Below are 115343 nucleotides of genomic sequence, written 5' to 3'. Positions count from 1 at the left end.
GATCCGCTCGCCGCCACGACGACACGCCGCGCGTCGCGGGGCCTTCCTCCCCGTGCGCGTGAGCCGAGCACCAGAAGGAGAAACGACCGTGCGCACCCAGGTCGCCATCATCGGAGCGGGCCCGGCGGGGCTGCTCCTGTCCCACCTGCTCGGACTCCAGGGAATCGACTCGGTCCTCGTCGAGCGCCAGACCGCCGACCACGTCCGCTCGCGGATCCGGGCCGGGGTACTGGAGTCGGGGAGCGTGGACGTGCTCACCCGGGCGGGGGTCGGGCACCGGCTCGCCACCGAGGCCGACGAGCACCGCGGCGTGTACCTGCAGTGGCCGGGCGAGCGCCACCACGTCGACTTCACCGCGCTGGTAGGCAGGTCGGTGTGGATCTACGGGCAGACCGAGCTGACCAAGGACCTCATGGCCGCCCGCGAGGAGGCCGGCCGCCCCGCGTTCTACCAGGCCTCCGACGTCGCACCATACGACGTCGACACCGACCACCCCCACGTCGCCTTCACCGACGCCGACGGACACCGGCGGCGGGTGGACGCCGACGCGGTCGTGGGCTGCGACGGCTTCCACGGCCCCAGCCGCCGGGCCGTCCCCGCGGCGCGGCAGCGGGTGTGGGAGCGCACCTACCCGTTCGCCTGGCTGGGCGTGCTCGCCGACGTCGCCCCCTCCACCGACGAGCTGGTCTACGCCTGGCACCCCGACGGGTTCGCCATGCACAGCATGCGCTCGGCCACCGTCAGCCGCCTCTACCTCCAGGTCCGGCCCGACGAGGCCGTCGAGGAGTGGAGCGACGACCGGATCTGGGAGGCGCTGACCACCCGCCTGGGCGCGGGCATGGAGGACTGGCACCTGCGCACCGGCGCCATCACCGAGAAGAGCGTGCTCCCGATGCGCAGCTTCGTCACCACACCCATGCGCCACGGCCGCCTCTTCCTGGCCGGGGACGCCGCGCACATCGTCCCGCCCACCGGCGCCAAGGGCCTCAACCTGGCGATCGCCGACGTCACCCTGCTCGCCGAGGCCCTCACCGCCTGGCTGCGCGACGGCAGGGAGGACCTCGCCGACGCCTACTCCGACACCGCCCTGCGCCGGGTCTGGCGGTGCACCCACTTCTCCTGGTGGATGACGAACACGCTCCACCGACACGGGGACGACTTCGACGCCCGCCTGCAGCTCTCCCAGCTCCAGCGCGTCATCGACTCCGAGGCCGCCGCCACCGAGTTCGCCCACAACTACGCCGGGCTGCCCATCAGCTTCGGGTGAGCCGGCCGGCCTCGGCGGCGTTCCGTGCGCGCTGAGCGGTTCCCGGCGCCACGCGGTCCGTCGGACCCCGCGCACGTCCACCGCGCGGATAGCATGTTCAGTCGTGACCGAGATCCACCCGCGCTCGAAGGGAGCCAGGGTTGAGGGCGAACAAGATCCCCACCGAGGAGATCAAGAGGGCACCGGCGGCCTTCACCGACCGGGTCACCGCGGACGGACGCTTCGGCCGCCCGGCCGAACCCGGCCGCTTCCGCCTGGTGGTCAGCCGCGCCTGCCCCTGGGCGCACAGGGTCGTCATCACACGCAGGCTCATGGGGCTGGAGAGGGTCGTCTCCCTGGCCGTCACCGACCCCCGCCAGGAGATCATCGAGGGCGACCCGCACTGGGTCTTCACCGAGGAGACCGGGAGCCCCGGCGGCAGGGACCCCGTCCTGGGCATCCACGCCCTGCGCGAGGCCTACCTGGCGCGTGACCCCCACTACACCGGCGGGGTCAGCGTTCCGGGCCTCGTCGACGTGGACGACGGGCACCTGGTCTCCAACGACTTCGACCAGCTGGTCAAGGACATGGCCACCGAGTGGGGCGCCCTGGTCAGGGACGGGGCCCCGGACCTGTACCCGCAGGCGCTGCGCGGGGAGATCGACGCCCTGGCCGGGGAGATCTACACCGACCTCAACAACGGCGTCTACCGGGCCGGGTTCGCCCCGGACCAGGAGCACTACGACGCCGCGGTCGCCGCCGTGTTCGCCAGGCTCGACGCGCTGGAGGAGCACCTGTCCACCCGGCGCTACCTGGTCGGGGACTCCATCACCGTGGCCGACATCGGGCTCTTCCCGACCCTGGTGCGCTTCGACGCCGCCTACCACGGCCACTTCAAGTGCAACATCCGCAAGCTGAGCGAATACCCGGCGCTGTGGGCCTACGCCCGCGACCTGTTCCAGACGCCCGGGTTCGGCGACACCACGAACCTGGACCACGTCCGCGCGCACTACTACTGGGTCCACACGGCGATCAATCCGACGCGGATCATCGCCGCCGGCCCCGACCCGCGCCGCTGGCTCACCGCCCACCACCGCGAGGAGCTGGGCGGCAGCCCCTTCGGGGCGGGTACCGCACCGGGGCCGGTCCCGGCGGGCGAGCGCGTCCCCGACCTGTCCTGACCCGGCGGGGGACCGCCCCACGGCGGGGCGTGTCCGCGCGGTGGGGCGCGCCGCCGTCCCGGGGCCCGGGACGGCGGGAGCCCGCCCCTACCGGGCGGCCCCTCGGGGGCGGCGGCGGGCGAAACCCGGCGCGTGCTGGGGCCGGATCCCCTTCCCGATGAGGTAGGCGGGCACGAACGACAACCAGGGCGCCCGGTCCAGGGCCGCCAGCACGGGCTTGGGCGGGCCCAGGCGCTCCCCCCTGACCATCGGCTCGGCCAGCCCGCGGTGCATGAGGCGCTGCAGCGCCTGGACGGCCACGGTCGGCAGGATCCGCCTCCTGCGGACCGCGGCCAGGTCGCGGGAGGTGAGCGAGCGCTCGCGCAGCGGCCGGGCCAGCAGCGTCGCGGAGGCCACGGCGTCCTGCACGGCGAGGTTGATGCCCACACCGCCGATGGGGGACATCGCGTGGGCCGCGTCGCCGATGCACAGCAGGCCCTCGGTGTGCCAGCGGCGCAGCCGGTTGAGGCGCACGTCCAGGTGCTTGACCTCGTCCATGGACTCCAGGGATCCGACCCGGTCGGCCAGCTCGGGCATGAGCTCGGCGACGTCCCGGCGGAAGGCCTCGATCCCGCGTGCGCGCAGCCGGTCGTCGGTGCCCTTGCGCCCGATGTAGGCGAGCTGCAGGTAGCCCTCGCGCGGAATCACCACGGCGAACCGGCCCAGACCCGCACGCGGGGTCAGCGCCGTGCGGTCCTTCGCGTCGCGGGGGAGTCGGAACCACCACGCGTCGATCCCCACCGGGAACTCCCGGGGCACCAGGTTCGTCTCGCGGCGGGCGAGCGACCACCGGCCGTCACAGGCCACGGTCAGGTCGGCGCGGATCTGCCCCTCGCCCTCCGGGCCCCGGTAGCGGACCCCCGCCACCCGGCCCGACTCGCGGACGAACCCGGTCACCTCGGTGCTCATCCGCAGGGTGAAGGCCGCCTCCTCGCGTCCGGCCCCGGCGATGAGGTTGAGGAAGTCCCACTGCGGGACGAGCGCGATGTAGGGGTGGGAGAGGGAGCGCCGCAGCCGCCGGAAGTCGGCGATGGTCACGGCGCGGTCCGGGCCGACGGGGAAGGCGACCTCGTCCAGCCTGCTCTGGGGCAGTTCGGCGAACCGCTCGTACAGGCCCAGCTCCTCCAGCAGTTCCAGGGTGGAGGGGTGCACGGTGTCCCCGCGGAAATCCCTCAGGAAGTCGGCGTGCTTCTCCAGCACGGTGACCTCGACACCGGCGCGGGCCAGCAGCAGGCCCAGCACCATTCCGGCGGGGCCGCCGCCGGCGATCACACAGGTCGTACTCTCACTCATTGCGGCTCCAGGGTCGTGTTCGGATCGTCCGGGCGAAGCGGCCCCTCCGGGACCGCGACGGCGCGCAGGAACGCGTCGGCGAAGACCGAGCAGACCTCCTCCGCGTCGGGGAACTCCACCCCCGGCACCCTTCCCAGTGCCGGGCGCAGCATGAAGTGCACGGCGAGCGGGCCGAGCAGCTGTTGCATGAGGAGGGGGACCGGGAGGTCGCGGATCCGGCCCGCCGAGACCTCCTCGGCCAGCCATCCGCCCAGCCCGGTGAGCATGCGGGGGAAGAAGGACCGGGCGAGCAGGTCGACGGTGGGCCCCTCGGGACGGGTGAGCACGTCGGCGAGCATGGCGGGCAGCACCCGGGGCTCGCGGCCGAAGCCGCGACCCACCAGGCGGTGGATCCTGTGGACCCGCGCGGCCAGGTCCTCCTCCGGTCCGGCGAGGGCCTCCTCCAAGCCGAGGATGGGGCTGTAGCGCTCGAAGATCGCACGGAGCAGCCCGTCGCGGCCGCCGAAGGTCGCGTACAGGCTGTGCACCGAGCACCCGGCGGAGGCGGCGACCGCCTCCAGTGTGGTCGCGCCCAGGCCCTGCCCGCTGATCAGCCGGGCCCCGGCCTCGATCGCGCGCTCCCGCACCGGAAGCCGGCCGCCGGGGTCCACGCCCGAGGCCCGCACCGCCTCGTCCAGCGCCCGGCGCGAGCCGCCCACGCGGCGCAGCAGGGTGCTGCGGGAGACGCCCGCCTCCTCCGCGATGGCGATCAGGGGCACGTCGGCCACGTCCTTTCCCAGGTTCTCCGCGGCGCGAAGGGCCGCGTTCACGAGGTCGGCTGGAACGGGTGGGGTGTTTGGTTCTGACATCTATTTAAAGGTAGCACGTAATCGAGTTCCAAGAAAGAGGAGGCTGTTCGGTGCTTTGTCGCTATCTCGTACGCTTTGCATCGAACCGTCCCCGAGGAGAGCGCAGTGCCACCCGTCATCGGAATCTCCACCTACGCCGAGCAGGCCCGCTGGGGCCGGGTCTGGGACATGGCCGCGGCCCTGCTGCCGCGCGCCTACGTGGACTCCGTCGCAGCCTCCGGGGCCGTCCCGGTGCTGCTGCCCCCGGTCACCGGAGCGGCCGGAGCGGCCGGAGCGGTGGACCGCCTGGACGGTCTGCTGCTGGCGGGCGGCGGCGACATCGCCCCGGACCGCTACGGCCAGGACACCGGGGAGCACACCGCCGGGGTCCAGAGCGCCCGGGACTCGGCCGAGAGCGACCTGCTCGCGGGCGCCCTGGCCCGGGGCATGCCGGTGCTGGGCGTGTGCCGGGGGATGCAGCTGCTCAACGTGGCCAGGGGCGGAAGCCTCCACCAGCACCTGCCCGACGTGGTGGGCCACGACGGACACCGCCGAAGGCCCGGGGTGTTCGACGCCCACCCGGTCACCGTCGACGCCGGCTCGCGCCTCGCGCGGATCCTCGGCCGGACCCGGCTGGAGGTGCCCGCCTACCACCACCAGGCCGTGGCGGACCTGGGCGAGGGCGTGGTGGCCACGGCCCGGGCCGACGACGGCACCGTGGAGGCCGTCGAGTACGCCGACGCCGACGGGGTCGTCGGCGTGCAGTGGCACCCGGAGATGGGGGAGGACCCGGCCCTGTTCGACTGGCTCACCGAGCGCGCCGCCGCCTTCCGCGAGAAAGGGTGACACCGCCCGGCGGCGGTGCCCGTACCGGGGAAGGTGAGCAACCACGCGCCGGGACAAGCGAGGACCGGCGGGTTCCCACGGCCGGACGTGCCCTAGTGTTGGCCGCTGGGGGAGGCTCTGTGGACAACGAGTGGTTCGAACGCCGTACCTACCGGTCCTCGGAATGGACGGTCGAGCAGCTGGTCGAACTCAAACGGCGGCGGGGGAGCACGGTCAGCCTGGTGATCCCGGCGCGCGACGAGGCGGCGACCGTCGGCGGCATCGTCGCCCGGGTCCGCACGGCGCTCCAGGAGGAGGCGCCCCTGCTGGACGAGATCGTCGTCATGGACTCCGACTCCACCGACGACACCGGAGCCCGCGCCCGCGCCGCCGGAGCCGCCGTCCACCGCGTCGGCGACGTGCGTCCCGAACTGGGCCACCACCGGGGCAAGGGCGAGGCCATGTGGAAGTCGCTCTTCGTCACCTCCGGCGACATCATCGCCTTCATGGACGCCGACCTGGTCGAGTGGGACACCCACTTCGTGTCCGGGCTGCTCGGCCCGCTGCTCACCGAGCCCGGGGTGAGCCTGGTCAAGGGCTTCTACGACCGGGTACTGGACCGGTCGGGCACGGCCGGGGAGCCCCGGGGCGCCGGGCGCGGGCCGGGAACCGGAGGCCCCGACGGCCCCGGGGACACCGACGGCTCCGGGGAGGCGGCCTCCCACGGGGGCGGCCGGGTCACCGAGCTCGTGGCCCGCCCCACCATCGCCCTGCGCTGGCCCCAGCTGTCGGGCGTGGTCCAGCCCCTGTCCGGGGAGTGGGCCATACGCCGCGGCCTGTTCGAGCGGCTCTCGGTGCCCACCGGCTACGGCGTCGAACTCGCCGTACTGGTCGACACCGCCCTGCGGTACGGCGTGGACGCCGTCGCGCAGGTGGACCTGGGCCGCCGCGCCCACCGCCACCAGTCGCTGCGCGGACTGGGCGCGATGGCCACCGAGCTGCTCGCGGTCGCCGACCGCCGGGCCGGGATCGACCACGGCGCCGACAGCGTCCGGATACGCCAGTTCGGTGCGGGAGAGCGGCGCGGACGGCCGCTGGACAGTACGGTCAGCATCGTGGAGCGCCCGCCGGCGGCCGAGGTCGGCGCCGGGGACGCGGAGGTTCTGGAAGGAGTGGTCGGCCGGTGCTGAGACTGCGCGGTCGGGAGTACGACGCGGACACCACGCTGGTCATGGCGATCGTCAACCGCACCCCCGACTCCTTCTACGACAGGGGCGCCACCTGGGACGAGGGGGCCGCCTTCGAGCGCGTGCGCAGGGTCGTGGCCGAGGGCGCCGACATCGTGGACATCGGCGGCATCAAGGCGGCGCCCGGCGAGGAGATCAGCGCCGAGGAGGAAAAGCACAGGATCGTGGACTTCGTGGCCGCCGTCCGCGCCGAGTTCCCCCACCTGGTCATCAGCGTGGACACCTGGCGCGCCTCCGTGGGCCGGGCGGTGTGCGAGGCCGGTGCCGACCTGCTCAACGACGCCTGGGGCGGCTACGACCCGGGGCTGGCCGAGGTCGCCGCCGAGTTCGGCGCGGCCCTGGTGTGCACCCACACCGGCGGGATCACCCCGCGCACCCGCCCGCACAGGCTGCACTACGAGGACGTGGTGCGCGACGCCGTCGACGACACGGTCGCCCAGGCCGAGCGCGCGGTGTCCCTGGGGGTGGACCCGGCGTCGGCGATCATCGACCCGGCGCACGACTTCGGCAAGAACACCTGGCACTCCCTGGAGCTGACCCGGCGCCTGGACGAGATGACCGCCACCGGTTGGCCGGTGCTGGTGTCGCTGTCCAACAAGGACTTCGTCGGCGAGACCCTGGACCTGCCCGTGGGGGAGCGCCTGACCGGTACGCTCGCGGCGACCGCGGTGTGCGCCTGGCACGGCGCGCAGGTCTACCGGGTCCACGAGGTGGCCGAGACCCGGCAGGTGCTCGACATGGTCGCCACCATCAGGGGAGTCCGGCCCCCCGCACGCACCGTTCGGGGACTGGCGTGAGGAGGTACGCGTGATCGTCGCAACCGCCGTCTGCCCGCACCCGCCGCTGCTGATACGCGAGCTCAGCGGGGGCCAGGACGTGGCGGCCGAACTGCGCAAGGAGTGCGAGTCGGCCCTGGAGGCGCTGGCCGGACACTCCCCGGACGTGCTGGTCGTCGTCGGCGGGCATGACTCCTCCGGAGAGCACACCGAACGGCTCGTCCCGGTCCGCGAGTTCGGCGGCACGGGGGAGCGGGTCCCCCGGGAGCGGACGCTGCCGCTGAGCCTGGGCGTGGCCCGGCGGCTGCTCGACTCGGTCGGCCACCGCGGGCGTGTGGAGATGGCCACCGTGGCCTGGGACGCCTCCGAGGCCGAGGTGGAGGCGCTGGGACGCCGCGTCGCCGACCGCGCCGAGCGGGTCGCCCTGCTCGTCATGGGCGACGGCAGCGCCCGGCGCGGCACGAGGGCGCCCGGCCACCTGGACGAGCGCGCCTTCGGCTTCGACGAGGAGGTCCGCCGCTGTCTGTCCGAGGGGGACCGGGCGGGCCTGCTGCGGCTGGACCCCGTCCTCGCCGCCGACCTGATGGCGTCGGGCCGTGCCGCGCTCCAGGTCATGGCGCACGCACTCGCCGAAGCCGGCGATCCGGTGGGGCCCGAGGTGCTCTACGCCGACGACCCGTTCGGGGTCATGTACTTCGTGGCGGTGTGGCCGTGCGTCTCCTTCTGAACGACGCCGTTCCCGGGGCGGCCTCCCCGGGGGACGTGCTCGACGCCTCCGCCCTGGAACGGCTCTACGCCTACCCCGACCGGCCGTGGCTGCGCGCGAACATGGTCGCCACCCTGGACGGTGCCGCCGCGGGCAACGACGGGCGGACGGGAAGCATCAACACCCCCGCCGACCAGGTGGTGTACACGCTCCTGCGCGACCTGGCCGACGTGGTGCTGGTCGGCGCCGGCACCGCCCGCGTCGAGGGCTACCGGCACACGCGTCCGCGCACCCGGGGCCTCCTGGCCCGTGCCCTCGCCGAGGGACGCGCCGCCCACCCCGAGCTGGCCGTGGTCAGCGGTACCGGCCAGGTGCCGCCGCTGCTGACCGAGCGGCCCGGGGACGGCGGCGGGGTGCTGCTGGTGACCTGCGAGGCGGCCGGCGCCGAGGCCCTGGACCGCGCACGCGGCACGCTGGGAGAGGACCGCGTGCTGGTGTGCGGTGAACGGAGCGTGGACCTGCCCGCCGCCGTCGCCGCCCTGGCCGGACGCGGCATGCCCCGGATCCTGTGCGAGGGCGGGCCCCGCCTACTGGCCGACGTGGCCGCCGCCGGCCTGCTCGACGAACTGTGCCTGACGGTCGTACCGCTGCTGGCCGGAGGGCTCGAACAACGCATCGCGGTGGGCACGGCGGCCGACCGCGCCCTCGTACCCGGCGTGGTGGTCGAGTCCGAGGGCACCCTGCTGCAGCGCTGGCTGCGTTCCGACGCCTGAGCGGGGGACCGGGCGCGCTCAGCCCGCGGGGCCCCCGGTGTTCGCGGAACCGCCGGCCAGGAGGGAGGCCAGCGCGAAGTCGGCCAGCGGGAGCGCGTGCTCGTCCGCGTGTTCGCGCGCGTGCTCGCGCCGGCCGGGGCCCATGGCCATGGCGTGCACCAGGACCGCCCCGTACAGCGCCTCGCCGAAGGGGCCCGTGTCGGTCCCTGGGACCAGCTCACCGCGTTCGACGGCCCGCCGCGCCATGTCCGCGACCCCCTCGCGGTGGGCGCGCACGAGCCGTTCCCGGAAGGACGCCAGGGACTCCGGGCCCGTGGCGGCGTCCACGGCCACGCGCAGGGTGAGCCACCCGGACGGGGCCAGGAAGTGGTCGAGCAGCGCCGCCGCCAGCGCGCGGGCGTCGCCGCGCAGACTGCCGGTGTCGGCCGGGGCCGGCAGTCGGACGTGCTCCTCGATGGCGTCGGCGAGCAGGCACTCCTTGGTGGACCAGCGCCGGTAGAGGGCCGCCTTGCCGATCCCCGCCCTGCGCGCCACCCCGTCCAGGGTGAACGAGGCCCAGCCCGCCCTGCCGTACTCGGCCCGCGCCGCGGCCAGCGCCCGCGGTGTGAGACTGGGATCGCGTGTGCGCCCCCGCCCCGTCCTCGGCGGTGTCGTCCTCTTGCCCCTTCGTGCTCGCTCGCCCATGCGGCACGTTATGCCCACACTGCCGCCGATGAAAATCCGCGGCCCGCCCGTTCCGGTACCGACGGCCGGACGGAAGGCGCCCGCGGAGACCGGTCAGGGCGTGTACCGTGCCGCCCGGTCCTCGGCGATCGCCAGCACCTGCTCCTGGCGCCGCTCCACGTCGGGCCGCTCCGGGCGCGCCACGTGGTGCAGCTCCCTGCGGCGGCCGTGCCGGCTGGCCAGGGCCACCGACGCCGACCGCCGCATGCCCAGGGCCTCGCCCTCGGAGGCCAGGGCCCGGCGCACCCGGCGCCGGTAGGCGTACCGGACCGTGAAGTACACCGCCATCGTGGTCAGGAAGACCACGGCGACCTTGAGGACCACGCCCGGGACGCCGCCCAGCAGCGGCGAGTCCACCAGCCAGTGCAGCGCCATCGCCAGCGCCACCAGGGCGGCGGCGCCGACCGCGCGGCGCGTGCCGGGGCGCCACGCCGCGGCGGCCAGCAGCCCCACCGCGGTGCCCGCGACCGCCGACATCGCCCAGTGCGAGCCCAGGCCGGCCAGCCCCACACGCAGGATGAAGGTCTGCACCACCGGCACCACGCCGCCGGTGCCGCCCGCCTGGACCACCGCGTTCATCGAGTAGATGAAGTTCTCCGACACCTCGAAGCCCAGGCCGACCAGCGAACCGAACACGAACCCGTCCACCGGGCCCCGCACCGCGTACGGGAAGGCCACCGCGACCAGCACGATCCCGGCCAGCTTGAGGACCTCCTCGTTGAGCGGGGCGGTCAGCGCGGGACCCCAGACCCCGGAGAAGGCCAGCCCCAGGCCCTTGGCCCAGATCGACGACAGGCCGCCGTTGGCCAGGACCCCGGCGGCGGGTGCGGCGGTCAGGCCCCAGGCCACCGCGGTCAGGGAGGCGTTCAGGTCGGGGGCGCGCACCGGGCGGATCCGGCGCAGCACCCAGAACCCGAAGGCCAGCGTCACCGCGCCGAGGAACACGGCCAGCGCCGCCTCGGCGGAGAAGACGCGCGCCAGCCCCGCGAACTGCAGTGCGAGGAAGACCAGCCCCGCCGCGCACAGCACGGTGACCAGCACGAGCGCGACCAGCGACGGCAGCCGCTGCCCGTGCTCGCGCCGCCTGTCCACGGCCCGCTCGGTGGTGTGCCGGCGGCCGTGCTCGTCCCGGTGGGCCCTGCGCGGGAACGGGACCGAGCCCCGGTCGGTCGCGCCCGGCGTGCGCGGTTCCTCGGATCCGTGGTTCACGAGTTCTCCCTGGTGAAGGAGACCGAGCGGACGACGTCGGCGACCGCGGCGATGTCGGCCGTGGTCGCGTCGCGCCCGGCGAGGGTCATCTCCACGGCCATGCGGCCGTCGGGGGAGGGGTAGACCACCGCGGCGCCGCGCCGGGAGCCGCTCTCCAGGGTCCCGGTCAGCCCCTCGTCGCCGTCGTGGGTGGAGATGGCCTCCGGCTCGCCCAGCCTCGCCGAGGCCTCGCCCGCGCGGACCAGGCGGCTCATGCCCTCCCACAGCTCCTCGACGCTGGGCGGCGGCGTGGTCGCGGGCGTGACCGAGTTGAGCGTCAGCCTCACGGGGCCGCGGTGGAAGCGGTAGGTGTGTCCGGCCTGGCTGGCGCCGGTGTTCAGCGCCCACCCCTCCTGGGGGAAGGTCAAGGACGCCCGGTAGCCGCCCCCGGACCCCACGGGGACGGGGTCGCCGGAGGGGACGGACTCGGAGCCGGGCAGCAGCGCGTTGACCAGCGGCCAGGCCACCACCAGCAGGGCGACGGCCCCGGCGGCCAGGCCCAACGGGACCCAGTTGCTCCGCGGCCCGCGCCGCCGCGTGCGCGGGTCCTCCTCGGTCGCCTCCGCCATGACGTCCCCTCCGTCGCGTGGTGATGGCTCGTCCAGCAAGCGAAACACCCGGGGAGGGGCACGTCGGTGGCGCAGCGTCGACTTGGCGCACGTTTACGGTGATTTCACCAATTCCAGGGAGTGGCTTCGCCGACCGGCGCGGACCCGCGTGTGCGGGGCCGGGCGGGTCCACCGCGTCGGCCGGGTCCGCGCCATCGCGGTACACGGCGCGTAGCCATGCTGCCCGCGGCGCTTGTCCTGGTAGTTTCGCCGCATGCGTGAACGGCCACCCGACCTGGAAGAACGGCTGTACGACGCGCTGGCCGTGTGGGGCATCCACGCGGTCGCGCTCAACCACGTCCCGCTCGGCTCCGGCGACCACCACTGGAGCGCCACCGACACCTCGGGGCGCCGGTGGTTCGCCACCGCGGCCGACCTCGGGCACAAGCCGTTCCTCGGACCGGAACCCGGCTCCGTGCGGCGCCGCCTGACGAGGGCCATGGACACCGCCGCCCGACTGCACGACGACGAGGGGCTGGGGTTCGTGGTCGCTCCCCTGCGCACACCGGGCGGCGACACCGTCGTACCGGTCGGCGACCGGTACGCGCTCAGCGTCTTCCCGTTCGTGGACGGTGCCCCCGGCGACTTCGGCCGGGAACTCACCGCCGACCAGCGCGCACGCCTCCTGGACACCCTCGCCCGGCTCCACCGGTGCGCTCCCGGCGACGCGCCCGCCGTCCCCGCCGGGCTCCCCGGGCGGGACCGGCTGGCCAGACTCCTGGAGAACCCAGCCGGGGTCGGCGACGGGGGACCCCACGCCGTCCCCACCGCCGAACTGCTGGCCGGGCACGCCGGGACCCTGCGCGAGCGGATGGAGGAGTTCGACCACGGTGCCGAAGCCCTGGAGGGGGCGGCCTCGGTCCTCACCCACGGCGAGCCCCACCCCGGCAACCTGCTGTGGCGCGGCGGGCGGCCGCTCCTGGTCGACTGGGACACCGTCGGCCTGGCCGTGCCCGAGCGCGACCTGTGGCTGGTCACCGACGACCCCGGCGAACTCTCCCGCTACACCCGCGCCGGCGGACACGAGCCCGACCCCGCCCTGATGGACCTGTACCGGCTGCGCTGGGACCTGCAGGACGTCGTGGAGTTCGTCGACTGGTTCTCCGCTCCGCACAGGGGCGGACCCGACACCGAGCAGGCGTGGCGGGACCTGGTCTCCGTCGTCGAACGCCTCCGGGACGGGGCGCGGTCGAGCGCGCTTTGACCGCCTCCGGCCCGTTCCGGATGCCCCGGCGGGTCGTGTCCGGACTTCTGTTCCCACGGTCGGTATGGTTCCTCTAACCAGGAGCGACCGAAAAGGGACGGTGTCGGAGCCCGCACGCCCGACGTCCCCGACCGACCGGACACACCACGGACCCGACCAAGCCATGGAGCGATCATGAAACTGCCTCTCAGCACGCGCGACCTGCCCCTGCGCATCGTCACGGGAGCGTTCGTGCTCAACTCCGGACTGGAAAAGCGCGGGGCCGACGAGGAGGCGGCCCAGGGACTCCACGGCATGGCGGCGGGAACCTACCCCTTCCTCAAGGACATGGAACCCGCCACCTTCGCGCGGCTGCTGTCGACCGCGGAGATCACCCTGGGCACCGTCCTGCTGCTCCCCGTCGTCCCCAGCCGGATCGCCGGCGCGGGCCTCACCGCGTTCGGGGCGGGCCTGTTCGGCCTGTACCTGCGCACCCCGGGGATGCGCCGGCCCAACAGCCTGCGCCCGACCGAGCAGGGCCTTCCCCTCTCCAAGGACGCCTGGCTCCTGGGAGCCGGGCTCAGCCTCCTGCTGGGCAGCGACACCGACCGGGGAGCCACCCGGCGCCGCGGCCGCGGACTCCGCTGCCCGTCGATCACCGGCCGGGGCTGAGCGCGGGCACGAACACCCGCAGGACCGCGCGCCGCTTGGTGAAGACGACCGTCCTCGAACCCTCCATCACCTCTCCGTCCACGGCCAGCAGCCTCGGCTCGCCCCTGATGGCCAGCGACAGCCCCGTGGTCAACCGCTCCGAGTAGCCCTCACTGCGCGAGAACCGTCCCAGCAGCACGTCCGCGAGGGCGCGCATCCGGGGGAAGGGCTCCCGGGCGGTGAGCACCCGTACGTCCAGCCATCCGTCGTCCAGCCGCTCGCGCAGTGCGGGCACCCGGGCGTGCGTGCGGTACTGGCAGTTGCCCACGAACGCCCACCACACCTTGGTCGGCTCGCCGTCCACCAGCGCCGCGGTCGGGCTCACCTCCAGCAGGTCCCGCCACAGGGCCAGTGCGAACGCGGGCCACTTGCCGATCCGGTCCGCCCACCGGTCGCGCCGGTGCACCATGCGCGGGTAGGAACCGAACGACGCGGTGTTGAGGAAGGTCCGTCCGTCCACCTCGCCCACGTCCACCCGGGCCAGCCTCCGGTCCGCGAACGCCCGCAGCGCGACCTCCACCGAGGTCAGTCCCAGGGTGCGGGCGAAGTTGTTGAGGGTGCCGTCGGGCAGGACCAGCAGCGGCCGGTCGTGTTCGAGGGCCGCGTGCGCTCCGGCGTTGACGGTGCCGTCGCCGCCCGCCACCGCAAGGACGTCGGAGGTGCGCGCCGCCCGGTCCATGACCTCGGCCACGTCGTCCTCCGCCGACAGCGGGAGGATCCGCGCCTTGGGCAGCGCCCGGGCCACCCTGCTCGTGACGTCGGCGGCGGGCAGGGAGGGCACCGCGCCCGCGGCGGAGCGCGGGTTGACCACCACCGTCACCCCGGAACCCTCGGGGTCCACGTCCGCCTCCCCGTCGGACACCGCCCCCGCGCCGAAGACCAGTTCGGGGCGGCGCGGCACCACCATCCGGGCGAGCACGGCCGCACCGGAGCCGATGGCCATGCCCGCGAGCACGTCGCCGGGATAGTGGACGCCGCTGTGCACACGTGAGAAGGCCACCGCGCCCGCCATGGTGACGGCCAGCGCGGCCAGCGGCCTGGGCGCGTCCGCGATGATCCCGCCCGCGTAGGCCGCCGCGGCGGCGGTGTGCCCGGAGGGGAAGGAGGTGCTGGGATAGGAGCGGTAGGGGGACCGCGCCCGAGGTACGGCCGAGTTGTCCGGACGGGACCGGTTGGACAGCTGTTTGACCACCGCGGAGACGGTGTTGGCGGTCCCCGCGGCCAGGATGGCGCGCAGGGCGGTGCGCCGCAGCCGGGGCCCGCCCGTGGCGGCGAGGGTGGCCGACATCAGGAACCAGGGCGCCATGTTGTCGGTCGCCTGCACGAACTTGGGCGTGTAGGGGTCCAGAGCGGGCGGGCCCAGCCCGGTCACCCGGTCGTAGACCTTCTTGTCGAGCTTCTGGAGGCGGTTCTTCAGGCTCATCGACCCAGAGTGTGACGAGTGGGGGCGGATGTCCACAAAGACGCGCCTTCGGGCGGGCCTTCGTGGTACTGGCCACACCGGACGCCGCGCCGCCCCAGGTGGAGGGCGCCGCGCCGGAGCCCTCCGGCCGCGGCGGCGCCCGCCACGGGTACGCGTGCTCCGCCGCACGTGGACCGGCCTCCCCGGGCCGCCGGTCCCCGGAGAGGCCGGTCCTACACCGCGGGGATCTGGCCGCCGTCCACCCGCACCACCGAGCCGGTGATGTAGGCGGCCTGCCTGCCGGCCAGGAACGCGGCCACCGCCCCGTACTCCTCGGGCCTGCCGTAGCGCCGGGCGGGGATGGCGGAGCGGGCGTCGCTCTCGACCTCCTCCAGCGGACGGCCCTCGCGCTCGGCGCGGGCGCGGTCCAGCGAGTCCGTGCGCGGGGTGGAGATCCGGCCGGGCACGATCACGTTCGAGGTCACCCCGTCCGCCGCGACCTCGTTGGACACCGTCTTGGACCAGGAGTGCAGCGAGGCCCGCAGGCTGTTGGAGATCCCCAGGTTCGGGATCGGCGCGATCGGACCGGACGAGGTGCTCGTGATGATCCGTCCCCAGCCGCGCTCGCGCATCCCGCCGACCACGGCGTCGGTGAGCCGGACGACCGGCAGCACCATGGCCCCGTACATCTCCTCCCAGAGCCCGGCGTCCTGCCCGAGGGCGGGGGTGGGCGGCGGCCCGCCGGTGTTGTTGACCAGGATGTCCACCGGGCCCAGCTCCTCGGCCACGCGTCCGGCGATCTCGGGCGCCCGCCCGTGGTCGGCCAGGTCCCACGTGAGGGCCAGCGCGGACACGCCATGCTCGGCGCACGCCGCCGCGGCGGCCTCCAGGCGCTCCTCGTCGCGGCCGGTGACGGCCACGTGCACGCCCTCGGCGGCCAGGGCGACGGCGATGGCCCGCCCCAGGCCGGAACTGGCGGCGGTGACCAGCGCGACCCTTCCCGCGATTCCCAGGTCCATGTCTCTCCTCACGGTTCCTAACGGTGCACACGGCATCCTGGCAGTCCACCGGCCCCGCGGGGAACCCGGGGGCCGCCGGGCGTCAGTGCGGGGGCGGAGCCGTCCCGGGCCCCGTGCGGGACGGGTCAGCCCCCGCCGGGCACCACCACGGCGCGGCCGAAGACCTCCCCCTCCTCCAGCCTCCGGTAGGCCTCCAGCGCCTCGTCCATGGAGAACCGCTCGACCTCCGGGCGGATCTGCCCGGCCCGGTACATGTCCACCACCTCCCACAGTTCCCCCACCGTGCCCCAGTAGGTGTTGGTGACGTAGGACTCGTACGGGTTGGTGAAGAACGAGAACTGGTGCGTGCCGCCCGCGATCCCCACCACGGTCAGCCGTCCGCCCTGGGCCATCACCGCGGCCGCCGTGGTGATGGTCGGGGTGGCGCCGACGAAGTCGAAGGCCGCGTCCACGCCCCGGCCGCCGGTGACCTCGCGGATCTCCTCGACCTGCCGCTCGCCCGCGCCCACGGTGATCGCGCCGTGGGACTCGGCCTCGGCCCGGGCCTCCTCCTTGAGGTCGGTGGCGATCACCGTCGCGCCGGTCAGCGCCCTCAGGATCTGCACGCCGATCTGCCCCAGGCCGCCCAGCCCGATCACCAGGGCGTGGCGACCGCCGCCCTCCAGGTGCGGCAGCGCCTCCTTGACCGCGTGGTACGGGGTCAGGCCCGCGTCCGACAGCGGAGCGGCGTCCACCGGGTCGGCGTCGCCCAGGGGGACCAGGTGGTGGGCGGGCGCGGTCATGTACTCGGCCATACCGCCGTCGCGCCCCAGGCCGACCGCCATGTAGGGCATCGTGGCGGCGTTCTCGCAGTAGGTGTCCTGCCCCCGCGCGCACTTGCGGCATTGGCCGCAGCCGGTCGGCCCGTACACCAGGTAGGCTCCGCCGACCTCGACGCGCTCGCTCACACCCTCGCCGAGCGCCTCCACCCACCCGGAGTTCTCGTGCCCCAGGACGAACGGGGGTTTTTGCGCCCCCGGTTGGCCCTCCCTGAAGTGGCGGTAGACGCTGACGTCGGAGTGGCACGCGCCGGAGCCCGCCACCCGCAGCAGTACCTCCCCGGGGCCGGGCTCGGGTTTGGGGACGTCCCTCAGGGACGGGAACTGCTCGTAGTTCTCGAAGACCACGGCTCGCATGGGTGTCTCCCTCTCCTCTTCCGCGGGCCGGGCGGCACGGCGCGCGCCGCCCGGCACTCCCGGTGCACGCATGGCCGCTCGACGCTATCAATCCAGGTCAGCACTGTCTGTCAACGCAGGCTCCGAAAACCGTCCGGTCTTTTTTGCCCGGCCCGATGAGTCCCCGCCGCCGACCATGTCCGTACGTGTGAACGAACCGCCCCGGGCGGAACCGACGGACGAGGAAGGCCGCGATGAACGGCGAGAAACCGACCCCCGCACGCGCGGGAGGGCGCGAGTGGCTCGGGCTGGGCGTGCTGGCGCTGCCCACCCTGCTGCTGTCCCTGGACATGAGCGTGCTCTATCTGGCACTGCCCCACCTGGCCGCCGACCTGCGGCCCTCCGGCAGCCAGCTGCTCTGGATCATGGACGTGTACGGCTTCATGATCGCGGGGTTCCTCATCACCATGGGCACCCTGGGCGACCGCGTCGGCCGCAGGCGCCTGCTGATGGTCGGCGCCGCCGTCTTCGGAGCGGCCTCCGTGGCCGCGGCGTTCGCGCCCAGTGCCGGGGCGCTCATCCTCACCCGCGCCCTCATGGGCGTGGCCGGAGCCACCCTCATGCCCTCCGCCCTGGCCCTGATCAGCAACATGTTCACCGACCCCCGCCAGCGCGCCGTGGCCATCTCCGTGTGGATGAGCTGCTTCATGGGCGGTACCGCCGTCGGCCCGGTGGTGGGCGGGCTGTTCCTGCAGTGGTTCTGGTGGGGTTCGGTGTTCCTGCTCGGCGTCCCCGTCATGGTGCTGCTGCTGGTGTGCGCGCCCCTGCTCCTGCCCGAGTACCGCTCTCCCGGATCCGGGCGCCTGGACCTGACCAGCGTCGCCCTGTCCCTGGCCGCCATCCTGCCGATCGTCTACGGGCTCAAGTCCCTCGCCGAGCACGGACCCGGCCCCGCCCCGTTCGCGGCGGTGGCCCTCGGGCTGGCCGTGGGCGCGGTGTTCGTGCGCCGACAGCTGCGCCTGTCCGACCCGCTGCTGGACCTCGGACTGTTCCGCGAGCGCTCGTTCGGCGTCGCCCTGGCCGTGATGGCGGTGGGGGCGGTCGCGATGGGCGGCACGTTCCTGCTGCTCAGCCAGTACCTGCAGATGGTCGCCGGACACTCCCCGCTGGCCGCGGGGATGTGGCAGGTGCCCGGGGCGCTGGTGATGATCGCCGCCACCATGGCCGCGGCGCCGCTGGCCGCGCGGATCGGACGGGCCAACGTCATCGGCGGCGGCATGTTCGTGACCGCGGCCGGGTTCGCCCTGCTGTTCCTGGCCCCCGCCGAGGGCGGCACCCTGATCGTCGTCGCCGGACTGGTGCTGGCCTCCGCGGGCCTGGGCCCCGGGGGCGCGCTGGGCACCGACATCGTCGTGGGGTCGGCGCCCAGGGAGAGGGCCGGAGCCGCCGCGTCGATGTCCGAGACCGGCGGGGAGTTCGGCGTCGCCATGGGCGTGGCCGTACTGGGCAGCCTGGCCTCCGCCGTCTATCGCGCCAACGTGGTCCTTCCCGAGGGCGTGCCCGAGGAGGCGGGGCAGACCCTGCCCGCGGCCGTCTCCGTCGCCGAGGAACTGCCCGCGGACCTGGCCGGGAGGCTGCTCGGACCGGCGCGCGAGGCCTTCACGGACGGCCTCAATCTGGCCGGGGCGGCCGGCTTCGCGGCCATGGTCGTGTTCGGGACGCTCGCCCTCGTCCTGCTGCGCTCGGCGCCGACGGCGGCGGACCGGCCGGCGGAGGAGGCGGCGGGGGAACCGGTGGACGCACCGGCGGGGAGCCCGGCGCAGAAGGCCGGGGAAAAGGGCCCGGAGGCCGATGAGTCCGACCCCGGCGGGGAGTCGGTACGGGTGAGCGGCACCGGAGACGGGACCCGGACCGGACCGGGCCTGAACCGGACTCGGACCGCACCTGGCCCGCATCGGGCCACACGATCCACACGACATCGACGGAGGACACCATGAACCGCCCCAGCCTCGACAGCCTCCTGCTCGCCACCACCGACCCCGACCGGCTGCGCGACTGGTACGCCGCCGTCCTGGCGCCCCAGGGCGTCAACGACATGGACGGCTACCGTGTCCTGCGCTTCGGCGCCTTCCACCTGCTCATCGACCGCCGCGACGACGTCGGGCCCAAGGCGGGCGAGCCCGTCCGCATGATCCTCAACTTCGACGTGGACGACGCCCGCGCCATCGCCGCCCGCATGGACGAGCGGGGCACCGATTGGCTGGCGCCCCTGGAGGACCGCGACGGCAGCCTGTTCGGCACCGCCGTGGACCCCGACGGCAACTACGTCCAGATCATCCAGCTCAGCGACGAGCACCGCGCCGCCATGGAGAGCGGCGAGTAGGGGAGGACACCGTGTTCGACGGCAACAGGGCCTTCGGCTCCTTCGCCGTTCCCGACACCGACGGGGCCGGCGAGTTCTACGGAGGCACCCTCGGGCTCACGATCGGCCCCGTCGAGGGCATGGAGGAGCACGGCCTGCTCCGCATCGACCTGGGGGAGGGGCGCGGCATCCTCGTGTACCCCAAGCCCGACCACGAGCCCGCCGACTTCACCGTGCTCAACCTGCCCGTGGACGACATCGACTCCGCCGTGGACGAACTCGTCCGCCGCGGGGTCCGGATGCTGCGCTACGAGGGCCTCGGCCAGGACGAGAGGGGGGTCTCGCGGAGCGACCCGGTCGTCGCCTGGTTCGCCGACCCGTTCGGGAACGTGTGTTCTGTCGTACAGGAGGCGTAACGTGACGGCCGTGGTGGAACACGCGTCTGACCAGGACTTCGTGAAGCTCGCCGCCCCGTACCGGAGAGAGCTGTTCGCGCACTGCTACCGCATGCTCGGGTCGGTGCACGACGCCGAGGACCTGGTGCAGGAGACCTACCTGCGCGCCTGGAGGGCCTACGACCGGTTCGAGGGCCGCTCCAGCCTGCGCACCTGGCTCCACCGGATCGCCACCACGGCCTGTCTCACCGCCCTGGACAAGCGCCGGAGGCGCCCCCTGCCCACCGGGCTCGGCGGACCCACCGACGAGCCCGAGGGCGAGTTGGCCGACCGGCCCGAGGTGCCCTGGCTGGAACCGGTGCCCGACGCCCTGGTCGGCGCCGACGACCCGGGCACGGTGGTGGAGGCGCGCGAGAGCGTGCGCCTGGCCCTGGTCGCGGCCCTGCAGTACCTGCCGCCCAAGCAGAGGGCGGTGCTGATCCTGCGCGACGTCCTGCGCTTCAGCGCCGCCGAGGTCGCCCACACCCTGGACACCTCCGTGCCCGCGGTGAACAGCCTGCTCCAGCGGGCCCGCGCCCAACTGGCCCGGGCGACCCCCAGCGAGGAGGAGGTGTCCGAGCCCCGGCCCGCCCAGCGCGAGACCCTCGCGCGCTACGTCGCCGCGTTCGAGTCCTACGACATCGCGGCCATCACCTCGCTGTTCACCGCCGACGCGGTGTTCGAGATGCCTCCCTTCGCCACCTGGGTGCGCGGCAGAGAGCGCATCGGCCGCCTCATCACCGCCCAGTGCCCGGCCAGCGGGCCGGGTGACATGGCGCTGGTGCCGACCGCCGCCAACGGGCAGCCCGCCTTCGCGGTGTACATGCGCGGCGGCGACGGCCTCCACCGGGCGTTCGGCATCCAGGTCCTGGGCCTGTCCCCCACGGGAGGGGAGGTCGTCCACACGGTGATGTTCTTCGACACCACCCTCTTCGGACACTTCGGGCTCCCCGCCACCCTGCCCCGGCGCGGATGAGGATGCGCGCCCGCACCCCCGGACCGGGTTCCCCAGCGCCCCCTACGCCCGTTCCGGAGACAGGTCGAACTCGGCCCAGACGACGCCGCCCTCCCCGCCGGGAGACGCGGTGCGCCGGGTCCCCCAGCGCGCGGCGAGGTGGTCGATCAGGAGCAGCCCCCGGCCCCGGACGCCCTCGTGCCAGTGTCCGGACCGGTCGCCGCGCCTCCCGCTGTCCGGGGGCGGACACGGGCCGCGCGCGGAGGCGTCCGCGACCCCCTGGCCGGCCATCGACAGCCGCAGGACGCGCCCGCCCTCCGGAAGGTGGTGCAGGGACAGCACGCACACCACCTCCTCCGGGCCCTCGCCGGGCGGCCCGTGGTCCACGGTGTCGGCGAACATCTCGCTGGCGCACAGCACCACGGCCGCGGTCGGCTCTCCCCTGGTCCCGGCCACCTGGGCCAGGTCGGCGCGCAGGTCGGCCCTGAGCCGGACGACGGCGGACGGACTCGCGGGATAGGTGCGGGGCGTCCAGCGCCTGCCGGGGTCGATCGGGCGTCGGGGCTGGGGCAGGACGGTCATCTCGGTTCCTCGGATCGGGGGTGCGGTCGGGGCGACAGAAGGCTGGTTCCTCCGGGCGGACGGCGGCCCTCGGACACGGGCGTTCCCTCCGGCCCGGCCCTATCCCGACGAGGCGAGGACCGAGTCCTCGTCGTCGAGCCACACCAGCTGGTGCTCGGCGGAGACGGTCAGCCCGAACCGCGTGTACGCGGGCCGCCCGGCCTCCACCCACCGCAGGCGGGCGGCCTCCAGTTCGGTGAACAGGCTCCGCGGGCCGTGCTGGCGCACCTCGTGGCCGGACTCCCCGTGGCGGGGGGCGGCGTGCCAGGAGGCCCAGGACCCCGTGGCCGGATCCACCAGGTAGACCCGGGGGTCCCCGGCCTCCCCCGTGTGCCGCACGCGCCGGTACACGCCGGGCATCTGCAGACCCACGGCGAAGGAGGCGTCGCGGTCGTCGAGCAGGTCCTCGGGGCCCAGCCGGATACGCGTGGCGGCGTGGTCGGGTTTCGCTCGGACGTAGGTCTCCAGCAGTCGGCGCGGGGCCCGGTCCGCGCGCGCCCACACGCAGTCGGCGTGTCCGACGAACCTCCCCTGGGCCGTCCCGCGCGGCCCGACCACCAGGTCGGCCAGGGCCCCGTGGTGGAAGGCGTTGCCCCACGGCGTCAGGATCCGCCCGCCGGGCCGGGACTGCGCCACCCAGGCGTAGGGGACCCGGCGCACCGCCACGGCGCTGACCACGCGGTCGTAGGGGGCGCGGCCCGCCCAGCCCTGCATGCCGTCCCCGCCGACCACCAGCGGCGTGAACCCCGCGCTCATCAGCCTGATCCGGGCGCGCTCGGCGAGCTCGAAGTCGATCTCCACCGACACGACGGCGTCGTCGCCCAGCAGGTGCGAGAGCAGGGCGGCGCCGTACCCGCTGCCGGTACCCACCTCCAGCACCCGCATCCCCGGAACGGCCCGCAGAAGCCGCATGGCCTCGGCCGCCGCGGACGGAGCCGGGGACGAGGACGTCGGCTCACCGGGCCCGTGGCGGGCCCCGTCGTCGACCTGGGTGACGACGGCGGCGTCGGCGTAGGCGGCCTCCATCCACCCCCGCTCGTCCACCTCCCGGTCCACGCGCCCGCCCGTGTCGGCGTCGGCGATCACGTCCGGCAGGAACAGGTGCCGGGGGACGGCGGCGAAGGCGGAGCGCCAGTCGGGGGACAGGACGCCCCGCCCGGCGAGGTCCTCGACCATCCTTCGGTGCGGGGGGATCATCGCGGACGCCTTCCGCGCCGGTCATCGCGCCGCCCGCCTCCGCGGCCGGAGGGGACGGCGGTCCGGAGCCCGCGGGCCCCGGACCCGACGCCGTGTCCGCCATGTGCGGTGGAGGTCACCGTTCTTCCTCCTCGGGTGATCACGTAACGGATCGGAGCAAGGTCCTTTTTCCATTACGGGAACGGGTGTTTTCGGGTAAGGATTACTAAGCGAGACACAACACCCTATGTCAGCCAAGACGGAATCCCGTGCCGATATACACCGGCGGTATGTATGGCAGAATCCCTGGTCGCCCCCTTCCCCTCCCCGCCACCCTCCTTCTGGTCCCGCGCCGACGTCCGCCGATCGCTCACCGAACGGGACGCCGGCGCCCTGTTCGGGCTCCTGCGCCAGTACACGGGCGCGAGCCAGCAGGCGATCGGATCCGCCGTCGACATGGCCCAGCCGCACGTGAGCGCGATCATGTCGGGAAAACGCGCGGTCACCGCGCTGGAGACGTGGCAGCGCATCGCCGACGGTTTGGCGATGCCCTCCCGAGCTCGCCGAACACTGGGCCTCGCAGACGCGGACGAAGAGTATTCGGCAGGTGTTTCCTGGGCGGATGCCTCGGTGGAGGAAGGCGATTCGCGGTCCGCGGCCAGAACGGCGCAGGACATCGTCGAGATCACGCTGAAGGACCTGATGAAACGCAGAGACGCATTCGCGGTCGGGGGAGCGCTCCTCGTGGGCGCCGCGCTGACGGAGACGCTCGAACACTGGTCGATGCCCCGGGCCGCCGATCCCGGCCGGGGCCGCGGCACCATCGGGGAGTCGGAACTGTGCCGCATCGAGGCCGCCACCGTGGCGCTGCGGCACTGGGACGACCGGTGGCGCCTGGGTATCCGGCGCAAGGCCGTCATCGGCCAGCTCTCGGAGGTCTCCGAGCTCGTCGAGCACCCCCAGTCCGCGTCCGTCCAGGCACGGCTGTTCGCGGTGATGGCCGAGCTGTCCAAGATCGTGGCCTCGATGTCCTTCGACGCCGGGGACCACCCGACGGCGCAGAGGTACTACACCCTGTCCCTGCGCGCGCTCCACCAGGCGGGACCCGGGTACCGCGCCTACGGCGTCGGGGTCCTGGCCGCCATGGCCCGGCAGATGCTGGACCTGCACCGGCCCGACGACGCCCTCGACATCTGCCGCCTCGCGCTCGACGGAGCGGACGCGGCCGGGGCGCCCGTGCGGGTGCGGGCCATGCTGCGCACGCGCGAGGGCTGGTCCTACGCGCGGATGGGGCGGCCGGAGGCCTACCGCCGCACGGTCGTCCAGGCCGAGGACCTCCTCGCGTCCGGGGAAACGGAGGAGGAGGGCTCGCAGGAGGCGCTCGGCTGGACGGGAGGCTTCGACCACGCCGAGCTGTCGGGGGTGGTCGGCGCCCGCTACCGCGACCTGGCCGCGAGCCGCGAGGACCGCGGCGCCCGGTACAGGCACGCCGAGTCCTCCGCCGCCTACATCACCCGGGCGCTGCGGTCCAGGGACCCGGCCAGGAAACGCGGCAGGGCGTTCGACCTCGTGGGGCTCGGGCGTACCTACCTGCTGCTCGACGAGCCCGCCGAGTCCGCCCGCGTGGTGCGCCAGGCCGCGGCCCTGGAGTCCTCCCTCGACTCCGGCAGGGTGCGCAGGCGCCTGGGCGACTGGTACACCGAGTCCGCCGCGCACCACCGTAACCCGCAGGTGGCCGAAGTCCGCGACGAGTTGTCACGTACGCTGCTGCACCATCAGCGAAATGTGAAGGGGATGACGTGACACGGATCGGAATCACTGGTCACTCGAATCTTTCCGCCGACAGCGTGGCACTGGTGCGCAAGGCCCTGGACGAGGCCCTCGCCCCCTACTCCGGCGACGGCCTGGTCGGAGTCTCCTGCCTGGCACGCGGCGCCGACCAGCTCTTCGCCGAGGCCGTGCTCGACGCCGGCGGCAGGGTGGAGGTCGTGCTGCCCTCGGCCGACTACCGCGAGGCCAAGGTCAAGCCCGCCGACCTGGACCGGTTCGACGGCCTGCTCGTGCGCTCGTCGCTGGTGCGCTACATGCCGCACCGCAGGGCGGACCGCTCCGCCTACGAGGACGCCAACAACGCCGTCCTGGACGGCGTGGACCGGATGTTCGCGGTGTGGGACGGCCGGCCCTCGGGCGGCCGGGGCGGGACCGGCGACGCCGTCGAGGCGGCACGGGACAGGGGCGTGCCGGTGGACGTGGTCTGGCCCGAGGGCGCCCGGAGGGACTGAAGTCCCGGACGGAAAGGCCGCGTTCTCGGCCCGGACCGCACGGATGTCCTCGGGCGGGCCGCGGGGGTGCCGCTCAGCCTCCGTCCAGCACGCGGAGCAGGGTGTCGGCGAAGGCGTCGGGACGGGAACCGAAGCCGAGGTGGTCGCCGGGGAAGGCGACCGGGTCCGTGTCGAGCCGCAGCGCGAGGGCCAGGCCCATGTCGTGGATGGCCTTGCCGGCGTCCGCCTCGCCCAGGCCCACCGTCACCGGGACCCCGCTCGTGCGCAGGGCCTCCACGTCGGGCTCGTACAGGGACAGGGGCATCAGCCCGTGGGAGAAGAAGTGGTCGAAGTTCCCGCTGACGCGCTCGAAGGTCTCGGCGTCCTGGTGCCACGGGTTGTCCGCCGGTGTGCTCCCGTCGCCCGGCTTCGGTTCGCTGTCCAGGCCGTTCAGTTCCAGGAACCCGCCCATCGCCGCCTCCACGCCCCCGCGTTGGTAGGCGTCGTAGACGTCCTTGCCGCCGGCCATCATCTCGGAGGGGTCGTCGAGCAGCGTCAGGCACGGCGGCTCGTGCGCGACCAGTTCCCGTACCAGTGTGGGATGGCGCGCCACCAGGTCGAGCCCGACGTGGGCGCCCGCGCTGTTGCCGAACACGTGGGCGGGGATGCCCACCTCGGAGATCAGGAGCGCGGCGTCGTCGCCGTGCACGTCCACCCGCTGCTCCTCCGGCTCGCCGTCCAGGGTGCTCCGCGAGTTGCCGCGCGGGTCGTAGGCCACGGTCGTGTAGTGGTCGGCCAGGTGCTCGGCGATCCCGTCGTAGACCCCCGCGTCCTGCGGGCCGCCCGGGATCAGCAGCAGGACCGGTCCCGACCCCCGGACCTCGTAGTGGAGCCTGGCCCCCGGCACCTTCAGCGTGTGCGTCTCGGGTGAGTGGTGCGACATGGTCTCTTCAGTCCCTCCCGGCGCGGTACCGCGCGCGGTTCGCTGTGGAAACTGGCCCGTCCAGTACTCCACGTGCCCCAAAACCGGCACGAACAGTGCCAATGGAACAGAAAGGGAGGAATCTGGGTCAGCGGTCGCACGAGGGACCGTCCGGGCCGAGACGGTCGCGCGCCCCGGCCGATGCCGTCCGGCGTGCCGACCGGGTCGACGTCCAGGGGATCGCTACCCCGAGCACATGCAGCGGTGGATCGACCGCTGACCCGCACGCGGCGCCGGAGCGTGTGGGAATCCCGCGACGTGCCCCGGGCCGTGGCGCACAGGACACGGGTACCGAGGGCGCGGGAAAGGGTCACGGGTCCGGTGGCCGCGACCCTGTTGACGGCGTTCGGCGGCCGACGGCTCTGGAGGCGGGCAGGGCGGGGGCGGTTCTGCCACAGGCGGTGGGCACACTGGCCGCGTGACACATGAGGACGACGCGGTGTTCGAGGCCGTACGCGCACGAGTGCTTTCCGGTGAGTACCTGGACCACCGGCTCGGTCCGCCGGTCGACGCCGACGGCGATGTGATCCGTCATCGTGCCGACCGAGGATCGTGGCGGATGGTCTACTTCAAGGGCACCCCGGAGTACGACACCGCGCTCGCCTCGGGGCTGCCCGACCCGCTGCCGCCGCTGACACCCGCCCCCGAGGAGGCGGTACGCGAGTGCGAGGAGCTCCTCGGCCGCCCTCTGCCACCGCTGCTGCGGCGCTGCTATCTCGAACTCGGCGACGGGGGCTTCGGCCCCGGCTACGGCCTGTTGCCTCTGCGGGACCCGGAGAACGGCCACTCCATCATCAGTGCCTTCGAACGGCGGGCGGAGTGGTCCGGGACTTGGCGGCCTGTGGCGGGGTCGCTCCTGTCTCTGTGCGACTGGGGGTGTGGCATCGAGTCGCTGGTCGACTGCCGCAACCCGTCCGGTGGGATGTGGGCCATCGACCCCAACCCGGCGCCCGAGGACGATCCGGACGCGATGCTGTTCCCCCAGGAGTTCACCTTCACCGAGTGGATGCGCCGGTGGGCCGACGGCACGCTCCAGCAGCCGTGTCTGGTCCAGGACGGGGAGACGGGGCTCTGGCGGGGTGCCACCAGCACCGAACTCGGGACTCCGTGGCGTTCGGTGTGAACCGTGTGCTCCGGGGCCGGCCTCCGCCGAACGGTTTCGACGAACCCCTCCGGGACGGTCGGCCAGCGCGTCACCCGCTCGCCGAAGCCGACTCCGCCCTTCTCACCGTCCAACGCGACGGCGCCCACTCCGCGGGTGTGGACTATCTCGTGCCCTCCGACGCCGTGCAGCGCGTCCGCGACCTGGGTGATGCCTGCGTCTTCCGTCGACAAGTGGGCTCCCATGATCTCGACCACGCGGGCCAGCACCGCCGTCCTCTTCGTCGACGCCTGTCGCGAAGGCTTCGAGGAGGCCACCGCCAGGAGCGCGGTGAGCAAGCGCCGCAGGTGGAGCAGGGGCACGATCGCCCTGGCCTCACGGCGGAAGTGGGCCTACGTCTTCAGTCGCGGCGTCGGGGAGTACTCCCGTTTCATCACCGACTCCACCGGAGGGTCCATGAGCGCTTCCTCGGCGGCCCTCTGCACGACGCTGCACGAGGACGGCTGTCCCGGCGACGCCGTGGCGTGACCAGGCGTCTCCAAGACCACCTGGACGGCCTCCTCGCCGAGTACGACCTTCCCGGTCAGGCGGTGGCGGTGCGCAGTGAGCAGGACGCCTCGGCGGTCACGCTCATCCCCGGTCTGCGACACGCCCCTCCTCCGGACGACCACGCCGAAGGAGACTCGTCCTGGTTCCGCGGAGTGCGCCGTTCGGCCTGCACGGCATGGGTTTTCACCTTGGGAATCATCCTGGACCAGGACCAGGGGAACTACTGAATCCAGAAGGGCGACCCCCGTGAACGAAGAGCACGAAGGCGCGATCCACCACGTCCACCCCGGAATCATCAGCATCCCGGTGAGGGATGTCGGGGGAGAGGCACCGAAAGTATGCCCGATGGGAGAGCCGAGCCGACAGATGTCCGTCTCCAACGTGTATCTGCAAAGCGGTGGGCTCATGAGTAGGGCCTACAGTCCTCTGGGGGTGGAGAAGGACCTCGCCCTCCTCTTCGCCCGGACGCATTACGACGGCACGCGAGAGGAGTTCGTGTACCATCCCGGTGCTTTGGCCCTGGTCGGGGAAGGGGCCGCGCTGGTCGCTACGGTGTCCGGAATCATCTACAAGATCTACATGCAGAGAAACAACAGCGGAGACCAGGACACCAGAGAGAACCAGGACAACGGAAGTAGAATGCACCGGTGGCCGGAAACGCGATGATCGCCGCTGGTGGTGTGAGTGCCCTCTGGGGGCTGGGCCGGACGGTGGCGAAGTTCAGGGACGTCGAACAGTTCTCCTGGGCGGGGTACTACGGTGTCTTCGGCGGCGACCTCCAGCTGAGCGGGGCCTACTACCGTCCTCGGCCCTGGCCTCGGTCCTCCACGTGGGGCCGTCGGTCCTCCGGCGGCCCATGCCGGTCCTGACACCGCGCGCTTTTCCGCGTCCGGGCGCGGCAGGAATCTGGCCGGTGTCGAGGTGACCCGAGGAGGGTCTGCGGTACAGGATGTCTTTGCCCGCGGTTCGGATACGCTTCTCACGCGTGCGGGGATGGTCCCACCCGTGCGCATCCCAACCGGCGGAGCCGACGGTGCTCCCCACGCACACGGGGACGGCTCCGGCCTACACGTCGCTCGTGGCGCGGCTCTGGGAGTTCTTCCCCCACGAGTCGGATCCGACTCTGTCCAGGGCCGCGTCGATGAGCACCTCGGCGGCCTCGCGCGCCCGGTCGGCGGCCTGTGCCTGACCCGTGATCGCCGCGGTGGTCTGCGCGCCCTCCGCCAGGAGCGCGAGCTGCTCGGCCAGGGAGGAGTCCACGCCGATCCGCTCCACCAGCTCGCCCAGGTAGCGCTGGAAGGACACCTTGTGCTCGCGGGCGATGTCGGCGACGTCGGAGTTGACCGCGCCCAGCTCCGCGAAGGCGTTGACGAACCCGCACCCCCGGAAGCCCTCCTCGCAGAACCACTCGGACAGGAACCCGTAGACCGCCAGCAGCTTCTCCCTGGGGGTACCGACCGCATTCACGTGCTCGTCCAGCCTCTCGGCCCACATCCGCCGCCGACCCCGCAGGACGGCCATGACCACGTCGTTCTTGGAGGGGAACAGCCGGTAGAGGCGGCGCAGCGAGACCCCGGCGGCGTCCCGCAGCTGGTCCATGCCCACGGACGAGAAGCCCCGCGTGTAGTAGAGCCGGTCGGCCGCGGCGATGATCCGTTGGCGGTACTCCTCGTTGTCCATGTCCATGACCACCAGTGTACTTGCGCTGAGAACGATCGTTCTCTAGACTCCGAAGCAAGCGAGAACGGTCGTTCTCGCGCATTGGCTCAAATGAGAACGATCGTTCTCAGCGAGGGAAGGGGTCCATCATGGGGCGCATCACCGTCGGAACCGAGAACAGCACTCCGATCGAGCTGTACTACGAGGACCGGGGCACCGGACAGCCGGTCGTGCTGATCCACGGCTACCCGCTCGACGGCCACTCCTGGGAGAAGCAGGCCGCCGCCCTGCTCGACGCCGGGTACCGGGTCATCACCTACGACCGCCGCGGCTTCGGCCAGTCCTCCCAGCCCTCCACGGGCTACGACTACGACACCTTCGCCGCCGACCTCAACACGGTCCTGGAGACGCTCGACCTCACCGACGCCGTCCTGGTCGGCTTCTCCATGGGCACCGGCGAGGTCGGCCGCTACCTGGGCACCTACGGCTCCGCCCGCGTCGCCAAGGCCGCATTCCTGGCCTCCCTGGAGCCGTTCCTGCTCCAGACCGAGGACAACCCCGGCGGCGCCGCGCCCCTGGAGTTCTTCGAGGGCGTCGTCGCCGACGTCAAGGCCGACCGGTACGCCTACTTCACCGAGTTCTACAAGAACTTCTACAACCTGGACGAGAACCTGGGCACCCGTATCAGCGAGGAGGCCGTCCGCAACAGCTGGAACGTCGCGGCGGGCTCGGGCGCGGTCGCCGCGGCGGCGGCTCCGCTGACCTGGTTCACCGACTTCCGCGCCGACATCCCCAGGATCGACGTCCCCGCGCTGATCCTGCACGGTACCGCGGACAACATCCTGCCGATCGACGCCACCGGCCGCGCGTTCTCGGCCCTGCTGCCGTCGGCGGACTACGTCGAGATCGAGGGCGCCCCGCACGGCCTGCTGTGGACCCACGCCGAGGAGGTCACCGAGGCCCTGCTGAACTTCCTCGCCAAGTAGGGCGGAGGCGGGCGGCACGGAGCGGCCGGCGGTCCCGGGGGCGCGTTCGACGGGGGCGCTCCCGGGACCTTCCGCGTGGCCGGAACCGTCAACGGCCGGGTTCGGCCCTCGCCGGGACGGGAAGGGCGAACTCGGCCCAGGTCACCGTGTCCAGCCCCGCACAGAAGGGGAAGTCCAGCACGGGACGGGCGCCCCAGTCGGCGGCCGTGTGCTCGACGAGCAGCAGGCCCCGGCCTCGCTCGGCCTCCCACCACTCCCCGGCCGTGCGCTGACGGGGCACCAGGGGCCTGGTGCCCCTGGCACCGTCGTCGATGACCGACAGGCGCAGCACGCTTCCGGCGCCCGGTGCGGTGTGGACGGCCAGGGTGCGGATGACCCGGCCGTCGGCCTCTCCCGAGCGCGGGTGCTCGACGGCGTTGGCGAACATCTCGCTGGCGCACAGCACCACGGTCTCGACCAGGTCGCCGCCGAGCCCGGTGAGCCGGGCCAGGTCGGTGCGCAGGTCCGAGCGCACGCGGCCGGTGGTGGCCAGGGTTCCCGGGTACAGGCGCGGCTCCCAGCGCCGTTCCGGGTGGGCGGTGGCGACAGGGGGCTGCGGCACAATGACCATGCCGGTATCTCCTTTTTCTGCTGGGTTTTGTGTGCTGGCCGTGCCCTGGAGGCGCTCTAACGCCTGCCAGGGCTTTGACGTGCCCGGCCGGTGGCGGTGGTGCCGTACGTGTCGCCGACGCCGTGGGGGAGGCCCGCGGTGAGGGCGCGTCGCCTGGGCCTGTCGGGGAAGCGTTCGATGACCTGGTCCAGCAGCCGCAGGGAGTCGGCGGCCGACAGGGCCACGCCCTGGAGAGTGGCGAACAGGCCGGTGTAGCCCTTGATGTGCGTGGCGTCGGTGACCAGATGGCCCGGTCCGCGCGGGTGCGGGGTGTGGCGAGGCTGTGGCGCGGGGAGAAGGAGAGGGTCCAGAGCGCGCCGCGCAGGCCGGGATGGGGTGCGGTTCCTTCGGGGACGACGTGGACGGTGACGCGGTCGCCGGTGGCCAGGCCGCGCAGGCGGGTGAGCTGGTCGCGCATGACGTCGGGGGCCACCGGGCGGGTCAGGGCGGCCTCGTCGAGGATGAGGCAGTAGTACGGCGGGCCGGGGTACGTGCCGCAGATCTCGCGGATCCTGGGCCGGTCCCGGATGAGGAACTCGGTCTCCATGGGGTGCTCGACCCGGTCCAGCGCGCGGGCGTAGTCCTCGGTGAGGAAGCCGTCGGGCAGGACCAGGGGAGCGTAGGCGCGGACCTGGAAGGCCTGGGGAGCAGATCGGCCACCGTGGCACCGGCCCGGAGGGCTGCGGTGATGAAGACCTGTGCCCAGGCGTCCCACAGCACGCCTTCGGCCTGGAGGGCGCTGCCCAGACGGCGGGCGTCGTTGCGCTCGGGTTCGGGTTCGGGGGCGCCGGACTCGACCTGCCGGATCCGGTGGGGAGAGGCGAAGGCGTTCTCGGCCAGTTCCTCGACCGACAGCCCCAGGCATTCCCGGGCCGCTCGGACCCGTTCCCCGAACCGCTCCCATCCCGACGCGGGATCCGGGGAAGGCTCCGCTCCTGACGACCTGGCGCTCCTCTGACGGCTCACAGCCATGGCAACTCCCAGCACAAGGCAGGCGGCGATCTGCCGTTCATCCCTACCGAAGGCCAGATTTCGACTACAGTGAGATTAGGCAACTCGCAAATACAAGTCTCATCTAGGAGTCGTCCGAGTTGTCCGTAGTGCGGAGAACAGGCAGGATTCAGTCATGGAGCGCAACCCCACACTTGCCCAGTGGCAACTCGCACAGGAACTCCGGCGTCTGCGTGGTGAGCGCAAGTTCAGCGAGGTGGTCAAGGCGGCGCGCACCACGGGCGGCAGTCTCGCCCGTTGGGAAACGCCCGGTGACCGGGGCTCGGTGCCCGGCCCTGCCGCTGTCGAGCGCCTGCTGCAGATCTATGGGGCCGAAGACCAGTTGGAGCGCATCCTCGCTTTGCGCAGGGAAGCCCGGCAACCGGACCGCTGGCAGCCCTTCGACCTGGACCGCAGTTACCGGACCTACGCCAACATCGAGTCGCAAGCGACCTCGATCGAGTACTACTCGTCCCAGATCATTCCGGGGATCGCTCAGACCGAGGGCTATGCGCGTGCGATCATCAACGCGACTCTCCAGCCTGGTGGAGATGCCGATCGTGAGTTGCAGGTGCGCATGGCGCGTCAGCGAGTCCTCCAGGAGGAGAAGCGTCCCGCCCTGTGGCTGATCGTGGCCGAGGGTGCCCTGCGCCAGGAGGTCGGTCCTCCGGATGTGATGGCCGGTCAGGTGGAGCACCTGATGGACCTCGCCCAGGAATCGGACATCACCCTCCAAGTGCTAGCGTTCTCGGCAGGTGCGCACGCTGCCATGCGACTACCGGCATTCGTCGTGCTGCACGTCAGTCACCACGGATTGACAGCGGTCTATTCGGAGGGCCAGGCGGCGAGTCTCTTCCTGACCGACCCTGAGGATCTGGAAGAGTACGCGGTTCTCTTCAACCGGCTTCGGGCGTCCGCCCTGGACGAGGGGCGTCCCACCCGGAAGCTTCTGGAGCGGATAGCCGCCGACCACAGAAGCAGGAAGGAATGAGCGCCTTGTTCGTCGACGATGGATCGGTGGCCTGGTTCAAGTCGAGTTACAGTGCCGCACACGGTGAATGTGTTGAGGTGGCAGAACTGGGCGGTTCGTCTGCTGTTCGCGACACCAGGCACCGCGAGCTGGGTGCTCTCACTTTTCCCGGCGCCGAGTGGCGTGCCTTCCTCAAGAGCTCTCAGACGAACAAGCGACGCTAGCCACGTCTTTGCAGTCGAGCCCTTGGAATTTTTGGGTCTTATGTCTGAATTCCGAGAAGTTGGAAAAACGGTCGCTTGCCGCTGGTAATTTCGCTGGTCGTTGACTGTGCTCCCCGCGCACGCGGGGATGGTCCCTCCTGCGCAAAAGGTTCGTGCAGGCCCAGACCGTGCTCCCCGCGCACGCGGGGATGGCCCTCCCACTGCGACCTCGGTCACCACTGGGATTCCTGAGGAACCAGGGGCGTGTGATCGTTGATGACGCCGGGTAGGGGCTGCCCAGAGCATCCGACTAGGGAGGAGGCCCGGACATGAGCGTTCCGGAGGAGTCCAGGCCCAAGACCAGCGACACCGACCAGGTCGTCAACGCCGACCACAGCGACGACTCGCAGGGTCCCGACACCCGGGGAGAGCTGGAAGCCGAACTCCAGGACAAGATGAAGAAGGAGAACATCAGCCGGGAGGACTTCGGGGAAGAGTAAGAGCGACTGTCAGGAGCGCCGGGGCCGCGTCGGCCCCGGCGCTCCTGACGTGTGCGGGGATACGCTGGCCCGGTCCACGCGATGGGCGCGTGCACCGCGAACAGCGAAAGCGAGACGATGAGCCCTTCGATCGCCACCAACACCCGTGTCGACCTCGACGGCCTGCTGGAGTTCGTACGTCCCCGCCACAGGGCCCTCCTCATCACCCGCCGGTCCGACGGCGAGCCCCAGGCCTCGCCGGTCACCTGCGGCGTGGACACCGAGGGCAGGATCGTGGTGTCCACCTACCCCGAGCGCGCCAAGGCCCGCAACGCCCGGCGCGACCCCCGGGTCAGCGTCGTGGTCCTGTCCGAGGACTTCGACGGCCCCTGGGTCCAGGTCGACGGCGACGCCGAGGTCATCGACGGCGAGGAGGCCGTCGAGCCCCTGGTCGAGTACTTCCGCGTCATCTCCGGCGAGCACCCCGACTGGGACGAGTACCGCGAGGCCATGCGCCGCCAGGGCAAGTCGCTGCTCCGCCTCACCCCGAGGCGGTGGGGGCCGGTCGCCACGGGCGGCTTCCCCGCCGACCGCGTCTGAACCCGGCCGCGGATCCCGTCCGACACGTGAGTGCCCCGCCGACCGAGCCCGGCGGGGCAAGCGCCTGCACGCCCGTCAGCGCACGGGCGGGTCACCGCCCTCCGGCGGCGGCTTCCGGTCCTCCCCGGCCGTGGGATCGTCCTGGGCGACCCCCTCGCCGGGCCTGGGACTCCCCAGGTCGGGGCTCCTGTCCCACCCGGTCGGATACCGCCTGCCCTCCGGCCTCTCCTTCCAGTAGTCCGGTGAGCGCACGGCCTCCTGTTTGCGGATGGTCTCCCGACGGATGATCCACAGCACGAGGAAGATCAGCGCGATCGGGACGGCGATGGCCACCAGGATCCCGAACAGCCAGCCGAGTGTCGGCCATTCCATCGTTGCCCTCCTTCAGGCGACGGCGGCACGACCCCTCACAGGGCCGCGAGAAGCTCACGGCACGCGCTCTCGCAGCGGCGGCACGCCTCGGCGCACACCCAGCAGTGATCCCGGTGCTCGGCGTGCCGCTCGCACTCCTCGCCGCACATGCGGCAGGCCTCCGCGCACGCCTTCAGCAGCGCCCGGACCAGGGCGCCGTCGCCCTCGGTCCGTCGGGAGAGCACCCTCCGGGTGACCTCGCACAGGTCCGCGCAGTCCAGGTCGGCGCGTACGCACGTGACCAGTTCCGCCACCGCCTCCTCACCCAGGCACGCGTCCGCGCACAGGGTGCACACCTGGGCGCACTCCCCGCAGGCCTCGATACAGGCCCGGAGCTTTTCCTCGACCCCGAAGCCCCGGTTGCCGGGGTGGGCGTCCAGCATCTGTTCGACGACGCTCATGTCTCCTCCTCAACGAACCCGGGCCGGACCCGCGGCGGGTCCGGCCCGGTTCAGGTCGAAAGCGAGAACCGCAGTGCGAAGTGGTTCAGCGACGCGGGCAGCCCCGACGCGGGCAGCGGTCCGCCCGCGTCCACGCGGGCCAGGTCCCGGTCCCGGAGCAGCGCGCGCAGGAACAGGGACACCGCCAGCGGCACCACGTCGATCCCCGCGCACGCGGCCGGGCCGTAGCTGAAGGGGAGGATCCCCGGCTCGTCCTCGGCGCGCCCGTCGAGCCAGATCCGCGGCTCGAACGCGTCGGCGTACGGAAGCCTCGAGGAGTCCCGGTGGAAGTAGGAGCTCACGATCAGGAAGGCGGTCCCCGCCCCGAACACCTCCTCCCGCCAGGACGTCTCGCGCGTGCTCTCCCGGATCACCACGAGCGTGGTCGGCCACAGCCGCGCCGACTCGCGCACCGTCGCCCGCAGCAGCGGCAGGTCGAGCCCCTCACGGGTGTCGACCTCCTCGCGCGCCGCGTACGCTCCCGGACTGAGCGAGGTCAGCAGCGCCAGGGCCCGGAACGCGACGACGGCGGCCGCGTCGAACGCGAACAGCCAGTGCGCCGCCTGGTCCTCCGGACGCGGGTCCGTGTCGCGGCCGCCCCCGGCGGGGGCTCCCGCGACCAGCCTCCGGGCCAGGCTGCCCGGTTCGGCGCGTTCCACGTTGGCGCGCACCCGGTCGAGGAACTCGGTCCTGGCCTTGTGGCGGACGGGGGCCGCGTACGCCCAGTTCGCCCGTGCCCGCAGGCGGTACAGCAGCTCGGTCGTCCGGTGGTCGTCCGCGGCGAAGGCGCCGAAGACCATCCTCCGGGCCATCGCGCCGAAGGACCGGGTGAACCGCCGCCAGTCCAGGTCGCCACCGTCCTCGTGCAGGGCGAGTGCGAGGGCGAGCGCCTCCTCGTCGGCCTGCGCCGCGAGGGTGTCCCCGTCGGGGTGGATCGCCTGCCCCGGCACCAGGGCGGCCTCGTTGGCCGCGCGCCGCCGGGGGCGGTCCGCGTGGTCGGAGACGAGTACTCCGTGCGGCTCGAAGTGCGACAGGGCGCCGTTCTTCTCCCGGCCGCCGGGAGAGAAGGGCTCCGGGGTCTCCCGCAGCAGCCGGCGCACGTCCTGCGGGGACAGCACCAGCGCCGCCCGGCGCCCCGCCAGGCTCAGCGGCAGCGGGTCGTCGCCGTGGCGTTCGCGCATCTCGCGCAGGGCGGCGACCGCCCGCCGGTCGGCGTCCAGCCCCGTGAGCAGCCTCGTCATCAGCGGGCGGCGCAGGACCACGCCCCGGGCGACGTTGGGCAGCAGGACCGAGGCCAGCAGACGCGCCGTCTCCGACGCGCCCGGGCGCCGTCCCTGTCGCGGACGGTCCGCCTCGCCCCGGCGGCCCGTCCCCGCCGGTGGCCGCGCCTCCCGCCGGTCTTGTGTGGGCATCGGAACCGTTCCCCCCTCGATCGGTCCGCTCCCGGACTCTGTCCCCGGACCCCTCCGCCCGGGCCTTTCCCGTTCCTTGGGCCCCTCCGCCGAGGGTCCCGCCTTCCGGCCACCGCTTCGGGCCTACGCCCGCGGGCCCCGCGGCCCCCGTGCCCGGACGCGGCCGCCGGTCGTCGGCCACCGCGTCCGGGATCCGGTCACAGGTGGTCCCGGGGCACCGTCTCCCGCCACTGCCGGGAGAAGATCCTTTCGTCGTTCTCGAAGGCGTCCAGGGTCGCGTACACACGGAAGTCGGTCTCCGTGCACTCCAGCGTCGTGTGGGTCTCGGTCCGGGTACGCCAGTCCCCGCGGGCGAAGCGGACCGTCCACGTCGACTGTCCGCGCGCGGAGGTGAAGTCGCCGGCCACGGACTCGTAGAGCTCGTAGGCGCGCCGTCCGACGTCCAGGTCGATGTCGTCGAAGTGCAGGATGCCCCCGTCCTTGACGATCTCCAGCGAGGAGTGGGTGTCCACCAGGTCGCGGTGGACGGTCCAGCGGTGCTCCGGCTTCTCCCTGCGCGTGGTGGAGATCTCCGGCGTCGACTCCGGCTCCTCGAAGGGCTGCGGATCGGACTCGTCGGTCTCGGGGCGCGGGCGCACCGGCAGGATCAGGTTGCTGTTCTGCGGGTGCACCGTCAGCATCACCGGACGCGGCGGCGGCCAGGCCAGCGGCCAGTAGGAGGTGGAGAGCGACAACCGGATCCGGTGGCCGGCCGGGAACACCTGCGCGACGCCGTTCATCGTCAGCCTCACCCGGTGGATCTCGCCCGGCTCCATGATCTCGGGGTGCTCGTGCCCGTTGCGGTGGGTGAGGTTGAGCAGCCCGTAGGTCACGCGCGTGGCGCTGCCCTCGGGGTCGACGTCGACCAGCCTGGCCGCGATCATGGCCACGGGCTCGGTGACCGAGACCTCCAGTTCGACCGCGGCGGAGCCCAGGATCTCCACGTCCTCCGACAGGACGTCGCTGTCGAAGACCAGGGAGCCGCCGTCCTCCTCGCGCTGGTCGTAGGGCAGGTCGGGCGGAGCGTTGTAGGAGGCCCACTTGCCCGCGAACTGGCCCACGGTCAGCGGGGACCGCAGGGTCAGTGACTCGCTCTCGATCTTCTCCCCGGGGAGGCCCATCCTGTACTTGGCCAGGGGGTAGGGGGTGTACTTCACGTTCGGCGAGGGCCACTCGTCCTCGCTCACCCACCGGCCGGGACGCTCGTGGTAGGAGGTGGAGGGCGGAACGCTGTTCTGCATCCACGCCCAGAGGACCGGGCCCTTGTCGACGCCGTTGTCCACGCCCTTGAGCCAGTGGTCCAGCCAGCGCACGACTTCCTGGAGGTAGCCGATCGCCGGGCCCGGGTAGCCCATGTGCGGGTAGCGGTGCGACCAGGGGCCGACCAGACCCTTGGCGGGGGCCTTCAGGGCCCACAGGAGCCGCAGGACGGCGTTGGAGTAGCCGTCGGCCCACCCGCTGGAGGCCAGGACGGGGCAGCGCACCTCGGAGTAGTCCTCCGACACCGACGCGTGTCGCCAGTAGTCGTCGCGGTGCTGGTGGCGCAGCCACTCCAGCACCCACGGCTTGCTGGCGTCCAGCCGCTCGTGCCACATCCGCCGCCACTCCTCGCCGACGATGACCGGGTCGGGGGGCAGGGTGGAGGCGGAGAACATCGTCCCCGCCTCGGCGAGGTTGTCCGAGAGCAGGCAGCCGCCCATGTAGTGGAAGTCGTCGCCGTAGCGGTCGTCGGTGAAGGAGCTGATGATGATGGTGCCGAGGCTGGGCGGCTGCCGCGCCGCCACCTGAAGGGCGGCGAATGCGCCCCAGGACAGCCCCAGCATGCTGGTGCTGCCGTCGCACCAGGGCTGTTCGGCCAGCCAGGCCAGGATCTCCTCGGCGTCCTGCTGCTCGCGTTCCAGGTACTCGTCGGTGAGCACGCCCTCGGAGTCACCGGTTCCGCGCAGGTCCACGCGGACGCAGGCGTAGCCGTGCCCGGCGATGTAGGGGTGGTGCATGGAGTCACGCACGGCCGTCAGGTCGCGCCTGCGGTAGGGGATGTACTCCAGCACCGCCGGTACCGGTGTCGCGTCCGAGGAGGTGGGACGCCACACCTTGGCGGCCAGCCGCACGCCGTCCGACATGGGGATCCACAGGTGTTCGTCGGTGTGAAGGGCGTGCGGCAGGTTCTTGACCACGTGCATGGACGGGGGCCTCCCTTCGGTGCTGGCTTCAGTGCTGGACGGTCCTGGCGGGGGAGTCGCCCTCCTCGAAGAACTCGAACCGCATCTCCTCCACGCAGCGCTCGTACTTGGCGCGCATCTCGGTGTCGTCCTCGGCGCCGATGGTGATCTTGGCGAGCTCGTAGCTGTAGCTGTCCTGGAAGGCCATCTCCGAGAGGCGTTCACCCTGCTCGGGCACGATCTCGTCGATGCTCAGGCCGGGCAGGGACTCCTCGATCTCGGCGGTCTCCTCCGGGGTGGGCACGCGCACGACGACGGCGTCGTCGAACCTGCGGTAGTACCACTCCGCGGCCACGTTGAACTCGCCGTGCATGTCGTCGGGCAGGCGCGGGTCCTGCCCGAGGGCCAGCCGGAGCATGCGCTCGTGGTTGGAGACCCCGTCCACCAGTTCGAAGAGCCTCGCGTGGGACTGGGAGTGGCGGGTGTTGACCTCCAGGAGGTTGAGGCCCTCCTCGACCGGGTCGTAGAAGAACTCGATGCTGAAGGTGGCGTTGTCCATCCCGGACTTCCCGATGACCTTGACGGCGACGTCGCGCATCCGCTCGCGCACCTCCTCGGGCAGTTCCGAGGGGTACTGGTGCCGCAGGAACACCGGGCTGGCGGGGTAGTCGACCGAGTCCAGGGAGCCGTAGACCACGATCTCGCCCTTGTACACGTAACCCTCGACCGCGGCCTGCACGCCGTGCATGGCGGCCTCGGCCAGGCAGGTGCGCCCGCCCACGGAGGAGATCTCCGGGGGAAGGTCCACCCGGTCCAGGATCTGCTCGAAGGGCCGCCCGATCGTGTCGATGCCCTCGCGCAGCTTCTCCACGGCCTCGTAGAAATCCTCGTCGCTCTCGACGCGGAAGGCCAGCAGGGAGGAGGCCGACTTCACCGGCTTGAGCCACATCGGATAGCCGGGGCTCTCGGGGGGCTTGACGTTCTCGTCGTTGAGGTCGACCAGGGCGAAGGGCGGGTGCTCGTCGATGACCTCGCTCTGCAGCAGCCTGCTCCAGTACTTGTGCTCGCACTTGACGAAGGACTCCAGTGACGCCGAGGGCAGGCCGCGGCTGGAGCACAGGATGGGCACGAGCAGGGTCACGGGGAAGTCCCAGTAGCCGACGATCGCGTCGACGGAGCCGTCGAAGTCGTCCAGGATCCGCTCCGCCTTGGCCACCAGTGCGTTGATGTCCACCTCACCGGTCTGGAGCTCGTCCAGGTCCAGCAGTTGGTGGAACCGACACTGACGCCCCGTGGGGGTTCTGCGCAGGATCTCCAGGTTCCGTTCGTCCAGACCGACCACGAACACGTTCTTCACAGCTGCCTGCACCGCCTTCTCGTAATAGGACTGTGATCTTCAGGTGCGTACAGATGCGACTACCCGTGATCGCTGCTCCAAACCGGAAGTGTTTCGTCCCACAGGGCGGAGGTACTGGTCAGCGCGGTGGCCACTGGAAGGGGGCCCGTACGACCTGGGACGACACCCTCGGAGCGCCCTCCCGGCTCCTGGCGGGAGAGTCCCGACGGGCCTGTCCGGAGTCCCCTCGGCTCCTGCCGGGAGGACCCCGTCGGGTCCCCTCCGGGGCGGCCCGTGCCGGCCCTTCCGGCCGGTGCCGACCGCCCGGAGGGCGCCGGCGCGGGCGGGTCGGGCCGCCCCGGCACGGGTCAGTCCGCGCGGGCGTACTCGTCGATCTCGGCCAGCTCCTTCGCGTCGAACTCCAGGTTGCCGACCGCCGCCACGTTGTCCTCCAGCTGGGAGACGCTGCTCGCGCCGATCACCGCCGAGGTCACCCGCTCGCCGCGCAGCACCCAGGCCAGCGCCATCTGGGCCAGCGACTGCCCGCGGCGCTCGGCGACGGCGTTGAGCGCGCGCACCCGCCGCAGCACCTCCTCGGTGATGCCCTCGGCGGTCAGGAACGGGCTGCTCCCGGCCGCCCTCGAGCCCTCCGGCACGCCGTCGAGGTACCGGTCGGTCAGCAGCCCCTGCGACAGCGGGGAGTAGGCGATGGAGCCCGCGCCGACCTCGTCGAGGACGTCGAGCAGGCCGTCCTCCACCCACCGGTTGAACATCGAGTAGGAGGGCTGGTGGATGAGCATCGGCGTGCCCAGGTCGCGCAGGATGGCCGCGGCCTCGCGGGTCCGCTCGGGGGAGTAGTTGGACACGCCCGCGTACAGGGCCTTGCCCTGGCGCACCGCCGTGTCCAGCGCGCCCATGGACTCCTCCAGCGGGGTGTCGGGGTCGGGCCGGTGGTGGTAGAAGACGTCCACGTACTCCAGGCCCATGCGCTCCAGGCTCTGGTCCAGGCTGGCCAGCAGGTTCTTGCGCGAGCCCCACTCGCCGTAGGGGCCGGGCCACATCAGGAACCCGGCCTTGGTCGAGACCACGATCTCGTCGCGGTAGGGGCGCAGGTCGCGGGCCATGACCCGGCCGAAGTTCTCCTCGGCCGACCCGGGCGGGGGACCGTAGTTGTTGGCCAGGTCGAAGTGGGTCACACCCAGGTCGAACGCGCGCAGGATGATGTCGCTCTGGCTCTCGATGCCGCGGTCGTGGCCGAAGTTGTGCCACAGGCCCAGGGACAGGGCGGGCAGGCGCAGGCCGCTGCGGCCGCACCTGCGGTAGGGCATCGTCTCGTACCGCGTCGGGGCGGCGACGTAGGTCATCTGTCCTTCTCTCTCATGTGGCTGGGCGCTCGTCGGAGCGCGGACGGGGCGCTCTCCCCGCCGGGGCCGTGCGCCGGCCGGAGCCGCGCGGTCGCAGTATCCCGCGCGGGCGGCCCCCGCGGTGAACGGCGTGCGAGGCAACCAATCGGGCCGGGCCGGGCGGCGCGGCCCGGTCAACCGGCGTGCGGAGAGTACAGCGCGGAGAGGAAGCGCACCAGCAGGGCCTCGCGCACCGACGGTTCGAGGCCGTCCAGCACCGTGTTGACCACGGCCGTCCCCGAACCGCCGGGGCCCGACAGGTCCACCCCCACCGAGGCCAGCAGCTCCGCGAACCCCCGGTCGTCCAGGGAGGACAGGTCCAGCGCGGAGACCGCCTCGGCCAGGCCCTCGGGGACCCGCGGGCGCACGCCCCGCACCGCCGGGACCGCCTCGGCGAGCACCTCCAGCAGCGCCTCCACCCCCGCCAGCGACACCCCGGTCAGGGTCAGGTGCAGGTTGGCGGGGATCCCCGCGTAGGACAGCTGCGGCTGCAGGAACCAGCCCGACTCCGCGACCCTGTCGGCGAGCACGAACACGTCCACCTCGTCCGAGGCCAGCGCCACCAGCGGCGCGTCCGGGTCGCCCAGCACCCGCAGCCCGGGGATCCGCGCCACACCCTCACGCAGGCGGCGCGCGGCGGCCATCGCCTCCCGGGCCAGCTCCCGGTACCCCGAGGCGCCCAGCGCGTTCAGGGTGGCCCAGGCCCCGGCCAGCGGCCCGGCGCCCTTGCTGCTCTGCACGGTGGAGTTGACGACCGTGTACCCGGGCCAGTCGGCGCCGGCGTAGTAGGCGCCCCTGCGCAGCCGCCCGTCGGCGAACAGCACCACCGAGGCGCCCTTGGGCGTGTACCCGTACTTGTGCAGGTCGCAGGAGAGCGAGGTGACCCCGGGCACCGACAGGTCGAACGGGGGAGCCGAGCCCTCCTCCAGCCACGGCAGCACCCAGCCGCCCACGCAGGCGTCCACGTGGCAGAGCACGCCCCGCCCGGCGGCCAGCGCGGCGATCTCCGCCACCGGGTCGACCACGCCGTGCGGGTAGGACGGCGCCGACGCCACCACCATCACGGTGCGCGGTGTGAGGGCCCCGGCCACGGCTCCGGGGGCCGCGCGCAGGCTCTCGGGGTCCACCGGGACGGTCACCGGGTCCAGTCCCAGGTAGTGGCAGGCCTTGCGGAACGCCGGGTGCGCGGTCACCGGCAGGACGACCTCGCCGCGCCCCCGGGCGGGGCGGGTGTCGCGGGCGGCCTTGACCGCCAGCATGATCGACTCGGTGCCGCCGCTGGTGAAGATCCCGGGTGTGGACGCGTCACCGCCCAGGACGGAGGCGACCGCGCCCACCACCCACCGCTCCAGGGCCACGGTGCTCGGGAAGGCCGTGGGGTCCAGGCCGTTGACCTCGACCATCTCCATGTACGCGCGGTGCCCGGCCTCGCGCGCATCCGGCCGGCCCGGGTCGTACACGTAGGCGGCCACCCGCCCCTCGCGCACGGGCAGGTCGCCCTCCCGGAGGCGGGAGAGTTCGGCGAGCAGGTCGTCGGTGGAGCGTCCGGACTCGGGTAGCGGCTCAGGTGGCACTGCGGTCTCCGGGGTCGGTGTCGGGTGCGGCGCCGGGGTCGGTGCCGGTGTGTTCGAGGGGGCGGTCGTCCAGGCGCCCGCGGCGGAGGGCGAGCAGCGGCGGCAGGCTCGCCAGGAACAATGCGGCGGGCAGCAGGCTGAACCCCGCGCCGATGCCGGCCAGGGCGCTGTCGGGCTGGGCCACCGCCGCCGACGCCTCGGCGGAGCGGAACGCCGTCAGGCCCAGCACCGCCGCGAACAGTCCCGGCCCCAGCGCCATCGCTCCGGTCTCCAGGCCCGTCCACATCCCGGTGAACGTGCCCGCCTGGGCCTGCCCGCTGCGCCCGGCGTCCTCGCGCACGGTCTCGGGGAGCAGCGACAGGGGCAGCAGCTGCAGGCCGGTGTAGCACAGGCCCACCAGGCCGGTCACCGCCAGCACGGGCACGGCCTGCTCGCTCAGCACCGCCGGGAGGAGCAGCAGGGCCGAGGCGGCTATCGCGGCCACCGCCGCCAGGTAGCAGCGCACCGTGCCGAACCGGCGTGCGGCGGCGGACCAGGCGGGGACCGCCACCAGGCTGGGACCGACCACGCACACGAACATGGCCGAGGTCAGCCCGTAGTCGTCCAGGAGGTGGGCGGCCACGTACGGGGCGGCGGCGAGCATCACCGACACCGCCAGGGCCTGGAGGGCGAAGGCGAGGGCCAGGCGGAAGAACGCCCGGTTGCCGCGCGCGGCGCGCAGGGCCGCCACGGGACCGAGCACGCGCGGTCCGGGACGGCTGACGATCCACCGGGTGCCGGCGGTGGAGGCCAGCAGCGCCGTGCCCAGCAGCAGGCCGATGGCCTCGCCCATCACCAGGTGGCCGGCGCGCCCGCCCCCGGCCGACTCCACCACCACCGGCGCCAGGCCGCCCGCCGCGAGGATGCCCAGGGTCAGGCACACCACCCGCCACGACATGGCGCGGGCGCGCTGGTCGCGGCGCGGGGAGATCTCCGCGGGCAGGGCGACGTAGGGAACCTGGAACAGGTTGAACGCCGTGGTGGCCAGCAAGAACGCGCAGCCCACCCACACCGCCGACCACACGGGGGCCGACACGGGCGCGGCGAACATGGCGGCGAACAGCACCGGCAGGGTGAGCGCGCCGGTGAGCATGAGCCGGGTCCGGCGGCCGGTGCGCGCGGCCTCGCGGTCGCTGGCCACCCCGATCACGGGGTCGGCCAGCATGTCCCAGACCTTGGGCAGGACCAGTACCAGTCCGGCCGGCCCGGCGGGGACACCCAGGACGTCGGTGAGGTAGTAGAGCAGCAGCAGGCCGGGCAGGGCGGAGAAGACGCCGGTGCCCACCGAACCCGCCCCGTACCCCAGGAGTCGTGCACGTGTCAGCGGCGGGGTCACGGGAGGAGCCGTGTGAGGTGAGGGGAGGTTGTGACGGGAGGGGGTGTGGTGGGGGAGGGGCCGTGGCGCCCGACGGGAGCGCGCCCGGCGTACTGGGGGAGGGCCACGCGCCGACGTTACTCCGAAGGGACGGGCGCATCAACGGCCCACCCGCCGCCCAGAGGTGTTCGGATCGTCCTCGAAAGCCGGTTCCACCTGCTGTTTCGTGTCCAGGCTCCCGGGTAGCTGTGCCCCTACACCCCATCGTCGTACGGAGCAGAAGGGGAGGGAGCGCCGATGCACGAGACCACGCCCCCGATCGAGGGATACGAGGGACTCCCGGTCGGGACGCTCCAGCACCGCGTCCGCTCACTCGACACCGAGCAGATGCGGCAGCTGATCGACTACGAGGAGAGCCACGCCAACCGGGCCGGGGTCCTGGAGATCCTGCGCCACCGGCTCCACGACCTGGAGGAGGGCGCCGAGCCCTCCGGAGGTGCACAGGACTTCCAGCCCGAGCGGCCCGGCCCGCCGACCGGCGGCTCACCGGTGGGCACGGACACCGCGGCCCCCGCGTCGAGCCCGCCGCCGCAGGGCGTTCCCAACCAGCCCGCCAAGCCCAAGGGCGACCAGCAGTGAGGCGGCCCGCCCCGCTCCGCGGGGGTGGGAGGCCGTATCCGCCGTAGCGCCCCGCGTGCGCGGGTGACGGGGAGGGGCCGTCCCCGACGGGTCCTCCACCGCACCGCCGCGGGGCTGCGGCAGCGCCAGAAGGGGGAAGCACCATGCAGCACGACACCTTCATCGGGCAGGTCCAGGCACGCGCCCGCCTGGGCAGCCGCGGTGCCGCGGAGGAGGCCGCGAGGGCGACGCTGGAGACCCTCGCCGAACGGGTCGACCCCGGCCTCGGCGACGACCTCGCCGCGCAGCTGCCGCGTGAGATCGGGGAGAACATGCGCCGGGTGACCCGGCAGACGGAGCAGGGGCCGGGCGCCGAGGGCTTCGACCAGCAGGAGTTCCTCAGCAGGGTGGCGCAGCGGGCGCACAGCGACCCGCCGGAGGCCGAGCAGAGCACCCACGCCGTGTTCGAGGTGCTCGACGAGGCCACCACCGGGGGAGTCATGGACAGGGTTCGCCAGGCCCTGCCGGAGGACCTGCGGCGGTTCAGCCTCCAGGGCGGACGGCGCTGAGAACCCCCGGGACCGCGACCCCGGCGCGGAACCGGGTTGGGGAGGTGTCCCCCGGGCGCGTACGCCCGCCCGGGGGCGCCCCGACCGCGACACCGGGATGCACCCATGTGCGGCCGCCCCCGCCGTTTTCGGCTCCCCCGCCCCGGGTAGCCGTACACCCGCACATCCCTCCAGGACCGTTCTTCCGACGAACAGGGAGTGACATGGTGGCGACACCTACCGCGTACCGGGCCTTGGACCACGACGGACGGAGCGGCCGGTGATGCGAGGCAAGACACCCCTGGCCCTGACCGCCGCGGGCTGGGCGGTGTCCAGACTCCGGAACAGGAACGAACCCGAACCCGTGCGCCGCCGCCGCGGCGGCGCGGCCTCCTGGGCCGTGGCCGGTGCCGTCCTGGGCGTCGGCGCCGCGGCGCTGCGCGGGAGGCGGCGCGTCACCCGGCTGCCCGGTAAGGTCGCGCTGGTCACCGGCGGCTCCCGCGGGCTCGGGCTCCAGATGGCCCGCGAGTTCGGCTCGCGCGGCGCGTCCGTCGTGGTCTGCGCGCGCGACCGGGACGGACTCGACCGGGCGCTGACCGACCTGGAGGGCCGGGGCGTGCGCGTGCACGGCGTCCAGTGCGACATCCGCGACCCCGACCAGGCCGAGAACCTGGTGGAGGAGGCCGTCGGAGCCTTCGGGCGCCTGGACTTCGTCGTCAACAACGCGGGGATCATCCAGGTCGGACCGCACGAGACGCTCTCCGAGAGCCGATTCCGGGACGCCATGGAGACGATGTTCTGGGCGCCGCTGCGCATCTCCCGGGCCGCACTCGGCCCCCTGGGCGAGACGGGCGGCTCGCTGGTCAACATCACCTCCATCGGCGGCCACCTGAGCGTGCCGCACCTGCTGCCCTACTCCTGCGCGAAGTTCGCCGAGGTCGGGCTGTCGGAGGGGCTGGGCGCCGAGGTCGCGAGCCGGGGCGTGCGGGTCACCACCGTGGTCCCGGGCCTGATGCGCACCGGATCCCACAAGGCCGCCGTGTTCTCGGGTCGGCCCGAGCGCGAGTACACCTGGTTCTCCCTGGGCGCCGGGCTGCCCCTGGTCTCGGTGAACGCCGAGCGCGCGGCCCACCGGATCGTGGAGGCGGCGGCCCGGGGGCACAGCTACCTCGTGCTCACCCCGCTGGCCAGGATGGTCATCGTCTCCCGGGGCCTGTGCCCCTCCTTCGTCCAGGGCGTGACGCGCGTCATGGACAGGGTGCTGCCCGGACCGTCCGGGCACGCGCAGGAGCGGACCGGAGGCGAGGCGGACGACGACGCCGTCAACCGCGCGCTGAAACTGCCCACGGCGCTCAACGAGGACGCCGCCCAGCGCCTCAACCAGGGACCCGGCGGCGAGGGACCGCCCAAGCAGGAGCCCCGCGGGGAGGGACCGGAGGCGCCGGGCCGGTGACCGGCGCGAGGCGGCGCGGAAGATACGCAGACAGCGGCGATCGGGGGTTGCGACGTGACGCGTTTCGGATACTTTCTCGCCTGTGAGGAGCACGGCCCCGGGGAGCTGGTCCGCCAGGCCCGGCTCGCGGAGGAGGCGGGGTTCGACGCCCTGTGGATCTCCGACCACTACCACCCGTGGCTGGACTCCCAGGGGCAGAGCCCGTTCGTGTGGTCGGTGATCGGCGCGATCGGGCAGGTGACGTCCCTGCCGATCACCACCGCGGTGACCTGCCCGACCACGCGCGTACATCCGGCGGTGGTCGCGCAGGCGGCCGCGACCTCGGCGGAGATGGTCAGGGGCGGGTTCACCCTGGGTGTGGGCACCGGCGAGGCGCTCAACGAGCACATCCTCGGCCAGCCCTGGCCGCCGGTCTCCCGGCGCCTGTCGATGCTGGAGGAGGCCATCGAGGTGATGCGCAAGCTGTGGACCGGCAAGCTCGTCACCCACCGGGGCGAGTACTACGAGGTCGACACCGCCCGCCTGTACACGCTGCCGGAGGAACCGCCGAGGATCTACATGTCCGCGTTCGGCCCCAAGGCGACCAGGCTGGCCGCACGCGAGACCGACGGCCTGATCCAGGTGGCGCCCAGCGGCGAGACCATCGAGACCTTCCGCGCCGAGGGCGGCGCCGGCAAGCCGGTCCAGGGCGGGCTCAAGGTCTGCTGGGCCCGGAGCGAGGAGGAGGCCCGGCGCGTGGCGTACGAGAGGTGGCCCACCGAGGCGCTGGCGGGCGAGGCCCCCCAGCTGCTCCCGCTGCCGCGCCACTTCGAGCAGCTCACCGAGAGCCTGGTCACCCCGGAGATGGTGGCCGACGAGGTCGCCTGTGGTCCCGACCCCGAGGTGCACGTGGCGGCGGTCAGACCGTACCTGGAGACGGGGGTGGACGAGGTCTACGTCTGCCAGGTCGGTGACGACCAGGAGGGGTTCTTCGAGTTCTACGCGAACGAGGTCCTGCCCCGGCTCAGGGCCGGGACCTGAACCGGAAGGGGCGGTGCGCGGCCTCCCGAGCGCCGCCCCGGCGAGGAGGAGAACATGAGCACCCGTACCCGTGACGGAACCCTGCGCGAGCCCGATCCGATGCCGCCGGACCCGTTCCCCCCGACCCCGATGCCGGACCCTCCGCCGCAGCCGGAACCGGAGCCCGAACCGCCCGGCCGGGGCCCCTTCCCCGAACCGCCCGGTCCGGAGCCCGAGCCGGAACCCGTCTGAGGACACCGCCGGGAGCACCCGTGCGCAAGGGAGCATGGGACGCACCGTGACCCGTGCGTCCCGCGGAACCCGTGTGTCCGACGGGGCCCGAAGCCCGTCTCCCCCTTTCCTTTCCCTCCTCCGCGTCCGCCCGGCCCCCACCGCCCGCCGACGGAGCCGGCCCCGCCACGAGCGGGGCGGATTCGTTCCGTAGGGGGTATTGCCCTCCGTGTGGCGGCGGGCCTACGTTGCCAGGAAAAGAAAAGGCTCCTTCCGGTTCGGTCCGGCCCTCGTGCGCGGTACCGAGCCGCCACCCGCTGGAGGAAGAACCGTGGCGCCACCCCCGCCCTCCGCCCGAGGCCGCGTCCTGGCCGCGGCCGCCCTCGTGGGCGCGCTCCTCACCACCCCCTCCCTCGCCGCTCCCGCGGCCGCACAGGGCCCGACCGAGGCCCCTTCCGGCTCCGCGGGGACCGGTGAGGCCGCCCGGGAGGCCGCGGCCGGCCCGGTGGGGGAGCACGGCCGGCTACGGGTCTGCGGACTCAAGCTCTGCGACGAGAGCGGCGACACCGTCCAGCTCACCGGGATGAGCTCCCACGGCCTGCAGTGGTACGGCGACTGCCTCACCGACGGATCCCTGGACGCGCTCGCCCACGACTGGAACGCCGACGTGCTGCGCGTGTCCATGTACGTCCAGGAGGGCGGCTACGAGACCGACCCGCGCGGCTTCACCGACCGGGTCCACGAGCTCATCGAGGAGGGCACCGAGCGCGGCATGTACGTCATCGTCGACTGGCACATGCTCACGCCCGGCGATCCCAACCACAACACCGATCTGGCGCGCACCTTCTTCACCGAGGTCGCGGCCGCCCACGCCGACAAGGACAACGTCCTGTACGAGATCGCCAACGAGCCCAACCACGTCTCCTGGGGCGCGATCAAGGGCTACGCCGAGGAGATCATCCCGGTCGTGCGCGCCGAGGACCCCGACGCCGTCGTCCTCGTCGGGACCCGGGGCTGGTCCTCCCTGGGCCTGTCCGACGGCTCCGACCACACCGAGATCACCGCGGACCCGGTCGACGCCGACAACATCATGTACGTCTTCCACTTCTACGCGGCCACACACGGCGACTCCCACCGGGAGGGCCTGCGGGCCGCGGCACGGGAGCTGCCGCTGTTCGTCACCGAGTTCGGCACCCAGGAGGCCAGCGGGGACGGGCCGAACGACTTCGCCTCCGCCCAGGCCTACCTCGACCTCATGGCCGAGGAGCAGATCAGCTGGGTGAACTGGAACTTCTCCGACGACTTCCGCTCCGGGGCCGTCTTCGAGCCCGGCACCTGCGCCGCGGACGGCCCCTGGACCGGGACGGACGCGCTCAAGCCCGCGGGGGAGTGGATCCGCGACCGTGTCCGCGAGAGCGGGGACGCGCCCACCGATCCGACCGACCCGACCGACCCGACCGACCCGGAGGGGTGCGAGGCCCCGGCCTGGTCCTCGGGACAGGTGTACACCGGCGGGGACCGGGTCGGCCACGGCGGACGCCTGTACGAGGCCCAGTGGTGGACCCGGGGCGAGGAGCCGGGCACCACGGGCGAGTGGGGCGTCTGGCGCGACGTCGGGGCCTGCTGACCGGCCGGGGCGGGCCGACCGGCCCGCCCCGCACCGCCCGCCCCGCGGGGAGCGGGGCGCCGACCCCCGGTTCAGAACGAGGGCACGGTGGAGATCCGCAGCTCCCCGGTGTCGTCCACGTCCACCAGCACGTGGTCGCCCGCCACGATCTGCTGGTCCAGCACCATGCGCGAGAGCCGGTTGCCGACCTCGCGCTGGATCGTGCGCGCCATCGGACGGGCGCCGTAGGTGGGCTGGTAGCCGCGCTCGGACAGCCACCCCACCGCCTCGTCGGTGAACCGCACGGTGATGTCCTGCGCGCGCAGCCGCCTCTCGGTGCGCTCCAGCATCAGCCGGGTGATCCGGCCCAGCTCCTCCTCGCCCAGCTGCTTGAAGACGATGACCTCGTCGATGCGGTTGATGAACTCGGGGCGGAACTCCTCCCGCAGCCGCCGCATCACCCGCTGCTCGGTGTCGGGGTCCACCTGGCCGCCGCTGGTGAATCCCATCGGGCCGCCGCCGGTGATCACCTCCGACCCCAGGTTGCTGGTCATGATGACCACCGTGTTGCGAAAGTCCACCGTGCGGCCCTGGCCGTCGGTCAGGCGCCCGTCGTCCAGCAGCTGCAGCAGCAGGTTGAACACGTCCTGGTGGGCCTTCTCGACCTCGTCCAGCAGCAGTACCGAGTACGGGTGGCGGCGCACGGCCTCGGTGAGCTGGCCCGCCTCCTCGTAGCCCACGAACCCGGGGGGAGCGCCCGTCAGGCGGCTGGTGGTGTGCCGCTCCTGGAACTCGCTCATGTCGATGCGGATCATGGACTCCTCGGAGCCGAACAGGGCCTCGGCCAGCGCCCGCGCCAGCTCCGTCTTGCCCACACCGGTCGGCCCGAGGAAGAGGAAGCTGCCCACCGGCCGGTCGGGGTCGCCCAGGCCGGCCCGCGAGCGGCGGATCGCCTCCGCGACGGCCGTGACCGCCTCGTCCTGGCCGATCACCCGCTCGTGCAGCACCTCCTCCAGGTTGACCAGCCGGTCCCGCTCCTCCTGGGTGAGCTGGGTGACCGGGATGCCGGTGCTGCGGGAGACCACCTCGGCGATGTCGGCACCGGTCACCTCCGGTACCGCCGAACCGGTGCCGCGCGCCTGGTGGATCGCCCCCTTGGCCTCGGCGATCTCGTCGCGCAGCGCGGAGGCGCGCTCGTAGTCCTCCTCCTGGACCGCCTTCTCCTTCTCCTTCTCCAGGCCCTTGAGCCTGCCCTCCAGCTCACGGAGCGAGGAACTGGAGCTCTTCAACCGCAGGCGCACCCGCGCGCCCGCCTGGTCGACGAGGTCGATGGCCTTGTCCGGCAGGAACCGGTCGGTGATGTAGCGGTCCGACAGCTCGGCCGCCGACACCAGGCTCTCGTCGCTGAACCTCACCTGGTGGTGGGCCTCGTAGCGGTCGCGCAGCCCGCGCAGGATCTCGACGGTGTCCTCCACCGACGGCTCGGGCACCAGGATCGGCTGGAAGCGGCGCTCCAGCGCCGCGTCCTTCTCGACGTTCTTGCGGTACTCGTCCACGGTGGTCGCGCCGATGATGTGCAGCTCCCCGCGGGCCAGGGCGGGCTTGAGCATGTTCCCGGCGCTCGTGGAGCCCTCGGCGGCACCGGCGCCGACGATGGTGTGGAGCTCGTCGATGAAGACGAGCAGGTGGTCGGACTGGTCGCGGATCTCGTCCACGATCTTGTTCAGGCGCTCCTCGAAGTCGCCCCGGTAGCGCGTGCCCGCCACGACCCCGGACAGGTCGAGCTGGACCAGGCGGCGTCCGCGCAGGTTCTCGGGGGCGTCGTCGTCGAAGATGCGCTGGGCGATGCCCTCCACGATCGCGGTCTTGCCCACGCCCGGGTCGCCGATGAGGACCGGGTTGTTCTTGCGGCGCCGGGCCAGCACCTCGATGCACTGCTCGACCTCGTCGTCGCGGCCGACCACCGGGTCCAGGCGGCCCTCGCGGGCCATCTCGGTCATGTCGGTGCCGAACTCGTCCAGGGTCGGGGTGGGCGACGGCTCCTCCTCGGCCTGTCCGGCGGAGGACGGGGTCCCGGCCGCCTTCTGCAGGGACTGGGGGGTGACCCCCGAGCTGTGCAGGAGCTGGCCGACGGCGCTGTCGGTGTTGACCGCCAGGGCGAAGAGCAGGTGCTCGGGCGTGATGCTGGAGCTGCCCGTGGCCCGCGCGATCTGCAGGGCGTCGAGCAGGGCGCGCTTGGCGGCGGGCGTGAGCCGGGCCGAACCGCGCACCGACCTCGGGGCCTGGGAGACCGCGTGGTCGATGATGTCGATGATCTGACGGGTGTCGGATCCGGCGTGCTCCAGCAGTTCCCGCGTGGGCGGGTGCCGCAGCAGCGACCACAGCAGGTGGACCGTGTCGACGTCGGCGCCGCCGGTCTCCAGGGCGCTGCGTACCGCGGCGTCGGCCACCTGCTGGGCCTCGGGGCTCATGAGCTTGGACAGGTCCACGCGGCGGACCGGCCCCCGTGCCCCCAGGAAGCGCGCCAGGAACTCGTCGAACGACCCCGGGTCGCCGCCGCGGTCTTCGGGAAGGTCGTGTGTCATCTCGTCTCGTCCCCCGTGCGTTCTGTAGTGGCCTTTTCACCCTAAGCGAATGGCCGTGGATCGGCCGGTAACGGATCCCGGTGTGGGGGGCCGAACGTGCGCGAGGGCCGCGGCCCGCCCGCACCGGGGCTCGCGTCGGGGGAGCCCGCGCCGGGCCGGGACCCCGTCCCGGCCCGCTACCCCGGTCCGGCGCGGGATAACACGGGGCGGCGGGGTGGGCCGGCGGGGTTGGCCGGCGGGCAAGGGATGTCCATCATGTGAGAAGCGCTGGTCACCTGCTGATACGGAGTGTTAATCTCGTCCCATGACCACGCTCATCCGACGACCCCACGTCGACCGTGCGCGGGTGGTCGGTGTGCCCTGGAGGCCCTGACCCTCCGGTGGGCGGCGGGGGCCGTCCACCGTCCCGGAGCCCCGCTCCTTCGATCCGACACCAGACAGAGGTTGAGCCATGACCACCGACGCCACGCCCGAACAGGCCTGGTCCTTCGAGACCCGGCAGATCCACGCCGGGGCCGCGCCCGACCCCGCCACCAACGCCCGGGCCACGCCCATCTACCAGACGACCTCCTACGTCTTCCGCGACACCCAGCACGGCGCCGACCTCTTCAGCCTCGCCGAGCCGGGCAACATCTACACACGGATCATGAACCCGACGCAGGACGTCCTGGAGCAGCGCCTGGCCGCACTGGAGGGTGGCGCCGCGGCCGTCGCCTTCGCCTCGGGGGCCGCCGCTGTCACCGCCGCCGTGCTCAACCTGGTCGGCGCGGGCGGCCACGCCGTCGCGAGCCCCCTGCTCTACGGCGGCACCTATAACCTCTTCCGCTACACGCTGCCCAGGCTCGGTATCGAGGTCAGCTTCGTCGAGGACCAGAACGACCCCGAGGCCTGGCGCGCGGCCACCCGCCCCGAGACGGGGTTCTACTTCGCCGAGACCCTCGCCAACCCCGGCGGCAACGTCCTGGACGTGCGCGCCGTCGCCGACACCGCGCACGCCGAGGGCGTGCCGCTCATCGTCGACAACACCGTGCCCACGCCCTACCTGCTGCGGCCCATCGAGCACGGCGCCGACATCGTCGTGCACTCGGCCACCAAGTACCTCGGCGGACACGGCACCACCGTCGCCGGGGCGGTCGTGGACGCGGGCACCTTCGACTTCGGCGCCCACGGCGACCGGTTCCCCGGCTTCGTCGAGCCCGACCCCAGCTACCACGGCCTCAAGTACTGGGAGGCCCTCGGCCCGGGCGCCTACGCGGCGAAGCTGCGCGTGCAGCTGCTGCGCGACACCGGTGCCGCCATCGCCCCGCTCAACAGCTTCCTCATCCTCCAGGGCATCGAGACCCTGTCGCTGCGTATGGAGCGCCACGTCGCCAACGCCCAGGCCCTCGCCGAGTGGCTGGAGTCGCGAGACGAGGTCGAGAGGGTCTACTACGCGGGCCTGCCCTCCAACCCCTCCCACGAGCAGGCGCGTCGGTACCTGCCCGGGGGCGCGGGCGCCGTCGTCTCCTTCGACCTGCACGGCGGCGTCGACGCCGGACGGGCCTTCGTGGACGGTACCGAGCTGTTCAGCCAGCTGGTCAACATCGGCGATGTGCGCAGTCTCATCGTCCACCCCGCCAGCACCACGCACGGCCAGCTCTCCCCCGAGGAGCAGGCCGGCGCCGGAGTCACCCCAGGGCTGATCCGCCTCGCGGTCGGCCTGGAGCACGTGGACGACCTCAAGGCCGACCTGGAGCTGGGCTTCCAGGCCGCGAAGGCGCACCAGTGACCGAGGCCCCCAGCCGTTCCGCCGCCGGTGGGTGGCGGGACGGCGACCCCGTCGGCGAACGGCTCTGGGTCGAGCGGGACACGCCCCTGGAGCTGGAGTCGGGGCGGCGCCTGCCCGGCGTGCGCATCGCCTACCAGACCTGGGGCAGGCCGAACGCGCACGGAACCAACGCGGTCCTCGTGCTGCATGCGCTCACCGGTGACTCCCACGTCACCGGTCCGGCGGGCCCCGGACACCCCAGCCCCGGCTGGTGGGAGGGGCTGGTCGGGCCGGGGCTGGCACTGGACACCGACAGGTTCTTCGTGGTGGCCCCCAACGTGCTGGGCGGCTGCCAGGGCAGTACCGGCCCCTCCTCGCCCGCGCCGGACGGGAGGGCCTGGGGGAGCCGGTTCCCGAGCGTCACCGTCCGCGACACGGTGCGCGCCGAGGAGGCGCTCGCCGATGCCTTGGGGATCGACGCCTGGGCGGCGGTGGTCGGCGGGTCCATGGGCGGCATGCGCGCTCTGGAGTGGGCCGCGACCTTCCCCGAGCGCGTCCGCCGGCTCCTGGTCCTGGCCTGCCCGGCGGCCACCGCCGCCTGGCAGATCGCCTGGGCCGCGCCCCAGCTGCACGCCATCCGCGCCGACCCGGACTGGTGCGGCGGCGACTACCACGGCACCGGCCGGTTCCCCAGCGCCGGGCTGGGCGTGGCGCGGCGGATCGCGCACGTCACCTACCGGGGCGCGGACGAGTTCGACGACCGGTTCGGCCGCCGCCCCCAAGACGGGGAGGACCCCGGCTCGGGCGGCCGTTTCGCGGTGGAGTCCTACCTCGACCACCACGCGCGGAAGCTGTCCCGCCGCTTCGACGCGGCCAGCTACGTGCTGCTGACCGAGGCGATGAACGGACACGACGTGGGGCGGGGACGCGGCGGCGCGGCCGAGGCCCTGCGCCGGCTGCCCGAGCGGACCATCGTGGCGGGGGTGAGCAGCGACCACCTCTACCCGCTGAGGCAGCAGGACGAGATCGCCCGCCACCTGTCGGTGCCCGGTCGGGCGCGGGTGATCACCTCGCCGCACGGCCACGACGGGTTCCTCGTCGAGGTCGACCAGGTGTCCGCCCTGGTCCGCGAACTCCTGGACGACCAGGACCGGCACGGACGCGGCGGGCCACACCCGGCCCCCCACCCGTGAGAGGCCGGGCGGGCGAGCCGGGGAGGGGCTTCAGGAGGCGGCGGAGCCCTCGGGGGCGGAGGCCTCTGTGAGCAGGGACACGGGCTCCTCGCCCAACCGCACGCGGTTGACGGGCAGCAGGTCCGCGAGCTGCTCGGGGTTGCGGGCGCTGGCGAGCACCGACACCACACCGGGCCGGTCCGCCAGCCAGGACAGCGCGGCGGCGGCCTGGGAGATGCCGCCGCGCTCGGCGACGGTGTCCAGTGCCCGGAGCACCCGCTCGCCGCGCGGGTCGTCCAGGTAGGCGCGGGCGCTGCCCGCGCGCGGGCTGTCGACCTCGGCGGCGCCCGGACGGTACTTGCCGGTGAGGAAGCCGCGGGCCAGGCCGAAGTAGGGCAGCAGGGCCAGACCGCGCTCCCGGGCCAGGGGCACCAGGTCGGACTCGATCCCGCGCTCCATCAGGTTGTACAGGGGCTGGACGCACACCGGGGCGTGCAGCCCCTCCCGCTCGCAGACCTCCAGCCACTCGCGGATGCGGTCGGGGCTGTGGTTGGACAGGCCCACGTAGCGCACCCTGCCCTCGTCCACCAGGTCGGAGAAGGCCCGCGCGCTCTCGGCCAGCGGGGTCTCGGCGTCGTCGAAGTGCGCGTAGTACAGGTCGATGGCCTCCACGCCAAGCCGGTCCAGGGAGGCCTTCGCGGCCGCCTTGACGTTGGCCTCGGACAGGCCGGGGAAGTCGGGGTGCCGGCTGACCTTGGTGGCGATGACCAGGTCCGAGGGCCGTCCGCGGGAGGCCAGCCAGCGGCCGATGACGGTCTCGGACTCGCCGCCCCGGTGCCCCTCGACCCAGGCGGAGTAGGAGTCCGCGGTGTCGAGGAAGTTGCCCCCGGCCGCCGTGTAGGCGTCCAGGACCTGGAACGAGGTGCGCTCGTCCGCGGTCCAGCCGAAGACGTTCCCGCCCAGGCACAGGGGGGACACGTGCAGGTCGGAGCGGCCGAGGCGGCGGAGCTGTACGTCCTTCATGATCACCGTGTTCTGTCGGGTGCAGGGTGCGTGCGGTCGACAGGCTAGACCGGAGGGCGGCGGGGAGGCCGTCGTTCTCCGTCCCGCCGGAGTGTCACCCGACGGGCGGAAGGGGCACGGCGAGCCCGGGGCGGTGGGTCGGAGGACTCCCGGGGTGCGGTACTCCAAGGATGGAACGCATTTCGGTTTAATCCTTATTTTGTTTTCGTTTCCGTGGGGTGACATCCCGGTCGGGGTGTCGAATGCACGGTGTCTCTGGCATGGCGCTTGGGGAAAGCCGGGGCGAATTCGGGTTTTCCGCTTCCCTGATTGGCCGAGGCGTTCGTACCGACACCGCGGGGGTGCGTTCCCCTGTCTGCTGAGAACGGGGCGCGGTCGACCCGCTAACAGGGGTGTCAAGCAGTTCGGCGCTACTCCGAGTAACACCTTGAATCTGAGCTGGATTCCGGGGGTGCATGTCAAATTTACTTTCCGTGGCCGAGTTGCCGCATGCTGTGATTTCCATTTTAGGGGTCTTCTAGGGGTTTCCAGGGTTGGTTTAGGGGTGGTCGATACGTCCTTTGTGACTCTAATGTCGTTGTTGATGGCGGCGAGGTCATGGCAGTTCCCAGGGCGTCGAACCGGGGGAATCTCCACCTCGGCTTCCAGCAGAGTGGCGAGGGTCATGTTGGAATTTCATTCCATGTTGAACTTCCTGGTCACCGTCGGGTGAAACCACCTCTATGGGAAGAGTCGAATGCGTATCAGAGCCCTGAGCGAGGTACTGCCGGGCGAGCCCGTGACCAACCGCGACCTCGCTGAGCGCTTCGGACTGCACGAGCGGTGGCTGGAGCGGATCACCGGCAACCGCACCCGGTACCTGTGCGATCCCGGCAGTCCGGACGGAGTACCCAAACTCACCGGTGAACTGGCCACCGACGCGGGGCGGCGGGCCATGGAGTCCGCCGCCGTGGGAGCGGGTGACCTGGACTTCCTCATCCTCGCCACGGCCTCGCCCGACCACCTGATGCCGTCGACGGCCAATCTCGTCGCCGACCGGCTTGGTCTGGACGACCTGCCCGTCCTCCAGCTGACGTCCGGGTGCGCCGGAGCCCTCCAGGGCCTCTACACGGCCCGCGCCCTGCTGTCCTCGGGCGCCGGACGCGGTCTGGTGATCGGCGCCGACACCTGCCGCAGGCTGATGCCCTCCAGCGACGAGGCGGTCCGCGCGCTCGGGCCCGCCGGGATGGTCAACTTCGCGATGTTCGGGGACGGCGCGGGAGCCGCGGTGGTCGAGTCCGAGGGAGACGGCCCCGCGCTGACCACCGAGCACATGATCCTGCGCACCGTCGGCAAGGGGCGCGAACCGGCCCAGCTGGTCCGCTGGTACGGCGCCGAGGGAGCCCCCACGGTCCCCGGGCCCAAGGGCACGCCGGTTCCCGAGCCGATGGCCGAGGAGGACTACAAGGCCATCGAGGCCAACGTGCCCGGCCTGGCCGCCGAGGTCCTCACGGAGCTGGCCGCGTCGGTCGGCTGGCCGGTCGCCGAGGTCGAGCACGTCCTCACCCCGCAGCTCAACGGGGTGATGACCGAGCGCATCCGCGAACACATGAGGGTGCGCCCCGAGCAGGCGGTCTCCTGTGTCGCCGACACCGGCAACAACGGCAACGCCCTGCCGTTCATCCAGCTCAACCGGGCCCTGCGCCGTATCGCCGGTGCCCCCGACGGCCACGGAGGGCGCGTGCTGCTCACCGCCATCGAGTCCTCCAAGTGGGTCGTCTCCGGGATGGCCCTGCGCTGGGACGGAGGCGACGGCCGATGACCACCGCCGACCGCCGCGGCCCGATCCCCGAACTGCGTGCCCTCAAACGAGCCGGCCTCGGCACCGACCCCGGCCGGGTCCGCGCGCTGATCGCCGAACTGACCGATCCGCTCGACCTGGAGGCGGCCGGACGCCTCGTCGGCGGCGCCAAGCAACGCACCGCGCTCACCGAGTCCGGTTCCTTCCGCGAGACCCGGATCGCCTTCCTCGCCAGCTCCACCATCGACCCGCTGCCGCCCATGGTTGTCGCGGCCCTGGCCCGCGAGGGCGTCGCCGCCGCCACACGCGCCGCCGGATTCGACCAGTGGCAGCTGGAGGTCCTCACCGGGGCACCCGAACTCGGCGACCTGGAGCCCCGCGTGGTCAGCTGCCTGCTCGACGACCGGGCCGTTCTGTCGGCCGTCGCCGATCCCCTCGACCTCGAACTGGTCGAGCGGCGCTGCGCCGGGTTCGCCGCCGAACTGGCGGAGTGGGCGCACGCGTGCCGGGGCACCCTCGGCGGCACCGTCGTCCTCAACACCGTGCCCCTGTCTCCGCTGGCCCGCGCACGCCACGTCGACTACGCCGGCCGTGCGCGCCTGGCCTCGGCCTGGCACCGGATGAACTCCGACATCCTCGCACTGGCCGCCGACCACGCCTCGGTCGTGGTCGTCGACACGGCCGGACTCGACACCCCCACCGTGGCGGCCGACGACCGCATGCGCCACATCGCGGGTCAGGCGTTCTCCCCCCACTTCCTGCGCGCCTACGCCGAGGAGCTGACCCGGGTGGCCCGCGCCGAGCTCGGACTGGCCCGCAAGTGCCTGGTCCTGGACCTGGACAACACGCTGTGGGGCGGGGTGGTCGGCGACGACGGCGTCGGCGGCATCCGCGTCGGCGGCGCCTACCCCGGGTCCGCCTTCAGCGAGCTGCAGGGACTCGCGCGCGACCTCGGCCGCCAGGGCGTCATCCTCGCGGTCAGCTCCAAGAACGACCCGGACATCGCGGAGGAGGCCATCACCACCCACCCCGAGATGGTGCTCGCCCGCGAGGACCTGGTCGCCGTCCGCGCCGACTGGCGGCCCAAGCCGGACAACGTCGCCGAACTCGCCCGCGAACTCAACATCGGCACCGACGCCATGGTGTTCGTCGACGACAACCCCGCCGAGCGCGAGCTCATGCGCCATGCGCTGCCCGAGGTCACCGTCCCCGAGATGCCCGCCGATCCGAGCGGCTACGCCCTGTCCGTCGCCCGTGCCGCCGGAGTCGACCTGCTGCGGCTCACCCGGGAGGACCGGGGCCGCGCCGACATGTACCGCGCCCAGACCGGCCGTGAGCAGCTGCGGGCGGGGTCCGACAACCTGGAGGGCTACCTGCACGCCCTGGAGTCCAGGCTCTCCCTGGAACCCCTGGACGAGCTCAACTCCGCACGGGTGGTCCAGCTGTTCGCCAAGACCAACCAGTTCAACCTCACCGGCCGCCGCTACGGCGCCGAGGAGATCGCACGGATCACCGGCCGGGGAGGCGGCTTCTACGCCGCGCGCCTGTCCGACCGGTTCGGCGACAACGGACTGATCGCCGCGCTGGCCCTCCTCCCCGGGGACGGCGGGGCCTGGGAGATCGGCAACATCGTCATGAGCTGCCGGGTCTTCTCCCGCGACGTGGAGCACGCGATCGTCGGAAGCGTCCTGCGCGCCGCACTCCGCCACGGCGCCTCCGCGGTCACCGCCTCCTTCACCCGGACCGACCGCAACGCGAAGTTCGCCGGCTTCTACCCCGAGGCGGGCTTCACCGAGGTCACCGACACGGCGGGAGCCACCGACGGCACCCGGGCCTTCCACCACGACCTGGCGCAGCCCCCGCCGCTGCCCGCCTGGATCACCATCACCCGAGGCGAGGAGATCATCGATGCGCTCTGAGGAACTGGCCAGCGAGGTCGTGGCCGACCTCCTGGATGTCGACGAGGACGGCCTGAGCCCGGACGTGCGCCTGGCCGACGTGGAGGGCTGGGACTCGGTCAACGCCCTGCGCGTGCTCGTCTACCTGGAACGCGCGCTGGGCGCCGAACTCGACTACGACGCGTTCGAACGGGCCCGGACCCTCGGCGACATGGCGGCCGTCCTCGAACCCCACGTGTCCGCTCGGGACGGAGCCGACCTGTGAGCACGCCCCTGCGGGACCTGCCCGCCCAGCGCCGCCAGACCTACGCGTTCCTGCGCGACGCCCGCAACACCTGCCACGTCCACCTCCTGGCCGACGTGGACGTCACCGCCCTGCGCCGGGCCCGTGGGACCTCGGCCGAGCGGACCAGCTACGTCAGCTACGTCGTCAAGGCCGCCGCCGACGCGATCGCCGCCAACAGCGACGCCCGCACGGTCCTGCGCGACGGCCTGCGCCCCCGGCTGGCCACGATCGAGGACGTGCACGCCAAGGTCCTGTTCGACAAGACCGTCGACGGCCAGCGATGCGTCCTCTCCGGATCCGTCGAGTCCGCGCAGGGACTCGGCGTCGCAGACATCCAGCGGATCATCGACGACCACAAGAAGGACGACGCCACACCGGGCGGCCCCTTCGCGCAGGTACGCAGGCTGCAGCGCCTGCCCCTGCCCCTGGTCCGCGTGCTCTACAAGGCCGTGCTGCGCGATCCCCGGCGCCGGGCCCGGCTCCAGGGCACCTTCTCGGTGACCTCGGTGGGCCACGAACCGGTGCGCGCGATCCTGCCGATGATCGGCGGGACCTGGGGATTCGGGATCGGCACCATCACCGACACCCCGGTCGTACGCGACGGAGAGGTCGTCGTCCGACCGGTGCTCACCCTCAGCCTCACCTTCGACCACCGGGTCGTCGACGGCGCCCTCGCGGCTGAGCTGCTGGGCGAGGTCAAACACGGACTGGAGAACTGGACATGACGGCGCGCGAGAGCGGAAGTACGGTGCACACCGACGTCCTCGTCGTGGGCGCGGGCCCCGGCGGCGGGCTCCTCGCGCACCTCCTGGCGCGGGCCGGGGTGAACGTGGTGCTGGCCGAGAAGCAGTCCACGCTGGAGCGCAGTTTCCGCGGCGAGACCATCGCCGCCCGTTCCGTGCTCACCCTGCGCGAGCTCGGCTTCGAGGCGGCCCTGCGCGAGCACGGGTTCGTCGAGATGACGGGCATCGGGCAGTGGGAGAGGGGCCGCCGCGTGATGCACATCGACTACCGGCGCTTCCCCATCGGGGCCGTACCCATCGACATCCCCCAGCCCGCTCTCATCGGTGCGTTCCTGGACGGGTCGGCCGAGTACCCGGGCTTCACGTACATGGCCCCCGCCAACCTGACCAGCCTGATCGAGGAGGACGGCGAGGTGCGCGGCGGTGTGCTGCGCCGCGGCGACGAGCGCGTCGAGGTGCGCGCCCGGCTCGTCGTCGGCGCGGACGGCCGCTTCTCCAAGACCCGCAAGCTGTCCGGCCTGCCCGCCGACATCCAGCCGATGGAACGCGACTTCCTGTGGTTCAAGCTGCCGCGCCCCGACGACTGGGGACACGACGGCAACCTCGTCGCCTCCGGCGACAGGCACCTGGTGATCCTGCCCGCCTTCCCCGACCTGCTGCGCGTGGGCTACAACCTGCCCAAGCGCGGCCTCGCCGACGCGCGCGCCCAGGGGCTGGAGGCGTTCAAAGCGGGCATCCGAGACGTCGCCCCGCAGCTCACCGACCTGGTGGAGGAGCACATCACCTCCTGGAAGGACACGTCCTTCCTGGAGATCTTCACCGCCGAGATGGAGACCTGGAGCCGCGACGGGCTGCTGCTCGTCGGCGACGCCGCCCACACCTGCACCCCCATCCTGGGCCAGGGGGTCAACCTCGCCCTCCAGGACGCGGTGTACTTCACCCCGGTGATCACACGCGCCCTGCGGGAGCGGGAGGGCGCGGTCCCCGCGGGCGTCTTCGAGGAGGTCGTCGCCGAACGGCGCAGACACAAGGCGATGGTCACCCGCTTCCAGCGCTTCCAGGAGGCGGCCCTGGCCCAATCCTCGGCCGCGGGAACCGCGATGCGCCGGACGCGGCTGCGCGTCATCAACCGGCTGCCGTTCAAGTACCGCCTGCTCGACCGCGTCCTGAACGCCCCCCACGGCATGGCCGTCGAGGACGTGTATGCGCGCGCTTGACGAGGCGAAGGAGTTCGTCCGGCTCCACGCCCGGCACATGGGTCTCAGCAACGCCGAGATCGAGGATGTGCTCGGCCGGATCCGCGACCTGGACGGTGTCGGCGAGGGCGGGTGGGTCACCGAGTGGTCCCGCCTGGCAGCCGACCGCCATGAGAGCGGTGACGCGTCCGAGGCCGCCGACCTGTACGTCCTGGCTCGTTTCCCCTGCGCCGACACCCCGGCCAAGGTCTCCGCGGCGCGCAGCGCGGCCTCCGTCACCGCCGACTGGCTGGCCGAGACCGGCGCGGGGGAGAGGCGGACCGCCCGGGTCGGCGGTGACGAGGTGTCCTTCCTCTTCTCCCGGCCCGCCCGGACCGACGCACCGCTCGTGGTGATGATGGGCGGCATCGTCGCGCTCAAGGAGCAGTGGAGCGGCTTCCTGGGGCTGAGCCGCAGGCTGGGCTGCGCCATCGCCATCGCCGACTTCCCCGGTGTGGGAGAGAACGGGGTGCCCTACTCCCGGGACGCGGCGGACGTCTACACCGCCGTCATGGACGCCGTCGCGGACGACTGCGACGCGGACGCCACCCTGGCGGTGGCGCCCAGTTTCGGCGGCCACCTGGCCATGCTGTGCTCGGCGCGCGACGAACGCCTCCGGCGCCTGGTCACCGTCGGCGCGCCCCTGCGCGCCTTCTTCACCGACCCCGACGCGCGCGCGGGCATGCCCCGCATCACCCGCGCCGCGCTGAGCCGGGCGGCCCGCGTCAGCCACGACGGGCTGGCCGACCGTCTGGACGAACTGGCCCTCGCCCCCGACGAGATCGCCGCACTGCGCATGCCGGTCACCTACGTGGCCAGCACCCGCGACGAGATCATCCCCAACCGCGACTGGCGCGACGCCGCGGTGCTCAACCCAGGCCTGAGCGTCTACGCCTTCGACGACGTTCACGGCGCGCCCCACCATCTTCGGCAGACGCGCCTGCTCACCCTCACCGCCCTGTGCCAGCACGCCGGACGAGGGGGACTGGCCTCCGTCCTCGGCCTGCTGACCCGACGCCTGATGCGTATCCGGCCGCTGTACAACGGCCCCATCGCCACTGGAGGAACCCCTTGATCCCAGCGGACCACGGTAAGGACACCCGTGAGGTCGCCGTCGTCGGCCTGGCGAGCCGCCTCCCCGGAGCACCCGACCCGGGTGCCCTCTGGAACATGCTGACCGAGGGCCGCCACGCCATCGGCCCGGTCCCGGCCGACCGCTGGGACGCCACCGCCCAGCTCGACCCGGAGAAGCACGTCCAGTCCGTCGGCGGCTTCCTCGACGGCGTCGCGGACTTCGACCCCGTGTTCTTCGGCATCTCCCCGCGAGAGGCCGCCGACATCGACCCCCAGCAGCGCCTCTTCCTGGAGGCCGCGTGGCGTGCCCTGGAGGACGGCGGGCAGACCGCGGCCCGCCTGCGCGGCACCCGCTGCGGCGTGTACGTGGGGGCCTCCTGGCACGACTACGAGATCCTGCGCAAGGAGCGCGGGGCCCCCGCCACGCAGCACAGCGCGGTGGGCAACGCCCCGGACGTCATCGCCGCACGCGTGTCCTACTTCCTCGGCCTGACCGGCCCCAGCATGACCGTCGAGACCGGTTGTTCCTCGGCCATGGTCGCCCTGCACCTGGCGTCGCAGGCCATCCGGCACGGCGAGGTCGACTCCGCCCTGGTCGGCGGCGTCAACCTCATCCTCGCTCCCGACGTGTCCATAGGGCTGACGCACTTCGGCGGCCTGTCGGACCGGGGACTGTGCCAGGCCTTCTCCGCGGACGCCGACGGGTTCGTGCGCGGCGAGGGCGTGGTCGCCCTGCACCTGAAGCCCCTGGACGCCGCCCTGGCCGACGGCGACCGGATCCACGCCGTCCTGGCGGGCACCGCGGTCAACAACGACGGCGGTGGCGACAGCCTGGCCTCACCCAATCCGGCCGGGCAGGAGGACCTCCTGCGCACCACCTACACCGGCCTGGGCCTGTCCCCGGACCGGCTCGCCTACGTCGAGGCGCACGGAACCGGGACCCCCAAGGGCGACCCCATCGAGGCCGAGGCCATCGGCCGCGTCCTGGGCGCCACCCGCTCACCCGGGGCCGGACCCCTGCGCATCGGCTCGGTCAAGACCAACATCGGCCACCTGGAGGCCACGGCGGGCCTGGCCGGGCTGGTCAAGGTCATCCTCGCGCTGCGGCACCGCACCATCCCGGCCAGCCTGCACGCCGAGACGCTCAACCCCGCGATCGCCTTCGACGAGCTCAACGTCTCCCCGGTCCGCACCCCGGTCGAACTGCCCGGCGACGAGCCCCTGTACATGGCGGTCAACTCCTTCGGGTGGGGCGGGACCAACGCCCACGCCGTCCTCACCACCGCGCCCGAGACCGCCCGGCCCGGTACCGCCGAGCCGGTGCCCGCACTGCTCACCGCGCTCAGCGCCCACTCCGAGGCCGCGCTGCGCCAGCGCGCGGGCGACCTGGCCGACGCCCTGACCGCGGGGGAGCTGGACGTGGCCGGCGCGGCCGGGACCCTGGCCCGGCGCCGCGACCACCTGCCGGTGCGCGCCGCCCTGCTCGCCACCGAACCCGCCGAACTGGCCGAGGGGCTGCGCTCCCTCGCGGACGGCACCCACGACCCCGAGGAGTCCGAGGACGTCGTCACCGGACACCCCGGCCCCGTCGGACGCGTCGCGTTCGTCTTCCCGGGACAGGGCTCCCAGTGGGTCGACATGGGGCGCGAACTCTACGAGCACGCCCCCGTCTTCCGCGAGGCCGTCGACCGCTGTGGTCGCGCCCTGTCCGCCCACGTCGACTGGGACCTCGCCGAGGTGGTCACCGGCGGCGCCGGAGCCGCCTGGACCGACCGGGTCGACATGGTCCAGCCCGTGCTCTGGGCGACCTCGGTCGGACTGGCCGAGCTGTGGCGCGCGGCCGGGGTCGACCCCGACGTCGTGGTCGGCCACAGCCAGGGCGAGGTCGCCGCGGCCACCGTCAGCGGAGCCCTGTCCTACGAGGACGCCGCCCGCGTGGTGGCGCTCCGCAGCTCCGCGGTCCGCGCCATCGCGGGCAAGGGGCTCATGATGGCCGTCGAACTCGACAGGGACGCCGCCCAGCGCTGCCTGGAGGGCTTCGAGGAGTTCGTGTCCCTGGCGGTCAACAACGGGCCGACCTCGTGTGTGCTCTCCGGCGAGTCCGACTCGGTTCTGATGCTCAAGGAGCTGCTGGAGGCCGACGGGGTGGACTGCCGCCTGGTCAAGGTGGACTACGCCTCGCACAGCCCCCAGGTGGACGAGGTCTCCGACGACCTGGTCCGGGACCTGGCGGACGTGGCGCCCCGCGAGGGGGAGGTGCCGATGATGTCCACGGTCGAAGCACGTGTGCTCACCGGCGCCGAACTCGACGCCGAGTACTGGGTGGCCAACCTGCGCCGCCCGGTGCGCTTCGCCGAGTCGGTCGGCGCCCTGCTCGACGACGGCGTCACCCACGTCGTGGAGGTCAGCGCCCACCCGATCCTGGCCATGGCCCTGGAGGGACTGGTCGGCGAACACGGCACCGACGCCAGCGTGCTGACCACGCTGCGCCGGAACCGCGGCACCACCACAGATCTGGCCCGCGCGTTCGCCCGTGCCTACACCAGTGGACTGGAGCCCTTGGCGCACGTGCCCGCCGACGTGCGCGCCGAACTGCCGCCCTATCCGTGGCAGCGCACCCGCTACTGGGTGCCCGAGGCCCGCAGGCGCACCGGAGGCGGCACCGAACCCATCCTGTCCCCGCTCACCGTCGAGCAGGACGCCTGGCAGGGCGAGGTCACCCTCGACGTGCGCGACCAACCCTGGATCGACGACCACCGCGTCCACGACGCCGTCGTCCTCCCCGGCGCGGGCATGCTCGCCCTCGCCCTCGCCACCGCGCGTGCGCGCGGTGGCGCGCTGCCCCGCGACCTGGTCGACGTGCGCTTCCTGAGCGACCTCACCCTGGCCGGGGAGGCCGCCCGCCTCGCCGTGCTGTGGCGCGACGACGTCACCGAGGGAGGCAGCTTCACCCTGATGTCCCTGCCCGAGGGCGCCGGCGGCTGGACCACCCACGCCACCGCACGCGTCCACCACACTTCCGTCGGGGACGAGCGGGCCGAAGCCTTCCCCGAGGCCCTGCGCACCGCGCGGGCCGGCGACGTCGAGGCCTTCTACGACGCCTGCACCGCGCGCGGGCTCCACTACGGACCGGCCTTCCGCGTCGTCACCGAACTGCGCCACGACGAGACCGAGGCCCTGGGCAGGCTCGGCCTCGACGGGCGCGTCCGGGTCGGAGCGCGCCCCCACGGGCTGCATCCGGCCCTGTGGGACGGAGCCCTTCAGGTCACCCTCGCCCTGTGCGGAGACGGCGCCACGGTCGTCCCGACCGGAGTCGACCGGGTGACCCTCCACCACGACCTCGCCGAACCGGTCCTGGCCGGGTGGAGCCACGCCGTGCGGCGCGATACCCACCTGTTCGACCTCACCCTGTTCGATGACGCCGAGCGCCCCCTGATGACCATGAGGGGGCTGCGCCTGAGCCCGCTCCAGGGCACCGAGGACCGCGGCGCCGAAACGGAGCGCCTGCACCGCATGACCTACGTCGACCGCCCCGCCCCCGGGCCCGCGGGCCCGGGTGCCTGGGCGGTCGTCGGCGACCCCGCCGACGGCACCGGCGACCTGGCCCGCGCGCTGGAGGCGGCCGGAGCCGCCGTCCACCGGGGACGCACCATGGACGAGGTCTCCGGGACCCCGGTGGACGCGGTCGTCCATGTCGCCCCGAGCGCCGCACGCGGCCTCGACGCCCAGCGCGCCGGGATCACCGAACTGACCGGGACCGTCCGCGCCTGCGCCGGACGCGGTGTCCCTCCCCGCCTGACGGTGCTGACCCACGGTGCGCAGGCCGCCGACCCCACCGAGGTCCCCGACCCGGGTGCCGCCCTGTACTGGGGCTTCGCCCGCGTGCTGCGCCGTGAGCACGGTGAACTGACCCCGCGGGTGGTCGACGTCGCCGGACCCGGGCGTGTCACGGACGCGGTCGCCGAACTCCTCGCCGACGACGGTGAGGACCAGGTCCTCGTGCGCTCCGGCCGGCGCCTCGTCGGCCGCCTGGCCGGCGGCCCCGACGAGAGCGGGCCGGTCCCCGTCGCATGGGCGACGCCGCGCCGACCCCACCGCCTCACCTCCGACCGCCCCGGCCTGTGGGAACGGCTCGTGTACCGGCCGCTCACCACCGACCGCCCCGGCCCCGGCGAGGTACGGGTACGGGTCGAGGCGTCGGCGCTGAACTTCATCGACGTCATGAAGGCCCTGGGTACCTACCCCGACCCCAGCGGCGGCGACCTGTTCGGCGGCGAGTGCGCCGGGCACGTCACGGACGTCGGCGAGGGCGTCACCGGCTTCGAGCCCGGACAGCGGGTCGCGGCCTGCGTCTTCGGCGCCATCGCCTCCCACGTCACCCTGCGCGCCGACCACGTGCGCGTCCTCCCCGACCACCTCGGCGCGGCCGAGGCCGCCACCCTGCCGCTGGCGGCCATGACCGCCTGGTACGGGCTGCGCGACCTGGCCCGTCTGGAGGAGGGAGAGACCGTGCTGGTCCACTCGGCGGCGGGCGGCCTCGGCCAGGCCGCCGTGCAGGTGGCGCGCTCGGTCGGCGCGCACGTCATCGCCACCGCGGGCAGCGAGGACAAGCGGCGGACGCTCCGCGAGTCCGGAATCGAGCACGTCTTCGACTCCCGCGACCTGTCCTGGGCCGACGGAGTGCTCGGGGCCACCGGCGGTCGCGGCGTGGACGTCGTGCTCAACTCGCTCTCCGGCGCCGCCATCGGCCTGGGGGTGAGGGTCCTGGCCGAGGACGGCCGGTTCGTCGAGGTCGGCAAGAAGGACATCTACCAGGGCCGGTCCCTGAACCTGTCGGAGTTCCGCAAGGGAGTGTCCTTCGCCGCCGTCGACCTGGCCGGACTCATGACCCGGCGCCCCGAGCGCTTCGCGCGGCTCTTCGACCGCGTCTGGGCCGGGGTGTGCGAGGGGACGCTCACCCCGCTCCCGTACATCACCCGGCCCTTCGCGGAGGCCGCCGACGCGCTGCGCGACATGGCGCGCGGCGTCCACGTCGGCAAGATCGTGCTCACCGACCCCGACACCGTCACCTCCATCGCTCCCGAGGCGATGCCGGGCGGGAGCCTGCGCGCCGACGGCCGCTACCTGGTCACCGGCGGCCTGGGCGCCCTGGGCCTGTCCCTGGCCGAGCACATGGCGGAGCGGGGAGCGGGCGCGCTCGCCCTCGTCGGCCGGTCGGGGCCCACCGCCGAGGCACAGGCGCGTATCGAGGCGCTGCGCGGGCGAGGGGCCAAGGTCACCGTCGTCTCCGCCGACGTCACGGACGCCGTCTCGGTGGAGAAGCTCCTGGCCGAACTCCGTGAGGACGGCACGCCGCTGTGCGGTGTGGTGCACGCGGCCGGAGTCCTCGACGACGCCACCATCGACACCCTGACCCCGGAGGCGGTCGAACGTGTCATCGGGCCCAAGGTCGACGGCGCCCGCCACCTGGACGCCCTGACCGGCGACGACCCGCTCGACTTCTTCCTGCTGTTCTCGTCGGCCGCGGCGCTGGTCGGCAACGTCGGACAGGCCGCCTACGCGGCGGCCAACACCTACCTGGACTCCCTGGCAGTGGCCCGCCGCCACCGGGGCCTGCCCGCGCTGAGCGTGCAGTGGGGTCCGTTCACGGACGTGGGCCTGGCCGCCGCAGACGCCAACCGCGGCGACCGGCTCGCCGACCGCGGCATGGGCGGGTTCACCGCCGACGAGGCGTGGCGGGCCCTGGACGGAATGCTGGCCGCCGACACCCCCGTCACGGGTTATGTGCCCCTGAACCTGCGCCGCTGGTTCGACGCCTACCCCGAGACCGCGGCCCAGCCCAGCTGGGAACTGCTCAAGGACCGTGCCGACAGCGGCGGAACGGAGGGCGACGAGTTCCGCGTCCGCGTGCTGGCGGCCGACCCCGACGAGCGTCCCGGCCTGGTCGAGGCCAAGGTACGGGAGCTGGCCGGGCGCGTCCTGCGCCTGGAGTCCGACGCCATCGACAGGCGCGTCCCCTTCAAGGAGCTCGGCCTGGACTCGCTGATGAGCCTCGAGCTGCGCAACCGCCTGGAGGTCGCCTTCGGCCTCAAGCTCTCTCCGACCCTGCTGTGGACCTACGGCAGCACGGAGGCCCTGGCCGCCGTGCTGGACGAGCGCCTCACCACCTCCGCCTGAACCTTTGACCCCGAGGACGAACGCGATGACCGAACCGAGTGGACGGCCGGGCGGACCCACCCCCCTGAGCCGTGCGATGGACACGATCCGACAGCTCAAGGCCCAACTCGCCCAGGAGAGGGGCGACCAGCCCGTCGCCGTCGTCGGCGCGGGGATGCGCCTGCCCGGCGGCGTCCGCGATCTGGACGGCCTCTGGGACCTGGTGAGCAGCGGCCGGGACGCCGTGGGCCCCGTGCCCGCGTCCCGCAGGGCCCCCTTCGCCGACGGCTGGGACGCCACCGTCGACCGGGCCGGGTTCCTGGACGGGGTCCTGGACTTCGACGCGGGCTTCTTCGGGATCAGCCCCCGCGAGTCCCGCGCTATGGACCCCCAGCACAGGCTGCTGCTGGAGGTCGCCTGGGAGGCGCTCGAACACGCCGCGCTGCCGCCCGACCGGCTGGCCGGCTCCCGCGCGGGTGTCTACGTGGGCGTCACCGGCAGCCAGGAGGACTACCGCGACTGGAGCGGCGACGAGGCCGACGCCTACTGGTCCACCGGCAGCGGCCACTGCTTCGCCGCGGGGCGCGTCTCCTACGCTCTGGGCCTGACCGGACCGGCGATCGCCGTGGACACCGCGTGCTCCTCCTCCCTGGTCGCGATGCACCAGGCCGCGCAGGCGCTGCGCACCGGTGAGTGCGACGTCGCCTTGGCGGGAGGCGTCAGCGTCATCATGTCACCGCGTTCGACCCGCACCATCCAGCAGACCGGATCACTGGCCCCTGACGGCCGGTGCAAGGCCTTCGACGCCCGTGCCAACGGCTTCGGCCGCGGCGAGGGCTGCGGTGTGGTGGTGCTCAAGCGGCTGGACCGCGCGGTGGCCGACGGCGACCGCGTCCTGGCCGTGCTGCGCGGCTCCGCCGTCAACCAGGACGGCCGGTCCACCGGCTTCACCGCGCCCAACGTCCTCGCCCAGGTCGACGTCATCCGCAGGGCCCTGGCCAACGCGGGCCTGGCCCCCGCCGACATCGGTATGGTCGAGACGCACGGCACCGGCACCTCCCTGGGAGACCCCATCGAGATGGAGGCGATCGCCGAGGCCCTGGCCCGCCCCAACGGCGGCGCACCGCTGCGGGTGGGCGCGCTCAAGAACAACATCGGCCACCTGGAGGCCGCGGCGGGCGTGGCCGGAGTGCTCAAGGCCATCGCCTGCCTGCACCACGGCGAGGTCGCCCCCCTGGCCAACTTCACCACCCTCAACCCCCGCGTCGACGTGGAGGGCACCGGCATCGTCCTTCCCACCGAGACCCTGCCCTGGGACGGTGGCACCGGTGCGTACGCCGGGATCAGTTCCTTCGGCATGTCGGGCACCAACGCCCACGTCATCGTCGGCCCGTCCGAACCGGACAGGGAGCTGCCCGAGGCCCCCGAGCGCGTTCCCGGGTTCGAACTGGCCGCCGCCACCACCGAGGCCCTGCGCGACATGGCCGCCGCCCTGGTCGCCGAGGTACCCGAGGACCAGGCCGGGTACGCCGCCTTCGCCTACACCCTGACCGAGGGCAGGTTCCGCCACCGGGTGCGCGCCCGCGTACGCGCCACCGACCCGGCCCGGGCCGCGGCGGCCCTGCGGGCGGTCTCCGAGGGGCGGGACTCGGAGCTGGTGGAGATCGTCGACGACCTCCGGAGCGAGGCCGCCCCCGAGTTCATCGGCCTGCCCCGCGACGTGGCCGAGCTGCCCCCCTACCCCTGGAGGCGCGAACGGCACGCGCCCGCGGCCGTCCCCGCCCCCGTGAGGGCGTCCGAGCCGCCCGGGGAGGGAACGGCCGTGCCCGCGTACAGCCTGCGCTGGCGTGAGGCCGGTCACAGCGACGGCGGCGACCACACCGGGCGTACGCTCGTCCTCGCGGGCGACGACACCGCCACCCTGTACGAGATCCTCGCCGCCGCCAGCGAACGCGGCCTCACAGGCAGGGTCCTCGGCCCGGCCGGGAACGGCCAGCTTCCCCCGGGATGGAGCAACGACCCCATGCCCGGGACCGGGCCGGTCACCCTGGTCCTCGCCCACACCGCCCGGCCCCTGCCAGAGGCCCCCGACACCGATCGCGACATCGCCCACGAGGGCGCGCTGCTGTGCGCCGCCGTCACGGAGGAGGTCCGGGACCTGGCCGCGCGGGGCGTGCCCGGCGACCGAGCCCATGTCGTCACCCGGGCCAGCCGCCGCGTCACCGGGACCGAGAGCGTCGTCGCCGGACCGCACGGCCTCCTCAACGGGCTCGCGGCCTCCCTCTGCCTCGAACTGGGCGGGGTCTGGGGCGGGACCGTCGACCTGCCGGCCGTCTCCGCCCCCGCTGACGCCCGGGCCCTGGTGGACCTGGTCCTGGACGCCCCGGGCGAGGACACCGCGGCCGTCCGCGACGGCGTCGCCCTCGTGCCCCGGCTGGTGGCCGCATCCGAGGACTACACCCCGCGACTGCCGGTCCGCCCCGACTCCACCTACCTGGTCACCGGCGGCCTCGGCGGAGTCGGCCGTGCCGTCACCGAGGACCTCGTCCGACGCGGCGCCCGCCACCTGCTGCTCCTGGGCCGCCGCCCGGGCGACGAACTCGGCGCCGCCGCCGTCGACCTCCTGGACAGGCTCAGCCGCGACGGAGTCGAGGCCTCCTACCTCGCCGCCGACTGCGACGACCCGTCGGTCATCGCCCGTGCCGGGGAGGCCCTGCGGCTCATGCCCGCCCTGGGCGGCGTCGTGCACTGCGCGGGCAGCCTGCCCCGGTGCTCGGTGGAGCGGATCGGAGCCGAGGACTTCGCCGCGGCCCTGCGCGGCAAGTACTCCGGCACCTGGTGGCTGTCCCTGCTCAGCCGCGACCACGACCCGGACTTCTTCCTCCTGACCTCCTCGGCCTCCGCCCAGTGGGGCAGCGACGGATACGCCGCCTACGCCGCAGCCAACGCCGGAATCGACGCCCTCGCCGCCCACCGGGCCGCCGCCGGGCTGCCCGCCGTGAGCCTGGCCTTCGGACTCTGGGGGCTGGACGGTATGGCCGGCGGGGAGGCTCGCGCCGCCCTGGCCGCGACCGGGCTCAGCGACATCACCCCCGCCCGGGGCGTCGCGTCCCTGACCGCCCGGGGCCCCGGCGGCGACCCCCACCTGCTCGTCTGCCCCGTGGAGTGGGACCGCTTCACCCGGGTCATGGCCGCCCGCCGCGAACGCCCCCTCTTCGACGAGGTCGCGCCCGCCCGCGCTCAGGAGGACGGGACCCCGGCGGAGGCCGCGTCCCGCATCATGGCCGTACCCGAACGCGCCCGCGTCGACGAGGCGCGGCGCTACACCGCCGCCGTCCTGGCCGACGTCCTCGGCCACGCCGACGCCAAGGCGCTGCGTACCGACACCGGGTTCTATGACCTGGGGATGGACTCGGTGATGGCGGTCGACCTCGTCCAGAGGCTGTCCGCCGAACTCGGCGTGACCGTGGAGATCTCCGAGGTGTTCGACCACGCCACGATCGACCGGCTCGCCGCCCACCTGTACGGGCGGATCAGCGGAGACGGCGCCGAACCCGCCACGCCCCGGGCACCGGCCCCGCGCGCCGCCGTACGCGCCGACGGCGGACGGGAGGACACGGCGCCGACCGCCGCGCCCGGCAGCGAGCCCATCGCCGTCGTGGGCATGGCCGGCCGCTTCCCGGGCGCCGACGACACCGGACAGCTGTGGGACCTGCTCAGCCGGGGCCGTGACGCGACCGCGCCCATCCCCGCGCACCGCTGGGAGGGTGCGGAGTTCGCCCAGGACGCCCTCACCACCGACCGGGGCGGCTTCCTCACCGACATCGCAGGGTTCGACGCCCCGTTCTTCGGCATCCCCGCCCGCGAGGCCCAGAGCATGGACCCGCAGCACCGGCTGCTGCTCCAGTCCGCGTGGCACGCCCTGGAGGACGCGGGCACCGCCCCGTCCTCGCTGGAGGGCACCCGAACCGGAGTCATTGTGGGACTGTCCAACTCCGACTACGCCCGCCTCCTGGAACGCGGAGGCCCCGACGGGGTGGACGCCTACTTCGGAACCGGTACCGCGCTCAACGCCGCCGCCGGGCGCATCTCCTACCTGCTCGGCCTCAACGGACCCGCGTTCGCCGTCGACACCGCATGCTCCTCCTCCCTGGTCGCCCTGCACCTGGCCATCAGGTCGCTGCGCACCGGCGAGTCCGACCGGATGATCGTCGGCGGAGCCAACGTCATCACCGATCCGACCTGCACCGTCGCCACCAGCCGCGCCCACATGCTCGCCCCCGACGGCCGGTGCAAGACCTTCTCCGCCGACGCCGACGGGTTCGGCCGGGCCGAGGGGTGCGGCGCCGTGGTCCTCAGGCGGCTCTCCGAGGCCCAACGGGACGGCGACCGGATCCTGGCCGTGCTGCGCGGCAGCGCCGTCAACCAGGACGGCGCCTCCACCGGCCTGACCGCGCCCAGCGGAAGGGCCCAGGAGGCCGTGATCAGCGCGGCGCTGGACGACGCCGGGGTCAGCGGAGCCGACGTCGACTACCTGGAGGCGCACGGTACCGGGACCTCACTGGGCGACCCCATCGAGGTCGAGGCCGCGTGGAACGTCCTGGGACGCGACCGGGACGCCGACCGTCCGCTGCTGCTCGGCTCCGTCAAGAGCAACATCGGCCACGCCGAGTCCGCCTCCGGCATGGCGGCCCTGTTCAAGACCGTCCTGGCGCTGCGCGAGGGCACGATCCCGTCCAGCCTGCACTGCGCCGAACCCAACCCGCACGTGCCGTGGGACCGGATGAACGCGCGCGTGGTCACCGAGCCGACCGACTGGCGTGCGGGCTCCCGGCCGCGCATGGCGGGGGTGTCCGGGTTCGGGTTCAGCGGCACCAACGCCCACCTGATCGTGGAGGAGGCGCCGACCGCCCCGAAGGCGGACCCGGCCGGGTCCGCCCGGGTGGTGCTGCCCCTGTCGGCGCACGACACCGACGGTCTCGACCGCCTTGTCGGCGCCTGGCAGGACCGCCTGGCCACCGCCGCCGACGACGAGGTCCCCGCCCTGGCCGCCGTCGCCGGAGCCGGACGCGCCCACCTGCCGGTCCGCCGCGCCGTCCTCGGTACCGGCGCCGCCGGACTGCGCGATGCCCTGTCCCAGCCCCACCGGGGCCGTGCCGCCGACCGGGCGCCCCGCGTGGCGTTCCTGTTCTCCGGACAGGGCAGCCAGTACTTCGGCATGGGCCGCGAGCTGTACGGGACCGAGCCGGTGTTCGCCGACGTCGTCGACCGCTGCGACGAGGTCCTGGACGGCTCCCTCGGCGCCTCGCTCACCGAGCTGATGTTCGGCTCCGCCGATCCCGGCCTCATCGACCAGACCCGTGTCACCCAGCCCGCGCTCGTCGCGCTGGAACTGGCCCTGGCCGCCCTCTGGGAGTCCTGGGGTGTGCGGGCGGTCGCGGTCATGGGACACAGCGTCGGCGAGGTCGCCGCCGCCGTGCACGCCGGGGTGCTCGGCCTGGAGGACGGGATGCGCCTCATCCGCACCCGCGCCGAGCTCATGCAGGCCACCGAGCCCGGCGCCATGCTCTCGGTCACGCTCCCCGCCGACCGCGTCCGGGAACTGGTCGAGGGCACCGCCCTGGACGTGGCCGCCGTCAACGGCCCGGAGTCGGTCGTGGTCGCCGGCGCCCCCGACGAGGTGAGGGCCTTCGCCGAGCAGGTCGTGCGCACGGGAGCCAAGGCCCGCGCGCTCACCGTCTCGCACGCCTTCCACTCCCGCCTCATGGAGCCGATGCTCGACGACTTCGCCGAGGCCCTGGCCCCGATGGACTTCGCCCGGCCCCGGATCCCCATCGTCGCCAACGTCACCGGCGACCTGGCCGGGCCCGACCAGTACACCTCCGAGTACTGGCGCCGGCACGTGCGCCGACCGGTCCTGTTCCACGAGGGCGTTCGCGCCCTCGCGTCCCAGGACGTGGACGCCTACCTGGAACTCGGCCCCGGGCGTACGCTCCTCGGCCTGGTCCGGGCCGCGGACACGTCCGACGGCCCTCCCGCCCTGGTGGCGTCGATGCGCCGGGGCACGGACGAGCGCGCCGCGCTGCTCGGCGCCGCCGCCGAACTCTACGAGCTCGGCCAGGACCTCGACTGGCGCGTCGTCCAGTCCGCCGACCGCACCCGCGCGGAGGGCGCCCCGCTCTACCCCTTCGACACCACCCCGCACTGGACCGCAGTCGAAGGGACGCCGGCACGCTCCGACGGGAACGCGTCCGAGGGGGCACGGCACTGGGGCGAGGAGATGCGCTCACCGGCCCTCACCGGGCGGGCCTTCGCCTTCCACCGGTCCGCGGACTTTCCCCGCTACCTCACCGACCACCGCCTCTACGGGACGGTCGTGACACCGGCCGCCTCCCACCTGGCCACCACGCTGTCCGCCCTGGCCGGGGGCGGCAAACCCCTGGCCCTGACCGACCTGCTGTGCCCGCGCGCCCTGGTCATCGCAGACCACGAGCGCTACGACGCCCAGCTCATGGTCGGCGAGGGCGAGCGGCCCGCGCTCAGCGTACAGAGCCTGGCCGACGGCCGAGGGGACACCTGGCAGGAGCACGTGTCGGCGCGGATCACCACCGACGAGGACGCACCCGCGCCCGAGCGTCCCGACATCGCCGCGTTCACCGCCGGGGCCGAGCGCCACATCGACGGAGAGGGCTTCTACACCTACTTCCGCGACCTCGGCTACACCCTCGGCCCCTCGTTCAAGTGGATCGACGGAATCTGGATCCGCGGCGAGGAGGCGCTGGTGCGCTACCGTCGCCCCGAACTGCCCGACGACCCCGCCGACTACGAGCTCTACCCGGGCCTGATCGACTCCTGCTTCCAGAGCATCGCCGGGTTCATGGTCGACACCCGCGCCGAGGAGGCGCCCTCGCTGGCGATCCCCTTCGCCGCGGACCGGTTGCTCTTCCCCTCCCGGGCCCGCCCCGGCGCCGAGCTGTGGGGCCACGTGCGTGTGGGCGAGGCCGCCGAGCTGCCCAACGGACGGCTCCGGGTCGAGGTCGCCGACCTGCACATGTTCACCGACGACGGTGACACCCTCATGGCCGCCGACCGCTTCCGTGTCCGCCACGCGCCCCGGGAGGTACTCCAGCGCGGCCTGCGCGGCGACCACCTGCACACCGTCGAGTGGCGGACCGACGGGGCCGACGCGGTCCCCGCGCCGGGCACCACCGCCACGGTCCTGACCAGGTCCGGTGCCGGGAGCGGCCTGGTGCAGGCCCTGACCGCGGCCGGGATCGCCGCCACCGCCGACGCCGACGGTGGCGGCCTGGACGGCGAACTGGTCGTCGACGCCCGGTTCGCCCACCTCTCCGACACCTCGGCCGAGGCGTGCCTGGCCGCCGTCCTCGATCTGGCCGCCACACTGCGCCAGGCCCCCTCGGGCACGACCTACGCGGTCCTGGCCGACGGAGCCGACGACCAGGCACCGGTACGGGAGGCCCTGTGGGGCATGCTCACCTCTCTGGAGGCCGAGGACGCCGGCCGGCGCCTGCTCCGGGTCGCCCTCGCCGACGGAGCCGGGCCCGCGGAGGCGGCGGCAGCCCTGGCCGCGCGCCTGGACGCGCCCACCGGCACCCGCCTGAGGGTCACCCCCGACGGCGTCCGCACCGCGCGGCTCGCCACCAGGGACGCCGATCCAGAGGCCACCGTCGCCGACGGCGGGAGCGCACTGGTCACCGGAGGCCTGGGCGCACTGGGCCTGAGCACGGCCCGCTGGCTGGCCGGGCGCGGTGTCGGGGACATCACCCTCATGGCGCGTTCCGCACCCGGCGAGGCGGCCCGCGCGGTCATCGACCGCCTCACCGCGGAGGGCACCACCGTCCGCGTGGTCCCGGGCAGTGTCACCGACCCCGGAGACTGCGCCCGCGCGGTGGCCGCAGCGACTACCGACGGCCCCCTGCACTACGTGTTCCACCTGGCCGGGACCACCCGGGACGGAGCCTTCCACCAGTTGGACGAGGACGCCTTCCGCGGGGTCTTCGCCGCCAAGGCCGGGGGCGCGGACCGGGTCATCGAGGCGGTCTCCGGACAGCCGTTGCGCTCCCTGGTCCTGTTCTCCTCGGTGTCCTCGGTCCTGGGCGCGGCAGGACAGGCCAACTACGCCGCCGCCAACGGTTACCTCAACGGCCTGGCCGCGGCGCTGCGCGCACGCGGGGTTCCCGCGACCGCGGTGGCCTGGGGCCCCTGGGAGCCGGAGGGCAGGGGCGGCCTGGCGGCCGAGGACCAGGCGCGTGCCGCCGCCGAGCGCGCCGGACTGCGACCGCTCACCGACCAGGACGCCTGGCCCGTTCTGGCGGCCGCCGTCCGAGGGGACACCGCCGCGGTGGTGGCCGTCGCCGCGGACTTCGCCCGCTACGCCGAACGCCTGGGCTCCCACCCTGCGGCCCGCCTGGTCGACGAACTGGTCGGAACCGGGGCAGCGGGAACGGGCGGGCCCGACGACGGACCCGAGCGCGGATGGCTGCGCGCCCGCACCGACGGAACCGACGGCGAGGACCGCCTCGAACTCCTGCGCGACGCCGTCCGGGAGGCGGCGGGCGAGGTCATGGGCTCCTCCGGCACCGTCGCCGACCAGGACGGCTTCGCCGACCTCGGTATGGACTCGATCATGGTCATCGACCTGCGCGGGCGCCTGTCCCACGCGCTCGACCTCGACCTGCCCTCCACCGTCGGCCTCGACCACCCCACCGTCGAGGCGATGGCCCGCCACCTCGACCAGCAGCTGCCCGGCGCGGCCCCCGCACCCGGGCGGCCCGCTCCCCCCACCGACGCACCGACCGGGGACCTGTCCGGACTGAGTACAGAGGACCTCGTCGCGGCCGCCCGCGCCGAGCTGATGAGCGAAGAGTGAGGAAGACCGTGGAAGAGAACGATCTGCGCAGCCTCGTGGAGGAACAGCTCGCACTCACCCGGAGGCTCAAGGACCAGATACGCGAGCTCAAGGAGCGGGACAGGGCCCCGCTGGCCGTCGTCGGCACCGGCCTGCGCCTGCCCGGGGGCCTCACCACCCCCGACGGCTACTGGGACTTCCTGAACGGCCGGGGCAACGCCGCCCGCGAGTTCCCCGAGGACCGGGTCGGACTGCGCTCCGTGTACGACCCGCGCCCGGACCGGCCCGGCACCTCCTACGTGTCCAAGGCGGCCCTGCTGGACGACCCCGCCGGGTTCGACGCCGCGTTCTTCGGGATCTCCCGGCGCGAGGCCGAGGCCCTCGACCCGCAGCAGCGCCTGATGCTGGAGGTCTCCTGGGAGGCCATGGAACGGGCCGGAATCGCGATCCGGCGCGGCGAGCGGCGCGACGCGGGCGTCTTCGTCGGCATCATGGCCGCCGAGTACACCGACCGTCTCACACGCGGTGCCGACCTGGAGGGCATCGACCCCTACTACGGCACCGGCGGCGGCCACGCCTTCGCGGCCGGACGCGTCTCCTACGCCCTGGGCCTGTCCGGACCCGCGGTGAGCGTGGACACCGCCTGCTCCTCCTCCCTGGTGGCTCTGCACTACGCCGCGCGGAGCCTGCGCCGGGGCGAGTGCCGCTACGCCCTGGTCGGAGGAGCCAACGCCATCTTCTCCCCGGAGCTGATGGTCTCGCTGTGCCGGAGCCGGGCCCTGGCCCCCGACGGCCGCAGCAAGCCCTTCCTGGCCAACGCCGACGGCTACGGCCGGGGCGAGGGCGTGGGCGCCCTGGTCCTGATGCGCCTGGACGAGGCCGAACGGGAGGGCCGCCCCGTACTGGCGGTGCTGCGCGGCAGCGCGGTCAACCACGACGGTGCCTCCTCCGGGCTGACCGTGCCCAACGGCCCCGCCCAGCAGGAGGTCATCCGCGCCGCCCTGGCCGACTCCGGGCTGCGCCCCGAGGAGGTCTCCTACGTCGAGGCGCACGGCACCGGCACCTCCCTGGGCGACCCCATCGAGGCGGGCGCGCTCCAGGAGGTCTACGGCAGGGCCGACCGGGACGAACCGCTGCTGGTGGGCAGCGTCAAGGCCCGCCTGGGCCACCTGGAGGCGGCCTCCGGGGTGGCCGCGCTGATCAAACTCGTCCTCATGCTCCGCAACGGCGCCGTCCCCGCGGCCCGCGGGCCCGAGGACGGTCCCCTCAACCCGCACATCCCCTGGGACGGAGTGAACCTGGACGTGCCCGACCGGCCCCGCCCCTGGCCGACCTGCACGCCCGTCGCCGGGGCCAGCGCCTTCGGGCTGAGCGGCACCAACGCACACGCCCTGTTGTCCGCGCCGGATCCCCGCCCGCACGACCCCGCGCTCCAGCCCGACCGCCGTGAGCTGGTCACCGTCTCGGCCCGCGACCGCGCCGCGCTGACCGAACTCGTCGACCGTGTCAGCGACCACCTGACCGGGAGCAAGCACCTGGCCTCGGCCTGCCACACACTGCGCTGCGGCCGTGCCGACTTCGCCCACAGGGTCGCCGCCACCGGCGCCGGGGCCGACGAGCTGGTCGCCAACCTGCGCGCCGCGCTGGCGGCCGGACGGCCCGGCGACACCGTGGGGCGTACGGTGGCCCTGCGGCTGACCCAGGACACGGCCGCCCTCGCCGAGGCCGTGCGCTCCCTGGCCTCGGCGCTGCCCGGACTGGTCCCCGGCGACGGATCCGGCGCAGACCCGGCCACCGCGCTGAGCTCGGCCCTCACCGGCCTGGGCCTGCGCACGGTCGCCGAACCGGCCGACGCCCTCGAGCACGCCGCCGCCCTGGAGTGGAACGGCCGCGAGTACCCGCTGCTGGCCACCGGATCCGACACCCGCGCCGCCGTCTTCCTCGACGCCCTGGCCGCCCTGTACACCGCCGGAGCCGACCTGGACCTGGCGGCGCTTCGTCCCCCGGGTACACCGTTCGACCCCGACGTGCCCACCTACGCCTTCCAGAGGCGGCGCTACTGGATCGACGAGCCCCGGCCCGGTACGGCGTCCGGGACGGCACAGGCGGGGGAGGAGGCCCCCGGCGCCGGGGGCGGCGCCGACCGCGGCGAGATCACCTCCTTCCTCTCCGCCGAGCTCGCCACGGTCCTGCGGGCCGAGGACGCGGTCGACCCCTCCAGCGGCTTCCTGGAGGTGGGCGGCGACTCCTTCACCGCGATGACGCTGCTCACCAGTGCCGAACAGCGCTTCGGGTGCGAGCTTCCGCTGGACGGACTCGACGTCGATGCGACCGTCGGCGCGCTGGTGGAGGACTTGGCCGACCGCATCGTGGAGGCCGTGAAGGCCCCGTCCGGACAGGAGCAGGCCGCGTGACGACTCCCTTCACACGCCCCCGCGAACCGCGGGACGCCGTCCTGCGCCTGTTCGTGTTCCACCACGCCGGAGGGTCGGCGGCCAGCTTCTTCCCCCTCGCACGCGAACTGCCAGAGGACTGGGAGCCGGTCCTGTACGACCTGCCCGGCCACGGCCGCCGCCGCTCCGAGGACCCGCTGGGCGACATACCGCGGATGGTCGGGCGGGCGGTCGCCGAGCTGGAGGGGGAGCCCGGCGGGCCGTTCGCCCTGTTCGGACACAGCCTCGGCGCGGTCGTCGCCTTCGAGGCGGCGCGGGCCCTCACCGCACGGGGCCGCCCGCCCCTGTGGCTGGGCGTCTCCGGCCGGACCGCGCCCGGCCTCCGGGCCCGCGAGGCCCGGGGCCTCCACGAGCTCGACGACGCCGCCCTGCTCGCCTCCCTGAACTCCGTGGGCGGGGGGATGCCGGACCGTGTCGCCGAGGTCCCCGAGTTCCGCCAGCGCTTCCTGCGGCTGGTCCGCGCCGACCTGGGCGCGGTCGGCGCCTACCGCCCGGATCCCGGCCGCGCGCCCCTGACCTGCCCGGTGACGGCCTACGTGGGTGACACCGACCCGTGGGCGCCACCCGAGGCCGTGGCCGCCTGGCGTGACGAGACCAGCGCCGGCTTCACACGGCGCACCCTGCCGGGAGGGCACTTCTACTTCGTCGACCACGGGCCGGACCGTCTGGCCCGCGCACTGGTCACCGATATCCGAGCCGCCGCCCTGGAGTCCGTCGGCCGGGCCTGAAACCGCGTCCGGCCGCGTACCGCGCGGAGCCGCACCAACGGAGGAAGCACCGATGCACGTCATAGAGACCCGCCAGACCATCGACGCCACACCCGAGCAGGTGTGGGAGGCCCTGTCGGACCTGCCACGCTTCCGGGAGTGGAACCCCCTCATCGTCGAGGTCCGGGGAAGGGCCGCCGTGGGTGAGCGCATCTCGTTCCGGATGGTCCTGCCCGACGGGGGCAAGAGCAGCCACAACCCGGTGATCACCGAGGTCGTCCCCGGCCGCACGCTGTGCTGGGAGGGAACCGTCGGGGCCGCATGGCTGGCCCGCGCCGTACACGAGTTCCGCCTCGAACCCTCTGACGAGGGGACCGCCCTGGTCCACAAGGAGACCTTCACCGGGCTCCTGGTTCCCCTGGTCAAGGGCACCCTGAAGCGCACCGAGCAGGGCTTCCACGACATGAACCGCGCGCTGAAGGAGTTGGTGGAGTCCCGCGCCGCCGCGAACGACTGACGCGCACCCGCAACGACCGGCCCGTACCCGCGCGGGGCCCGCCGCCGCGCGGGGTACGGCGGCGTCCCGCCGGGAAACGGTTCAGCGCACCATGTCGCGGTCCCGGGGGAGGACGTCCGCGATCCGCTGCCGCTCGGTGATGTCGAACTTGCGGTAGATCCGGGTCAGGTGCTGCTCCACGGTGCTGACCGTGATGTGCAGGCTGGACGAGATCTGCCGGTTCGTCAGCCCCTTGGCGGCGAGCACCGCCACCCGGGACTCCGCCCTGGTCAGCTCGGGCGCGTCCGGTCGCGGTCCGAGTCGGGTACCCGGTTCCGGAGCGGGGACGGGGCCCGGCACGCCGCGTTCTCCGGTCATCGGCACGCTGTGCTCGGCCAGGGAGCGACGCGCCCTCTCACGCAGGCACACGGCCTCCGCACCGTCGTTCAGGACCTCGCGCGTGTCGGCCAGGTCCAGGCGCGCTCGCGACGCCTCCAGCGCGTCGGGGGCGCGGTCCAGCAGGTGGACCGCCTCCTCCAGCACCGGTACCCGCTCTTCGGGCGGCAGGACGGCGGCCAGGTCCCGAAGGACGACGCCCCGCGTGCGCGGGCGGCCGTGGGCGGCCAGCGCCTCCTGCTCCACCACCAGCCTCCGGGCCGCCCCGAGCTCCCCGAGCCGCAGGTGGGCCCGGGCAGTACCACCCCGCCACGGCACCAGGGACGGGGTGTCCATCTCCCACCTCGTCATCAGCTCTCCGCAGACGGAGAAGTCGGCCAGAGCGCACTGGGCCCGCCCCTCGTTGAGGTGGTGCTGGCCGCGCGCGTACAAGTAGTGCAGGCCGTAACGGGAACGGAAGACCTCCGCGGTCACGGGCTCGGCCAGGACACGGGCCGCCTCCCGCCGGTCACCGGTGGCCTCGGCGACCAGGAGCAGGTCGCCCAGCGGCAGGCCGGCCACCACGCCCCAACCCGGCATGGACAGTGTCGACAGGGCGGCCTTCGCATGGTGCCGGGCGACGCCCAGGTCACCGGTCCGCAGCGCGACGTGGGCACGCAGCATGTGGGCCTGGCCGAGCCAGAGTGGGGACCGGTCCGGCATGTCGATGAGCGACTCGCTCCAGTACACGGCCTGGTCGAGCCGGTCGGTGTAGACCAGCGCGGAGAGCGCCGCGGACACCGCCTCCACCATGTGCTCGCCGAGCCCGGCGTTGGTCAGGACCTCCTCCGCCCTGTCCGTCGCACAGCGGTCGTCCGTCCCAGCCAGGGCGGTGGTCAGCGACTCGGCTCCGCTGAGCCGCAGTATCGGTGTGGCGATGCTCGGGGCGTCGTGTGTTTCCCCGGCCCTCCGGGGCTCGGGGACGAGGGCGGCCACCTCCGGGTGGGTGGTCGCGCACACCGCCCGGGTGATGCGCGCCTCGACCGAGGCGTCCGGAGCGGAGTCACCGCGCACGGACTCCGGCAGGCCGCGCAGTACCCTCTCCGCCTCCACGCGGTGCCCCGCCCACAGCAGTCCGCGCAGCAGCGCGTACAGCTCGCACGCGGGGAGCCGGCCGGCGAGGGCGTCGCCGGTGAGCCGCAACAGGTGACGGGTCGAGGCCTCGGGGTCCACCCGCCACAGCGTCGCGGCCAGCGCCACCGCGATCCTGGGCTTGGTCTCCTCGTCGGTGCAAAACGCCGAGGCGGAGCTGAGGCAGTCGATCGCGAACGCGATGTCCCCGCCCGTCATGGCCTGTTCGGCGGCCGCGCACAGGAGCGGGACCGCCCACGGGTCGCTCACGCGGTCGGCGGCACGCAGGTGGCGCGCCACGCGGGCGGCCGGCGCGCCGTTCTCGTACAGCAGCCGAGCGCACCACAGGTGTGTCCCGGCCCGCTCGTCGGGCCCCATCAGGTCCAGCACGGCGGCCTGCGCCTCGGGGTGGCGGAAGCCGTCCGAGCCCAGGAGCCCCGCCGTTCGGAGCCGGTGCAGCGTGTCCTCCGCCTTCCGCCAGCGGGTCAGGACGCGGGGGAGCGGCTCGCCACGCGCCTCCGTCTCACCCATGACCGCGAGGACCTTGGCCAGCTCCGTCGCCGAGGGCCCGTGGCGGCGCAGGTACTCGATGAAGGCGACACGGTAGGACTCATCCGGCCGGAACCTGGTCGGGGCGCCGTACCGGGGCGTGCGCCGTGCGGTACCGAGGTGGTCCTCCAGTACGGCCCTCACCAGGCCGGGCACGCCTCCGGTGATCCGCACCAGGTCGGCCACGGCCTCGTCACCCACTTCGGTGAAGTATCCGGACAGGAGCTCCCGCACATCCGCGGTGACCAGCGGCGCGAGCCGGATCCGGGTGCTCTGCGGAAGCAGCGCCAGTTCGGCGAGGTGCTCGGCGACGCCCTCGCGTGAGGGCGACCGCTCGGTGATGACCGCCATGAGAGGCACCCGGCGCAGGCGCCGCAGGACGTACAACAGGCAGCGGACGGAGGGGACGTCGGCCAGATGGGCGTCGTCGACGTGCACGGTGAGGGGCGCGTCCGAGGCAGTGAGCCTCAGTTCCCGGCACAACTCCTCCAACCTGGGGACCAGCCAGGGGGGCAGACCGTCCTGGAGGGACTCCGAGGTCCGCCTCGCCTCGGGAACGGCGGGGGACAGCCCGACCGCGACCATGATCTGATTGAGGAGGCCGAGCGGCAGGTCCTGCTCGCCGCGTACCCCGCTGACGGGGATGTGCGTGCCGCCCGAGGCCGTCACGTGGCCCACGAAGTCGTCCAACAGCGCTGACTTGCCGGAGGCCGTGGGCCCCGTGATGCGGACGATCTGGCCCCTGCCCCTCACGCACTCGGCGTAGAGACTCCGGATGAGGGCGCGTTCGTGCTCACGCTGGACAAGATGCATCGGCTCCTCGTTCGCTCTTGGACGTCCTGATTCTAGGAAGGAACCCAACGCACCATAAGGACTCGGTGTTTCTGCACGGTGAATGATCCGTGGCCTCCCGGTCGACGCCGTGGCCACGGCCGCGGCGGGGGTGCGCGGCGGTCCGTCGGCCGCGTACTCCCGCCGGGTCCTACACGCCGTGTGCGGACCGGCGCGCGGCGGCGTAGTGCTCACGCACGTGCGGCAGGTCCACGGGGTCGGCGGCGGCCTCCCGCACGCCCGCGTCCCAGGCCGGCGGCTCGGCGGTCCCCGCCAGCGCCCACGCCGCCTGCCTGGCGGCGCCGAGCGCGACGTACTCGGCGGGCTGTGGCACGACCACCCGGGCGCCCAGGACGGTCGGCGCGACCGCGCGCACGGCGGCCGACCGCGCGGCCCCGCCCACGAGCATGACCCGGCGGACCGGGATGCCGGTGCCGGTCATCGCGGCCAGCCCGTCGGCCAGGCCGCACAGCATCCCCTCCACCGCCGCGCGCGCGATGTTCTCCGGGCGCATGTTGGAGCGGCGCAGACCGTGCAGGGAGCCCGCGGCGTCGGGCAGCACCGGGGTGCGCTCGCCGTCCAGGTAGGGCAGCAGCACGACCCCCTCGGCACCGGGCTCGGCGGCGAGCGCCAGCTCGTCCAGCCCCGCCAGGTCCACGCCCAGCATCGCGGCTGTGGCGCTGAGCACCCGTGCCGCGTTCAGGGTGCACACCAGCGGCAGGTACCGGCCGGTCGCGTCGGCGAACCCGCAGATGGTACCGCTGGCGTCCTGCGTGGGGGTCTCGCTGACGGCGAACACGGTCCCGCTGGTGCCCAGGGAGACCACCGCGTCGCCCGGGCGCAGCCCCAGGCCCAGGGCCGCGCCCATGTTGTCTCCGGTTCCGGGGGCGACCAGCGCGCCCGAGGGCGTGCGGCCCACCGCCTCGGCGGGCTCGGCCACCCGCGGCACCCGGAGCTCGCGCCCGAAGGCCCGCGCCAGCAGGTCGGGCCGGTAGGCGTTCTCGGTCGCCGACCAGTAGCCGGTGCCCGAGGCGTCGCCCCGGTCCGTGGTGGGCTCGGCCTCCGCGCCGGTCAGCCGCCAGGTGAGCCAGTCGTGGGGGAGCATCACGCCCGTCGTGCGCGCGGCGTTGTCCGGTTCGCTCCGCGCCAGCCAGCGCAGCTTGCTGACGGTCAGGCTGTTGTTGGGCACGTTGTCCACGGCCCCGGCCCACTCCGCGGGGCCGCCCAGCTCGTCCACCAGGTCCTTGGCCGCCCCGGCCGAGCGGGTGTCGTTCCACAGCAGCGCGGGGCGCACCACCGCGCCGAGCTCGTCGACGGCGACCATGCCGTGCTGCTGTCCGGCGACGGCGATGGCGGCCACGTCGTCGAGCAGGCCGGAGGAGGCCTCGCTCAGGGCGGACCACCACGCGTCGGGGTGGACCTCGGTCCCGTCGGGGTGGGGGGCGCGCGCCTCGCGCACGACCGAGCCGCTGTCGGCGTCGCAGACCACGATCTTGCAGGACTGGGTCGAGCTGTCGACTCCGGCGACCAGGGGCATCGTTTCGCTCCGTGAAGGCAGATGGGGTGGCAACCTTCACAACCTAGGGGATGGAAGGCGGGGCTGGAAAGCGCTCACAGAGGATACGCCCGCCCCCGGTGCGCGGGGCCGGGCGCCCAGGCCGGGGCACCCGGCCCTGGAAGGCCTCCCGTGCGAGGGCCGGAGCGTGTGTCCGATCCCACGTGCTCCGGAGGAGGCGGAGCGACAATTCCTACCAAACAGGTCGGATAGGCTCTGACCAGCTCGGCGATGCCCCACAGGGAACGCGAGCCGCGGTCGCCGGTCATCGGACGCCGGCCGCCGCGATCCTCCATTCGACGATCACGAAGGAGCGCACCATGCGCACGACCCCGGCCGCCCTCGGAGCAGCCACCCTCGTCCTGGCGCTCTCCGCCTGCGGCGCGCCCAGCGAGCAGGCCGCCGACTCCAGTGGCGAGGGGAACGTGCTGCGGGTGGGCGTCAGCCCCGTACCCCACGGTGACATCCTCTCCTTCATCGACGAGAACCTCGCCGAGGAGGCGGGCCTGGAGCTGGAGATCGAGGAGATCTCCGACTACAACATCCCCAACACCGCACTGGTCGAGGGCGAGCTGGACGCCAACTACTTCCAGCACCGCTCCTTCCTCGACGAGTGGACGGCCAACGGGCCGGACGCCGAGCTCACCTACGTCACCGACGTCCACATCGAGCGGCTGGGCCTGTACTCCGAGAGCGTCGAGAGCGTCGGGGACCTGCCCGAGGGCGCCGAGATCGCGGTTCCCAACGACCCGGCCAACCTCGCCCGCGCCCTGGGCATCCTGGAGGACCAGGGCCTGGTGACCATCGACCCGGAGGCCGGCGACTCCGCCACCGAGAAGGACATCACCGACAACCCGCGCGACATCACCGTCACCCCGCTGGAGGCCGCGCAGCTGCCCCGCTCGATCTCCGACGTGGACGCCGCGGTCGTCAACGGCAACTACGCCATCGAGACGAACCTGCCCGAGGAGTCCAACGTCCTGGCCTGGGAGCCCGAGGGCGAGGACTACGTCGAGGCCTACGCCAACGGCCTGGTCACCCTGGCGGAGAACGCCGACGACGAGCGCGTCCAGCTGCTGACCGAGCTGCTGCACGACGAGCGTGTCCTGGAGTACGTCCAGGAGTCCTGGAAGGGCGTCGTCCTGGCGGTCGACGGCGAGGGGAACATCGTCGAGACCGGTGCCGAGGGCGAGGGCCAGGGCCAGGAGTGATTCCGCGGGCCGGCCCGCCCTTCCCGGGGCGCCGGCCCGCCGCGTGTCCCGTCCGTCCACGAGGGCGGCGGAGCTTCTCTGCTCCGCCGCCCTCGTGCTGTGTCGGCCCCCTCGCCGCGCCCGGACCGGTGCCGGTGACGCGCATCACACCGGGGAGGCGCCGTGGTCCGGCGGGATGCGGTGTTCCGGCCGACATCCTCCGCGCGGCCGCCTGAGCTGCGCTTTTCCGGTCCGCCGGCGCCGATCTCGGCTCCCTCCCCTTTCGTTTGGGCCGGTCATCGGGGGAAAGAGGGGTGGGGCGCCCTGCTTCCACAAAACCTACTCATTAAGTAGAGTTTGACGCGTCGGTCCGGCAGCCCCGAAACCAGAAGGATCCCGATGTCCCCGCGTACGTCCCTGCTCCGCGCCACCGCGGCGGCCCTGGTCCTGGCCGCGGTGACCACCGCGTGCGGGATCGCGGGAGGCCGGGACGAGGACCGCGGGCTCACCCTCGGGTACTTCCCCAACCTCACCCACGCCCCGGCGCTGGTGGGCGTGGAGAACGGCATCCTCCGGGAGGCCCTGGGCGAGGAGGCCCCCCTCTCCACCCAGACCTTCAACGCGGGTCCAGACGCGATCAACGCCGTCTTCTCCGGCGAGGTCGACGCCGCCTTCGTCGGTCCCAGCCCGACCGTCAACGGCTGGGCGCAGTCCGGGGGCGCCGCGCTGCGCGTCATCGCCGGATCCACCTCGGGCGGCGCGGGCCTGGTCGTGCGCCCCGGCATCGACGGCGTCGAGGACCTGTCCGGCGCCACCCTCGCCACGCCCCAGCTGGGCAACACGCAGGACGTGGCGCTGCGCTGGTTCGCCCGGGAGCAGGGCTGGGAGGTCGACACCGAGGGCGGCGGGGACCTGTCGGTCATCCCCCAGAACAACGCCGAGACCGTGAACGCCTTCGCGCTCGGCGAGGTCGACGGCGCCTGGCTCCCCGAACCCCACCTGAGCCGGCTGGTCGTGGAGGCCGGAGGCGAACTGCTGCTCGACGAGGCCGAGCAGTGGCCCCGGACCGGCGGCGACTTCGTCACCACACACCTCATCGTCAACGCCGCCTTCCTCGACACCCATCCAGAGGAGGTCGAGCGCCTCCTGCGGGGCCACATCGACATCGTCGACTGGATCAACGCCCACCCCGAGGACGCGCGCGAGGCCGCGGCCGCCCACCTGGCCGACCTGACCGGCAGCAGGCCCGAACCCGAGGTCGTCGCCTCGGCCTTCGGCAACATGACCTTCACCGTCGACCCGATCGCCCCGTCCCTGGCAGCCGGAGCCGAGCACGCCCAGGCCGTGGGCCTGCTCGACCCGGTCGACCTGGACGGCATCTACGCCCTCGACCCGCTCAACGGCCTCCTCCGGGAGGCCGGACGGGACGAGGTCGCCGGACCACAGGAGAAACAGTGACAGCCACGACCGAGAGCATCAGTACGGGCACCACGCGCGCATCCGCCGTGGAGATCGACCACATCTCCAAGGTGTTCGGCGAGGGTGCGGGCGCCCTGACCGCCATCGACGGCATGTCCGTCTCGGTGCGGGCACGGGAGTTCGTCGCGATCGTGGGCGCCTCCGGCTGCGGCAAGAGCACCCTGCTCTCGCTCGTGGCGGGCCTGGCCAGCCCCACCACCGGGACCGTGGACGTGGGCGGGCACCGCGTGGCCATGATGTTCCAGGAGTCGTCCCTGTTCCCCTGGCTCACCATCGGCGGCAACATCGAGGTCCCCATGCGGGTCAACGGGGTGCCCAAGGCCCGGCGCAAGGAGCGCGTCGCCGAACTGCTCGACCTGGTGCGCCTGAGCGGGTTCGCCCGCAAGCGCCCGCACCAGCTCTCCGGCGGCATGCGCCAGCGCGTCGCCCTGGCCCGGGCGCTGGCCCAGGACGCCGACGTGCTGCTCATGGACGAGCCCTTCGGCGCCCTGGACGCCATGACCCGCGACATCCTCCACGACGAGCTGGAGCGGATCTGGCGGGAGAAGTCGCTGACCATCATGTTCGTCACGCACAACGTGCGCGAGGCCGTGCGCCTGGGGGACCGCGTCATCCTGCTCTCCAGCCGTCCCGGACGCGTCATCGAGGAGTTCGCGGTGGAGGGCGAGCGGCCCCGCCGGATCGACTCCGCCCAGATCGCCTCCCAGGCGGCCGAGATCACCGACCGGCTGAAGGTGGAGGTGTCGCGCCATGCCGGCTGATCCCAGCGTGCAGGACCGCCAGGTCCAGGGCCTGGACGCCCTGGAGATGGCTCCCCCGCGGCGGTCCGACCGGCCCACCGCCGTGCGGGTGGCGGCCCGGGCGTGGGCGGCCACCTGGCCCAAGCTGGCCGCCGTGGCCATCGTTCTCGTGGCCTGGCAGGCCGTGGTGTGGAGCGGGTGGCGGCCGGTCTACGTCCTTCCCGGCCCCGACCAGGTCCTGCCGCGCCTGCTCGCCGAACTCTCCTCCACCGAGTTCTGGGAGGCCTTCGGGGTCACCATGCGCCGCGCCCTCACGGGCTTCGCGCTGGCCCTCACCGTGGGCGTGCTCCTCGGCCTGGCCGTGACGCGGTTCACGCTGCTGCGCGTGGCGATCGGCTCCCTCATCACGGGCCTGCAGACCATGCCGTCCATCGTCTGGTTCCCCTTCGCGATGCTGCTCTACGGCATCAGCGAGTCGGCCATCATGTTCGTGATCGTCCTGGGCGCCGCGCCCTCCATCGCGGGCGGCCTGACCTCGGGGATCGACTACGTGTCCCCGCAGCTGATGCGGGCGGGCCAGGCCATGGGCCTGCGCGGTGTCCAGCGGTACACGCTGCTGATCGTCCCGGCCGCCCTGCCGATGTTCGTCTCCGGCCTCAAACAGGGGTGGGCCTTCGCCTGGCGCTCGCTCATGGCGGGCGAGCTGCTGGTCATCATCAACCAGCAGAACTCCATCGGCTGGGCGCTGAGCCAGGCGCGCCAGTTCAACGACTCCGAGGGCCTGCTGGCCTACGTCGTCATCGTGCTGTGCGTGGGCATCGTCATCGACGTGTTCTTCAACTGGGCCGACCGCGCCATCCGCCGCCGCTGGGGCGTCGCCGCCTCCTGACCGGCTCCTTCGCCGGGGCCCGTCGGCCCCGGGAGGCCGGGTCAGCGCACGGTGGGCCCCGGCCGGAGAGGACCTCGGGCCGGGGGCAGCGGCGCGTGCGGGACGGGGGGTGTTCCCGCACGCGCCGCTGCCTGTTCGCGGGGTCAGCGCCCGCGCGCGGTGCACACCGGCCGCCGCGTGCGGTCCCGCACCGGGTCCCAGCCGTCGTCGCCGGCCAGGTAGGCGTGCGCGGTGTGGTGTGCGGCGTCGGCCGGGTCCATCTGCGGACGGTCCTCGGTGACCAGCGCTCCGGGGCCGAAGTTGTCGTACTCGCGCATCTGGAACCGGCGCCAGTCGTGCCCGGAGGACATCTCGATCCAGCCCTCCTCACGGAAGTGGCGGCCCATCCAGGAGTCGCGGACCAGCACCCTCGGTTCGGCGTCGGGGCTCGAACTGGGCACCCAGGGGCGGCCCAGGTAGACCGTGCCGGCCGGGGCGTCGCTGGTGAAGCAGCTGCGGGTGAACAGGAAGCCGAACTCCTGGCCGGGCGGGGTGCTCGGCGCGGTCACGTAGCCGTTGTCGGTGTCGCTGCCGCGGTCCAGGGAGCGGATCTCGCACCCGTCGAAGACGGCCGTGCCCCGTCCGAAGACGAAGTCCACGTCGCCCTCGACGTAGCAGTCGCTGTAGTACTGCCGCGCGGGGGTGTCCACGTCGGGCGAGTTCGCGTACAGCGTGTCCTGGTGGCCGAGGAAGCGCACGTTGTGGAAGACCAGCCGGTCCCCGGTGGTACGCACCGCGACCGCCTGGGTCGAGGTGATCTCCGGGTGCTCCCCGCGCTTCCAGGAGTTCTCGAAGGTCAGGTCGCGTGCGTGCGTGTCGTCCCCGGAGATGACGACGCTGGCGCTGCCGGACGTGCCGTAGGTGCCGCCGCCGGGTCTGGGGGTGCCCGCCGCGCGGTCGTAGGTGATGACCACGTCGCGCGGGTCGCCCGTCGCGCCGACCAGGGTGATGTTCGGCTTGTCGGAGGGGATGACCACCGGCTCGCGGTAGACACCCGCCTTGATCCGGATGGTGACGCGCTCGGAGCTGTGCTCGGGCACGGCGTCGACCGCGGCCTGGACGCCGGTGTGGTCGCCGGAGCCGTCGGCGGCGACGGTGATCACGGGACCCCTCGAACCGTGGGGGCGGGAGGAGGTGCCGGCGTGCGCGGTACCGGGCGGGGTGGTGAGCGCGGCCGCGAGCGCGGCGGTGAACAGCCCCGCCAGCGCGGTCGCCACGGCGGCACGCGCGCGGGGCGGGGTCGGATGGTTCCTCACGGGTGTTCTTCCTTTCTCACGGGCCGACCGTGGCCGCGCGCGGGGCGAAGGACGCCGGGGCGGGGCGGTCACGGCGGGTGCCTTCGGGGGCGGGTCCGGCGGGCCACCGGCCCCGGGTCAGACCGGGCGCTCCCGGGGCCAGGCCAGAGCGCCCTCGGGGTCGGGGAAGGAGTCCCCGAGGCGGCGGACGAGTCGGGGCGGCAGGACGCGCAGCCGCTTGAGCTCGCGGGCGACGAGCCGGGCCACCTCGACCGCGCCGTGTGCCCGGAAGTGCGTGTTGTCCTCGACGCCGTCGGGGTGGTTGGGGTGTTCGCCCGGCTCCAGCCACAGGAAGTGGCTCTTGGTTCCCTCCGGGCCCAGTTCTCCCCACAGGCCGAGGCTGAGCGCGGTCAGGTCCACGACGGGCACGTTCTCGCGCGCGCCCAGCTCGCGCATGGCCGCCGGGTAGTCGCCGTGGGACTCGCGGGGCGCGCCCTCGGCGGTGAAGCGGCGCCGCTCCACCGAGGTGACCAGGGTCGGGTGGGCGCCGCGCTCGCGGGCCCCGTCGATGTAGGCGCCCAGCTGCCGCTGGTAGGTGCTCCACGGCTCGGTGTAGCGCTCCGGGTCCTCGTCCTTGGCGTCGTTGTGCCCGAAGGAGACCAGGAGGTGGTCGCCGGGGCGGATGTCGTCGAGGACGCCGTCCAGCAGGCCCAGGTCGGCGAAGCTCTTGGAACTGGCGCCGGACAGCGCACGGTTGTCCACGCTCGCTCCGCGGCCGAGGAAGAGCCCGAGCGCCTGCCCCCATCCGGCCCGCGGGGCCTCACGGGCGGCGTAGGTGGAGGCGGTGGAGTCGCCCGCCACGAAGACGCGCGGGGACCGGTGGGAGGAGTGCGCCCAGGAGGGGGCGGCGGCCAGGGGGAGTCCGAGGGCGACGGCGGAGGCGGTGAGGAAGCTGCGGCGGATCATGGGGGTGTGTGGTCCCTCTCGTGCGGGAAGCGCTTTCCCAAAGTTCGGGGATGTCCTGCAACCGATTGCATGACCTTCCCTGATAAAGGAACGCTCCGTCAACCCCCCGACACAGGATCCCCAGGGCTTTGTGGAGGTTCGCCGGTGTCGGGGCGGGGGAGGAGTGGGCGGCCACAGCCCTCTCGGCCCGGATGCGGCAAGCGTTTGTAGTCCGGTTCCGGATCCTTCGGGCCCTGTGGTGACCGAGCGGCTGGGAAGCGGCGCCCGGCCCGCCGGTGGGGACGGGGCCCGCGGCCCCGGGGAGGCTGCGTCCGGTGGTCGCCGACACCTTCCCGCTGGAGGAGGCGGCCAAGGCCCACGAACCGGGGGAGTCCGGCCGCACGACCGGGAAGACCGTGTTCACCCTCGTGTGAGGTCCGCGGGAGGACGCTCCTCCCGGACACGGTGAGGGGCCCGGCGCGCCGCGCCGGGCCCCTCACCCCAGGCGTCCCGGTACCGCGGGGAGGGTTCCGCGGTGCCGGCCCGGGGGCCTGCGGGAGCAGGTGCGGTCATGCCCGGGGGCGGTGGGGGCCGCCGCGTCGAACAGCGGCCCCGCCCTTCCTTCCGGGCGACCGGTGCCGCCGTACTAGGAGCGCACCAGCGGCGTGTCCACCAGGTGCTCGGCCACGAACCACGCCTGCAGCTCGTTGGCGCGGATCACCTCCGACACCAGCAGGTCGTTCGTGCCGTCGTCCCCCAGCTCCTGCGTGCGCGCGGCCGCGTCGTGGCAGTCCTCCAGGATGGTCTCGTGCGCCTCCAGGATGCGGGAGAGCATCGCGGGCACCTCCTCGGCGCCGTTCGGCGGGCGCGGGATGTTGGTGATCTCCGCGACGTGCCGGGGGTCGCCGACCGCCACACCGCCCAGGGTCTGCACGCGCTCGGCGATGCTGTCGATCAGCGTGGTCTGCTCACCGGCGTGCTTGTCCATGAGCAGGTGCAGCTGGTAGAAGGTCTGCCCCCGCATCAGCCAGTGGTGCTTCTTGTACAGGTCGTGCAGGATGCGCGTGTCGCACAGCACCTGGTTGAGCCGCTGGCAGGAGTACATCCGTGTGTCGTAGGACAACCCGACCGGGAACTGGCGGACCGTCCCGAACTCCTGGATCTCCTCACCGCTCTGGTGCAGCCACGGCTGGCTGCTCCTGGGCTTGGGCGCCGTTCCGGTCTTGTGGTCTGAGGTCGTCACGTCTGGTCCCCCTCCAGTCGGTGTGACTCGTGATCGCGGCCGCGGCCGCGGACGCGGGTCCGCGGCACGCTTTCCCGTCTGCCAGTCTCGGCTACCCACCGCTGGCGAACGCCTAACCTCGTCCCGACCGGGGGTGACTTTCACGTGCTTTCGCCGCGCGGGACGACGCCTGCGGGCGGGGGGTGGTGCGCCGGGCCGCGGCGCACCGGGACCGTCGGAGGCGGCCGCTAGTGTCCGGCCGGAGCATTTCCGTGGGAGAGGAGCCCCGTGAGCTGGGACGTGCTGTTGACGCCGGTGCCCGTGGACGCGGAGTCGGTCGACGACATTCCCGAGGGCCTGGAAACCGGGCCCATCGCGCCGCTGGCACGGCTCCTGGCGACGCTGCGCGGAGCCTTCCCCGCAGCGGACCTGTCCGATCCGGCCTGGGGCCACCTCCAGGACGAGGAGCAGGGGTGGGCGATGGAGCTCGACATCGGCACCAGGGACCCGGTCGGGGGTGTGATGCTCCACGTCCGCGGCGGCGGCGACGTCGTTCCCACCGCCCTCCGGATGGCCGAGGTGCTCGGCTGCCGCGCCATCGACTGCTCGACGGGAGACTTCCTGCGCGAGGACGGCGCCGGATGGGAGTCCTTCCAGGACTACCGCGACCGGGTCCTCCTCCAGGCGTCACCGGAGAAGACGGGGCCGTCCACGGCGTCCTGAGCCCGCCCGGGCGCGCCGGTCAGGGGGCGATGGCGCAGGCGGTCTCCAGGACGAACCTCGGCCAGGGCCGGTGCGGGTCGTGCCCGGTCAGCTCCCGCACCCGGCGCAGCCGGTAGCGCAGCGTCTGCGCGTGGACGTGCAGCGCGTCCGCGGCCGCGGTCGCCGCACCCTCCCGGAAGTAGGCCCTCAGGGTCTCCAGCAGGTGGGCGTTGCCCTCCGACAGCAGCGGTCCCAGTACGGTGCGGCGGACCGAAGCGGGGGTGGCCGGACCGCCGTTGAGCAGTGCCAGCACGCACGCGTCCGCGTCCCCCAGCAGTCCCCGCTCGCCGAACGCGTGCGGGGGAGCGGTCTCCAGCGCGTCGTCCGCCAGCCGGTAGGCGGCCGACATGTCGGTGAGCGCGCGCGGTGCCAGCACGCACCCGCGCCAGGGGCCCCTGCCGAGCACGGCGGCCATCCGGGCGTCGTCGTCGGGGGACAGCAGCACCACCACCCGTCCCGAACGCGTCGTCAGCAGCGGGTCGGCCCCCGCGGGCTCCACCAGGCCCAGCAGCTCCATCCCCGCCGACACCGTGACCGCCTGCGACGGTGCGTCGGAGGGGAGCGCGCGGGCCTCGGCCACCACCAGCACCGCCGGATCGGGCGGCGTGATGCCCAGGGTCCGCGCCCGGTCGCGGATCGCCCCGCGTGAGGCCTGCCTTCCGATGAGCAGGTCGTCCAGGAAGGCCCGGCGGGCCCGCTCCAGGTCGGCGTCCAACCGGTGCGCGGCCTCGGCGTGGCCCGCGGACAGGCTCTCGGAGATCTGGTCGATCGAGGTCAGGCAGAGTTCACCCAGAGCGAACACGTCGGCGGCGTCGAGCCGGTCCGCCGCGGCCTCCGACACCAGCCGTACCGCGGCCGCCGCCCCCACCCGGTGTGCCCGCACCACCGCGCCGATCGAGCGCCCGTCGGCGGCCCGGGAGCGCCCGATGCCCCGCAGCCGCTCCACGTCCTCCGGCGGCAGCCGCGTCGCTCCGGCCGCCCACAGCTCCAGCGAACGGCTCACCAGCCACCCGGTGATCGCCCGCACCTCCGCCAGCTGGGAACCGTGCAGGGCCCGGTAGGCGGGGACCTCGGCGTGCACCTCGGAGACGATCCGCCCCACCAGTCCGGCCCGGTCCCGCGCCAGCTCGGCGCTGACCAGGGCGCGCTGTTCGTATCCCATCCCACCTCCAGCCGCGGCCCGGGCAGCCTATACCGGCGGCCCCCGCGCGCCGGGCCATGGGAGACCCGGTCCCTCCGGGGTAGGGGAGGAGGGAGAGAACGGCCGTGCCGGAGGCGTCACCGGGGACGGACGGTGAGTCGGGCGACGGCGTGTACGCCTCCGCGGACGCTCCCGGTCGCGGGAGCGTTTCCGCCCCCGCGGGGGTGCCCCACCACCGACCGCCCTCGGGCGCGAACGGTAAAAAGCACGCACAGCTGTGCGGACCAGGGGCGTTGACCAGCACGGACATGGCAGTATGCGACTGCGGAAGGCTGCACGCCGTGAGAACGAGCAGAACCGCTCAGCGCTAACGGGGGATGAAACAGATGAAGCAGATGACAGTCCCAGAACTCACCCTGGGCAACGGGCTACGTATTCCACAGCTGGGATTCGGTGTGTGGCAGGTACCCCCGGAGGAGGTGGTGGCGGCCGTCTCCACCGCGATCGACGCCGGCTACCGCAGCATCGACACCGCGGCCGCCTACGGCAACGAGGAGGGGGTCGGCGAGGCGCTGCGCCGCTCGGGACTGGAGCGCGGCGAGGTCTTCGTCACGACCAAGCTGTCCAATTCCGACCAGGGCTACGACGCGACCCTGAGAGCCTTCGACGCCAGCCTGGACCGCCTGGGCCTGGACGTCCTCGACCTGTACCTCATCCACTGGCCGCTGCCCGGGCGCGACCAGTACGTGCCCACGTGGAAGGCGCTGGAGCGCCTCTACGCCGAGGGCCGCGTCCGCGCCATCGGGGTGTCCAACTTCCAGCGGTCCCACCTGGAGCGGGTCATGGAGGAGGGCGGGATCACGCCCATGGTCAACCAGATCGAGCTGCACCCGCTGCTCACCCAGGAGACCATGCGCGCCTTCGACGCCGAGCACGGCATCGTCACCGAGGCGTGGAGCCCCCTGGGCCACGGCAAGCTCCTGAACCACCCCACGGTCGTGGCGATCGCCGAGGACCACGAGCGCACGCCCGCGCAGGTACTGCTGCGCTGGCACCTGCAGCTGGGCAACGTGGTGATCCCCAAGTCGGTGACCCCGGAGCGGATCCGGTCCAACTTCCAGATCTTCGAGTTCGAGCTCTCCCGCGAGGAGATGGGCCGCATCAGCGGACTCAACACCGACAGCCGGTTCGGCCCCGACCCCGACGAGTTCGACGGCGTCTAGGACCCTCCCCGGAGAAGGGGTCCCGACAGGCCCAGGCCGTGTTCTGCCGGATTCCGGGCTCGCGTCCACCAGGCCGGCTCCCGCTGCGCCCCCGCGCTCGTGAAGCACGGCCGGGCCGGGCCGCGCACCTCCTCCTGCGGGAGGGGGCCGGGTCCCCGCCGTGTGATCCCGCCGAGTCCGCGAGGCGGCGCACGGTAGGGGCGGGCGGCCGCCCGCCGGTCCGGAGGCCTTCCGGAGAAGACTCCCTAGTCGCGCAGCTCCCGGCGCCTGCGGGCGCCGGCCAGGACGGACGCGGAACCGTCACGGCGGACGCGCCGGACGTAGACGGCACCCGCGACGAAGATGGCGGCGACTACCCCGAGCACGGCGACGAGGGCGAGGGCGGACAGCAGAAAAGTGATCGACATGCGCTCATCGTAGCCGCCCGCCCGGTGGACCCCGCGGGGCCCACCGGGCGGGCGGCGGGCGCGACGCCAGGCAGGAGAGGCCGTCGATGGGGCGGACACCGCACGAGATCGTCAACCCGCTGACCCTGCACGAGCCCGTGGGGTTCGCGCACGCGCTCGTGGCCGGTACCGGGCGTCTCGTCCACGTCGGCGGGCAGTGCGCGCGCCGCTCCGACGGCACGGTGGTCGGGGGCGGCGTGGTGGAGCAGTTCGACCGGGCCCTCGCCAACATGGTGGAGGCGCTGCGCGCCGCGGGCGCCGAGCCCGTCCACGTGGTGGACATGCGCATCTTCACCACCAGCATGCGGGCCTACCGGGCCGAGAGCGAGACCGTCGGCGCGGTCTACCGCCGCCACATGGGGCGTTTCTACCCGCCGATGACTGTGCTGGGCGTGACCGATCTGCTGGACCCCGACGCCCTGGTGGAAGTGGTGTGCACCGCCGTGGTCCCCGAGGTGCCCGAGAACGGGCCCATGCGGGCCGAGGAGACCTGGAAACTGGTCGAGGAGGTGGAGGAGACCCTGGTCAGCGATCCACGGGATCAGGACGCCACCTCCACCGCCCACGGGCGGGAGCAGGTCCAGCCGTCCTCCCGCCACTCGGTCCGTCGGCGCTCCCCGTGACGCCTCCGGTACCCACCAGCACCACGGCCACCGTGCACACCGCCATCCCCGCCAGAGCGCCCGGCCCCACAGGTTCACCGAACATCAGCCAGGACCACACCAGCGTGGTGGGCGGGGTCAGGTACAGCAGCGCCGACACCCGGGCCACGCCCGTCCGGGCCAGGTTGACCCAGTACAGGCCGTAGCCCCCCAGCGTCGACAGCACCACCACCCAGGCCACCGCCGCCCAGAACCCCGGATCGTCGGGCGGGGCCAGCGTCCCGGTGGCGGCGGCCAGCCCCGTGAACAGCACCGCGCTCACCGCGCACTGCACCGCCAGGGCATCCACCAGGGAGCCCCCGGGCCGCACGCGGCGCTCCAGCAGGGTCGCGGCCACGAGGGAGAGCATCGCCCCGAACGGCAGCAGGTACCCCCACCAGGGGGCGGCGCCCGGCCGCAGCAGGTCGGCGCCCACCACCAGGCCGACCCCGGCCATCCCCAGCACCAGGCCCGCCGACTGGCGCGGCCGCACCCGCTCGCCCAGCAGCGGAACCGCCAGCGCCGTCGCCACCAGCGGCTGGAGGGCGGCCACCAGGGCGCTCGTCCCGGCGGTCACGCCCGCCTGAGCGGCGGCGTACACCCCGTACAGGTACCCGGCCTGGGACAGCAGCCCGAGTGCGGCGTGCGCCGCCAGGTCCCGTCGCGGCATCCGCACCCGCCGCCACGGGCACCACGCCGCCAAGAGCGCGGCCACGGCGATGAAACGCCAGGCCAGCAGGGTCGTCGCGGGTGCGTACGCGGTGCCGAGTTCGGCGCCGACGAAGCCGGAACTCCACATCACCACCAGCCCCGCGGCGAGCAGGACGGGCAGCGGGGAGCCGAACGTGTGCGCTCTCGTGTACTCCATGCCGAGAGGTAAACACACCGGTCGGTATACTCACAATGTAGTCACCGGCCGCGGTACCGCGGAGCCGGACGGAAGAGGCAGGAGAGCAGGGAGTGGAGACCATGGCCAGTACCGGGACCAGCCCGATGACCCCGGCCGCGCGCCGCGTCCTGGACGTGGCGACCGAGCTGTTCTACACGCGGGGCATCAACACCGTCGGGATGGAGCTGGTCGCCGAACGGGCGGGGGTCACCAAGAAGACCATCTACGACCGGTTCGGCTCCAAACAGCAGCTCGTCGTGCAGTACCTGCGCGCCCGCGACGCCCGCTGGCGCGAACACCTCGACGCCTACCTGGCGCGGGCTGGTACACCGCGCGCACGCGTGGCTGCCACCTTCGACGCCCTGGACGACTGGATGTCCGCGGAGAACCCGCGAGGCTGCGCCATGGTCAACGCCTACGCCGAGCTCTCCGACCCCGAGCACCCCGGCCGCGCGGTCGCCGAGGAGCAGAAGCGGTGGCTGCGCGACCTGTACGCCGACCTCGCCGCGCGGGCCGGGGCGGGCGACCCGGCGGCCCTCGGCGACGCGCTGGCCATGCTGCACGAGGGCGCCGTCGTCGCCCGCAACGTCACCGGGGCGGCGGACGCCGCCCGCACGGCCCGCGCCGCCGCCGACGCGCTGATGACCGTCCACGGCGCGGACTGAGGTGCTCCCGGCGGCGTGCCCGGGACCGCGTGCCCGTCGGGGGCGCCCCGGGGCCCGACCGGGAGGAGTCCGGGTCCGGCCGGGGGCGATCCGGGTCCGGCCGGGCTCAGCGGTAGCCGAGCCGGGACAGCTCCACGCCCGCCACCTCGTGCACGTCCCCGTGCTGCGAGCGGGACAGGCGTTCACGCCAGGAGCCCACGCCCCACGACTCCCCGGTCAGCAGCTCCGAGGCCGACACCCGCGCTCCGGTGAACTCCCGCAGCCGCTCGGCGGTGTCCACCTCCCCGCCGTGCACGTCCTCGTAGCGCAGGGTCAGCAGCTGCTCGGCGCCGATGCTGCGGCGCAGCAGCGCCGACATGCGGATCGCGCCCCGCCACCGCATCGCGCACTTGGCGGCCGTGGACCCCTCCTTGAACGCGGTCAGGTCCGACTCCTCCTCCAGGCCGAAGAAGTGGTTGGGGAACTCGTGCTCCAGCTTCATGAAGCTCGGCTTGAGCCAGGCCAGGGATCGCTCGTCCTCCATCATGTCCGCGATGACGTCGCGGCCGTCCCGGATGACCTGGACGAACAGCGCGTCGGGGAAGGCCGCGTGCAGGGCCGTGGCGCTGAACAGCAGGTCGGGGCTGGCGTCGCCGTAGCGGCGCACGTCCGCGCTGTGCTCGCACGGCTCGGCGGAGACGTTGGCGGGCACGCGCGTCCGCGGCCCCGGACAGCGGGGGCAGGTCAGGGGGGTGAGCTGCCAGGCCTCGGCGTAGGCCTCACGCAGCAGGCTCGCCGTGCCCGCGGCCTTCTCCAGGGCGAGGGAGGGCCGCCTGGCCACGGCGTAGACCGCGTTGAGCACGCCCGACGAACCCGCGCCGATGTGGAAACCGGGAACGCGTGACAGGGCGCGGGAGATCTCGGCGACCCCGGAGTGGGGGGCGCCCAGCACGAACACCGGGCGCTGGACCTTGGTCCCGTTGACCACGAGAATGTAGGACGGCTGCTTCATGATTGTGTCGATTTTCGCACCCTTTGCCCATCTCGTGTGCATCGGCCGGGGATTTCGCCTCTGCACCCCACACGCTCCCGAGGCTACGATGTGTCGACGGGTGGAAGCCCTCGTCCCGGGTCAAAGGCGGGGAAAGCGGTCCCCAAGTCGCTGTAAGAATGGATTATGGCCTCGATCACCACCGACTCCGCGTCCTTCGTCGATCCCGAGGACTTCGAACGGACCGCCGACCTGCTGGTACCCGCCGAACGCATCACGGTGCTCACCGGCGCGGGAGTGTCCACCGACTCCGGGATCCCCGACTTCCGCGGCCCCCAGGGGGTGTGGACGACCGACCCGGGCGCGCAGGCCCTGTCGGACATCGACACCTACATGAACGACGTGAACGTGCGCCGCGAGGTGTGGACGCAGCGTCGCGCCCACCAGATGTGGCGGGCCCGGCCCAACGCCGCGCACCGTGCGCTCGCCGACCTGGAGGCCACGGGGCGGCTGCGGGCGCTGGTCACCCAGAACATCGACGGCCTGCACCAGCTGGGCGGGGTCTCCGGCGACAGGGTCGTCGAGGTGCACGGCACCATGCTGCGGGTGACGTGCATGGCGTGCGGGCTGCGCACGCCCAGCGAGGAGGTGCTGGCCCGCCTGGACGAGGAGTCCGACCCCCGGTGCGTGGAGTGCGGGGGCATCCAGAAGTCGGACACCATCTCCTTCGGCCAGCGGCTCGACGCGAACGTCGTCGAGGAGGCCACGCGGGCCGCTCGCGAGTGCGACGTGTTCCTGGCCGTGGGCACCTCGCTGACCGTGCACCCGGTGGCGGGACTGTGCGACGTGGCCATGATGTCGGGTGCCGCCCTGGTCATCGTCAACGCCGAGCCCACGCCCTACGACGACTTCGCCGCCGCGGTCGTGCGCGAGCCCATCGGAAAGGCCCTCCCCGCACTGGTGGAGCGGGTGCGCGAGGCGGGGTAGGAACGCGTCGGGCACCGTGCCGGATCCGCGGGGCTTCGGCCGCGGTGCCCGTGCAGCCGGTTCAGCCGCCGCTGTTGTAGCGATCCGTCGCGTCCGTCCGTTCGCGGAGCGGGGACGCGGGCACGGTGTCGACGGCCCGCGCGAAGGGTCGCTGGGCGGTGTTCTCGCGGACCAGACTCAGGATACGCGTCAAGCTGTCCGCCAGGACGTGGTTCTCCTCCGCTCCGACGCGGCGCTCCAGATGGTGAAGGACCGGTGCGACCAGCTCAAGGCCGAGGTGGGGGCCGATCACCACCTCCGTCACCCTGGAGAGGTAGTCCTCCAGCAGTAGCTTCAGCGGGTCGAGGAACTCCGGGCTGAGGGAAGGCAGGGCGAGGTCCTCCGCCGCCTGCTTCAGCACCAGGAGCTCCCGGCGTCCCAGGGTCTGGGGGGAGAGCAGCCTGCGGTAGCCGTCCAGGCGTCCCTCGGGATCGTGGTGCACGGGCTCCAGGCGCAGTCGCATGATCTCGTACGCCTCGGACCAGACCGTGTCGTCCTTCCCGGGGGGTGCGTCGGAGTACCAGGTCGCCAGGTCGTCGGAGACGTGGCGCAGGTAGGGCAGCAGACCGAACAGGAAGCGCGCCGCGGTGCCGTTGACCCGCATGGCCATCGACCGCAGCAGCCGGGAGCTGACGGACTCGTACGGCACGGTGATCCCGTAGGGGTCGACCACGTCGGGGCCGACGTCCCGGTTCGCCCGGAGCTCGAAGCCCATGCACTCCCCGACGTTGACGGGCGAGCCGTCCTCCCGTTCGATCACGGTGGTCGGGCCGCCCTCGTCCCACCCGTGCAGGTGGCGGACGCGGAGCGTGCTCACGATGCTGAACCACTCGGCCCCCGGCAGGGTGCGCCACAGCGTGGCCGTGCCCTGTAGGGCCTGGTCGGGCTCGTGGGCGTCGGGGAACAGTTCGCGGACGTCGACCGGCTCACCGCGCACGAGGCACAGCAGGAGCACGAGGTTGCCGGTGTAGTTGGCCTCGCGGCGGGTCAGCGGCAGGCGCACGGGCTCGTAGTCGGTGTAGGAGCGGTTGGGAGCGGGGAAGGGCGCCTCCTGGAACAGCTCGACGAGCAGCCGCGCGTAGTCCTCACGCGCTTCGGGCTCCTCGGCGAACCTGCGCTCCAGGAGTTCGGCGAGGAAGGCCACGACCTTCTCCCGGCCCGCGTAGCCGGCGAAGGAGGACAGGGCGTACAGCTCGCCGTCGTCGGGGCGCGCGCTTCGTCCGCGGCGCCGGGGGGAGCGGGCGCGGGACTCCTCCAGGTCCTCCAGAGCGGCGACCACGGCCCGCGCCACCAGGTACTCGCCGAAGGTGGCGTGCAGGAACTCGAAGACGCTCGCCGTGCCCTCGCCCACCTGCGCCCGGGCCTCGTGGACGAAGAAGAACCTGCCCAGCACCTGGTGGGCCGGGTCGATCCGGCCGTGCAGGTCCGCGTCCGGGGCGCGTACCGCCGCGTCGGGCATGAGGACCGCCAGGTCCCGGTCCAGCTCCTCGGCGCCCACGCTCTGCTTGCGCCTGGTGAACATCGCCAGCGCGGCGACCTCCAGACGGCGCAGTTCGTCCTCGACCGCGTCCTCGAAGCCGCCCGCGCTCAGGGAGGAGTGGTGCTTGTCCACCTCGCGTTTGGCGAACATCCTCAGCAGGCGCTCGTACAGCTCCCCGTGGGAGAGGGTGTCCGGGGCCTGCCGCAGGGCGTTGCCCTTCGCGTCGTAGATGAGCAGCATCAGCAGCAGGAGGGGCTGCTCGGCCAGCTCGCGGTACCGCACGAGGACGTCGGTGGTGAGGGGGCCCGGGCCGGAGCCGGCGAACGCGCGGGAGTTGGCGCGGTTCCACACCTCCAGCATCCGGCCGATCTGGGCGTCGTCGAAGGGCTCCAGCCGCATCACCATGGAGCCGTCGGGGAAGCGGGCCCGGTCGGCCACCACCGTGCGGCTGGTGACGATCACCGCCGTCGGCTGTCCCAGCGCCTCCTGCTGGTGCTGGAACTCCTGGACCCGCTCCAGGTAGTCGGACCGGTCCACCCCGGTCGCCTGGAGGAGTTCGTCGAAGCCGTCCAGGATGACGACGGGCAGCGCCCCGTCCGCCGACTCCGCGAGCTCGCGCCAGGACACACGCGTGTGGAGCGTCGCGGCGAGTCCCTCCTCGATCTGCGCGTGGATGGGGGCGTTCGGCTGGACCGAGCGCAGCTCCACCCGGATCGGAAGGAAGTCGGCGGCCGGGAGGTGGGCCGCCAGCATCTCGGTGAACTTGGACTTTCCCGCGCCGGGGTGGCCCAGGATGACCGTGGGGACCTCCGTGGCGAGCGGGTGGACGAGGTGGGCGGCGATGACCGGCTGGAGGTCGCCGACCACGGGCAGCCTCTCCCACCACTCCTCGGAGGAGGGGGTGCCGCTGTGCACCGCGTAGGCGGCACGGCCCCGCGGCGGGATGTAGGCCTCCTCCAGAGGGGGCAGGGAGAGCCCCGCGGGGATCTCGTCCGAGCGCAGCACGGGCTGGCGCAGGACCGCCCGGTACCCGGCGGACAGCTCCCGCCTCCGGGCGTCCACCGCGCGGCGGGAGCCGATCTCCTCCAGGTACCGCCGCAGCTCCGCGAGTCCCGTCCCGACGGCCTCGCGCGTGTGCCCGTGCTCGGCCAGGTGCACCCACATCCCGAACTCCGGGATGTCGGCGGCGAGTCGGCGGTAGGACTCCCGGTACCGGCTGGAGGCGCACTCGGGGACTAGGTCCCGCATGCGTCTGAGGAGGGTGTGGTCCTCGGAGGTGATGCCGTGCCGCTCGGCCACCGCGAGCCCGGTCAGGGCCGCCGCGAAGTCCCTGAACAGGAAGTCCGAGAAGAAGCGTGGGGCCCAGCCCGGGCCCAGGGACATGGCCGGGTTGGACACGGAGTGCGCGAGGACGCGGTTCATCAGCTCGGTCTGCTCCTCCCTGGTGAACTCCAGGTCGGCCAGGGTGAAGGGGGCCTCCAGGGCGGTCAGGGACTCCTCCACGGCCTCGAAGAACGCGACGACCACCAAGATCTGGTGCGCCGCCTCGATCTTCTCCGTCCGAGACATGCGGCTCTCACCGCTGATCTTGTCCCGGATCCCCTCGATGGCCCGGCGTCCCCCGCTCACCAGCGCTCCCCGTATCCCGAAGAGGTCCGGCACCCCCACCAGTCCCAGGCCGCCGTCGGCCAGTCTCTCGGCGAGGCCCGTCACCTCCGAGTCGTTCTGGCCGAGGATCTTGAGCGCGTCCGCGTAGGTGAGCCGTTTCGCCATCGGGGCCTCTTCCGGTCAGGGGTGCACACACGGGTCGGACCCGGCGCCGGGGGAGGCACCGAGTCCGCAGGTCACAGGGTTTTCGGGATCGTGGGGTGTACGCGTGGTCCGGTGTCCGGGCCGGCTAGGGCAGCTCCCAGTTCACCAGCTCGGAGCTCTGCTCCTTGAGAAGCTCGTTGGCGCGGCTGAAGGGCTTGGAGCCGAAGAACCCGTTCTTGGCCGAGAGCGGGCTCGGGTGCGCGGACTCCACGCACGGCACACCCGGCATCATGGGCCGCAGGTTGCGGGCGTCGCGCCCCCACAGGATCCCCACCAGCGGTTTGTCCCGCTCGGCGAGCGCGCGGATGGCCTGCTCGGTGACGGCCTCCCAGCCCTTGCCCCGGTGCGATCCGGCCTTGCCCGGCTCCACCGTCAGCACCCTGTTGAGCAGCAGTACGCCCTGTTCGGTCCACGGGGTCAGGTCGCCGTTGGAGGGCATGGGAACCCCCAGGTCGTCGACCATCTCCTTGTAGATGTTGCGCAGGCTCGCGGGCAGGCGCACGTCCGGGGCGACCGAGAAGCTCAGACCCACCGCGTTGCCCGGGGTCGGGTAGGGGTCCTGACCCACGATGAGCACGCGCACGTCATCGAAGGGCTGCTGGAAGGCGCGCAGGACGTTCTCCCCGGCGGGAAGGTAGGTGCGGCCCTCCGCGACCTCCTGGCGGAGGAAATCGCCCATCGCGGCGATCTGCGGCGCGACCGGCTCCAGGGCCTCGGCCCAGCCGGCTTCCATGATTTCTTTCAGGTCCTTGGGCATGGCCAGAACACTAGCGCCACGGAGCGACATCCACGGCCGCTTCGGGCCTTCGGGGCGGCCCCGGAGCACGCGGCCTGTTCCACGCGACCGCCAGCAGGTTCGTTGACGTCCGGCGCGGAACCAATGCTCCACGAGTGCTGGGCCGCGGCGCCCCCGAACGGCTTCCCAGCGCCCTTCCAGGTGTCCAGGGTAGGGACCTTCCCGACCTCCGGGGCAATGACACGTCCCCTCCCATCGGGCTCGGAAGGTGTGATGTGGCCGCCTGCCCAGGCTAGCTTCCTGAACCACCTGTTCATGAGCACGTCGATGGCTTGTTCACTCGAGTCGGGCGTTCTCCCGTCAGCCACAGTCGACGTTGACCTCCACCGCGCTCATGGCCGGCTCGTCAACGGGGAGCGGCACCGGTTGGTCCATGTAGTTGAGTTCCAGGGGGTTGATGGTCATCGCCTCGGCCTCTTCGCGGGTCTCTCCGAAGCTCGCGATACCGGCTTCCACGCAGCAGAAGACGTAGTGGTCGTCTTCCCGGTAGACCACAACGGCCGGTTCGTGCTTCGCCACGGGGTGATCGCTCTCTTCTCGTCTACATCAGCTCCGAGCCTCAGAGAAGAACGAAGAGGCTGTAGACGAGAAAGGTTGAAACAATGGCGAGCCATATTTGTGTCGCAAGAGAAGATATAAGAATAAAGCGGTGCCCAGACTGAAGCCTGCGGTTGGCCGAGGTGATCCTGGACCGCTCTTTCTCGATGTGTTCCCGGAGTTCCTGCTGCTTCCTCTGTTTTGTTTCTTCTATGGATGCCAGATGTTCGTCGAATTTTTTGAGGACGGAGGCGGCGGACTGAGGTGAGAGGACGGCGGGTTCCGTTCCGGGCCGGGCGCCGGGGCCGCTCAGCCTTCCATAGACCTTGTGTTCGCAATCCCTGGTCGCGGCCAGTCTCCTCTGGGCGGCCTCACGGACGATGGAGAGCGTCGTACATTTTTCCTCCTCGATGAGATGGGCAGTCGCGGCACTGTCGGTTCCCAGGGCGATGCGCTCCTGCGCCCTCTTGCGAACCCGCATGAGCACAAAGAAATTGGGCGGGACCAGAAGGAGTGCCCAAATTATTGATGCAGCGCTGTCGGGCATTTTTCCCTGACCTTTTTCTGATGGGGGTCTGGTGTTTTGTGCTTTCGGGTGCGATCGGGGTCCCTTCGGAGATCTTACTTCTCTGGGGCCGAAGGTGGCTGGAGTTTGTGTCTCCTCGCGAGCTCCTCTGATTTATTGATTACTGCCGAGATGTAGTCCACGTCGTGGAGGCCTCGGTTCCGCCCGTTGGAACTCTGGGCGCGTTCCACCGCATCCCTGAGGATTCCAATACGTCCCGTGACAAATTCTTCCAGTCTCGCGTTCTCAAGGTGGCTCTCATGGTAATCGTCCATCCTTCTCCTCATGGACTCCAGGTCACCTACCTGTGGGTCTCCTATGTCGATCCTTCGTCGTTGACGGTTCTGCCATAGATGCATGGCCCAAAGGAGAATGGAGACCACGGTCAGTGCGATGAGGTGGGATGCCATGCTCATGTTCTGTCCTATCTTTTCAGGCATGCTGTCCCTGGAGGGGAGAGAAAAACTATTCCGTTGACGGTGCCGAGGGATATTCCTTGCTCAGTCGGCGAACCATCCTACGGGGTTGGTGTTACCAACCTCCATGGTCAGTACAGCTAGATCCGGGCACCGTGTTCTCCGGCCACGCCGATCTCCCGCTCGAGAAGGAAGACATGGTCAGGCGGGATATCGGTCTGTCCCATAGCGCCTGAGAACAGGCCGTGGCGCGGGGCCGGCGCAGAAGAACGGTGAGGTCACACCACCGAGTCGAGCGTTCAGCCCGTCCGCGCACCGGAGGCGGGTCTATCTCCGGGCGCGGTCCTGCCACTGGCGCAGGTGGGCACGGATGCGCTCCGCCGAGGCGCTCTGCGCGCCGTGCACACGCGTGTGGTGGACGAGCAGGGCGTGGTAGCGGCGCGCCGCCTCGGCGGGCCGACCCGAGTGGCCCAGATAGGCGGCCAGGTAGTGGCGGGCCCGCAGCGTGGACGGGTCGTCCTCGCCCAGCACCCGGGCCAGGTCCGGGACCAGTTCCTCCAACAGCTCCACCGACCGCTCCGGCTCACCGGCCTCGCCGACCTCGAAGGCCAGGTACAGCCGCGTGGTCAGCACCCGCTCGGCGTCCGGCCCGTGCAGGGCCACCAGGTCGGGGACCAGGTCCCCGTGCACCCGCGCGGCCAGCGCGTGGTCGCCCGCCCGGCCCGCGTTCGCCGCCAGGTAGTGGCGCACGGCCAGTGCCTCGGGGTGCCGGGTCCCGTGGAGGCGCACCAGGTCGGCCAGCAGCGCGTCCAGCCGCTCCACGGCCCGCCGGTGCTCCCCGCTCTTCCCGGTCAGGTAGGCCTCCCGGCGCCGGGCCCGCAGCGTGTCCGGGTGCTCGGGGCCGAACGTGGCCCGCAGCCGGGGCAGCAGCACGCGCAGCTTCCTGGCCGCCGCGGCGAACTGCCCGGCGTCGGCCGTGGCCCGGGCCCCGTCCACCAGGGCCAGCAGCCGCCCGGGGTCCTCCGGGCCGACCGTCTCCGGCCGGGTCGTGGCCACCCGGGTGTAGGGCCTCGTCGCGGGGACGGGGGAGGCAACGCCGGCGTGCGGTTCGGACCGGGGACGCGAGGGCCGGACGGGAGCGGGGGACAGGAAGGGGGCCAGCCGCTCCCGCACCTCCTCGGCGGTCGCGGGCCGCTCCTCCGGGCGCTTGGCCAGCATCGACCCCACCAGCTCGGACAGCGGCCCGGGCACCTCCGGGCGCAGCCGCGCGGCCGGGCGCGGAGCCTCCACCAGGTGCCGGTGCAGTACCGCCGGGGGATCCTCGGAGGCGAACGGCGGCTGCCCGGTCAGCAGTTGGTACAGGATCGCGCCCAGTGAGTACAGGTCGCCCGCACGCCCGACCTGCTCGCCGCGCACCTGCTCGGGCGACATGTACAGGGGGGTGCCGATCACCTGGCCGGTCTGGGTGATGCGGTGGCTCCGCGTGGCCGCCGTGAGCGCCGCGATCCCGAAGTCGAGCACCTTCACCGTGCCGCCCCCGGGCCCCTCCTCGACCACCATCAGATTGCCCGGCTTGACGTCGCGGTGCACGATCCCCGCCGCGTGCGCGGCGCCCAGCCCGGACGCGGCCTGGGAGACCAGGTCGGCGGCACGCGCAACCGGCATCGGCCCGCTCTCGCGCAGCACGGCCGTCAGCGGCCGCCCCGCCACCAGTTCCATCACCGCGTACACCGGACCGGGACCGGCGTGGGCCCCGTCGTACCCGAAGTCGTGCAGGATCACCACGTTGGGGTGGCCCGCCAGACGGGCGGTGAGCCGCGCCTCGCGGCGGAAACGGGCGGCCACCTCCTCCGAGCCGGCACGGCCCGCCCTGATCAGCTTGACCGCCACGGACCGGTCCAGGAGCTCGTCCACCGCACGCCAGACCTCACCCATGCCGCCCCTGCCCAGCTGGGAGAGCAGACGGTATCGGCCGCCAAGCACCCTTTCCTCGGCCACCGAAGCCCCTCACCGTCACGTCCGTGTTCGCGGCCGACCCGTGGCCGCTGTCGGCCGTCACGGTCGTACCGGGCGTAAGGGTACAGCCGTCCGCGTTAGTGTGGTCTTCCGCCCGAGGACCGAAACCCCCGAGTTCTGGGCCCTCGAACCCCTGCTCCCGTGTGGAAACGAGCGTCAGAGCCGTGAGCCTGAATCTCTACGTAGGTCCGGACTCCCAGCCGGACAAGTACCGTCTCGTCCGGTCGGTGGGGCGTGGTGGAGAGGCCACGCTCTACCTGGCCGAGGTGAGCCTGGCAGGACAGACCGAGCCGGTCGTGGTGAAGGTCCTCAACTCCGACGTGACCGCGAACGAGGAGCAGTTCGCCGAGCTGAGCGCGAAGTGGGGAGAGCAGGCCGAGCTGCTGCGCTTCATCAACAGGCTCGGGGTGGTCGGCGTCCGCGAGCACTTCGAGGGGGTGCCCGAGCACCCGGCCGACGGCGCGGGGGAGTACACCGACCGCGCCCTGTACCTGGTCATGAACTACGTACAGGGTGTGGACCTGCGCGACTGGCGGGCCGAACACGCGGTGGAGGGGCCGCGCGGCCAGCGCGAGGTGCTGCGCTACCTGGAGCAGATCGCCCTGGTGCTGGACATGCTGCACTCGGGCCGCGCCACCCCCTCCAGGCGTGTGGTGGTCCACGGCGACCTGTCGCCCGGCAACATCATGATCAGCGACGAGGGCCAGGCCACCCTGGTCGACTTCGGGCTGAGCCGGATCGCGGCCCGCCACATGACCGCCCGGCCCTGGTTCACCCCCGGCTACGCGGCCCCGGAGATCTTCAACGGCGAGTACTCGGCGGCGACCGACCGCTACGCCTTCGGCGCCATCGCCTTCTTCGCCCTGACCGGCGAGGACCCGCCGCCCGCGCCCGAGCAGCTGCGCGAGCGCTTCGGCGCGCTGCCGCTGGTGGCGGGTGCCGGCGAGCGCCAGCGCGGGCTGGTCATGTCCATGTTCTCCGCCGAGCCGGGGGAGCGGCCCGAGACCTCCGACTGGATCCGGGCACTGCGCTCCCTGGCCACCTCGGTGCCGTGGACGGGACCGGTGTCCGAACCTGGCGGCGGCGCCCTCGCCGCGGCCGAGGGGCCCGGGCCCACCGCGCCGCCGTCGGAGGAGGCCGCCGCGGGAGCCCCTTCCCCTCCGCTGGGCGACCGGGTGTCCGGCCCGCCGCCGGAGAGCGCCCCGGTGCCCGGCGCAGAGAGCATGCCCCCGCGCCCGGTCGGCGGGATGCGCGGCCGGCCCAGCCAGGTGGTGCCGCCCACCAGCGGTCCCCAGGACGCGGGTCCCGCCGGTCCGCCTCCGGGGAAGGCCGGGCCCCAGACGGATGGGCGGGCTCCGGGCGGGCCGCGCCCGGGGCCGCAGGCCCGGCCCCCGTTCCGGGGAGCGCCCCCGCGGGGCCCGGCGCCCCAGCAGCCGCCGGCACCCGGCGCTCCGGCGCCCGCCGCCGTGTACTCCGGCCCGGCCGGTCCGGGGCGGTTCGCGCACGCCGGGCCGCAGCCCGGATGGAACGGCTCCTCCCAGCCCGGCGCCGGCGGGGCCCTCCCGCACGCCGCCGCGCGGGGCACGGCGTCAGCGGAGGCCGGGAAGCCCGGAAGGCGCAGGTCGCGCAAGCCCGTGCTCATCGGGCTGGCGATCTTCGGAGTGCTGTGCGTCATCGCGGGGGCGACGGGCACCTACGTGGTCATGGACCGCTTCGCGCCGACCACCACCGCCGCCGCCGGGGACACGGGCGGGGACACCGCCGGCGCCGCCCCGGAGGCCGCCGAGGACCCCGTCCGGGACTCGGTCCCCGAGGAGGAGGAACCCCCGGCGGGGGAGTCCGACGCGCCGGCCTCGCCCGAGGGCGCCGGGTCGGAGTCCACCCTGCTGACCCAGATGGAGGTCGTCGACGAGGAGTCCATGAACTACTGGCGTCCCGAGACCGGCCGCGCGGAACTCGACGGGGAGTCCTACAGCCGCGCCATCGTCTCCGGTTTCTGCGCCGATCACAGCTCCGAGTGCACGGGCTGGATCGACTACAACCTCGGCCGCGACTGGACGACGTTCACCTCCACCCTCGGCGTCGACGACACCTCCAACGCCGGCGCCACCACCACCTTCACCGTGCATGTGGACGGCGAGGCCAAGGTCACCGAGACCCTGCGCCTGGGCGAGATGATGGATGTCGAGGTCGACGTCTCCCACGCCCTGCGCCTGCGCCTGGAAGTGGAGAGCGACGACCAGGGCATCTATCCGGTCTGGGCCGATCCCATGCTCAGCAAGGGCTGAGGTCCCGGGGCTGCCGGACGGGGCGGCGCCCCGCGGCCGGGCAGGCCTCGGGGCGCCGCTGCTGCTCTGGTGGGGGGACGGTGCGGGGGAGGGGCCGTGGGGGGGCGTTCGCTGGACGGGCGGGCCGCTCCGCGCTACTCGGCGCGCCAGCCTCCCTGACGGGTGCTCAGGTTCAGCGCGGTGGTCACCAGCGGCACGTGGCTGAAGGCCTGGGGGAAGTTGCCGACCTGCCGGTTCTCGCGAGGGTCCCACTCCTCGGCCAGCAGGCCCACGTCGTTGCGCAGCGACAGCAGCCGTTCGAACAGCTCGCGGGCCTCGTCCTGGCGGCCGATGGACAGCAGCGCGTTGGCCATCCAGAAGCTGCACGCGAGGAAGGCGCCCTCGTCGCCGGGCAGCTTGTCCGCGGAGCTGTCCAGGTCGGTGCGGTAGCGCAGCACGAACCCGTCCACCATGAGGTCCTTGCGGATCGCCTCGATGGTGCCGACCACGCGCGGGTCGTCGTAGGGCAGGAAGCCCACCTCGGGGATGAGCAGCAGGGCGGCGTCCAGCTCCTTGCTGCCGTAGTACTGCGTGAAGGAGTTGCGCTGGGGGTCGTAGCCGTACTCGCACACCTCGGCGTGGATGGTGTCGCGCAGGGCCTTCCAGCGTTCGATGGGGCCCTCCTTGCCGAACTCCTCGATACTGCGCACCGCCCGGTCGGCGGCCACCCAGGCCATCACCTTGGAGTGCACGAAGTGCTGGCGCGGACCGCGCACCTCCCACAGGCCCTCGTCCGGCTCGTCCCAGCACCACTCCAGATAGTTGACCAGGGAGCGCTGCAGCCCCCACAGGTAGTCGCCGCCGCGGATGTTGTGGCGGCGGGCCAGGTGCAGCACGTCCATGACCTCGCCGTAGACGTCCAGCTGGTACTGGCCCACGGCGGCGTTGCCGATCCGGACCGGGCGGGAGGCCTCGTAGCCCGGCAGCCAATCGGCCTCCCACTCGGTGAGCCTGCGTTCACCGCGGATGCCGTACATGATCTGCATGAGCTGGGGTTCACCCGCGACCGCGCGTACCAGCCACTCGCGCCAGGCCAGCGCCTCGTCCTTGTACCCGGAGCGGATCAGCGCCTCCAGGGTGATGGTGGCGTCGCGCAGCCAGCAGTAGCGGTAGTCCCAGTTGCGCACCCCGCCGAGCTCCTCGGGCAGGGAGGTGGTGGGCGCGGCGACGATGCCGCCGGTGGGGCGGTAGGTGAGGGCCTTGAGCACGATGAGGGAGCGGATGACCGCCTCGCGGTAGGGGCCCTCGTAGGTGCACTGGTTCACCCACTTCTCCCAGAACCGCTCGGTGCGGGAGAGCGCTTTCTCGGCGTCGAGGTGGTCGGACTCCTCCACCTGGGAGGGGTGCCAGGTCATCACGAACGGAACACGCTGGCCGGCGGTGACGGTGAAGGTGGCGTCGTGGGTGAAGTTGTGGCCCTGGAGGGGGACGGGGCTGCTCAGCCAGACGGAGTCGGGGCCCGCGATGGCCACCAGCTCGGTGCCGGCGCGGTGCACCCACGGAACGACGTGGCCGTAGTCGAAGCGGATGCGCATGGTGGTCTCCATGCACACCGAGCCCGTCAGCCCCTCGACGATGCGCACGATGTGCGGGGCGCCGCCGCGCGGCGGCATGAAGTCGATGACCCGGACGGAACCGTCGCCGGTGTCCCACTCCGACTCCAGGATGAGCGTGTCGCCCCGGTAGCGGCGGCGGGTGGCGCGGGGGTCGCCCTCGGCGGGCCGCAGGGTCCAGCTGCCGTTCTGGTCGTCGCCCAGCATCGCGGCGAAGCACGCGGAGGAGTCGAAGTCGGGAAGGCACGCCCAGTCGATGGAACCGTCACGCCCGACCAGCGCGGCGGTCTGCATGTCGCCGATCATTGCGTAGTCCTCAATCCAGCCGGGCACGCGGCTCACCCCCATCACGTCGTCATGGTTCCTGCGGTCGGCGCCTCGCGGGACGGCACCGCGTCCTCGCGATCCGGCGCGCGCACGCCCGTGCGCACGCTCCACCGGGGTCCTCCCACCCAGCCCGCCACCGGGAGCGGACCCGTGGTCGGGAAGGGGCGCCGTTCGGGCCACGTTCTGCCTCCGCACCAGCCGCCGCTGCCTTCCACCCGGTTATGTGCCCAGGTGAGGGCAGGCGAAAAGGCCGGTACCCAGGAACCGTCCCGAACACGGTCCTTTCCGTGCACCGCGCCCCCATCCTCCCCTCTCCGAAGGGGCGGGCGCCACCCGCACTTGCACGTGCATTGGAATGTGCAGGGAGATATGTGGGGAAATGGGGGAAATTGTCAGATCAGAAGTTACGACGCGGTGATCAATATTCGGTCACACGGCTGCTTCCGGCCAGCGAGAGCACGGTGACCAGACGACCGGAACCCCGACGGCGTAGGCGATCCCGCAGAACCGGGCACGTGCCGGGGAGGCGGCGGACGGAGGGGAGGACGTCGAGGGGGCGGTCCGCCGGGGGCTACCGGGCGTCCGCGAGCCCGGTGGTCTCGGGAGCCCGGTCGGGCATGCGCATCAGGGGCAGGAACACCTGGGCCAGCGGGCCGATCGCCACCGCGAACACCAGGGTCCCCACGCCCACCGTCCCACCCAGGAGGAAGCCGGTGGCCACGACGCCCGCCTCGACCGCGGTCCGCGCCAGGCGCACCGACCACCCTCGCGCGGCCAGGCCGGTCATCAGCCCGTCCCGGGGGCCCGGGCCCAACTGGGCACCGATGTAGCACCCGGTCGCGATCGCGCACACCACGACCCCGAGTCCCAGCAGAGCCACCCGCACCGGCAACGAGTCGGTCTCGGGCAGCAGCCACAGGAACAGGTCCACCGTCATGCCCACCACGACCACGTTGCTCAGCGTGCCCAGGCCCGGCTTCTGCCGCAGGGGGATCCACAGCAGCATCAGCATCGCGCCGACCAGCACGCTCCACGTGCCGATGGACAGCCCGGTCTGGCGGGACAGGCCCTGGTGCAGCACGTCCCAGGGCATCGCGCCCAGTCCGGCGTGGACGAGCAGGGCGCCGCTCAGGCCGTAGAGGGTCAGGCCCGTGTACAGCCGGACCAGGCGGCGCAGCCGGGGCCGGGGGAGGGCCGGGGTGAGCAGCACCCGCCCCAGGAGGCCGGCGGCCGCGTCGCGGAGGGGGCGGGGCTGTGCGTCCACGGGGGTTCCCTTCATACCTGGGATCATCGGATGAGGCCCCGCGCGAAGGGCACGGGGCCGGAGCACGGGGCCACCGGGATCCGGCGGGGGGAGCCACCTGGGTATCGTGGCGGATGTGGCGCTGGGAATGAAGTGCCAATCGAGGGCAAGTGGCCTGGTTCGCGACGCGGCGGTGGGAGACGGCATGGCGAGACAGAGCGGTCACCGCGCGTCGGAGCGCTCCGGGAGCGGCACCCGGAGGATCAACGGCCGCCTCCTGGCCCGCCTCATCGGAGAGGCGCCCGTGGAGCGTCCCTACTACCTGGCCATCGCCCACTCCGTCAGCGGCCTGGTCCTGGACGGGCGGGTCCCCAGCAACACCCGGCTGCCCGCCGAACGCGACCTGGCCACCGCCCTCGGGGTCAGCCGCAACACCGTGACCGCCGCCTACGCCTGGCTGCGCGACAACCGGTTCCTGGAGAGCAGGCAGGGCGCGGGCAGCTGGACCGTCCTGCCGGGCTCCGCCACCGGCGAGCCCTCGCCGTTCGCCCCCGCCGCCGAGCACATCGACCTGGGCGT

95 protein-coding genes and 3 pseudogenes (1 of these 98 cut by a window edge) are annotated in these 115343 nt (G+C 73.1%); 55 read left to right on the top strand and 43 right to left on the bottom strand.

Features of this window, described 5'->3' with window-relative positions; all coding sequences use genetic code 11:
- The first annotated feature begins 88 nt into the window (after nucleotides 1-88).
- Complete coding sequence (locus A6A08_RS25600) at nucleotides 89-1267, top strand: 4-hydroxybenzoate 3-monooxygenase (RefSeq protein WP_073705209.1); 1179 nt, start codon at nucleotides 89-91, stop codon at nucleotides 1265-1267.
- Nucleotides 1268-1407: 140 nt separating this feature from the next.
- Nucleotides 1408-2427, top strand: a complete 1020-nt coding sequence (locus A6A08_RS25595) for a glutathione S-transferase family protein (RefSeq protein WP_073705208.1) — start codon at nucleotides 1408-1410, stop codon at nucleotides 2425-2427.
- An 87-nt stretch (nucleotides 2428-2514) separates the two neighbouring features.
- Here the strand turns inward: A6A08_RS25595 and A6A08_RS25590 are convergent, their stop codons facing one another.
- Nucleotides 2515-3759, bottom strand: coding sequence for an FAD-dependent oxidoreductase (locus tag A6A08_RS25590; RefSeq protein WP_073705207.1), 1245 nt, complete (start codon nucleotides 3757-3759; stop codon nucleotides 2515-2517).
- Nucleotides 3756-4607 carry a TetR/AcrR family transcriptional regulator gene (locus A6A08_RS25585; RefSeq protein WP_073705206.1) on the bottom strand — a complete coding sequence of 284 codons (852 nt, stop codon included), beginning with the start codon at nucleotides 4605-4607 and terminating at the stop codon, nucleotides 3756-3758. The genes A6A08_RS25590 and A6A08_RS25585 overlap by 4 nt, the downstream gene beginning before the upstream one ends.
- Nucleotides 4608-4712: 105 nt before the next feature.
- Here A6A08_RS25585 and A6A08_RS25580 point away from each other — a divergent pair, with 105 nt between their 5' ends.
- From A6A08_RS25580 to A6A08_RS25560, 5 genes are all read left to right on the top strand, one after another.
- Nucleotides 4713-5432 carry a gamma-glutamyl-gamma-aminobutyrate hydrolase family protein gene (locus A6A08_RS25580; protein ID WP_073705205.1) on the top strand — a complete coding sequence of 240 codons (720 nt, stop codon included), beginning with the start codon at nucleotides 4713-4715 and terminating at the stop codon, nucleotides 5430-5432.
- 119 nt (nucleotides 5433-5551) lie between these two features.
- A complete protein-coding gene (locus A6A08_RS25575; RefSeq protein WP_073705204.1) occupies nucleotides 5552-6601 on the top strand; it encodes a glucosyl-3-phosphoglycerate synthase in 1050 nt (349 codons plus the stop codon).
- Nucleotides 6595-7455: a dihydropteroate synthase gene (gene folP / locus A6A08_RS25570; protein ID WP_073705203.1), complete on the top strand. Its 861-nt coding sequence runs from the start codon at nucleotides 6595-6597 to the stop codon at nucleotides 7453-7455. Before A6A08_RS25575 ends, folP begins: the two co-directional genes overlap by 7 nt.
- A 10-nt stretch (nucleotides 7456-7465) precedes the next feature.
- Complete coding sequence (locus A6A08_RS25565) at nucleotides 7466-8161, top strand: hypothetical protein (protein WP_073705202.1); 696 nt, start codon at nucleotides 7466-7468, stop codon at nucleotides 8159-8161.
- Complete coding sequence (locus A6A08_RS25560; RefSeq protein WP_083609280.1) at nucleotides 8140-8913, top strand: pyrimidine reductase family protein; 774 nt, start codon at nucleotides 8140-8142, stop codon at nucleotides 8911-8913. The genes A6A08_RS25565 and A6A08_RS25560 overlap by 22 nt, the downstream gene beginning before the upstream one ends.
- 18 nt (nucleotides 8914-8931) lie before the next feature.
- Here A6A08_RS25560 and A6A08_RS25555 read toward each other — a convergent pair whose 3' ends face one another.
- From A6A08_RS25555 to A6A08_RS25545, 3 genes are all read right to left on the bottom strand, one after another.
- Nucleotides 8932-9597: a TetR/AcrR family transcriptional regulator gene (locus A6A08_RS25555; RefSeq protein WP_083609279.1), complete on the bottom strand. Its 666-nt coding sequence runs from the start codon at nucleotides 9595-9597 to the stop codon at nucleotides 8932-8934.
- Between the two features lie 93 nt (nucleotides 9598-9690).
- Nucleotides 9691-10845 carry a PrsW family intramembrane metalloprotease gene (locus tag A6A08_RS25550; RefSeq protein WP_073705201.1) on the bottom strand — a complete coding sequence of 385 codons (1155 nt, stop codon included), beginning with the start codon at nucleotides 10843-10845 and terminating at the stop codon, nucleotides 9691-9693.
- Nucleotides 10842-11453: a hypothetical protein gene (locus tag A6A08_RS25545; RefSeq protein WP_073705200.1), complete on the bottom strand. Its 612-nt coding sequence runs from the start codon at nucleotides 11451-11453 to the stop codon at nucleotides 10842-10844. The genes A6A08_RS25550 and A6A08_RS25545 overlap by 4 nt, the downstream gene beginning before the upstream one ends.
- Nucleotides 11454-11706: 253 nt before the next feature.
- Here A6A08_RS25545 and A6A08_RS25540 point away from each other — a divergent pair, with 253 nt between their 5' ends.
- Both A6A08_RS25540 and A6A08_RS25535 read left to right on the top strand, forming a co-directional pair.
- Complete coding sequence (locus A6A08_RS25540; RefSeq protein WP_073705199.1) at nucleotides 11707-12696, top strand: aminoglycoside phosphotransferase family protein; 990 nt, start codon at nucleotides 11707-11709, stop codon at nucleotides 12694-12696.
- Nucleotides 12697-12870: 174 nt separating this feature from the next.
- Nucleotides 12871-13347, top strand: coding sequence for a hypothetical protein (locus A6A08_RS25535; protein ID WP_073705198.1), 477 nt, complete (start codon nucleotides 12871-12873; stop codon nucleotides 13345-13347).
- Here A6A08_RS25535 and A6A08_RS25530 read toward each other — a convergent pair.
- The 3 genes from A6A08_RS25530 to A6A08_RS25520 all read right to left on the bottom strand — a co-directional run bounded on the left by A6A08_RS25530 (nucleotide 13331) and on the right by A6A08_RS25520 (nucleotide 16982).
- Nucleotides 13331-14809: a bifunctional phosphatase PAP2/diacylglycerol kinase family protein gene (locus A6A08_RS25530; protein ID WP_073705197.1), complete on the bottom strand. Its 1479-nt coding sequence runs from the start codon at nucleotides 14807-14809 to the stop codon at nucleotides 13331-13333. The genes A6A08_RS25535 and A6A08_RS25530 overlap by 17 nt on opposite strands.
- 212 nt (nucleotides 14810-15021) lie before the next feature.
- Complete coding sequence (locus A6A08_RS25525; RefSeq protein WP_073705196.1) at nucleotides 15022-15807, bottom strand: SDR family oxidoreductase; 786 nt, start codon at nucleotides 15805-15807, stop codon at nucleotides 15022-15024.
- 125 nt (nucleotides 15808-15932) lie between these two features.
- Nucleotides 15933-16982, bottom strand: a complete 1050-nt coding sequence (locus A6A08_RS25520) for an NAD(P)-dependent alcohol dehydrogenase (RefSeq protein WP_073705195.1) — start codon at nucleotides 16980-16982, stop codon at nucleotides 15933-15935.
- Nucleotides 16983-17215: 233 nt separating this feature from the next.
- Between A6A08_RS25520 and A6A08_RS25515 the strand changes: the two are divergent.
- The 4 genes and pseudogenes from A6A08_RS25515 to A6A08_RS25500 form a co-directional block, all read left to right on the top strand.
- A pseudogene (locus A6A08_RS25515) lies at nucleotides 17216-18721 on the top strand (MFS transporter); the annotation flags it as partial.
- 233 nt (nucleotides 18722-18954) lie between these two features.
- On the top strand, nucleotides 18955-19344 hold the full coding sequence (locus tag A6A08_RS25510; RefSeq protein ID WP_073705193.1) for a VOC family protein: 390 nt from the start codon (nucleotides 18955-18957) through the stop codon (nucleotides 19342-19344).
- Nucleotides 19345-19355: 11 nt separating this feature from the next.
- Entirely contained in the window at nucleotides 19356-19739 is a 384-nt protein-coding gene (locus A6A08_RS25505; RefSeq protein ID WP_073705192.1) for a VOC family protein, read from the top strand.
- A 1-nt stretch (nucleotide 19740) separates the two neighbouring features.
- Entirely contained in the window at nucleotides 19741-20733 is a 993-nt protein-coding gene (locus A6A08_RS25500) for a sigma-70 family RNA polymerase sigma factor (RefSeq protein WP_073705191.1), read from the top strand.
- A 42-nt stretch (nucleotides 20734-20775) separates the two neighbouring features.
- On the opposite strand, the gene A6A08_RS25495 is transcribed toward A6A08_RS25500, so the two are convergent.
- Together A6A08_RS25495 and A6A08_RS25490 are read right to left on the bottom strand one after the other, a co-directional pair.
- Nucleotides 20776-21294: an ATP-binding protein gene (locus A6A08_RS25495; protein ID WP_073705190.1), complete on the bottom strand. Its 519-nt coding sequence runs from the start codon at nucleotides 21292-21294 to the stop codon at nucleotides 20776-20778.
- A 99-nt stretch (nucleotides 21295-21393) separates the two neighbouring features.
- Nucleotides 21394-22530: a protein-L-isoaspartate(D-aspartate) O-methyltransferase gene (locus A6A08_RS25490; protein ID WP_073705189.1), complete on the bottom strand. Its 1137-nt coding sequence runs from the start codon at nucleotides 22528-22530 to the stop codon at nucleotides 21394-21396.
- A gap of 273 nt (nucleotides 22531-22803) precedes the next feature.
- Between A6A08_RS25490 and A6A08_RS25485 the strand changes: the two genes are divergently transcribed.
- Together A6A08_RS25485 and A6A08_RS25480 are read left to right on the top strand one after the other, a co-directional pair.
- Complete coding sequence (locus A6A08_RS25485; protein ID WP_073705188.1) at nucleotides 22804-24312, top strand: helix-turn-helix domain-containing protein; 1509 nt, start codon at nucleotides 22804-22806, stop codon at nucleotides 24310-24312.
- On the top strand, nucleotides 24309-24791 hold the full coding sequence (locus A6A08_RS25480; protein WP_073705187.1) for a hypothetical protein: 483 nt from the start codon (nucleotides 24309-24311) through the stop codon (nucleotides 24789-24791). Before A6A08_RS25485 ends, A6A08_RS25480 begins: the two co-directional genes overlap by 4 nt.
- A 73-nt stretch (nucleotides 24792-24864) precedes the next feature.
- Here A6A08_RS25480 and A6A08_RS25475 read toward each other — a convergent pair whose 3' ends face one another.
- A complete protein-coding gene (locus A6A08_RS25475) occupies nucleotides 24865-25713 on the bottom strand; it encodes an alpha/beta fold hydrolase (protein ID WP_073705186.1) in 849 nt (282 codons plus the stop codon).
- Nucleotides 25714-26170: 457 nt separating this feature from the next.
- Here A6A08_RS25475 and A6A08_RS28395 point away from each other — a divergent pair, with 457 nt between their 5' ends.
- The 4 genes from A6A08_RS28395 to A6A08_RS25455 all read left to right on the top strand — a co-directional run bounded on the left by A6A08_RS28395 (nucleotide 26171) and on the right by A6A08_RS25455 (nucleotide 28069).
- Nucleotides 26171-26875: an SMI1/KNR4 family protein gene (locus tag A6A08_RS28395; RefSeq protein WP_199867043.1), complete on the top strand. Its 705-nt coding sequence runs from the start codon at nucleotides 26171-26173 to the stop codon at nucleotides 26873-26875.
- 222 nt (nucleotides 26876-27097) lie between these two features.
- On the top strand, nucleotides 27098-27382 hold the full coding sequence (locus A6A08_RS25465; protein ID WP_073705184.1) for a hypothetical protein: 285 nt from the start codon (nucleotides 27098-27100) through the stop codon (nucleotides 27380-27382).
- Complete coding sequence (locus tag A6A08_RS25460; RefSeq protein ID WP_073705183.1) at nucleotides 27379-27630, top strand: hypothetical protein; 252 nt, start codon at nucleotides 27379-27381, stop codon at nucleotides 27628-27630. The genes A6A08_RS25465 and A6A08_RS25460 overlap by 4 nt, the downstream gene beginning before the upstream one ends.
- A gap of 19 nt (nucleotides 27631-27649) precedes the next feature.
- On the top strand, nucleotides 27650-28069 hold the full coding sequence (locus A6A08_RS25455) for a hypothetical protein (RefSeq protein ID WP_143181839.1): 420 nt from the start codon (nucleotides 27650-27652) through the stop codon (nucleotides 28067-28069).
- Between the two features lie 399 nt (nucleotides 28070-28468).
- Here the strand turns inward: A6A08_RS25455 and A6A08_RS25445 are convergent, their stop codons facing one another.
- Nucleotides 28469-29089: a TetR/AcrR family transcriptional regulator gene (locus A6A08_RS25445; RefSeq protein WP_242422897.1), complete on the bottom strand. Its 621-nt coding sequence runs from the start codon at nucleotides 29087-29089 to the stop codon at nucleotides 28469-28471.
- A 122-nt stretch (nucleotides 29090-29211) separates the two neighbouring features.
- Between A6A08_RS25445 and A6A08_RS25440 the strand changes: the two genes are divergently transcribed.
- A complete protein-coding gene (locus A6A08_RS25440) occupies nucleotides 29212-30048 on the top strand; it encodes an alpha/beta fold hydrolase (protein ID WP_073705180.1) in 837 nt (278 codons plus the stop codon).
- An 88-nt stretch (nucleotides 30049-30136) separates the two neighbouring features.
- Here the strand turns inward: A6A08_RS25440 and A6A08_RS25435 are convergent, their stop codons facing one another.
- From A6A08_RS25435 to A6A08_RS29415, 4 genes and pseudogenes are all read right to left on the bottom strand, one after another.
- On the bottom strand, nucleotides 30137-30658 hold the full coding sequence (locus A6A08_RS25435) for an ATP-binding protein (RefSeq protein ID WP_073705179.1): 522 nt from the start codon (nucleotides 30656-30658) through the stop codon (nucleotides 30137-30139).
- 56 nt (nucleotides 30659-30714) lie between these two features.
- A complete protein-coding gene (locus A6A08_RS28070; protein ID WP_158069303.1) occupies nucleotides 30715-30882 on the bottom strand; it encodes a hypothetical protein in 168 nt (55 codons plus the stop codon).
- An 86-nt stretch (nucleotides 30883-30968) separates the two neighbouring features.
- Nucleotides 30969-31412, bottom strand: a pseudogene (locus A6A08_RS29420) (Scr1 family TA system antitoxin-like transcriptional regulator); the annotation flags it as partial.
- Nucleotides 31412-31669, bottom strand: a pseudogene (locus A6A08_RS29415) (multiprotein-bridging factor 1 family protein); the annotation flags it as partial. The pseudogenes A6A08_RS29420 and A6A08_RS29415, both read right to left, overlap by 1 nt.
- Before the next feature lie 154 nt (nucleotides 31670-31823).
- Here A6A08_RS29415 and A6A08_RS25425 point away from each other — a divergent pair.
- The 4 genes from A6A08_RS25425 (at nucleotide 31824) to A6A08_RS25415 (ending at nucleotide 33939) form a co-directional block, all read left to right on the top strand.
- Nucleotides 31824-32678, top strand: coding sequence for a helix-turn-helix transcriptional regulator (locus A6A08_RS25425; protein WP_073705177.1), 855 nt, complete (start codon nucleotides 31824-31826; stop codon nucleotides 32676-32678).
- Nucleotides 32675-32881 (top strand): DUF397 domain-containing protein, encoded by a 207-nt coding sequence (locus A6A08_RS25420; RefSeq protein ID WP_073705176.1) that lies wholly within the window; start codon nucleotides 32675-32677, stop codon nucleotides 32879-32881. Before A6A08_RS25425 ends, A6A08_RS25420 begins: the two co-directional genes overlap by 4 nt.
- A 308-nt stretch (nucleotides 32882-33189) precedes the next feature.
- Nucleotides 33190-33360 carry a hypothetical protein gene (locus A6A08_RS28390; protein ID WP_199867042.1) on the top strand — a complete coding sequence of 57 codons (171 nt, stop codon included), beginning with the start codon at nucleotides 33190-33192 and terminating at the stop codon, nucleotides 33358-33360.
- A gap of 117 nt (nucleotides 33361-33477) precedes the next feature.
- A complete protein-coding gene (locus A6A08_RS25415; protein ID WP_073705175.1) occupies nucleotides 33478-33939 on the top strand; it encodes a PPOX class F420-dependent oxidoreductase in 462 nt (153 codons plus the stop codon).
- Between the two features lie 75 nt (nucleotides 33940-34014).
- Here A6A08_RS25415 and A6A08_RS25410 read toward each other — a convergent pair whose 3' ends face one another.
- The 8 genes from A6A08_RS25410 to A6A08_RS25375 all read right to left on the bottom strand — a co-directional run bounded on the left by A6A08_RS25410 (nucleotide 34015) and on the right by A6A08_RS25375 (nucleotide 44091).
- Complete coding sequence (locus tag A6A08_RS25410; protein WP_073705174.1) at nucleotides 34015-34311, bottom strand: hypothetical protein; 297 nt, start codon at nucleotides 34309-34311, stop codon at nucleotides 34015-34017.
- Nucleotides 34312-34346: 35 nt separating this feature from the next.
- Nucleotides 34347-34751 (bottom strand): four-helix bundle copper-binding protein, encoded by a 405-nt coding sequence (locus A6A08_RS25405; RefSeq protein WP_073705173.1) that lies wholly within the window; start codon nucleotides 34749-34751, stop codon nucleotides 34347-34349.
- A gap of 50 nt (nucleotides 34752-34801) precedes the next feature.
- Nucleotides 34802-36202: a cytochrome P450 gene (locus tag A6A08_RS25400; protein WP_083609278.1), complete on the bottom strand. Its 1401-nt coding sequence runs from the start codon at nucleotides 36200-36202 to the stop codon at nucleotides 34802-34804.
- A 197-nt stretch (nucleotides 36203-36399) separates the two neighbouring features.
- Nucleotides 36400-38424 carry a CocE/NonD family hydrolase gene (locus tag A6A08_RS25395; RefSeq protein ID WP_073705172.1) on the bottom strand — a complete coding sequence of 675 codons (2025 nt, stop codon included), beginning with the start codon at nucleotides 38422-38424 and terminating at the stop codon, nucleotides 36400-36402.
- 28 nt (nucleotides 38425-38452) lie between these two features.
- Complete coding sequence (locus A6A08_RS25390) at nucleotides 38453-39772, bottom strand: acetyl-CoA carboxylase biotin carboxylase subunit family protein (protein ID WP_242422893.1); 1320 nt, start codon at nucleotides 39770-39772, stop codon at nucleotides 38453-38455.
- A 335-nt stretch (nucleotides 39773-40107) separates the two neighbouring features.
- Complete coding sequence (gene mgrA, locus A6A08_RS25385) at nucleotides 40108-41103, bottom strand: L-glyceraldehyde 3-phosphate reductase (RefSeq protein WP_073705170.1); 996 nt, start codon at nucleotides 41101-41103, stop codon at nucleotides 40108-40110.
- Between the two features lie 173 nt (nucleotides 41104-41276).
- Entirely contained in the window at nucleotides 41277-42716 is a 1440-nt protein-coding gene (locus tag A6A08_RS25380) for an aminotransferase class V-fold PLP-dependent enzyme (protein ID WP_073705169.1), read from the bottom strand.
- Nucleotides 42706-44091, bottom strand: a complete 1386-nt coding sequence (locus A6A08_RS25375) for an MFS transporter (RefSeq protein WP_073705168.1) — start codon at nucleotides 44089-44091, stop codon at nucleotides 42706-42708. The genes A6A08_RS25380 and A6A08_RS25375 overlap by 11 nt, the downstream gene beginning before the upstream one ends.
- A 276-nt stretch (nucleotides 44092-44367) precedes the next feature.
- Between A6A08_RS25375 and A6A08_RS25370 the strand changes: the two genes are divergently transcribed.
- The 6 genes from A6A08_RS25370 to A6A08_RS25350 all read left to right on the top strand — a co-directional run bounded on the left by A6A08_RS25370 (nucleotide 44368) and on the right by A6A08_RS25350 (nucleotide 49546).
- Nucleotides 44368-44709 (top strand): hypothetical protein, encoded by a 342-nt coding sequence (locus A6A08_RS25370; RefSeq protein ID WP_073705167.1) that lies wholly within the window; start codon nucleotides 44368-44370, stop codon nucleotides 44707-44709.
- Between the two features lie 143 nt (nucleotides 44710-44852).
- A complete protein-coding gene (locus A6A08_RS25365; RefSeq protein ID WP_073705166.1) occupies nucleotides 44853-45257 on the top strand; it encodes a DUF2267 domain-containing protein in 405 nt (134 codons plus the stop codon).
- 262 nt (nucleotides 45258-45519) lie between these two features.
- On the top strand, nucleotides 45520-46689 hold the full coding sequence (locus A6A08_RS25360) for an SDR family oxidoreductase (protein WP_083609276.1): 1170 nt from the start codon (nucleotides 45520-45522) through the stop codon (nucleotides 46687-46689).
- 54 nt (nucleotides 46690-46743) lie between these two features.
- The gene (locus A6A08_RS25355) at nucleotides 46744-47709 is read left to right on the top strand and encodes an LLM class F420-dependent oxidoreductase (RefSeq protein WP_073705164.1); all 966 of its coding nucleotides are present in this window, start codon (nucleotides 46744-46746) and stop codon (nucleotides 47707-47709) included.
- Between the two features lie 54 nt (nucleotides 47710-47763).
- Nucleotides 47764-47940 carry a hypothetical protein gene (locus tag A6A08_RS28385; protein WP_199867041.1) on the top strand — a complete coding sequence of 59 codons (177 nt, stop codon included), beginning with the start codon at nucleotides 47764-47766 and terminating at the stop codon, nucleotides 47938-47940.
- A gap of 310 nt (nucleotides 47941-48250) precedes the next feature.
- The gene (locus A6A08_RS25350; protein ID WP_073705163.1) at nucleotides 48251-49546 is read left to right on the top strand and encodes a cellulase family glycosylhydrolase; all 1296 of its coding nucleotides are present in this window, start codon (nucleotides 48251-48253) and stop codon (nucleotides 49544-49546) included.
- A gap of 71 nt (nucleotides 49547-49617) precedes the next feature.
- Here A6A08_RS25350 and A6A08_RS25345 read toward each other — a convergent pair whose 3' ends face one another.
- Nucleotides 49618-52110, bottom strand: a complete 2493-nt coding sequence (locus tag A6A08_RS25345) for an ATP-dependent Clp protease ATP-binding subunit (RefSeq protein ID WP_073705162.1) — start codon at nucleotides 52108-52110, stop codon at nucleotides 49618-49620.
- Between the two features lie 451 nt (nucleotides 52111-52561).
- Here A6A08_RS25345 and A6A08_RS25340 point away from each other — a divergent pair, with 451 nt between their 5' ends.
- Together A6A08_RS25340 and A6A08_RS25335 are read left to right on the top strand one after the other, a co-directional pair.
- Nucleotides 52562-53878, top strand: coding sequence for a bifunctional o-acetylhomoserine/o-acetylserine sulfhydrylase (locus tag A6A08_RS25340; protein ID WP_073705161.1), 1317 nt, complete (start codon nucleotides 52562-52564; stop codon nucleotides 53876-53878).
- Nucleotides 53875-55050 carry a homoserine O-acetyltransferase gene (locus A6A08_RS25335; protein WP_073705160.1) on the top strand — a complete coding sequence of 392 codons (1176 nt, stop codon included), beginning with the start codon at nucleotides 53875-53877 and terminating at the stop codon, nucleotides 55048-55050. The genes A6A08_RS25340 and A6A08_RS25335 overlap by 4 nt, the downstream gene beginning before the upstream one ends.
- 30 nt (nucleotides 55051-55080) lie before the next feature.
- Here A6A08_RS25335 and A6A08_RS25330 read toward each other — a convergent pair whose 3' ends face one another.
- Nucleotides 55081-56052: an aldo/keto reductase gene (locus A6A08_RS25330; protein ID WP_073705257.1), complete on the bottom strand. Its 972-nt coding sequence runs from the start codon at nucleotides 56050-56052 to the stop codon at nucleotides 55081-55083.
- 736 nt (nucleotides 56053-56788) lie between these two features.
- Between A6A08_RS25330 and A6A08_RS25325 the strand changes: the two genes are divergently transcribed.
- The 11 genes from A6A08_RS25325 to A6A08_RS25275 are packed head-to-tail and all read left to right on the top strand — an operon-like array spanning nucleotide 56789 to nucleotide 81770.
- Nucleotides 56789-57853, top strand: a complete 1065-nt coding sequence (locus A6A08_RS25325) for a 3-oxoacyl-ACP synthase III family protein (RefSeq protein WP_073705159.1) — start codon at nucleotides 56789-56791, stop codon at nucleotides 57851-57853.
- Complete coding sequence (locus A6A08_RS25320) at nucleotides 57850-59751, top strand: HAD family hydrolase (RefSeq protein ID WP_073705158.1); 1902 nt, start codon at nucleotides 57850-57852, stop codon at nucleotides 59749-59751. The genes A6A08_RS25325 and A6A08_RS25320 overlap by 4 nt, the downstream gene beginning before the upstream one ends.
- Nucleotides 59741-59995, top strand: a complete 255-nt coding sequence (locus A6A08_RS25315; RefSeq protein ID WP_073705157.1) for an acyl carrier protein — start codon at nucleotides 59741-59743, stop codon at nucleotides 59993-59995. Before A6A08_RS25320 ends, A6A08_RS25315 begins: the two co-directional genes overlap by 11 nt.
- The gene (locus A6A08_RS25310; RefSeq protein WP_073705156.1) at nucleotides 59992-60741 is read left to right on the top strand and encodes a 2-oxo acid dehydrogenase subunit E2; all 750 of its coding nucleotides are present in this window, start codon (nucleotides 59992-59994) and stop codon (nucleotides 60739-60741) included. The genes A6A08_RS25315 and A6A08_RS25310 overlap by 4 nt, the downstream gene beginning before the upstream one ends.
- A gap of 23 nt (nucleotides 60742-60764) precedes the next feature.
- Nucleotides 60765-61976, top strand: coding sequence for an FAD-dependent monooxygenase (locus tag A6A08_RS25305; RefSeq protein ID WP_242422892.1), 1212 nt, complete (start codon nucleotides 60765-60767; stop codon nucleotides 61974-61976).
- Complete coding sequence (locus A6A08_RS25300; RefSeq protein ID WP_073705154.1) at nucleotides 61963-63069, top strand: alpha/beta hydrolase; 1107 nt, start codon at nucleotides 61963-61965, stop codon at nucleotides 63067-63069. The genes A6A08_RS25305 and A6A08_RS25300 overlap by 14 nt, the downstream gene beginning before the upstream one ends.
- Nucleotides 63066-69245, top strand: coding sequence for a type I polyketide synthase (locus A6A08_RS25295; RefSeq protein WP_199867040.1), 6180 nt, complete (start codon nucleotides 63066-63068; stop codon nucleotides 69243-69245). The genes A6A08_RS25300 and A6A08_RS25295 overlap by 4 nt, the downstream gene beginning before the upstream one ends.
- A gap of 25 nt (nucleotides 69246-69270) precedes the next feature.
- The gene (locus A6A08_RS25290; RefSeq protein ID WP_083609275.1) at nucleotides 69271-78114 is read left to right on the top strand and encodes a type I polyketide synthase; all 8844 of its coding nucleotides are present in this window, start codon (nucleotides 69271-69273) and stop codon (nucleotides 78112-78114) included.
- An 8-nt stretch (nucleotides 78115-78122) separates the two neighbouring features.
- Nucleotides 78123-80507, top strand: a complete 2385-nt coding sequence (locus A6A08_RS25285) for a beta-ketoacyl synthase N-terminal-like domain-containing protein (protein ID WP_073705255.1) — start codon at nucleotides 78123-78125, stop codon at nucleotides 80505-80507.
- Entirely contained in the window at nucleotides 80504-81274 is a 771-nt protein-coding gene (locus A6A08_RS25280) for a thioesterase II family protein (protein ID WP_073705152.1), read from the top strand. Before A6A08_RS25285 ends, A6A08_RS25280 begins: the two co-directional genes overlap by 4 nt.
- 52 nt (nucleotides 81275-81326) lie before the next feature.
- Nucleotides 81327-81770, top strand: coding sequence for an SRPBCC domain-containing protein (locus A6A08_RS25275; protein WP_073705151.1), 444 nt, complete (start codon nucleotides 81327-81329; stop codon nucleotides 81768-81770).
- A gap of 81 nt (nucleotides 81771-81851) precedes the next feature.
- Here the strand turns inward: A6A08_RS25275 and A6A08_RS25270 are convergent, their stop codons facing one another.
- Entirely contained in the window at nucleotides 81852-84617 is a 2766-nt protein-coding gene (locus A6A08_RS25270) for a LuxR family transcriptional regulator (RefSeq protein ID WP_073705150.1), read from the bottom strand.
- A 169-nt stretch (nucleotides 84618-84786) separates the two neighbouring features.
- Nucleotides 84787-86172, bottom strand: coding sequence for a xylulokinase (gene xylB / locus A6A08_RS25265; protein WP_073705149.1), 1386 nt, complete (start codon nucleotides 86170-86172; stop codon nucleotides 84787-84789).
- A 338-nt stretch (nucleotides 86173-86510) separates the two neighbouring features.
- Here xylB and A6A08_RS25260 point away from each other — a divergent pair, with 338 nt between their 5' ends.
- The 4 genes from A6A08_RS25260 (at nucleotide 86511) to A6A08_RS25245 (ending at nucleotide 90488) form a co-directional block, all read left to right on the top strand.
- Nucleotides 86511-87401 carry a MetQ/NlpA family ABC transporter substrate-binding protein gene (locus A6A08_RS25260; RefSeq protein WP_073705148.1) on the top strand — a complete coding sequence of 297 codons (891 nt, stop codon included), beginning with the start codon at nucleotides 86511-86513 and terminating at the stop codon, nucleotides 87399-87401.
- A 378-nt stretch (nucleotides 87402-87779) separates the two neighbouring features.
- A complete protein-coding gene (locus tag A6A08_RS25255; protein WP_073705147.1) occupies nucleotides 87780-88838 on the top strand; it encodes an ABC transporter substrate-binding protein in 1059 nt (352 codons plus the stop codon).
- Entirely contained in the window at nucleotides 88835-89620 is a 786-nt protein-coding gene (locus tag A6A08_RS25250; RefSeq protein ID WP_073705146.1) for an ABC transporter ATP-binding protein, read from the top strand. Before A6A08_RS25255 ends, A6A08_RS25250 begins: the two co-directional genes overlap by 4 nt.
- The gene (locus A6A08_RS25245) at nucleotides 89610-90488 is read left to right on the top strand and encodes an ABC transporter permease (RefSeq protein ID WP_073705145.1); all 879 of its coding nucleotides are present in this window, start codon (nucleotides 89610-89612) and stop codon (nucleotides 90486-90488) included. Before A6A08_RS25250 ends, A6A08_RS25245 begins: the two co-directional genes overlap by 11 nt.
- 143 nt (nucleotides 90489-90631) lie before the next feature.
- Here the strand turns inward: A6A08_RS25245 and A6A08_RS25240 are convergent, their stop codons facing one another.
- Nucleotides 90632-91783, bottom strand: a complete 1152-nt coding sequence (locus A6A08_RS25240; protein ID WP_083609274.1) for a pectinesterase family protein — start codon at nucleotides 91781-91783, stop codon at nucleotides 90632-90634.
- A gap of 117 nt (nucleotides 91784-91900) precedes the next feature.
- A complete protein-coding gene (locus A6A08_RS25235) occupies nucleotides 91901-92728 on the bottom strand; it encodes a rhamnogalacturonan acetylesterase (protein ID WP_073705144.1) in 828 nt (275 codons plus the stop codon).
- A gap of 275 nt (nucleotides 92729-93003) precedes the next feature.
- Here A6A08_RS25235 and A6A08_RS25230 point away from each other — a divergent pair, with 275 nt between their 5' ends.
- Nucleotides 93004-93141: a zinc-binding dehydrogenase gene (locus A6A08_RS25230; protein ID WP_378700383.1), complete on the top strand. Its 138-nt coding sequence runs from the start codon at nucleotides 93004-93006 to the stop codon at nucleotides 93139-93141.
- Between the two features lie 212 nt (nucleotides 93142-93353).
- On the opposite strand, the gene A6A08_RS25225 is transcribed toward A6A08_RS25230, so the two are convergent.
- Entirely contained in the window at nucleotides 93354-93950 is a 597-nt protein-coding gene (locus tag A6A08_RS25225; RefSeq protein WP_073705143.1) for a Dps family protein, read from the bottom strand.
- Between the two features lie 267 nt (nucleotides 93951-94217).
- Here A6A08_RS25225 and A6A08_RS25220 point away from each other — a divergent pair, with 267 nt between their 5' ends.
- Nucleotides 94218-94652, top strand: coding sequence for a hypothetical protein (locus A6A08_RS25220; RefSeq protein ID WP_073705142.1), 435 nt, complete (start codon nucleotides 94218-94220; stop codon nucleotides 94650-94652).
- A 19-nt stretch (nucleotides 94653-94671) separates the two neighbouring features.
- Here A6A08_RS25220 and A6A08_RS25215 read toward each other — a convergent pair whose 3' ends face one another.
- Nucleotides 94672-95853 carry a CdaR family transcriptional regulator gene (locus A6A08_RS25215; protein WP_073705141.1) on the bottom strand — a complete coding sequence of 394 codons (1182 nt, stop codon included), beginning with the start codon at nucleotides 95851-95853 and terminating at the stop codon, nucleotides 94672-94674.
- A gap of 374 nt (nucleotides 95854-96227) precedes the next feature.
- Between A6A08_RS25215 and A6A08_RS25210 the strand changes: the two genes are divergently transcribed.
- The gene (locus A6A08_RS25210; protein WP_073705253.1) at nucleotides 96228-97055 is read left to right on the top strand and encodes an aldo/keto reductase; all 828 of its coding nucleotides are present in this window, start codon (nucleotides 96228-96230) and stop codon (nucleotides 97053-97055) included.
- Nucleotides 97056-97300: 245 nt separating this feature from the next.
- Here the strand turns inward: A6A08_RS25210 and A6A08_RS28380 are convergent, their stop codons facing one another.
- Complete coding sequence (locus A6A08_RS28380) at nucleotides 97301-97462, bottom strand: hypothetical protein (RefSeq protein WP_199867039.1); 162 nt, start codon at nucleotides 97460-97462, stop codon at nucleotides 97301-97303.
- An 86-nt stretch (nucleotides 97463-97548) separates the two neighbouring features.
- Here A6A08_RS28380 and A6A08_RS25205 point away from each other — a divergent pair, with 86 nt between their 5' ends.
- The gene (locus A6A08_RS25205) at nucleotides 97549-98124 is read left to right on the top strand and encodes a RidA family protein (protein WP_083609273.1); all 576 of its coding nucleotides are present in this window, start codon (nucleotides 97549-97551) and stop codon (nucleotides 98122-98124) included.
- Here A6A08_RS25205 and A6A08_RS25200 read toward each other — a convergent pair.
- Nucleotides 98027-99010, bottom strand: coding sequence for a DMT family transporter (locus A6A08_RS25200; protein WP_083609272.1), 984 nt, complete (start codon nucleotides 99008-99010; stop codon nucleotides 98027-98029). The two genes, A6A08_RS25205 and A6A08_RS25200, sit on opposite strands and share 98 nt — an antisense overlap.
- A gap of 101 nt (nucleotides 99011-99111) precedes the next feature.
- Here A6A08_RS25200 and A6A08_RS25195 point away from each other — a divergent pair, with 101 nt between their 5' ends.
- On the top strand, nucleotides 99112-99696 hold the full coding sequence (locus A6A08_RS25195) for a TetR/AcrR family transcriptional regulator (RefSeq protein WP_073705252.1): 585 nt from the start codon (nucleotides 99112-99114) through the stop codon (nucleotides 99694-99696).
- Nucleotides 99697-99802: 106 nt separating this feature from the next.
- Here A6A08_RS25195 and A6A08_RS25190 read toward each other — a convergent pair whose 3' ends face one another.
- Nucleotides 99803-100687, bottom strand: coding sequence for a sulfotransferase (locus tag A6A08_RS25190; RefSeq protein WP_073705140.1), 885 nt, complete (start codon nucleotides 100685-100687; stop codon nucleotides 99803-99805).
- A gap of 165 nt (nucleotides 100688-100852) precedes the next feature.
- Here A6A08_RS25190 and A6A08_RS25185 point away from each other — a divergent pair, with 165 nt between their 5' ends.
- Nucleotides 100853-101653 (top strand): NAD-dependent deacylase, encoded by an 801-nt coding sequence (locus A6A08_RS25185; RefSeq protein ID WP_073705139.1) that lies wholly within the window; start codon nucleotides 100853-100855, stop codon nucleotides 101651-101653.
- Between the two features lie 61 nt (nucleotides 101654-101714).
- Here the strand turns inward: A6A08_RS25185 and A6A08_RS25180 are convergent, their stop codons facing one another.
- The 6 genes from A6A08_RS25180 to A6A08_RS25160 form a co-directional block, all read right to left on the bottom strand.
- On the bottom strand, nucleotides 101715-104945 hold the full coding sequence (locus A6A08_RS25180) for an NACHT domain-containing NTPase (protein WP_073705138.1): 3231 nt from the start codon (nucleotides 104943-104945) through the stop codon (nucleotides 101715-101717).
- A 124-nt stretch (nucleotides 104946-105069) separates the two neighbouring features.
- Entirely contained in the window at nucleotides 105070-105741 is a 672-nt protein-coding gene (locus tag A6A08_RS25175) for a uracil-DNA glycosylase (protein ID WP_073705137.1), read from the bottom strand.
- Between the two features lie 339 nt (nucleotides 105742-106080).
- The gene (locus A6A08_RS25170; RefSeq protein WP_073705136.1) at nucleotides 106081-106299 is read right to left on the bottom strand and encodes a hypothetical protein; all 219 of its coding nucleotides are present in this window, start codon (nucleotides 106297-106299) and stop codon (nucleotides 106081-106083) included.
- Between the two features lie 40 nt (nucleotides 106300-106339).
- The gene (locus tag A6A08_RS25165; RefSeq protein ID WP_073705135.1) at nucleotides 106340-106864 is read right to left on the bottom strand and encodes a hypothetical protein; all 525 of its coding nucleotides are present in this window, start codon (nucleotides 106862-106864) and stop codon (nucleotides 106340-106342) included.
- A 74-nt stretch (nucleotides 106865-106938) separates the two neighbouring features.
- Nucleotides 106939-107322, bottom strand: coding sequence for a hypothetical protein (locus A6A08_RS27795; RefSeq protein ID WP_143181837.1), 384 nt, complete (start codon nucleotides 107320-107322; stop codon nucleotides 106939-106941).
- A gap of 303 nt (nucleotides 107323-107625) precedes the next feature.
- On the bottom strand, nucleotides 107626-109281 hold the full coding sequence (locus A6A08_RS25160; RefSeq protein ID WP_242422890.1) for a serine/threonine-protein kinase: 1656 nt from the start codon (nucleotides 109279-109281) through the stop codon (nucleotides 107626-107628).
- Between the two features lie 197 nt (nucleotides 109282-109478).
- On the opposite strand from A6A08_RS25160, the gene A6A08_RS25155 reads away from it, so the two are divergent.
- Nucleotides 109479-111602, top strand: a complete 2124-nt coding sequence (locus A6A08_RS25155) for a protein kinase (RefSeq protein WP_073705133.1) — start codon at nucleotides 109479-109481, stop codon at nucleotides 111600-111602.
- A gap of 134 nt (nucleotides 111603-111736) precedes the next feature.
- On the opposite strand, the gene A6A08_RS25150 is transcribed toward A6A08_RS25155, so the two are convergent.
- Together A6A08_RS25150 and A6A08_RS25145 are read right to left on the bottom strand one after the other, a co-directional pair.
- Complete coding sequence (locus A6A08_RS25150) at nucleotides 111737-113542, bottom strand: glycoside hydrolase family 15 protein (protein ID WP_242422910.1); 1806 nt, start codon at nucleotides 113540-113542, stop codon at nucleotides 111737-111739.
- Between the two features lie 550 nt (nucleotides 113543-114092).
- A complete protein-coding gene (locus tag A6A08_RS25145) occupies nucleotides 114093-114785 on the bottom strand; it encodes a YitT family protein (protein ID WP_073705131.1) in 693 nt (230 codons plus the stop codon).
- 184 nt (nucleotides 114786-114969) lie between these two features.
- On the opposite strand from A6A08_RS25145, the gene A6A08_RS25140 reads away from it, so the two are divergent.
- Nucleotides 114970-115343 carry the start of a PLP-dependent aminotransferase family protein gene (locus A6A08_RS25140; RefSeq protein ID WP_073705130.1) on the top strand. Its footprint extends 1093 nt past the window's final position, so only the first 374 of its 1467 coding nucleotides appear in the window; it begins with the start codon at nucleotides 114970-114972; its stop codon lies off the right edge, out of view.

The organism is Nocardiopsis sp. TSRI0078, assembly GCF_001905145.1.
Taxonomy (GTDB): domain Bacteria; phylum Actinomycetota; class Actinomycetes; order Streptosporangiales; family Streptosporangiaceae; genus Nocardiopsis.
This window is presented reverse-complemented; position numbering and strand designations above follow the sequence as displayed.

Excerpts from the sequence above, each read along its gene's own strand:
- A6A08_RS25590 (WP_073705207.1), bottom strand. The coding sequence starts at position 3,759 with ATGAGTGAGAGTACGACCTGTGTGATCGCCGGCGGCGGCCCCGCCGGA.
- A6A08_RS25585 (WP_073705206.1), bottom strand. The coding sequence starts at position 4,607 with ATGTCAGAACCAAACACCCCACCCGTTCCAGCCGACCTCGTGAACGCG.
- A6A08_RS25555 (WP_083609279.1), bottom strand. The coding sequence starts at position 9,597 with ATGGGCGAGCGAGCACGAAGGGGCAAGAGGACGACACCGCCGAGGACG.
- A6A08_RS25545 (WP_073705200.1), bottom strand. The coding sequence starts at position 11,453 with ATGGCGGAGGCGACCGAGGAGGACCCGCGCACGCGGCGGCGCGGGCCG.
- A6A08_RS25540 (WP_073705199.1), top strand. The coding sequence starts at position 11,707 with ATGCGTGAACGGCCACCCGACCTGGAAGAACGGCTGTACGACGCGCTG.
- A6A08_RS25535 (WP_073705198.1), top strand. The coding sequence starts at position 12,871 with ATGAAACTGCCTCTCAGCACGCGCGACCTGCCCCTGCGCATCGTCACG.
- A6A08_RS25530 (WP_073705197.1), bottom strand. The coding sequence starts at position 14,809 with ATGAGCCTGAAGAACCGCCTCCAGAAGCTCGACAAGAAGGTCTACGAC.
- A6A08_RS25525 (WP_073705196.1), bottom strand. The coding sequence starts at position 15,807 with ATGGACCTGGGAATCGCGGGAAGGGTCGCGCTGGTCACCGCCGCCAGT.
- A6A08_RS25520 (WP_073705195.1), bottom strand. The coding sequence starts at position 16,982 with ATGCGAGCCGTGGTCTTCGAGAACTACGAGCAGTTCCCGTCCCTGAGG.
- A6A08_RS25510 (WP_073705193.1), top strand. The coding sequence starts at position 18,955 with ATGAACCGCCCCAGCCTCGACAGCCTCCTGCTCGCCACCACCGACCCC.
- A6A08_RS25495 (WP_073705190.1), bottom strand. The coding sequence starts at position 21,294 with ATGACCGTCCTGCCCCAGCCCCGACGCCCGATCGACCCCGGCAGGCGC.
- A6A08_RS25490 (WP_073705189.1), bottom strand. The coding sequence starts at position 22,530 with ATGATCCCCCCGCACCGAAGGATGGTCGAGGACCTCGCCGGGCGGGGC.
- A6A08_RS25485 (WP_073705188.1), top strand. The coding sequence starts at position 22,804 with ATGGCAGAATCCCTGGTCGCCCCCTTCCCCTCCCCGCCACCCTCCTTC.
- A6A08_RS25475 (WP_073705186.1), bottom strand. The coding sequence starts at position 25,713 with ATGTCGCACCACTCACCCGAGACGCACACGCTGAAGGTGCCGGGGGCC.
- A6A08_RS25465 (WP_073705184.1), top strand. The coding sequence starts at position 27,098 with ATGATCTCGACCACGCGGGCCAGCACCGCCGTCCTCTTCGTCGACGCC.
- A6A08_RS25445 (WP_242422897.1), bottom strand. The coding sequence starts at position 29,089 with ATGGACATGGACAACGAGGAGTACCGCCAACGGATCATCGCCGCGGCC.
- A6A08_RS25440 (WP_073705180.1), top strand. The coding sequence starts at position 29,212 with ATGGGGCGCATCACCGTCGGAACCGAGAACAGCACTCCGATCGAGCTG.
- A6A08_RS25435 (WP_073705179.1), bottom strand. The coding sequence starts at position 30,658 with ATGGTCATTGTGCCGCAGCCCCCTGTCGCCACCGCCCACCCGGAACGG.
- A6A08_RS25425 (WP_073705177.1), top strand. The coding sequence starts at position 31,824 with ATGGAGCGCAACCCCACACTTGCCCAGTGGCAACTCGCACAGGAACTC.
- A6A08_RS25420 (WP_073705176.1), top strand. The coding sequence starts at position 32,675 with ATGAGCGCCTTGTTCGTCGACGATGGATCGGTGGCCTGGTTCAAGTCG.
- A6A08_RS28390 (WP_199867042.1), top strand. The coding sequence starts at position 33,190 with ATGAGCGTTCCGGAGGAGTCCAGGCCCAAGACCAGCGACACCGACCAG.
- A6A08_RS25415 (WP_073705175.1), top strand. The coding sequence starts at position 33,478 with ATGAGCCCTTCGATCGCCACCAACACCCGTGTCGACCTCGACGGCCTG.
- A6A08_RS25410 (WP_073705174.1), bottom strand. The coding sequence starts at position 34,311 with ATGGAATGGCCGACACTCGGCTGGCTGTTCGGGATCCTGGTGGCCATC.
- A6A08_RS25405 (WP_073705173.1), bottom strand. The coding sequence starts at position 34,751 with ATGAGCGTCGTCGAACAGATGCTGGACGCCCACCCCGGCAACCGGGGC.
- A6A08_RS25400 (WP_083609278.1), bottom strand. The coding sequence starts at position 36,202 with ATGCCCACACAAGACCGGCGGGAGGCGCGGCCACCGGCGGGGACGGGC.
- A6A08_RS25395 (WP_073705172.1), bottom strand. The coding sequence starts at position 38,424 with ATGCACGTGGTCAAGAACCTGCCGCACGCCCTTCACACCGACGAACAC.
- mgrA (WP_073705170.1), bottom strand. The coding sequence starts at position 41,103 with ATGACCTACGTCGCCGCCCCGACGCGGTACGAGACGATGCCCTACCGC.
- A6A08_RS25370 (WP_073705167.1), top strand. The coding sequence starts at position 44,368 with ATGCACGAGACCACGCCCCCGATCGAGGGATACGAGGGACTCCCGGTC.
- A6A08_RS25365 (WP_073705166.1), top strand. The coding sequence starts at position 44,853 with ATGCAGCACGACACCTTCATCGGGCAGGTCCAGGCACGCGCCCGCCTG.
- A6A08_RS25360 (WP_083609276.1), top strand. The coding sequence starts at position 45,520 with ATGCGAGGCAAGACACCCCTGGCCCTGACCGCCGCGGGCTGGGCGGTG.
- A6A08_RS28385 (WP_199867041.1), top strand. The coding sequence starts at position 47,764 with ATGAGCACCCGTACCCGTGACGGAACCCTGCGCGAGCCCGATCCGATG.
- A6A08_RS25345 (WP_073705162.1), bottom strand. The coding sequence starts at position 52,110 with ATGACACACGACCTTCCCGAAGACCGCGGCGGCGACCCGGGGTCGTTC.
- A6A08_RS25340 (WP_073705161.1), top strand. The coding sequence starts at position 52,562 with ATGACCACCGACGCCACGCCCGAACAGGCCTGGTCCTTCGAGACCCGG.
- A6A08_RS25330 (WP_073705257.1), bottom strand. The coding sequence starts at position 56,052 with ATGAAGGACGTACAGCTCCGCCGCCTCGGCCGCTCCGACCTGCACGTG.
- A6A08_RS25325 (WP_073705159.1), top strand. The coding sequence starts at position 56,789 with ATGCGTATCAGAGCCCTGAGCGAGGTACTGCCGGGCGAGCCCGTGACC.
- A6A08_RS25320 (WP_073705158.1), top strand. The coding sequence starts at position 57,850 with ATGACCACCGCCGACCGCCGCGGCCCGATCCCCGAACTGCGTGCCCTC.
- A6A08_RS25315 (WP_073705157.1), top strand. The coding sequence starts at position 59,741 with ATGCGCTCTGAGGAACTGGCCAGCGAGGTCGTGGCCGACCTCCTGGAT.
- A6A08_RS25300 (WP_073705154.1), top strand. The coding sequence starts at position 61,963 with ATGCGCGCGCTTGACGAGGCGAAGGAGTTCGTCCGGCTCCACGCCCGG.
- A6A08_RS25290 (WP_083609275.1), top strand. The coding sequence starts at position 69,271 with ATGACCGAACCGAGTGGACGGCCGGGCGGACCCACCCCCCTGAGCCGT.
- A6A08_RS25275 (WP_073705151.1), top strand. The coding sequence starts at position 81,327 with ATGCACGTCATAGAGACCCGCCAGACCATCGACGCCACACCCGAGCAG.
- A6A08_RS25270 (WP_073705150.1), bottom strand. The coding sequence starts at position 84,617 with ATGCATCTTGTCCAGCGTGAGCACGAACGCGCCCTCATCCGGAGTCTC.
- xylB (WP_073705149.1), bottom strand. The coding sequence starts at position 86,172 with ATGCCCCTGGTCGCCGGAGTCGACAGCTCGACCCAGTCCTGCAAGATC.
- A6A08_RS25260 (WP_073705148.1), top strand. The coding sequence starts at position 86,511 with ATGCGCACGACCCCGGCCGCCCTCGGAGCAGCCACCCTCGTCCTGGCG.
- A6A08_RS25255 (WP_073705147.1), top strand. The coding sequence starts at position 87,780 with ATGTCCCCGCGTACGTCCCTGCTCCGCGCCACCGCGGCGGCCCTGGTC.
- A6A08_RS25245 (WP_073705145.1), top strand. The coding sequence starts at position 89,610 with ATGCCGGCTGATCCCAGCGTGCAGGACCGCCAGGTCCAGGGCCTGGAC.
- A6A08_RS25235 (WP_073705144.1), bottom strand. The coding sequence starts at position 92,728 with ATGATCCGCCGCAGCTTCCTCACCGCCTCCGCCGTCGCCCTCGGACTC.
- A6A08_RS25215 (WP_073705141.1), bottom strand. The coding sequence starts at position 95,853 with ATGGGATACGAACAGCGCGCCCTGGTCAGCGCCGAGCTGGCGCGGGAC.
- A6A08_RS25210 (WP_073705253.1), top strand. The coding sequence starts at position 96,228 with ATGACAGTCCCAGAACTCACCCTGGGCAACGGGCTACGTATTCCACAG.
- A6A08_RS28380 (WP_199867039.1), bottom strand. The coding sequence starts at position 97,462 with ATGTCGATCACTTTTCTGCTGTCCGCCCTCGCCCTCGTCGCCGTGCTC.
- A6A08_RS25205 (WP_083609273.1), top strand. The coding sequence starts at position 97,549 with ATGGGGCGGACACCGCACGAGATCGTCAACCCGCTGACCCTGCACGAG.
- A6A08_RS25200 (WP_083609272.1), bottom strand. The coding sequence starts at position 99,010 with ATGGAGTACACGAGAGCGCACACGTTCGGCTCCCCGCTGCCCGTCCTG.
- A6A08_RS25195 (WP_073705252.1), top strand. The coding sequence starts at position 99,112 with ATGGCCAGTACCGGGACCAGCCCGATGACCCCGGCCGCGCGCCGCGTC.
- A6A08_RS25190 (WP_073705140.1), bottom strand. The coding sequence starts at position 100,687 with ATGAAGCAGCCGTCCTACATTCTCGTGGTCAACGGGACCAAGGTCCAG.
- A6A08_RS25185 (WP_073705139.1), top strand. The coding sequence starts at position 100,853 with ATGGCCTCGATCACCACCGACTCCGCGTCCTTCGTCGATCCCGAGGAC.
- A6A08_RS25180 (WP_073705138.1), bottom strand. The coding sequence starts at position 104,945 with ATGGCGAAACGGCTCACCTACGCGGACGCGCTCAAGATCCTCGGCCAG.
- A6A08_RS25175 (WP_073705137.1), bottom strand. The coding sequence starts at position 105,741 with ATGCCCAAGGACCTGAAAGAAATCATGGAAGCCGGCTGGGCCGAGGCC.
- A6A08_RS25165 (WP_073705135.1), bottom strand. The coding sequence starts at position 106,864 with ATGCCCGACAGCGCTGCATCAATAATTTGGGCACTCCTTCTGGTCCCG.
- A6A08_RS27795 (WP_143181837.1), bottom strand. The coding sequence starts at position 107,322 with ATGCCTGAAAAGATAGGACAGAACATGAGCATGGCATCCCACCTCATC.
- A6A08_RS25150 (WP_242422910.1), bottom strand. The coding sequence starts at position 113,542 with ATGGGGGTGAGCCGCGTGCCCGGCTGGATTGAGGACTACGCAATGATC.